90 protein-coding genes and 1 tRNA gene (2 of these 91 cut by a window edge) are annotated in these 115,343 nt (G+C 62.0%); 49 read left to right on the top strand and 42 right to left on the bottom strand.

Annotated features, from left to right (window positions below):
* From I7X13_RS21920 to I7X13_RS10540, 9 genes are all read left to right on the top strand, one after another.
* A protein-coding gene (locus I7X13_RS21920) for a T9SS type A sorting domain-containing protein (protein ID WP_198075450.1) crosses the window boundary here: on the top strand, positions 1-864 show its end. 1,281 nt of this gene lie to the left of the window's left edge; 864 of the gene's 2,145 nt are visible here — the last part of the coding sequence; the start codon falls outside the window, past its left edge; it ends in the stop codon at positions 862-864.
* A 183-nt stretch (positions 865-1,047) separates the two neighbouring features.
* Positions 1,048-1,614, top strand: coding sequence for a hypothetical protein (locus tag I7X13_RS10575; RefSeq protein WP_198075449.1), 567 nt, complete (start codon positions 1,048-1,050; stop codon positions 1,612-1,614).
* Between the two features lie 60 nt (positions 1,615-1,674).
* Positions 1,675-3,486, top strand: a complete 1,812-nt coding sequence (locus I7X13_RS10570; protein WP_198075448.1) for a DUF885 domain-containing protein — start codon at positions 1,675-1,677, stop codon at positions 3,484-3,486.
* A 225-nt stretch (positions 3,487-3,711) separates the two neighbouring features.
* Entirely contained in the window at positions 3,712-5,466 is a 1,755-nt protein-coding gene (locus I7X13_RS10565) for a DUF885 domain-containing protein (RefSeq protein WP_198075447.1), read from the top strand.
* A 180-nt stretch (positions 5,467-5,646) separates the two neighbouring features.
* Positions 5,647-7,902 (top strand): M3 family metallopeptidase, encoded by a 2,256-nt coding sequence (locus I7X13_RS10560; RefSeq protein ID WP_233454735.1) that lies wholly within the window; start codon positions 5,647-5,649, stop codon positions 7,900-7,902.
* A gap of 152 nt (positions 7,903-8,054) precedes the next feature.
* Positions 8,055-10,394, top strand: a complete 2,340-nt coding sequence (locus I7X13_RS10555) for a S9 family peptidase (protein WP_198075446.1) — start codon at positions 8,055-8,057, stop codon at positions 10,392-10,394.
* A gap of 144 nt (positions 10,395-10,538) precedes the next feature.
* Complete coding sequence (locus I7X13_RS10550) at positions 10,539-12,557, top strand: alpha/beta hydrolase family protein (RefSeq protein ID WP_198075445.1); 2,019 nt, start codon at positions 10,539-10,541, stop codon at positions 12,555-12,557.
* Positions 12,558-12,610: 53 nt separating this feature from the next.
* Positions 12,611-14,107, top strand: coding sequence for a M28 family peptidase (locus I7X13_RS10545; RefSeq protein ID WP_198075444.1), 1,497 nt, complete (start codon positions 12,611-12,613; stop codon positions 14,105-14,107).
* A 104-nt stretch (positions 14,108-14,211) separates the two neighbouring features.
* Positions 14,212-14,841 carry a flavin reductase family protein gene (locus I7X13_RS10540; protein ID WP_198075443.1) on the top strand — a complete coding sequence of 210 codons (630 nt, stop codon included), beginning with the start codon at positions 14,212-14,214 and terminating at the stop codon, positions 14,839-14,841.
* Between the two features lie 155 nt (positions 14,842-14,996).
* Here the strand turns inward: I7X13_RS10540 and I7X13_RS10535 are convergent, their stop codons facing one another.
* Together I7X13_RS10535 and I7X13_RS10530 are read right to left on the bottom strand one after the other, a co-directional pair.
* The gene (locus I7X13_RS10535; RefSeq protein WP_198075442.1) at positions 14,997-16,091 is read right to left on the bottom strand and encodes an MBL fold metallo-hydrolase; all 1,095 of its coding nucleotides are present in this window, start codon (positions 16,089-16,091) and stop codon (positions 14,997-14,999) included.
* Between the two features lie 201 nt (positions 16,092-16,292).
* Positions 16,293-16,631 (bottom strand): hypothetical protein, encoded by a 339-nt coding sequence (locus tag I7X13_RS10530; RefSeq protein ID WP_198075441.1) that lies wholly within the window; start codon positions 16,629-16,631, stop codon positions 16,293-16,295.
* 112 nt (positions 16,632-16,743) lie between these two features.
* On the opposite strand from I7X13_RS10530, the gene I7X13_RS10525 reads away from it, so the two are divergent.
* The gene (locus I7X13_RS10525) at positions 16,744-17,904 is read left to right on the top strand and encodes an esterase/lipase family protein (RefSeq protein WP_198075440.1); all 1,161 of its coding nucleotides are present in this window, start codon (positions 16,744-16,746) and stop codon (positions 17,902-17,904) included.
* Between the two features lie 76 nt (positions 17,905-17,980).
* Here the strand turns inward: I7X13_RS10525 and I7X13_RS10520 are convergent, their stop codons facing one another.
* From I7X13_RS10520 to I7X13_RS10510, 3 genes are all read right to left on the bottom strand, one after another.
* Positions 17,981-18,259 (bottom strand): hypothetical protein, encoded by a 279-nt coding sequence (locus tag I7X13_RS10520; protein WP_198075439.1) that lies wholly within the window; start codon positions 18,257-18,259, stop codon positions 17,981-17,983.
* Between the two features lie 98 nt (positions 18,260-18,357).
* Positions 18,358-19,914: an HTTM domain-containing protein gene (locus I7X13_RS10515; RefSeq protein ID WP_198075438.1), complete on the bottom strand. Its 1,557-nt coding sequence runs from the start codon at positions 19,912-19,914 to the stop codon at positions 18,358-18,360.
* Positions 19,915-20,073: 159 nt separating this feature from the next.
* The gene (locus I7X13_RS10510) at positions 20,074-20,445 is read right to left on the bottom strand and encodes a hypothetical protein (protein WP_198075437.1); all 372 of its coding nucleotides are present in this window, start codon (positions 20,443-20,445) and stop codon (positions 20,074-20,076) included.
* 191 nt (positions 20,446-20,636) lie between these two features.
* On the opposite strand from I7X13_RS10510, the gene I7X13_RS10505 reads away from it, so the two are divergent.
* Both I7X13_RS10505 and I7X13_RS10500 read left to right on the top strand, forming a co-directional pair.
* Positions 20,637-21,053 (top strand): thiol-disulfide oxidoreductase DCC family protein, encoded by a 417-nt coding sequence (locus I7X13_RS10505; RefSeq protein WP_198075436.1) that lies wholly within the window; start codon positions 20,637-20,639, stop codon positions 21,051-21,053.
* 331 nt (positions 21,054-21,384) lie between these two features.
* The gene (locus I7X13_RS10500) at positions 21,385-23,853 is read left to right on the top strand and encodes a reprolysin-like metallopeptidase (protein WP_198075435.1); all 2,469 of its coding nucleotides are present in this window, start codon (positions 21,385-21,387) and stop codon (positions 23,851-23,853) included.
* A 32-nt stretch (positions 23,854-23,885) separates the two neighbouring features.
* Here I7X13_RS10500 and I7X13_RS10495 read toward each other — a convergent pair whose 3' ends face one another.
* Entirely contained in the window at positions 23,886-25,124 is a 1,239-nt protein-coding gene (locus I7X13_RS10495; protein WP_198075434.1) for a serine hydrolase, read from the bottom strand.
* Positions 25,124-26,239 (bottom strand): mandelate racemase/muconate lactonizing enzyme family protein, encoded by a 1,116-nt coding sequence (locus I7X13_RS10490; protein ID WP_198075433.1) that lies wholly within the window; start codon positions 26,237-26,239, stop codon positions 25,124-25,126. The genes I7X13_RS10495 and I7X13_RS10490 overlap by 1 nt, the downstream gene beginning before the upstream one ends.
* Before the next feature lie 209 nt (positions 26,240-26,448).
* On the opposite strand from I7X13_RS10490, the gene I7X13_RS10485 reads away from it, so the two are divergent.
* Both I7X13_RS10485 and I7X13_RS10480 read left to right on the top strand, forming a co-directional pair.
* The gene (locus tag I7X13_RS10485) at positions 26,449-27,975 is read left to right on the top strand and encodes a DUF2271 domain-containing protein (RefSeq protein WP_198075432.1); all 1,527 of its coding nucleotides are present in this window, start codon (positions 26,449-26,451) and stop codon (positions 27,973-27,975) included.
* Positions 27,965-28,666, top strand: a complete 702-nt coding sequence (locus I7X13_RS10480; RefSeq protein WP_198075431.1) for a PepSY-associated TM helix domain-containing protein — start codon at positions 27,965-27,967, stop codon at positions 28,664-28,666. The genes I7X13_RS10485 and I7X13_RS10480 overlap by 11 nt, the downstream gene beginning before the upstream one ends.
* A gap of 71 nt (positions 28,667-28,737) precedes the next feature.
* Here I7X13_RS10480 and I7X13_RS10475 read toward each other — a convergent pair whose 3' ends face one another.
* Entirely contained in the window at positions 28,738-29,304 is a 567-nt protein-coding gene (locus I7X13_RS10475; protein WP_198075430.1) for a hypothetical protein, read from the bottom strand.
* Between the two features lie 380 nt (positions 29,305-29,684).
* Between I7X13_RS10475 and I7X13_RS10470 the strand changes: the two genes are divergently transcribed.
* Complete coding sequence (locus I7X13_RS10470; protein ID WP_198075429.1) at positions 29,685-30,080, top strand: hypothetical protein; 396 nt, start codon at positions 29,685-29,687, stop codon at positions 30,078-30,080.
* Between the two features lie 72 nt (positions 30,081-30,152).
* Here the strand turns inward: I7X13_RS10470 and I7X13_RS10465 are convergent, their stop codons facing one another.
* The gene (locus I7X13_RS10465) at positions 30,153-32,636 is read right to left on the bottom strand and encodes a glycoside hydrolase family 31 protein (RefSeq protein ID WP_198075428.1); all 2,484 of its coding nucleotides are present in this window, start codon (positions 32,634-32,636) and stop codon (positions 30,153-30,155) included.
* A gap of 223 nt (positions 32,637-32,859) precedes the next feature.
* Here I7X13_RS10465 and I7X13_RS10460 point away from each other — a divergent pair, with 223 nt between their 5' ends.
* The 5 genes from I7X13_RS10460 (at position 32,860) to I7X13_RS10440 (ending at position 39,865) form a co-directional block, all read left to right on the top strand.
* Positions 32,860-34,266, top strand: a complete 1,407-nt coding sequence (locus tag I7X13_RS10460; protein WP_198075427.1) for a glycosyltransferase family 4 protein — start codon at positions 32,860-32,862, stop codon at positions 34,264-34,266.
* Positions 34,267-34,344: 78 nt separating this feature from the next.
* On the top strand, positions 34,345-34,815 hold the full coding sequence (locus tag I7X13_RS10455; RefSeq protein ID WP_198075426.1) for a YdeI/OmpD-associated family protein: 471 nt from the start codon (positions 34,345-34,347) through the stop codon (positions 34,813-34,815).
* Between the two features lie 130 nt (positions 34,816-34,945).
* On the top strand, positions 34,946-36,832 hold the full coding sequence (locus I7X13_RS10450) for an alpha-amylase family glycosyl hydrolase (RefSeq protein WP_198075425.1): 1,887 nt from the start codon (positions 34,946-34,948) through the stop codon (positions 36,830-36,832).
* A gap of 647 nt (positions 36,833-37,479) precedes the next feature.
* Positions 37,480-38,364 carry a ligand-binding sensor domain-containing protein gene (locus I7X13_RS10445; RefSeq protein ID WP_213019053.1) on the top strand — a complete coding sequence of 295 codons (885 nt, stop codon included), beginning with the start codon at positions 37,480-37,482 and terminating at the stop codon, positions 38,362-38,364.
* Positions 38,365-39,106: 742 nt separating this feature from the next.
* Positions 39,107-39,865 (top strand): DUF72 domain-containing protein, encoded by a 759-nt coding sequence (locus I7X13_RS10440; RefSeq protein ID WP_198075423.1) that lies wholly within the window; start codon positions 39,107-39,109, stop codon positions 39,863-39,865.
* Positions 39,866-39,952: 87 nt separating this feature from the next.
* On the opposite strand, the gene I7X13_RS10435 is transcribed toward I7X13_RS10440, so the two are convergent.
* Together I7X13_RS10435 and I7X13_RS10430 are read right to left on the bottom strand one after the other, a co-directional pair.
* Positions 39,953-40,504 carry a DUF4468 domain-containing protein gene (locus I7X13_RS10435; RefSeq protein ID WP_198067976.1) on the bottom strand — a complete coding sequence of 184 codons (552 nt, stop codon included), beginning with the start codon at positions 40,502-40,504 and terminating at the stop codon, positions 39,953-39,955.
* Positions 40,505-40,764: 260 nt separating this feature from the next.
* A complete protein-coding gene (locus tag I7X13_RS10430; RefSeq protein ID WP_198075422.1) occupies positions 40,765-42,813 on the bottom strand; it encodes an alpha amylase C-terminal domain-containing protein in 2,049 nt (682 codons plus the stop codon).
* Positions 42,814-42,959: 146 nt separating this feature from the next.
* Between I7X13_RS10430 and ggt the strand changes: the two genes are divergently transcribed.
* Entirely contained in the window at positions 42,960-44,711 is a 1,752-nt protein-coding gene (gene ggt, locus I7X13_RS10425; protein ID WP_198067974.1) for a gamma-glutamyltransferase, read from the top strand.
* A gap of 103 nt (positions 44,712-44,814) precedes the next feature.
* Here ggt and I7X13_RS10420 read toward each other — a convergent pair whose 3' ends face one another.
* Positions 44,815-45,186, bottom strand: coding sequence for a hypothetical protein (locus tag I7X13_RS10420; RefSeq protein ID WP_198067973.1), 372 nt, complete (start codon positions 45,184-45,186; stop codon positions 44,815-44,817).
* Positions 45,187-45,290: 104 nt separating this feature from the next.
* A complete protein-coding gene (locus I7X13_RS10415; protein ID WP_198075421.1) occupies positions 45,291-46,361 on the bottom strand; it encodes an NYN domain-containing protein in 1,071 nt (356 codons plus the stop codon).
* Between the two features lie 285 nt (positions 46,362-46,646).
* Between I7X13_RS10415 and I7X13_RS10410 the strand changes: the two genes are divergently transcribed.
* Entirely contained in the window at positions 46,647-47,183 is a 537-nt protein-coding gene (locus tag I7X13_RS10410; protein ID WP_198075420.1) for a GNAT family N-acetyltransferase, read from the top strand.
* Positions 47,184-47,206: 23 nt separating this feature from the next.
* On the opposite strand, the gene I7X13_RS10405 is transcribed toward I7X13_RS10410, so the two are convergent.
* The 3 genes from I7X13_RS10405 to I7X13_RS10395 form a co-directional block, all read right to left on the bottom strand.
* Positions 47,207-47,785 carry a phosphatase PAP2 family protein gene (locus I7X13_RS10405; RefSeq protein ID WP_198075419.1) on the bottom strand — a complete coding sequence of 193 codons (579 nt, stop codon included), beginning with the start codon at positions 47,783-47,785 and terminating at the stop codon, positions 47,207-47,209.
* Between the two features lie 106 nt (positions 47,786-47,891).
* Entirely contained in the window at positions 47,892-48,635 is a 744-nt protein-coding gene (locus I7X13_RS10400; protein WP_198075418.1) for a phosphatase PAP2 family protein, read from the bottom strand.
* 204 nt (positions 48,636-48,839) lie between these two features.
* Positions 48,840-49,874: a YncE family protein gene (locus tag I7X13_RS10395; RefSeq protein WP_198075417.1), complete on the bottom strand. Its 1,035-nt coding sequence runs from the start codon at positions 49,872-49,874 to the stop codon at positions 48,840-48,842.
* A 105-nt stretch (positions 49,875-49,979) separates the two neighbouring features.
* Between I7X13_RS10395 and I7X13_RS10390 the strand changes: the two genes are divergently transcribed.
* The 6 genes from I7X13_RS10390 (at position 49,980) to I7X13_RS10365 (ending at position 56,229) form a co-directional block, all read left to right on the top strand.
* The gene (locus I7X13_RS10390; protein WP_198075416.1) at positions 49,980-51,440 is read left to right on the top strand and encodes an alpha-amylase family glycosyl hydrolase; all 1,461 of its coding nucleotides are present in this window, start codon (positions 49,980-49,982) and stop codon (positions 51,438-51,440) included.
* 135 nt (positions 51,441-51,575) lie between these two features.
* Positions 51,576-52,169 (top strand): nitroreductase family protein, encoded by a 594-nt coding sequence (locus tag I7X13_RS10385; RefSeq protein ID WP_198075415.1) that lies wholly within the window; start codon positions 51,576-51,578, stop codon positions 52,167-52,169.
* 97 nt (positions 52,170-52,266) lie between these two features.
* Positions 52,267-53,403, top strand: coding sequence for a TlpA disulfide reductase family protein (locus I7X13_RS10380; protein WP_198075414.1), 1,137 nt, complete (start codon positions 52,267-52,269; stop codon positions 53,401-53,403).
* Positions 53,404-53,417: 14 nt separating this feature from the next.
* Positions 53,418-53,807 (top strand): VOC family protein, encoded by a 390-nt coding sequence (locus I7X13_RS10375; protein ID WP_198075413.1) that lies wholly within the window; start codon positions 53,418-53,420, stop codon positions 53,805-53,807.
* Between the two features lie 60 nt (positions 53,808-53,867).
* Positions 53,868-55,211: an alpha-amylase family glycosyl hydrolase gene (locus tag I7X13_RS10370; RefSeq protein WP_198075412.1), complete on the top strand. Its 1,344-nt coding sequence runs from the start codon at positions 53,868-53,870 to the stop codon at positions 55,209-55,211.
* A 55-nt stretch (positions 55,212-55,266) separates the two neighbouring features.
* The gene (locus I7X13_RS10365) at positions 55,267-56,229 is read left to right on the top strand and encodes an aldo/keto reductase (protein ID WP_198067962.1); all 963 of its coding nucleotides are present in this window, start codon (positions 55,267-55,269) and stop codon (positions 56,227-56,229) included.
* Positions 56,230-56,347: 118 nt separating this feature from the next.
* On the opposite strand, the gene I7X13_RS10360 is transcribed toward I7X13_RS10365, so the two are convergent.
* Positions 56,348-60,595, bottom strand: a complete 4,248-nt coding sequence (locus tag I7X13_RS10360; protein WP_198075411.1) for a T9SS type A sorting domain-containing protein — start codon at positions 60,593-60,595, stop codon at positions 56,348-56,350.
* A gap of 341 nt (positions 60,596-60,936) precedes the next feature.
* On the bottom strand, positions 60,937-61,959 hold the full coding sequence (locus I7X13_RS10355; RefSeq protein WP_317191560.1) for a transglutaminase-like domain-containing protein: 1,023 nt from the start codon (positions 61,957-61,959) through the stop codon (positions 60,937-60,939).
* 248 nt (positions 61,960-62,207) lie between these two features.
* On the opposite strand from I7X13_RS10355, the gene I7X13_RS10350 reads away from it, so the two are divergent.
* The 3 genes from I7X13_RS10350 (at position 62,208) to I7X13_RS10340 (ending at position 64,402) form a co-directional block, all read left to right on the top strand.
* Positions 62,208-62,924 (top strand): DUF421 domain-containing protein, encoded by a 717-nt coding sequence (locus I7X13_RS10350; RefSeq protein WP_198075410.1) that lies wholly within the window; start codon positions 62,208-62,210, stop codon positions 62,922-62,924.
* Positions 62,925-62,946: 22 nt separating this feature from the next.
* A complete protein-coding gene (locus I7X13_RS10345; RefSeq protein ID WP_198075409.1) occupies positions 62,947-63,822 on the top strand; it encodes a helix-turn-helix domain-containing protein in 876 nt (291 codons plus the stop codon).
* Positions 63,823-63,988: 166 nt separating this feature from the next.
* Entirely contained in the window at positions 63,989-64,402 is a 414-nt protein-coding gene (locus tag I7X13_RS10340) for a DUF983 domain-containing protein (protein WP_198067957.1), read from the top strand.
* A 168-nt stretch (positions 64,403-64,570) separates the two neighbouring features.
* Here I7X13_RS10340 and I7X13_RS10335 read toward each other — a convergent pair whose 3' ends face one another.
* The 4 genes from I7X13_RS10335 to I7X13_RS10320 all read right to left on the bottom strand — a co-directional run bounded on the left by I7X13_RS10335 (position 64,571) and on the right by I7X13_RS10320 (position 68,367).
* A complete protein-coding gene (locus tag I7X13_RS10335; protein WP_198075407.1) occupies positions 64,571-66,565 on the bottom strand; it encodes a M1 family metallopeptidase in 1,995 nt (664 codons plus the stop codon).
* Positions 66,566-66,741: 176 nt separating this feature from the next.
* Positions 66,742-67,101, bottom strand: a complete 360-nt coding sequence (locus tag I7X13_RS10330; protein ID WP_198075406.1) for a hypothetical protein — start codon at positions 67,099-67,101, stop codon at positions 66,742-66,744.
* Between the two features lie 7 nt (positions 67,102-67,108).
* Positions 67,109-67,750, bottom strand: coding sequence for a hypothetical protein (locus I7X13_RS10325; protein ID WP_198075405.1), 642 nt, complete (start codon positions 67,748-67,750; stop codon positions 67,109-67,111).
* An 8-nt stretch (positions 67,751-67,758) separates the two neighbouring features.
* Positions 67,759-68,367, bottom strand: coding sequence for a hypothetical protein (locus I7X13_RS10320; protein ID WP_198075404.1), 609 nt, complete (start codon positions 68,365-68,367; stop codon positions 67,759-67,761).
* A gap of 212 nt (positions 68,368-68,579) precedes the next feature.
* Between I7X13_RS10320 and serA the strand changes: the two genes are divergently transcribed.
* Complete coding sequence (gene serA, locus I7X13_RS10315; RefSeq protein ID WP_198075403.1) at positions 68,580-70,481, top strand: phosphoglycerate dehydrogenase; 1,902 nt, start codon at positions 68,580-68,582, stop codon at positions 70,479-70,481.
* Between the two features lie 7 nt (positions 70,482-70,488).
* Complete coding sequence (locus tag I7X13_RS10310) at positions 70,489-70,785, top strand: hypothetical protein (protein ID WP_198075402.1); 297 nt, start codon at positions 70,489-70,491, stop codon at positions 70,783-70,785.
* A 67-nt stretch (positions 70,786-70,852) separates the two neighbouring features.
* Here the strand turns inward: I7X13_RS10310 and I7X13_RS10305 are convergent, their stop codons facing one another.
* Positions 70,853-72,703 carry an FG-GAP-like repeat-containing protein gene (locus I7X13_RS10305; protein ID WP_198075401.1) on the bottom strand — a complete coding sequence of 617 codons (1,851 nt, stop codon included), beginning with the start codon at positions 72,701-72,703 and terminating at the stop codon, positions 70,853-70,855.
* A gap of 467 nt (positions 72,704-73,170) precedes the next feature.
* Here I7X13_RS10305 and I7X13_RS10300 point away from each other — a divergent pair, with 467 nt between their 5' ends.
* A complete protein-coding gene (locus I7X13_RS10300; protein ID WP_198075400.1) occupies positions 73,171-74,364 on the top strand; it encodes a YHYH protein in 1,194 nt (397 codons plus the stop codon).
* 13 nt (positions 74,365-74,377) lie between these two features.
* On the opposite strand, the gene I7X13_RS10295 is transcribed toward I7X13_RS10300, so the two are convergent.
* Both I7X13_RS10295 and I7X13_RS10290 read right to left on the bottom strand, forming a co-directional pair.
* Entirely contained in the window at positions 74,378-75,076 is a 699-nt protein-coding gene (locus I7X13_RS10295) for a GNAT family N-acetyltransferase (protein ID WP_198075399.1), read from the bottom strand.
* 150 nt (positions 75,077-75,226) lie between these two features.
* On the bottom strand, positions 75,227-76,657 hold the full coding sequence (locus tag I7X13_RS10290; protein ID WP_198075398.1) for a D-alanyl-D-alanine carboxypeptidase: 1,431 nt from the start codon (positions 76,655-76,657) through the stop codon (positions 75,227-75,229).
* 187 nt (positions 76,658-76,844) lie between these two features.
* On the opposite strand from I7X13_RS10290, the gene I7X13_RS10285 reads away from it, so the two are divergent.
* Positions 76,845-77,948, top strand: a complete 1,104-nt coding sequence (locus I7X13_RS10285; protein WP_198075397.1) for an NADH:flavin oxidoreductase — start codon at positions 76,845-76,847, stop codon at positions 77,946-77,948.
* Between the two features lie 113 nt (positions 77,949-78,061).
* Here the strand turns inward: I7X13_RS10285 and I7X13_RS10280 are convergent, their stop codons facing one another.
* Positions 78,062-79,672 carry a Na+/H+ antiporter gene (locus I7X13_RS10280; RefSeq protein ID WP_198075396.1) on the bottom strand — a complete coding sequence of 537 codons (1,611 nt, stop codon included), beginning with the start codon at positions 79,670-79,672 and terminating at the stop codon, positions 78,062-78,064.
* A 156-nt stretch (positions 79,673-79,828) separates the two neighbouring features.
* On the bottom strand, positions 79,829-80,002 hold the full coding sequence (locus I7X13_RS10275) for a hypothetical protein (RefSeq protein WP_198067945.1): 174 nt from the start codon (positions 80,000-80,002) through the stop codon (positions 79,829-79,831).
* 148 nt (positions 80,003-80,150) lie between these two features.
* On the opposite strand from I7X13_RS10275, the gene I7X13_RS10270 reads away from it, so the two are divergent.
* From I7X13_RS10270 to I7X13_RS10260, 3 genes are all read left to right on the top strand, one after another.
* Positions 80,151-81,797: a CTP synthase gene (locus tag I7X13_RS10270; RefSeq protein ID WP_198075395.1), complete on the top strand. Its 1,647-nt coding sequence runs from the start codon at positions 80,151-80,153 to the stop codon at positions 81,795-81,797.
* A gap of 211 nt (positions 81,798-82,008) precedes the next feature.
* On the top strand, positions 82,009-83,787 hold the full coding sequence (yidC, locus tag I7X13_RS10265) for a membrane protein insertase YidC (protein ID WP_198075394.1): 1,779 nt from the start codon (positions 82,009-82,011) through the stop codon (positions 83,785-83,787).
* Positions 83,788-83,924: 137 nt separating this feature from the next.
* On the top strand, positions 83,925-84,461 hold the full coding sequence (locus tag I7X13_RS10260; protein WP_198075393.1) for a DUF6438 domain-containing protein: 537 nt from the start codon (positions 83,925-83,927) through the stop codon (positions 84,459-84,461).
* A 43-nt stretch (positions 84,462-84,504) separates the two neighbouring features.
* Here I7X13_RS10260 and I7X13_RS10255 read toward each other — a convergent pair whose 3' ends face one another.
* Together I7X13_RS10255 and I7X13_RS10250 are read right to left on the bottom strand one after the other, a co-directional pair.
* Positions 84,505-85,320, bottom strand: a complete 816-nt coding sequence (locus I7X13_RS10255) for an alpha/beta hydrolase (protein WP_233454734.1) — start codon at positions 85,318-85,320, stop codon at positions 84,505-84,507.
* 168 nt (positions 85,321-85,488) lie between these two features.
* Positions 85,489-87,183, bottom strand: coding sequence for an ABC transporter substrate-binding protein (locus I7X13_RS10250; protein WP_198075391.1), 1,695 nt, complete (start codon positions 87,181-87,183; stop codon positions 85,489-85,491).
* A 162-nt stretch (positions 87,184-87,345) separates the two neighbouring features.
* Here I7X13_RS10250 and I7X13_RS10245 point away from each other — a divergent pair, with 162 nt between their 5' ends.
* The 6 genes from I7X13_RS10245 (at position 87,346) to lepB (ending at position 92,698) form a co-directional block, all read left to right on the top strand.
* Entirely contained in the window at positions 87,346-88,152 is an 807-nt protein-coding gene (locus I7X13_RS10245; protein ID WP_198067939.1) for a ParA family protein, read from the top strand.
* A gap of 19 nt (positions 88,153-88,171) precedes the next feature.
* Positions 88,172-88,555, top strand: coding sequence for a hypothetical protein (locus I7X13_RS10240; RefSeq protein WP_198075390.1), 384 nt, complete (start codon positions 88,172-88,174; stop codon positions 88,553-88,555).
* Positions 88,556-88,844: 289 nt separating this feature from the next.
* On the top strand, positions 88,845-89,828 hold the full coding sequence (locus I7X13_RS10235) for a ParB/RepB/Spo0J family partition protein (RefSeq protein ID WP_198075389.1): 984 nt from the start codon (positions 88,845-88,847) through the stop codon (positions 89,826-89,828).
* A gap of 111 nt (positions 89,829-89,939) precedes the next feature.
* Entirely contained in the window at positions 89,940-90,674 is a 735-nt protein-coding gene (locus I7X13_RS10230) for a DUF5683 domain-containing protein (RefSeq protein WP_198067936.1), read from the top strand.
* A gap of 60 nt (positions 90,675-90,734) precedes the next feature.
* Positions 90,735-91,454: a 4-hydroxy-tetrahydrodipicolinate reductase gene (gene dapB / locus I7X13_RS10225; protein WP_198075388.1), complete on the top strand. Its 720-nt coding sequence runs from the start codon at positions 90,735-90,737 to the stop codon at positions 91,452-91,454.
* A 92-nt stretch (positions 91,455-91,546) separates the two neighbouring features.
* On the top strand, positions 91,547-92,698 hold the full coding sequence (gene lepB / locus I7X13_RS10220; RefSeq protein WP_198067934.1) for a signal peptidase I: 1,152 nt from the start codon (positions 91,547-91,549) through the stop codon (positions 92,696-92,698).
* A 176-nt stretch (positions 92,699-92,874) separates the two neighbouring features.
* Here the strand turns inward: lepB and I7X13_RS10215 are convergent, their stop codons facing one another.
* Positions 92,875-93,537 carry a uracil-DNA glycosylase gene (locus I7X13_RS10215; RefSeq protein WP_198067933.1) on the bottom strand — a complete coding sequence of 221 codons (663 nt, stop codon included), beginning with the start codon at positions 93,535-93,537 and terminating at the stop codon, positions 92,875-92,877.
* 115 nt (positions 93,538-93,652) lie between these two features.
* Here I7X13_RS10215 and apaG point away from each other — a divergent pair, with 115 nt between their 5' ends.
* Both apaG and I7X13_RS10205 read left to right on the top strand, forming a co-directional pair.
* Positions 93,653-94,039: a Co2+/Mg2+ efflux protein ApaG gene (apaG, locus tag I7X13_RS10210; protein WP_198067932.1), complete on the top strand. Its 387-nt coding sequence runs from the start codon at positions 93,653-93,655 to the stop codon at positions 94,037-94,039.
* A gap of 70 nt (positions 94,040-94,109) precedes the next feature.
* Positions 94,110-94,889, top strand: a complete 780-nt coding sequence (locus I7X13_RS10205; protein WP_198075387.1) for an O-methyltransferase — start codon at positions 94,110-94,112, stop codon at positions 94,887-94,889.
* Positions 94,890-95,012: 123 nt separating this feature from the next.
* Here the strand turns inward: I7X13_RS10205 and kdsA are convergent, their stop codons facing one another.
* The 3 genes from kdsA to I7X13_RS10190 are packed head-to-tail and all read right to left on the bottom strand — an operon-like array spanning position 95,013 to position 96,816.
* On the bottom strand, positions 95,013-95,870 hold the full coding sequence (gene kdsA / locus I7X13_RS10200) for a 3-deoxy-8-phosphooctulonate synthase (protein WP_198075386.1): 858 nt from the start codon (positions 95,868-95,870) through the stop codon (positions 95,013-95,015).
* Positions 95,871-95,926: 56 nt separating this feature from the next.
* Positions 95,927-96,184, bottom strand: coding sequence for a hypothetical protein (locus tag I7X13_RS10195; RefSeq protein ID WP_198075385.1), 258 nt, complete (start codon positions 96,182-96,184; stop codon positions 95,927-95,929).
* Positions 96,185-96,201: 17 nt separating this feature from the next.
* Positions 96,202-96,816: a methyltransferase gene (locus I7X13_RS10190; RefSeq protein ID WP_198075384.1), complete on the bottom strand. Its 615-nt coding sequence runs from the start codon at positions 96,814-96,816 to the stop codon at positions 96,202-96,204.
* Between the two features lie 124 nt (positions 96,817-96,940).
* Here I7X13_RS10190 and I7X13_RS10185 point away from each other — a divergent pair, with 124 nt between their 5' ends.
* The gene (locus I7X13_RS10185) at positions 96,941-97,891 is read left to right on the top strand and encodes a hypothetical protein (protein WP_198067927.1); all 951 of its coding nucleotides are present in this window, start codon (positions 96,941-96,943) and stop codon (positions 97,889-97,891) included.
* A 124-nt stretch (positions 97,892-98,015) separates the two neighbouring features.
* Here I7X13_RS10185 and I7X13_RS10180 read toward each other — a convergent pair whose 3' ends face one another.
* From I7X13_RS10180 to rpsA, 4 genes are all read right to left on the bottom strand, one after another.
* Positions 98,016-99,707 (bottom strand): T9SS type A sorting domain-containing protein, encoded by a 1,692-nt coding sequence (locus I7X13_RS10180; RefSeq protein WP_198075383.1) that lies wholly within the window; start codon positions 99,705-99,707, stop codon positions 98,016-98,018.
* A 167-nt stretch (positions 99,708-99,874) separates the two neighbouring features.
* The gene (gene cphA, locus I7X13_RS10175; RefSeq protein ID WP_198067925.1) at positions 99,875-102,511 is read right to left on the bottom strand and encodes a cyanophycin synthetase; all 2,637 of its coding nucleotides are present in this window, start codon (positions 102,509-102,511) and stop codon (positions 99,875-99,877) included.
* A 180-nt stretch (positions 102,512-102,691) separates the two neighbouring features.
* Positions 102,692-102,762, bottom strand: a tRNA-Cys gene (locus I7X13_RS10170).
* Positions 102,763-102,878: 116 nt separating this feature from the next.
* The gene (gene rpsA / locus I7X13_RS10165; protein WP_211531918.1) at positions 102,879-104,957 is read right to left on the bottom strand and encodes a 30S ribosomal protein S1; all 2,079 of its coding nucleotides are present in this window, start codon (positions 104,955-104,957) and stop codon (positions 102,879-102,881) included.
* Between the two features lie 632 nt (positions 104,958-105,589).
* On the opposite strand from rpsA, the gene I7X13_RS10160 reads away from it, so the two are divergent.
* Positions 105,590-106,426 (top strand): alpha/beta fold hydrolase, encoded by an 837-nt coding sequence (locus tag I7X13_RS10160; protein WP_198075382.1) that lies wholly within the window; start codon positions 105,590-105,592, stop codon positions 106,424-106,426.
* A gap of 100 nt (positions 106,427-106,526) precedes the next feature.
* On the opposite strand, the gene I7X13_RS10155 is transcribed toward I7X13_RS10160, so the two are convergent.
* From I7X13_RS10155 to tsaD, 5 genes are all read right to left on the bottom strand, one after another.
* Positions 106,527-107,594 carry a fatty acid desaturase family protein gene (locus I7X13_RS10155; RefSeq protein WP_198067923.1) on the bottom strand — a complete coding sequence of 356 codons (1,068 nt, stop codon included), beginning with the start codon at positions 107,592-107,594 and terminating at the stop codon, positions 106,527-106,529.
* A gap of 61 nt (positions 107,595-107,655) precedes the next feature.
* A complete protein-coding gene (locus I7X13_RS10150; RefSeq protein ID WP_198067922.1) occupies positions 107,656-108,147 on the bottom strand; it encodes an HNH endonuclease in 492 nt (163 codons plus the stop codon).
* A 297-nt stretch (positions 108,148-108,444) separates the two neighbouring features.
* On the bottom strand, positions 108,445-109,236 hold the full coding sequence (locus tag I7X13_RS10145; protein ID WP_211531917.1) for a C40 family peptidase: 792 nt from the start codon (positions 109,234-109,236) through the stop codon (positions 108,445-108,447).
* Between the two features lie 96 nt (positions 109,237-109,332).
* Positions 109,333-109,794: an SsrA-binding protein SmpB gene (gene smpB / locus I7X13_RS10140; protein ID WP_198067921.1), complete on the bottom strand. Its 462-nt coding sequence runs from the start codon at positions 109,792-109,794 to the stop codon at positions 109,333-109,335.
* A gap of 86 nt (positions 109,795-109,880) precedes the next feature.
* Positions 109,881-110,894, bottom strand: a complete 1,014-nt coding sequence (tsaD, locus tag I7X13_RS10135) for a tRNA (adenosine(37)-N6)-threonylcarbamoyltransferase complex transferase subunit TsaD (protein WP_198075381.1) — start codon at positions 110,892-110,894, stop codon at positions 109,881-109,883.
* A gap of 186 nt (positions 110,895-111,080) precedes the next feature.
* On the opposite strand from tsaD, the gene I7X13_RS10130 reads away from it, so the two are divergent.
* Positions 111,081-115,343: the 5' portion of a translocation/assembly module TamB domain-containing protein gene (locus I7X13_RS10130; RefSeq protein ID WP_198075380.1), read on the top strand. It continues 357 nt past the right edge of the window; 4,263 of the gene's 4,620 nt are visible here — the first part of the coding sequence; it begins with the start codon at positions 111,081-111,083; its stop codon lies beyond the right edge, outside the window.

Raw genomic sequence — 115,343 nt, 5'->3', positions numbered from 1 at the left:
ACGGTGAGCAGCCCGCTCACGCGCGTATCCTTCCGGCGCGCTTTCACGCTGGTTCCCAGTGTGGCTCCCACCGCATTCAGCGCCACCGTGACGCTGAGCTTCGGCACCGATGACTTCGCTAATTACCCTGCCGATGCCAGCTTCGTAATGGCTCGCCGCGACGGTGCCAACCCGTGGGTTAGCATTGGCCGCTCGGCCAATACCGGCACTGCCACCAACGGCGCCCCCGTGGTGGGCACGCTGACATCGGCCGCGTTCACTACGTTCCCCACCACTATTTCGGGTTACTCGCTGGCCAGCACCAGCCCGGCAGCAGTTGGGGCCTACCCCGGCCTGAACCCGCTGCCCGTTGAACTCTCTCGTTTCGATGCCACGGCTAAAGGCGCGGGCGTGGCCCTAACCTGGGCCACGGCCAGCGAAAAGAACAGCGACCGGTTTGAGATTCAGCGCAGTGCCACGGGCGAGGTTTACGAAACCCTGGGCAGCGTAAAAGGTCAGGGCAACACCACCCTGGCGCACGACTATTCTTTTGTGGATAGCCACCCGCTGGCCGGCACCGCTTACTACCGCCTGCGGCAGGTCGATTCCGACGGCACCTTCAGCTTCTCGCCGGTGGCCGCCGTACAAACCGAGGCCAGCACCAAAGTTGAGCTTTACCCCAACCCCAGTGCCAGTCAGCTCATCCTGCCCGCCGGCGTTGGCGTGGTGCAGTACCGCATTTTCAATGCCCTGGGCCAGACTTTGCTCAGCGGCAAAGCCACCGACAACGACCGCCTCGACATCACCAGCCTGCCTAAGGGTCCTTTCTTCCTGGAAATGAGCGGCGCGACTGGCCGCCACACCCAGCGCCTGATGCGCGAATAGCTTGCAGCATTGGCTGGCCCTTGACACCACACTGGCCAGCCCGCACCACCAAGCCCCGCCCCTACCCCGCGTAGAGGCGGGGCTTTTTTTGGGGTATTGCGAAGTGACAAGATGCCGGCATTGCCTTTTTTGGCCTTTCAACGTAGAGAGTAATTGGTATAATCGCCTTTCACCGTTTGTCTTATGCGCATTCCTGTTCTATCCATTGGGCTGGGTGGCCGGCTGCTGGCGCTGGCTGGCGCCATGCTGCTGGGAGCCTGTAGCGGCCAGGCCCCGCTGGAGCAATCCAGCGGCGGTACCAGCCGCTCTACCGCCGTGCAAATGGATACCACGGCCACGCTGCCCACCGAAGCCTGCGGCCTGCTCACGCCCGGCGAAGTAGCCAGCCTCACGGGCCGCCTCGTGCAGCAGCAGGCCCAGGGCGAGGCTTGTCGCTTCGTGGAAGCCGACCAGCCCGCCAGCCCCGATGCCGTGGTGATGGTATCGTTCCGGCCGGCCGCTGCCTTTCAGATTGCCCAGGCCGGCAACGACCTGCGCCGCCGCAACATGGTGCCCGTGACGGGCCTGGGCCGCGAGGCCTATTACGACGACAGCCACGGCGACCTCTACGTGCGCCTGCCCGACCGCACCCTCGTCATCGGGATGCCGCGCCGCGTGAAAGCCTATTCGCGCGAGCGCATTGCGCCAGAGCTGGGCCGCCTGGCCGTGGCGCGCCTGACTGCCCGCGCCGGGAGTGTGCCGGCACAATAGGGCGGGCGGGTACGTGGGCATGCCGCCGTTTCGTAGCTTGCGGCACATTCCCATTCGCTCATGAAAAAAATTGCTCTGGCCGGCCTCGTCGCGGCCGCCCTCACCACGGCCTGCAACCAGACCAAAACCACCGAAACCGCCACCACCAGCGCCAATGGCGCGGCAGCCGATACCACCAAAGGCATCAACGGCCTGTTTGCCAGTTTCTGGGAGCAACAGTCGCGGCTCGATCCGCTGTCGGCCACGGCCCAGGGCGACAACCGCTTCAACGACCAGCTGCCCAACGACCAGACCCAGGCGTTTCGGGATACGCTGCGCACATTTTACCAGGACTACCTGACGCGGCTGGGCAAGTTCGACCGCGCCAAGCTGGACGACAACGACCGCATCAGCTACGACATCTTCCAGTACGACCTCAAGCAGCGGGTGGAAGGGCTGAAGCTGAATACCTGGATGATGCCTTTTCAGCAGTTCTGGGGGCTGCCCATCAGCATGGGGCAGTATGGCTCGGGGCAGGGCAACCAGCCGTTTAAAACCGTGAAGGACTACGACAACTGGCTGGGCCGGGTGCGCGGCTTTTCGGTGTGGGCCGATTCGGCTATCGGCAACTTCCGGCGCGGCATGAAGGCCGGCGTGGTGCTGCCCAAAGCATTGGTGGAGAAGATGATTCCGCAGATGCGCGCCAAGGATATGCAGGTAACGGATGCGACCAAGTCGCTGTTCTACGGCCCCATCACGCGCTTTCCGAAAGACTTTTCGGACGCCGACAAAAAACGCATTACCGAGGAGTACAAAAAGGCCATTCTCACGGAGATTGTGCCGACTTACAAGAAACTCGGTGATTTTCTGGCCAATGAGTACCTGCCCAAATCCCGTCCCACCAGCGGCATCAATGCGGTGCCCGGGGGGCCGGAGATGTACCGTTACTACGTGAACTACTGGACCACCACCGAGAAAACCCCGGCCGAAATCCACGAGTTGGGGCTGCGCGAAGTGGCCCGCCTGCGCGCCGAGATGGAGCGCATGAAAACCCAGCTGGGCTTCAAAGGCACGCTGCGCCAGTTCTTTGAAAGCCTGAAAACCAACCCCAAGGCCATGCCCTTCAAAACGGCCGAGGAAGTGCTGGCCGGCTTCCGCAAGATTCAGGCAACCATCGACCCCAGCCTGAAAAAGATGTTTGGCCGCGTGCCGAAGTCGCCGTTTGAAATCCGGGAAACCGAGAAGTTTCGCGAGGCGTCGGCCTCGGCCGAATACAACCAGGGCTCGCCCGATGGCACCCGGCCTGGCATTTTCTACGTGCCGCTGCCCAAGCCGGCCGAGTACAACGTGACGCAGGGCATGGAGTCGCTGTTTCTGCACGAGGCCATTCCGGGCCACCACTACCAGATTTCCCTGCAGCAGGAAAACACCAGCCTGCCCAAGTTCCGCCAGTTTGCCGGCTATGGGGCCATGACCGAGGGCTGGGCCCTCTACTGCGAAAGCCTGGGCAAGGAGCTCGGCCTCTACAAAGACCCCTACCAATACATTGGCGCCCTGAGCGATGAAATGCTGCGCGCCGTGCGCCTGGTGGTGGACACCGGCCTGCACACCGGCCAGATGACCCGCGAGCAAGCCATTGACTACATGCTCGATAACACGCCCGACAACAAGGAAAACGACACGGCCGCCATCGAACGCTACATGGCCATTCCGGGCCAGGCGCTGAGCTACAAAATCGGCCAGCTCAAAATTCAGGAGCTGCGCGCCAAATACACCAAACAGCTCGGCAGCAAGTTCTCCCTCAGCAACTTTCACGATGAGCTGCTGAAAGACGGCGTGATGCCGCTGGCCGTGCTCGAAACCAAGATGGACGCCTGGGCAGCCAGGCAGTAGGTTGAGTATCGAGTAAAAAGGAACGTCATGCAGAGCGCAGCGAAGCACCTTTACCACAATACTAAATCTAATTAGTTAACTGGTAAAGATGCTTCGCTGCGCTCTGCATGACGCTCTTTATATATTCCGCCGTCTCCCAACAAAAATGGACTATTTACAGCCATTTGTGTAGCTTGCCGGCTTACTCATTGGTTGATGAACAGATTTTTTGTTGCCTTACTGGCAATGTGGTGCCTGTTGGCACACCCCGCCGGCTCCCAAACCCCACCCAACGGCGGTACTTCCGCCACCCTACTTGCTGGTTTATTCAATTCGTATTGGGAAGACCGCGCCCGGCTGTTTCCGCTGATGGCCACGGCCCAGGGCGACAACCGCTACAACGACCGCCTGCCCAACGACCAGACCCGCGCCTTTCGCCAGCAGCAGACGCGCTTCTACCGTCGCTACCTCAACGACCTGCTGAACATTGACCGCGCCCGTCTTTCCAGCGACGACAAGCTCAGTTACGACATCTTTCAGTACGAGATGCGCAGCCGCCTCGACGGCCTGCGGCTGAACACCTGGATGATGCCGTTTGCGCAGTTCTACAGCCTGCCCACCACGCTCAGCCAGCTGGGAGCGGGCACGGGCGCGCAGCCGTTTAAAACCGTGAAGGACTACGACAACTGGCTAACCCGGGTGGGCAAGTTTCCGGTGTGGGCCGACTCGGCCATCGGCAACTTCCGGCAGGGCATGAAGGCGGCCGTGGTGCTGCCCCGCGTGCTGGTGCTGAAAATGGTGCCCCAGCTGCAAGCCCAGGTGACGGCCGATGCGGCCAAAAGCCTGTTTTACGGCCCCATAACGCACCTGCCGGCCAGCTTTTCGGAGGCCGACAAAGCCCGCCTCACCGCCGCTTACCAGCAGGCCATTCTCACTGAGGTGGTGCCCACCTACCGCAAGCTGGCCGACTTCCTGCAGACCGAATACTTGCCCCAGGCCCGCAGCAGCACCGGCCTGAGCGACGTGCCCGGCGGGGCCGAAATGTACCGCTACGACGTGCGCCTGATGACCACCACCGACCGCACGCCCGATGCCATCTACCTCACCGGCCTGGCCGAGGTGAAGCGCATTCGGGCCGAGATGGAGGCCGTGAAAAAGCAGGTGGGCTTCAAAGGCAGCCTGCCCGGCTTCTTCAGCTACCTGGGTTCCAGCGCCAAATTCATGCCCTACAAGACGCCGGACGACGTGCTGAATGCCTTCCGCGGCATTCAGGCGCGCATCACGCCCAACCTACCCAAGCTGTTCGGGCGCACACCGAAGTCGCCGTTCGAAATCCGCCAGACGGAGGCCTTCCGCGCTGCCACGGCCTCGGCCGAATACAACCGGGGCACGCCGGATGGAGCACGGCCGGGCATTTTCTACGTGCCCATTCTCGATGCCACCAAGTTCAACGTGACTTCGGGTATGGAGTCGCTGTTTCTGCACGAAGCCATTCCCGGACACCACTACCAATTGTCGTTGCAGCAGGAAAACACCGGCCTGCCCAAGTTTCGGCGCTTCGCCTCCTACCCCGCATTCAGCGAGGGTTGGGCGCTGTACTGCGAAAGCCTGGGCAAGGAGCTGGGCCTCTACACCGACCCCTACCAACGCATTGGCGCGCTGGGCGATGAGATGCACCGCGCACTGCGCCTGGTGGTGGACGTGGGCCTGCACGCCAAGGGCATGAGCCGCGAGCAGGCCATCGACTACATGATGGCCAACGAGCCCATTTCGGAGCAGGCCGCCACGGCCGAAATCGAGCGCTACCTGGCCATGCCCGGGCAGGCGCTGGCCTATAAGACCGGTCAGCTGAAAATCCGCGAGTTGCGCACCCGCTACGAAAAGCAGCTGGGCAAAAAATTCAACCTCCGGGCTTTTCACGACGAAATCCTGGCCGGCGGTTCGATGCCCCTGGCCGTGCTGGAGCGCCGCATGGACGCTTGGGCCGCCCGGCAGCGGTGAGGCGTGCGCCGTTAGCATCCGCCTGTCATCCTGAGCGCAGCGAAGGACCTTATCACAACTAAGCGGTTTGCGGTAATTCGAATGGCGCGCACGCAATAAGGTCCTTCGCTGCGCTCAGGATGACAGGCATCTGCAATCACTACCTTGCCGATTCTTTCGTATCCTCCGAATCTTATTCCAATGCCCAACTTTAATTCCCACCGGAAGTTGACCGGTTTTTTGGCCACGCTCGGCCTGGCCCTCACCCTGCTTCCCACCCCTGGCATGGCTCAATCTTCCGCTTCCGCCGCATCGGCTACGGCCCGCGCCGACCAGTCGCCGCTGTTGGCCCCCTGGGGCGGCCCGCACGGCGGCGTGCCAGCTTTCGACAAAGTGAAAGTTGCTGATTTCAAGCCTGCTTTGGAGGCCGCGATGGCCGAAAACCTAGCCGAAATCAACGCCATTGCCACCAACCCGGCCGCGCCCACGTTCGAGAATACCATTGCGGCCATGGAGCGCAGCGGGCAGACACTGACGCGCGTTTCGGCCATCTACGACATCTGGAGCAGCACGCTCAATGATGCTGCCTTCAGCGCCGTGGAAACGGAAATGGCCCCGAAGCTGGCCGCGTTCTACGACCAGATTTCCCAGAACCCGGCGCTGTTTAAGCGCATTGAGGCGGTGTATAATTCGCCGGCCACCAAGAAGCTGACGGCCGAGCAGCAGCGGCTGGTAGAAGTTGACTACAAGCAATTTGTGCGGGCGGGCGCGAAACTGGATGCCACGGCGAAGGCCCGGGTTTCGGCCATCAACCAGAAGCTGGCGGGGCTGTTCACCAACTTCTCGCAGAACGTGCTGGCCGACGAGGCCGACTCGGTGCTGGTGCTGAAAACCGAAAAGGACCTGGGCGGCTTGCCGGCCTCGCTGCGCGACGCGGCCAAAACCACGGCCGGCACCCGCAAGATTGCGGCGGCCGGCGTCATCACCAATACTCGCTCCAGCATCGACCCGTTCCTGACCTACTCCGACCAGCGTCAGCTGCGCGAGAAGGCCTGGCGCATGTTCACGAACCGGGGCGACAACGGCGGCGCGCACGACAACAACGCCATCATCACCCAGATTCTGCAGCTGCGGGCCGAGCGCGCCAAACTGCTGGGCTACCCCACCCATGCCCACCTGCGCCTCGACAACACCATGGCCAAAACCCCGGAAGCGGCCATGGATTTGATGCTGAAAGTGTGGACGCCCGCCGTGGCCCGCGAGCACGAGGAAGTGGCCGACATGCTGGCCCTGGCCAAAAAGGAAGGCGCCCCCGCCGATTTCAAAATCGAGCCCTGGGACTACCGCTACTACGCCGAAAAGGTGCGCAAGGCCCGCTACGACCTCGACCAGAACGAGGTGAAGCAGTATTTGCAGCTCGATAAAATGCGCGAGGGCATGTTCTGGGTGGCCGGCGAGCTGTTCAACTTCGCCTTCGTGCCCGTATCCGACGTGCCCGTGTATCACCCCGACGTGAAGGTGTGGCAGGTGAACGACAAAACCACCGGCAAGCAGGTGGGCCTCTGGTACTTCGACCCCTACGCCCGACCCGGCAAAAACTCGGGTGCGTGGATGAATGCCTACCGCAACCAGGAGCGCATGGACAAGCCGGTGACGACCATCGTATCCAATAATTCCAACTTCGTGAAGGGCAAGGACGGTGAGCCGGTGCTCATCTCCTGGACCGATGCCACTACACTGTTTCACGAGTTCGGCCACGCTCTGCACGGGCTGTCGAGCAACGTGACATACCCGACCCTTTCGGGCACCAGCGTGGTACGCGACTACGTGGAATTTCCCTCGCAGCTGCTCGAAAACTGGCTGGCCACGCCTGAGGTGCTGAGCAAGTACGCCCTGCACTACCAGACCGGGAAGCCCATTCCACAGGCGTTGGTGGACCGCATCAACAAGGCCAGTTCGTTCAACGAAGGCTTTGCCACCACCGAGTTTCTGGCCAGCGCCCTTATTGACATGAAGCTGCACCTAGCCGGTGCGCAGAAGATTGACCCTGATAAGTTTGAGCGCGAAACTTTGGCCGGCCTGGGCATGCCCCACGAGCTGGTGATGCGCCACCGCACGCCGCAGTTCACGCACGTTTTCTCTTCGGATGGCTACTCAGCGGGCTACTACTCCTACCTGTGGTCGGTGGTGCTGGCGGCCGATGCATTCAGTGCCTTCACCGAGGCCGGCGGGCCTTATGACAAGGCCGTGGCGGCCCGCCTGCGCAAAAACGTCTTCACCGTGGGCAACACCGTGGACCCGGCCGCCGGCTACCGTGCCTTCCGCGGCCGCGACCCGAAGATTGACGCTCTCATGAAGCAGCGCAACTTCCCCATGCCCGCCGCCCAAACCGGCGGCAAGCTCGGCCCCGGCAAGCCGGTTGATGGCCCGAACAAGGTGCAGATACGGCGCAAGTAGCCGCGCGCTGGCGCTTGATTACGACCCTGAGAAAGCCCCGCTTTGGGGCTTTCTTTTTGCCTTTTTGCGACGCTGGCACGCAACCCATTCGGCCCAAATGCCGACCTTGCGCGCCCGACCATTTCAACTTTTAGCCCGCTCTTCCCAAGCCTATGCCTAAGTACGTACCGGCCCTGCTCACGGCCGCGACCTTTTTCGTTTCAGCCGCCGCCTCGGCCCAGCAGCTGCCGGTCCTCACGGCCGAGGACTACGCCCGCGCCGAACGATTCCTGAGCTACAACACCCAGGCGCTGGTTGACCACAGCGCCGGCCAGCCCAACTGGCTCGCGGGCGACCGGTTTTGGTACCGCACGCTCACGGCGCAGGGCAGCGAGTTCATCCTCGTGGACCCGGCCCGCAAAACCCGCACCGCTGCCTTCGACCAGACCAAGCTGGCCGCCGCGCTGTCTGCGGCCACCGGCAAAAGCTACGAGGCCAGCCGGCTGCCGTTCCGCACGCTCACGTTTTCGCCCGATGGCAAGACCATTTCCTTCGCCGCCGCTGGCAAAAGCTGGAAATACGACGTGGCCAGCGGGCAGCTGAGTCCCGACACCGCGCCCGCCGCCAAACCGAGTCCCAACGCCGAAAACGAAGTGGAGTCGCCCGACGGCAAGCTGGCCGCCTACATTAAGGACTACAACCTGTGGGTGCGCGACACGCAGACCAACCAGACCACCCAGCTCACCACCGACGGCGTTAAGGACTACGGCTACGCCACCGATAACGCCGGCTGGACCACCAGCGACAAGCCGGTATTGCGCTGGTCGCCCGACTCGCGCAAAATTGCCACTTTCCGGCAGGACCAGCGCAACGTGGGCGACATGTACCTGGTGACCACCAATGTGGGCCACCCCACCCTGAAAAGCTGGAAATATCCGCTGCCCGGCGATAAGGACGTTACTACCATTGAGCGGGTGGTTGTGGAAGTGAACGGCCCGAAAGTGGTGCGCTTCCAGATGGCCCCCGACCAGCACCGCGGCACGCTCTCGGACGATATTTCGAGCAGCGGCACTTTTGATGACGTGGACTGGAGCCCCGACGGCCGCGAGCTGGCGTTTGTGTCGACCTCGCGCGACCACAAGGAGGAGAAAATCCGCGTGGCCGATGCCGTCACCGGCGCAGTGCGCGACGTGTTTTCCGAAACCGTAGCCACGCAGTACGAGTCGGGCCAGGGCGATATCAACTGGCGCTACCTGCCCAAAACGAAAGAAGTTATCTGGTATTCGGAGCGCGACAATTGGGGCCAGCTTTACCTCTATGACGCCGGCAGCGGCAAGGTGAAGAACCAGATTACCAAAGGCAACTTCGTAGTGACGCGGCTGCTGAAAGTGGACGAAAAGAAACGCCAGCTCTACTTCTTGGCCGATGGCCGCGAGCCGGGCAACCCCTACTTTACGCACCTCTACCGCATCGGGCTGGATGGCAAAAACCTCACGCTGCTCACGCCCGAGGCCGGCAACCACCAGGTGATGCTTTCGCCCTCGGGCAAGTATTTCGTCGACACCTACTCGCAGCCCGATAAGCCCGGCGTAACGGTGCTGCGCGGGACCGATGGCAAGCTGATTTCGACGCTGGAGAAAACCGACATTTCCCGCCTCACCGCCACCGGCTGGAAGGCTCCCACCCCCATCACAGTAAAAGCTCAGGATGGGCAGATTGACCTCTACGGGCTGATGTTTACGCCCACCAACCTGGACCCCAACAAGAAGTACCCGATTATCAACTACATCTACCCCGGGCCGCAGGGCGGCGGCGTGGGCAGCTGGTCGTTTGCCCCGGCCCGCAACGACCACCAGGCCCTGGCCGAGCTGGGCTTTGTGGTAGTGGTCATCGAAGGCAGCTGCAACCCCCTCCGTTCCAAGAGCTACCACGACGCCTGCTACGGCAACATGGCCGAAAACACCCTTTCAGACCAGGTGACCGGGATGCGCCAGCTGGCGCAGAAATACCCGTACATCGACCTGAACCGGGCCGGCATCTGGGGGCACTCGGGCGGCGGCTACGCCACGGCGATGGCCATGTTCCGCTACCCTGATTTCTTCAAAGTGGGTATCTCCGAATCGGGCAACCACGAAAACCGCAATTACGAAGACGACTGGGCGGAGCGCTACATCGGCCTGATGAAAACCAACGCCGACGGCACCACCAGCTACGACAACCAGGCCAATGCCACCTTTGCTAAAAACCTCAAAGGCAAGCTGATGCTGGCTCATGGGCTGATGGACAACAACGTGCCGCCCTACAACACCTGGCTGGTGGTGGAAGCCCTAACCAAAGCCAACAAGAGCTACGACCTGGTCGTATTCCCGAACGCCCAGCACGGCTACGGCGCTTATGGGCCCTACATGATGCGCCGCCGCTGGGACTATTTCGTACAGAACCTGGCCGGGGCCACCCCGCCCCACGACTACGAGATGAAGCCCCACGCTGACCCGCGCAACGCGGTGCAATAAGGCACCGGGAGCAATACGAACGTCATGCTGAGCGCAGTCGAAGCATCTCTCCCGCAGTAAGTAATCCATTCGATAGGGTTTACTATTGCGGGAGAGATGCTTCGACTGCGCTCAGCATGACGTTTTTATTTGAATAATTCGGCCATGAAAAGCATCCTATCTAAACCGCTTCCGATACCCCGGTTCCTTTGGCTGCTGCCCCTGCTATTCCTCCAGCCCGGCCTCAGCCACGCCCAGCGCCGCTTCGAACTGGCCGACATCAGCCGGCTGGTGAATGTGAGCGACCCGCAGCTCTCGCCCGATGGCAAGAGCATTCTGGTCGTGGTGTCGCGGCCCAACCTCGCCAACAACCGCCACGATGCCGAAGTGGTGCTGGTGGATGTGGCTACCGCCCGGCAGCGCGTAATGGTAGCCGACCGGCCCACCGTGAAGCAGCCGCGCTGGTCGCCCACCGGCGACCGGGTGGCGTTTCTGGCGCGTACCGGCACGGGCAAGGACGCGCATACCCAGCTTTTCGTGCAGAATTTGGCCTCCGGCGACGTCCGTCAGCTCACCACGGCCGTGGCCAATGTGCAGCTTTACGCCTGGAGCCCCGATGGCACCGCCCTTGCCTACTCAGCCGCCGATGCGCCGGCCAACGCCGCCGAAATAGCCCGGGGCAACGATAGTTTCGAAGTGGGCAATGGCAGCGTGACGCTCACCGCGCCACCCGCGCCCGACCACCTGTGGCTGGTTTCGGCTACCGATGGGCAGCCCGCCCGCCGCCTCACCAGCGGCCCGCTAAGTCTGCCCGACGACTCTTCGGCCCCCTTCTTCTGGGCTCCCGACGGCCGCACGCTGGCCTGCGTGCTGCGTCCCAGTGCCCAAACCGGCGACCAGGAAACCGCCGTGTACACGCTGGATGTGGCCACGGGCGCGGTGCGTGAGCTACCCAACACGCCCCACCGTGTCGATTTGCCCGCCTACTCGCCCGATGGCCGCTGGCTGAGCTACCAGACGCCCCGCGAGCCGCCCTATTTCGAGTCGCTGGAATTTGACGTGGTGCCCGCAACCGGCGGTCCCGCACGCCACCTCTGCCGCCCGCTCGACCGCAACCTGCAACGGGCCATCTGGAGCCCGGACGGCAAAAGCTTATTTGTAGGTGGCAACGATGGCCCGACGGTTTCCATCTGGCAACAGGAGTTGAATGGCAAAAGCCAAAAGCTGAAGCTAGGCACGGTATCGCCCAACGGCAGTTACTGGGTGGAAATGGCCGTGGGCCGCCGTAACGCCGTGGCGCTCACAGCCAACGAGCCGGGCCGGCCGGCGGAGCTGTATTATATGGCTTCGCCAACCGCTTCCCCGCGCCGCCTCACCGATTTCAACCACGAAACCGCTGCGCTAGCCCTGGGCCGCATGGAAGCAGTGGAATGGCAGTCTGATAATCTGCACCCCGATGGCGTCCTCACCTACCCGCCCGATTTTGACCCGGCCAAAAAGTACCCGCTGGTGCTGATGATGCACGGCGGCCCTTCGAACGCCTCGCGAACAGCGTTTTATGGGCTGGGGCAGGCGGTGGCGGCGCACGGCTACATAGTATTTCAGCCCAACTACCGGGGGAGCGACAATCTGGGCTACGCCTTCCAGCGGGCCATTCGGGACGATGCGGGAACCGGGCCGGGGCGCGATGTACTGGCCGGCATTGCCGCCTTGGAGCAGCGCGGCTGGGTCGATACCAGCCGAATTGCGCTGTCGGGGGCTTCGTATGGGGGCTTTATGACGGCCTGGCTGATGGGCGAGTCGCGGCGCTGGCGCTGCGCGGTGGCGGCCGCTTCAGTAGTCGACCTGCTCGACAGCTACAACCTGAGCGACAACAACATTGCCAATGCTGGGCACTACGGTCCCTCGCCCTGGCTTAGCGCCGAAAACCTGGCCCACTACCGGGCGCAGTCGCCCATTTCGCGGGCTACGCGCTGGCGCACGCCCACGCTCATTCTCCACAATGTGGGCGACTTCCGGGTGCCCATTGCCAACTCCTACAAGCTCTACCACGCTTTGCAGGACAACCACGTACCGGTGCGCTTCGTGGCCTTCCCCATTTCGGCCCACGTCCCGTCCGACCCCGTGCGCAGCGCCGAGTGGAACCGGCTGTGGCTGGACTGGCTCGACCAGTATCTGAAATAAAGAACGGCGTAGGGGCTTCTGAACAAACCCGGTTACTCTGAATTTAACCCCACATGAAAAGACCTTTCCAAGCTGCCGCCCGCCTGCTCCTCGCCATCATCGCGCTAGCTACGCCCTTGGCGGCTCCGGCCCAAAAAAAGCCCGCCACCAAACCGGCCAACCCCGAAAGCGCAATCCGCGAAGCCGACATTAAGCGCGACCTGTTTGCGCTGGCCGACGACCATTTTCGGGGCCGTGAGGGCGGCACGCTCGATGAGTTGAAAGCCTCCGTGTGGCTCGCCGACCAGATTCGGGCCACCGGCATGCTGCCTGCCGGCGACGACGGCACTTACTTCCAGTGGTTCAACCTGCAGCGCACCCGCCTGAGCAAGGGCAGCACGCTCCGCATTGGCACGCACGATGTTAAGCTAAACGAAGACGGCGCGGTGACGGCTCCTACCAATGCCAGCATCAACGCGCCGCTGGTGTATGTGGGCACTGGCTCGGCGGCGGAGCTGGCTAAAGTCGACATCAAAGGCAAGGCCGTGGCCGTGCAGATATCGGGGGCGCCGACGGACGGCATCAGCTACCGGCGCTACGTGTTTGGCAAGTTTGCCGGGCAGTCGGGCGAGCTGGTGAAAGCCGGCGCGGTGGCGGTGGTGTTCGTATCGGATGCGGCGTCGCAGGCCCTCTACGACCATTGGAGTCACATTTATGAGCGGGGGCGCTATAGCCTGCCCGGCGCGGCCAGCACCAAAGTGGTGAGCACACCGCCCGTAGTGTGGCTGCCCGCCAGTGCCGCCAGCTGGGTGCAGCAGGCCGGCCAGCAGTTCACCACCGAGCTAAAGGTGGAAAGCTTCCAGTACCCATCGGTCAACATCGTGGCCAAAATGCCCGGCACCGATGCGCAGCTGAAGAAGGAGTACGTCTTGTTCAGCACCCACCAGGACCACGACGGCGTGCGCGCGCCCGTGGCCGGCGATTCCATCTACAACGGCGCCGACGACAACGCCACGGGCTGCGCGGCCCTGCTGGCCATCATGCGGGCCTTTAAGCAGCAGCCGGGGCGGCGCTCGGCGCTGTTCGTGTACCAGGGTTCGGAAGAGCGCGGGCTGATTGGCTCGACCTACTTTTCGGCCCACCCCACGGTGCCGCAGTCATCCATCGTGGCGGTGCTGAATGCGGAGATGATGGGCCGCAACGCACCCGACAGCGCCGCCCTGCTGGGCAGCACGCCGCCCCACCTGAACTCCTCCGACCTCGTGAAAACCGCGCTGGCGGCCAACCAGGCCGGCCCGAAATTCAAGCTCGACACCGAGTGGGACAAGCCCACGCACCCCGAAGGCTGGTATTTCCGCTCCGACCACCTGCCCTACGCCCGCCTGGGCATCCCGGCCATTATGTACACCTCGCTGCTGCATGTGGACTACCACACGCCCCGCGACGAAGCCCGCCGCATCGACTACGCCAAACTCACGCGCATGACGCAGTGGATGTACCTCACCGGCTGGGCCGTGGCCAACCGCACGGCACCACCCGCCCGCGAGCCCGGCTTCAAGCTGGAACGGTAGATTTCAGTGAACAGTTAGCAGTGTGCAGTTAGTAGTGAACAACTTTGTTGATAAAGCATTTCTTGCACACTGTTCACTGCTAATTGCACACTGCTAACTGACACATGCGCCACCTCACCGCTGCAGACATCGCCGGCTTCGAAAAAATCTACCGCCTTAACCTCGTCAACGGTTTGCCGGGCTTCAAGTCGGCTAACCTGGTGGGCACGGCTGCGGCCGATGGCGCTACCAACCTGGCCGTGTTTAGTTCGGCCCTGCACCTGGGTTCCGACCCGGCCCTGCTGGGCATTGTGACGCGGCCCACCACCGTGCCGCGCCACACCTACGCCAACCTCAAAAGCAGCGGCTGCTACACCCTCAACCACGTGCCCGAGGCGCTGGCCGCCCAGGCGCACCACACCTCGGCCAACTTCCCGGACACTGTTTCGGAATTCGATGCTTGCGGGTTCACGGCCGAATACCGTGACGATTTTCCCGCGCCCTACGTGGCCGAAAGTGCCCTGAGCATCGGCCTGCGGCTGCTCGAAGAACACCACATCAGCAACGGCACCGTGCTGCTGGTGGGCCGCGTAGAGCACGTGTACCTGCACGACGAAGCCCTGCGCCCCGACGGCACCCTCGACCTCGTGGCCCTGGGCACGGCCACCATCTCGGGCCTCGATGGCTACCACGCCGTGCAGCCGCCCGTGCGCTTCGGCTACGCCCGCGTGGGGCAGCCACCGGTGGCGGAGTAGGATTATGGCGTGCTAACTGCGGAAAATGACTGTCGTCCCGAGCGCAGCGAAGGACCTTGTCACGCCTGTACTGACGTGACAAGGTCCTTCGCTGCGCTCGGGACGACAAACGATTGAAAGCGGAAATGCCAGAGCGTCCCCGGTAGTTTCAGATGCTAGGGATATTGCGTCTCGATTTTGCGGCTTTCGGTGCCGGAATAGCGCTGGTCGCCCGTAGCGGAAGCATCCGCACGGTGTGGTGCCCGGTTGTCCTGGCTTTTGAATCCCTTTCGATGGGGAGAGGAATTGCCTTTTGCTTTTCTGCGGCTGGCAGATGCCAGGGCCACGGCCCCGAGGGCCAGGCCCGCAATGGCAGCCACTTTCAGCCAGGGCTGCACCAGGGGCGGCGGCACCGAGGTCACGCCGCCGCTGTCGGCCGTAGCGGGCTGCTGGGCGTAGCGGCCGGTTGAGGGCCGAGCCACGGCATCAAACCGCGCTGCAAAATCGGCTAGCTGGGTGCGCAGGGTTTCGCCGTGCATCGGAATGCCGTGGCCGGTGGCCGCGACCTCGGGCTCCATCCGCGCCAGCAGCTCAACGGAAGCGCGGGCGGCGTCCCAGTCCGGCGTAAAGTAGGCCGGCGGTCCGTGCACCTCCTGCTTCTGCGTGAAGGTATTAAGGCCGGACTCGGCAAAAACGGTGGTGAAGGCGTCGCCGGCCACCAGTATTTTGTCGTGCTCCCGGAAAAAAGAAACGTGCCCGAACGTATGCCCCGGCGTGTGCACCCAGCGCCAGCCGGGCAGGCCGGGCACGGTGCCATCGGCGGGCAGGGCCAGCACCCGCTCGCCAAAATTGTAGGGGTGCTTGGGGTAGGCGAACGACAGGTAGGACATCAGGCCGCCGCCCACGGTGGGGTCGGGCGCGGGGTAGCTGGAGCGGCCCGTGAGGTAAGGCACCTCCAGCGGATGCGCGTACACGGGCACGTCGGGCCAGGCTTCAAGCAACCCGTGCAGAGCGCCCACATGGTCGAAATGCCCGTGCGTGAGCAGAATGGCAACGGGCGGCATATTGGCCCCAAACAGCGCTTCGGCCTGCTTTTTAATCTTGTCTGCCGAGCCGGGCAGGCCCGCGTCAATCAGCACCCAGGGGCCTTGCGGCTGGTCTTGTGGGAAGGCGTAGTACAGGTTCACAAATACGTCGCGCAGCACGCTCAGGCCGGGCACTACGGCGGTGAAAGCGGGCGTGTTGGCCCGGGTGGCATCGTTGGAAAGCATAGCGGTAAGGGATAGAAGAAGTGGAAAACCGGCGCCCGCCAAGCTGGCGCAGCTCCGGTACTACGGCCGATATCGGCCCCGGGGTTGGCCCCTTTTTGCCACAGTGGCGCTTACCCCTGGCCCACGGTTCTGCTTGGACCGAACGCAAAAAGCCCACTACCGAGGCGGCAGCGGGCTTTTTGAAAAAAGTAAGGGCAAACGCTATTTTTTGGCCTGCGCCTGGTCGGCCGGGGCCATCTGGCCGCTGGCGGTTTGGGGCGAGGAGGCGCTGGCACCGGCCGGGGCCGAGTCCAGCTGCTCTTTCACGGTGCCTTTTTTGAGGGCGGCGGCCGAGCCGGTGCCCGTGGCGGGCTCCACGCGCTGCTGGTTGTTGATGCTGTCGCGGTCTACGTCTGATTTGTGCCAGCCGGGGGCGTTGGTGAAACCGTGTTTGAACTGCGGGTTTTGGCCGGGGCTCCAGCGGTAATCGCAGGACGAAAGCGAGGCCGCCAAGGCGGTGCCCAGCAACAGGGCCAGGACGGGACGAGTGGAAAGCTTCATGAAGTAGTACTTGGGATTGGTGGTGCAAAGTACGTTGATTTCGGGCGGAAGGCCAACGCAATACCGGCGGCGTCGCTACTTTCGGGTAATACTGCCCATTTCCCGCCCGCCCATGTCCGATTCTGACCCCAAGCTGCCCTCCCGCTTCCGTCGCGCCCTGGGGGCCGTGGGGCGGGCGGCCCTGCTGCCCGTGCGCGGGGCCAGCTACGTGGTACGGGCCGGCCAGGCGCACCAGCATTTTTTTCTGCCCGTGCTCAACGGCGCCCTCGGCGACCAGCTGGCGGCCCGTTTCGACCCGCGCGCCATTCAAATGAGCTTCCGGCGTGGCGGGCAGGACGTGCCCGTGGCCGCCCTGCGCCTCACCGAGCCGCACCAAAAAACCGTGGTCTACATCCACGGCCTGATGGGCGACGAGCTCATCTGGCAAACCGGTTTTCAGGATGCGCCCGGCAGCCGCCGCTACGGCCCGCGCCTGGCCGAAGAAACCCGCAGCCGCGCCCTCTACCTGCGCTTCAACTCCGGCCTGCACCTCTCCGAAAACGGCCGCGAGCTCAACCGCCTGCTCACCGAGCTGGTCGACACCTACCCCGACGCCATCGGCGAGCTGGTGCTGGTGGGCCACAGCATGGGCGGGCTCATTATCCGGTCGGCGGGCTACTATGGCAGCCAGTCAGGGGTTAAGAGTGAAGAGTTAAAAGCCACCGCACCAAAACCAGATTCACCAGATAAAAACCAACTTTTAACTTCTAACTCTCAACTCTTAACTCAACTAGCACCCTGGCTGGCCCACCTGCGTTCCATCTTCCTTATCGGCACGCCCAACGACGGCTCGTGGCTGGAACAGAACTCGCACTTTACGGCGCGGCTGCTGGAACGCATCAACCTGTTTCCCACCCGCTTTCTCAGCAAAGCCCTCAACCAGCGCAGCAACGGCATCAAGGACTTGCGCTACTCCATTCTGGTGGACGAAGACTGGCAGGATGCCCACGCCAACGACCTCACGCCGCCGCGCACGCCCGTGCCGCCGCTACCGGGCGTGCAATACCACATTCTGATGGGCTCGTGGCTGCGGGCCACCCGGCCCTCGGCCCTGCGCGAGTATTTTGGCGATGGGCTGGTGGGCCACGGCAGTGCCCGCGGCCACGCCACCTTTGGCGATGAAGCCGCCCTGCCGGCCGGCACCAGTGTGCGCACGGCCGTGTTCGGCCAGCAGCACCACGGCGGCCTGCTCACGCATCCCGAGGTTTTTCAGTACCTCAAGCAATGGGCGTGAGGCATAAATCTCCCAAAAGAGAAAAAGCCGCACCCTTCTTGAATGCGGCTTTTTAACTGGCAGTTGGAGTAGGCAATCAGGTAGTTGTGCCCGTGGTGGTGCCGCTCGTAGTACCACTGGTGGTGCCCGATGTGGTTCCAGTGGTTGTTGTGCCCGTGGTGGTCGTGCCGGTGGTCGTTGTGCCCGTGGTGGTTGTGCCGGTAGTGGTTGTACCGGTAGTCGTGCCATCCGTGGTTGTTCCCGAGGTCGAACCCGAAGTAGTGCCGGCATTTTCTGACGTTGTACAGGAACTGAAGAAGCTAAGCGACGAGCACAGCAGCACGCCAGTCAGTACCGAAATCCATTTGCTTTTCATAGGAGTAAGAAAAAGTGGGAGAATGAAAATTGCCGGAGGCCTTCTTTTATACGGAAGCAAGCAGCGCGATTTATTCGGATTTTCATCCGGATAAATACTTATTCATCAAGCACTTTTGCATCGTCCTGAGTCGACGCAGGCTCTGGCTCGCACTCGCAAAGCACCTCGCGCACCGGCTTTGCCACCCGGTAGTCAGGCAACGAAACTTCTTTCATGTACACAATCGAAAGGTGGGTGAGCGGGGCATGGGCCGGGTTTTCGTGCCAGATGCGCAGCAGGTAATTGCAGTAATAAGGCCGCATCCAAGCGTTGCTCACGAAGAGGTAGTTCTCCGAATACTTGCGCCACCGGTCGTTTTTGAACAACGACACCACCGCAGCCGGCTTGGTATGGACGATGGGTGCCCCGGCCCGGTTCAGGTCGATGTGGCGGTTGTCAGCAGTGGTGGCGTCGAAGAGGTACCAGCCATCATCCTTGAACACCACGGGCGCAAACATGCCCCAGTGCTGGTCGACCCGAAACAACAGCCCAAACCAGCGCGCCGGGGCCACCATCAGGCGGCCGGTGGGGCGTAGCACGGCCACATCATCGAGGTTCCACCAGCACACATAGGCCAGCGTCAGGGCCACGAAGGTTTCGCGCACGGCGCGCAGCACCCGCCGGCTGCCGGCCGAAGGCTCGCGGGTGCGCTCCAGGCGCAGGCGCCACGGCAGCGGCCAGGCCGGTAGCCGGGCGCGCCAGCCAGCGGCCCGGGCCACGTGCGGAGCAGCCCGGCCCGTAAGCCAGTCCAGCGCGGTGGGCGGCAGCAGCCCCAGTAGCGAAACCATGTTGATGATAAAAAACAGGCCCACGTACAGCGTGACGCTGATGCCGAGGTGAAACCCGAACAGCACGCCCACCACCATCAGCCGCCACCACTTCACTCCCACCGGCAAAAACAGCGCAAACGGCAGCAGCAGCTCCATGTAGTACGTGGCAAAGGTGAGGCCGCGCAGCAGGTCGGGGTGCGGGTAGAGCAGGCGGCCGCCGGGCAGCAGCAGCTGGTCGAGGCTAAAGGCATAGTAGAGGGCAGTGCCGGTCCGGGTCCATTCGGGGCCGTTTTTGAGCAGCGCGGTGCACCAGTACAGCAGCGCAATTTGTACCACATAAGCCACCGTGGCGGCGCTGAAATAGTCGAGCCGCGCGGGAGCTGGCCGGTCGCGCGCGTCCCAGCTCCACACCCGCCCCCAAGGCAGAAACATGCCCCAGAACAGCAACATCCGCAGCAAGTCATCGCCGCCCTGCCCGATGAGCGGGTTGCGGTTTTGCACCGATACCAGCAGCACCCACGAGGCCACCGTGGCCAGCCGCGTGTGGTAGCCCAGCAGCAGCAGCACCGCCAGCCCCGCCGCCAGCAAAAACAGCCCCGCCTGCGCCTGCCACAGCCCACTGGCCGCATGCAGCGAAAACTGATAGGCCGACCACACATGGTCGTGCAGCACTGCCAGCGGCAGCACGCCCATGTTGGCATAGTGCGCCTCCAGGTCGGTGCTGCGAATGGCCAAATCGAGCAATACCACGGCCGCCGTGGCCACGCGCAGCAGCGCCAGCGCCCGCAAATCGAGTACGAACGGCCGGCGCAGCACGCCCCAAAACCCCGTATAGTTTTCCTCCATAAAACGAAAATCCGGCAGCCGCCGGCCTGAAAAATAACAAGGCGAAAAGGCAGCCACGCATGACCCGCCTTTTCGCCCTGTGAAGTAGCCCGTGCGGGTTTACCCCCCGCATACGCTTATTCGCCGGCCAGGGCCGGCTTTCGGCGCACGGTGGCTGGCTTACTGCCCGCCGGTGGTGCTGCCGGTGGTGCCAGTAGTAGAGCCGTTGCCGCTGGTGGAGCCGCCCGTGGTGGTGCCGCTGTTCGAGTTACTGCGGCTGCCCGTAGTACCACCCGTGACCCCGCCCGCGCTCGAATTCATGCCGCCGCCCGAGCCATCGGCCGTGCCGCTGGTGGTGCCGGTGCCCATGCTGCCCGTATTTGTGCCTGACGAGTCGGTGCTCATGCTGGATTCCGTGCTGGTGCTGGTTTCGGTGCTGCTGCCGGCCGAGCTGTTGGTTTCGTCGGTGGAATTTTTGCTTTGGCAAGCGCCGAGCAGGGCCGCGCCCAGAATCAGCGCTGCAAATGAACGGTTAATCGTTTTGGTGAACATAGTGGTTGAGGGATTGATTTGCCTGATATACGCGCCTTTTCTAACTCACAACCAGCGAATAAACCCTTATTTCAAACTGGGTAAATACGGATAAAGCCCGCGCGCTGCTTCCCCGACAGCGGCTCACGCCGGGGCCAACCCCGGGCCGCGCCGCGCGTTAGCCCTTCACATACCGCCCGAACTCCCCGTCCATGCCCAACCCTGCTCCCGATATTATCCTGTTCGACGGCGTGTGCAACCTCTGCAACGGCTTTGTGCAGTTCGTCATTCGCCACGACCCGGCGGGCCGCTTCCGCTTCGCGGCCCTGCAAAGCGAGGCGGGCCGCGTGCTGCTGCTGGCTCAGGGCCTTGCGCCGGCCGCCGTCGCGGCCGAGCCGGAGTCGGTGCTGCTGCTCAGCGGCGGGCGGCTGTACTCGCATTCGGCCGCCGTGCTGCGCATTGCCGAAGGGCTGGGCGGCGGGTGGCGGCTAGCGGCGCTGGGCCGGGCGCTGCCCGCCGCCTGGCGCGATGCCGTATACCGCTTCGTGGCCCGGCACCGCTACCGCTGGTTTGGCCGGCAGCAAAGCTGCATGCTGCCGACTCCGGCCCTGAAAACACGGTTTTTGTAAGGCTACCGCCGGATGTATTGCATAAGCTTCACGCAAATACGGGCTTGGGACGACTGCTCTAAACGAGAAGCTATTTTGACTTTTTTCAACAAATAAATATTTTATATAAACTATATAATCTCATTAGCAGGTGATACAAAAAGATGTTGACTGGCACGTTCTTTCGTGTGTGGCACCGTGGCAAGAGTAGGCTTTGTGATGCAGTCACAGAATCATTTCGCTTTCTGACTTGTATTTTGCAACCCGTTACTCTTCATTTGGTGGGGGCAGCATGCAATAGTGGTTTTGCACTGTATAATTATTGCACAATGCCCGACTATGCTTGATACATATGGATTTCAGATACGGTAAGGTTTCTTTTGCGCTGGTTGTTTCGCTACTATTGGGTGCCCGGGTGGGCAGCGCCCAAAGTCCTGCTCCGCTGTGGCAGCCCGCTACGGCACCGGCCGCCCGCAGTGGCGCGGCTGCCCAAAAAAACGCCGGCAGTTGGTTTACCCTCAATGCCGCGCAGCTGGACGCCCGCCTGGCCAGTGCCCCAGCCGAAACCCGCCCCGCCGAAGCCGTAACCCTGGAACTGCCCTACCCCGATGGCACGCTGCACCGCTTTGCCCTCACCAAAGTGCCGGTGATGGCCCCGGACCTGGCGGCCCGCTATCCGCAGATTCAGACCTACGCCGGACACGGCCTGGACGAGCCCAGCGCCTCGGTGCGCCTCGAAACTTCGCCCGCCGGCCTGCACGCCCAGGTGCTGGATTCTACCAGTGCCTACAGCATTGAGGCGGCCCCTGGCATTGCCAACCGCTACCAGAGCCACCCTGATGCGCTGCCGGAGTTTGCCTGCCAGGCCTTGCCGGTGCCGGGCCGGGCACGGCGGCCCACCGGAGGTACCCCGCCCGCACCGCCCGCGCCCTATGGTAGCCAGCTGCGCGTGCTGCGCCTGGCCCTGGCCACCACCGGCGAGTTTTATCGCAACGCGGCGCTGGGCAACAACGACCTGGCCACCACCACGGCCCGCCTGGTCGCGCTGGTGAGTGCCCTGAACGCCGTGTACGAGCGCGAGCTGGCTGTACGCCTTCAGTTGATTGGCAACAACGACCTGCTCATTTACACCGACCCGGCTACCGACCCCTACACGAACAGCAGCCCCGGCACCATGATTGATGAAAGCCGCGCTTCCATCAATACCGTGATTGGCAGCGCCAACTACGACATTGGGCACGTGCTGGGCTATCTGTCCGGGGGCTACTCCGGGGTGGCCTACGTGGGCGTGACGTGCTTCGACCCTTATAAGGGAGGCGGAGCCTCCACCGGGTCCACACCCGGCCTGATGGCCACTGTTGTGACGCACGAAATGGGCCATCAGCTCGGCTCGGAGCACACGTTCAACGGCGACAAAGGCAACTGCAGCGGCGGCAACCGCAGCCCCGCGCTGGCCTTTGAGCCCGGCGCGGGCAACACCATTATGTCGTATGACTCGCGCTGCGCACCTGATAATGTAGGGTCAGGCATTCCTTATTTCCACGCCGGCAGCCTGAGCGCCATCGCGTCGAGTTTGGGCACTGCTTGCGGCACCTTCACGGCCACCGGCAACCAGCCGCCCAGCGTGAGCGTGCCGCCCAGCAACACCTACACCATTCCGCTGGGCACTCCTTTCACCCTGGCCGGCAGCGGCACCGACCCCAACGGCGATGCCCTCACCTACTCCTGGGAAGAGCTGGACCTGGGCAACGCCAGCGGCCTGGCCGGCGCGGCCACCGATGTTTCGGGCCCGCCGCTGTTCCGCAGCTTTGCGCCCGTGTCCAGCCCGGACCGCACGTTTCCAAACCTGACCTCGCTATTGGCCAACACGGCTTCGCTGGGCGAAATCCTGCCCCAGGTGGCACGTACCCTCAATTTTCGCCTCACGGCGCGCGACAACCACAGCGGCGTGGCGGGTGCCAACGTGACCCTGGCCGTGGCCTCGGCCGGGCCCTTTACTGTGACGGCCCCCAGCGCGGCCTTCTCGGCGGTAGGCGGCAGCACCTATGCCCTCACCTGGAGCGTGCTGGGCACCGACCAGGCCCCGGTGAATTGCACCAACGTGCAAGTGCTTTTCTCGACCGATGGGGGCCTGACCTTTCCCACCGTGCTGCTGGCCAGCACGCCCAACGATGGTACCCAGGCGGTGCAGCTCCCCAACGTGAACACGACCCAGGGCCGCTTCAAAATCCAGGCGCTGAACAACGTGTTTTTCGCCATCAATAATGCAAACATCACCCTAACGGCCTCCCTGCCGGTGGAGCTGACGGACTTTACGGCCGAAGCCCACGGGCCCACGGCGCGCCTGAACTGGCACACGGCTTCGGAGAAAAACAATGCCGGCTTTGCCGTCGAAGCCTCCACCGATGGCGCGGGGTTCCGCCGCCTGGGTTGGGTGGCGGGCCAGGGCAGCAGCACGATGCCCCACAGCTATCAGTTCGACGATGCAGCGCTGGCCACCTACCCCGGCCCCACGGTGTATTACCGCCTCCGCCAGCTGGACAACAACGGACCCGAAAGCCTGTCGCCGGTACGGGCGGTGGCAGTGACCACCGGCGCGCTCGCCCGGCTGCAGGTGTGGCCCAATCCGTCGGCGGGCACGGTCACGGTGGCAGGCCTCGCCCCCGGCCAGCCGGTTCAGGTGCTCGACCTGGCCGGCCGGGTGCGGCGCACGGCTACGCAGGCCGGCAACGGTACGCTGCAACTGGAACTGGCGGGCCTCGCCCCCGGCCTATACGTGGTACGTGGCAACGGCTCTGCCGTGCGCCTAATGGTAAAATAGCTAATTTCTAGCTAAAGGCTCCATTATCAGGACTACTTCGAACGTTGTGCCCGGCGGCATTCGGCCTCGTACACCCGGCGGCCCAGGTCGCGCAGGAAGGGGAAGCCGATGGTGTCGTACTCGTACTTATCGTCGTTCAGCACACCGTCGGCGTTTACGTACAGTACCGCGCTGAGCAGGAATTCCACTCCGTGGGCTTCGTCCTGGATGTAAGCGTTGTCGATAAGAAACCCGTAGGCCTGCCCGATTTTATTGAACACCCGCACACCCGGCGGCAAAGCGGCAATTCCGCCCCCGCCGAGCAGGTATTTGGCGTAGGTATCCGGAAATTGGGCCGGGGCGTAACGCGGGTGGTCACTTTCGCGCGGCAGTTGCGCCATGGCCGTGCGCAGCCGGGCATAGTCGTCGGGCGCGAGGCGCAGGCGGCGGGCGGCGGGCACAGCTTCGGGAAACAGTATAGTGCGGAGCAGCCGCTGCTGGTCGGGCAGCGCGAAGGCATTTTTCTGACTGAAATCCAGCGGACCGGCCACTTGCTGGTCGCCTTTGATGTAAGCCTGGCCGATGGCCTCGCCGCGCAGGCCCAGCCGGGGCCAGCGCCCGGCGAAGTAACCGGCCGGCTGGGCGTAGAGCAGCTGGGTGGCCGCCGTGTCGGCGAAGAAGCGGATAGGATTGGTGTGGCGGCTGCCGGGCTCCTGGTCGCCCACCGAGAGCCGGTTCACGAGGCGGGTGTGGCGCAGGCCCAGCCGGGCCAGCTCGTGGTTCAACTCTTCCGGCCCGACGAACTCATAGAGCCGGTTGAAGGCGTCGTTATCACTTACTAATAGAATTTTGCGCAGGTAATTGCCCACGGTGGGCCGGCCGCCGGCGGCGCTGGTGTCGCGTCGCACCCGCGTCTGGCCTGCGAAAGCCGAGTCCGTCAGCATAGGCGAGTCGGGGTTCAGGCCGGGATACTCGGCATTCAGGGCGCGCAGCTTTTGCAGGGCCAGGGCCACGGCGGCCAGCTTCACGGTGCTGGCCGGGTAGAAATATTGGCGAGGCCGCACGTGGTAGCGGGAGGTGCGAAAATGCGGCTGCCCCGCCGCATCGCGCCGGATGCGGGTGTAGATGATTTGCAAGCGGTAGTGGTCGGGCCGGGCCAGCACGCGGGCCAGGCCCACGGTGTCGTGGCGCAGCACTTGGCGCAGGGCATTCGGGCCAAATTGCGCCTCGGCGGGCCTGCTCAGCAGGGCCAGCGCACCCAGTAGCGCCCCGGCAAATAGGCTCCTTCGCATCAGAAATGGATTTGGGGCGCTTTCCGCAGCCAACTCTCGTCAATCGTCGCGCCCAGGCCGGGGCCGGTGGGCATCTCAATCACGCCGCCGGGGCGGTAGCGGAAGCCGCCCACCACGGGGTCGGCGGTAAACATGAGCGGGGTGTCAAAATCGCAGTGGTGGATGGCGGGGTTGCTCAGGGCCAGGTGAGCGGCGGCCGTCATGCCCAGGCGCGATTCGAGGAAGCCGCCCACTTGCAGCGTGAGGCCGGCGGCCTCAGCTAGCTTCGCTATTTTCTGAGCCCGATGAAAGCCGGACGACTTGCCCAGCTTGATATTGAGCATCTGGCAGGCCTGGAGCTGGATGAGGCGGGCGGCGTCGTGCTCGTCGCCGCAGCTCTCGTCGGCCATTATCGGAATGGGCGAAGCGGCCCGCACCCGGCTCAGCTCCATGAAATGCTGGCGCAGGATGGGCTCTTCGCAGTGCTCGATGTTGAATTCGGCCAGGGCTTGCAACACGGTAATGGCACGGTCGGCCGTTTGCCAGCCCTGGTTGGCATCGATGCGCAGCGGGTGCGTGGGGCCGATGCCGGCCCGGATGGCCCGGATGCGCTCCACGTCTTCTTCCAGCCCGCCCCCCAGCTTCACTTTGATGGCCGGAAAGCCCTCCCGCTGAAACTGCTCGGCATCGGCCCGCATTTTCTCGGCCGGGCCGAGGCTTACGGTCATGTCGGTGGTGAGGACTTTGTCGTTTTTGCCGCCCAAGAATTCGTAGAGCGGCAGGCCGGCATGCTGCGCTGCAATGTCGTGCAGGGCAATGTCGAAGGCGCTTTTGATGCTGCTGTTGCCGTAGATGATGCGGTCCAGCTCGGCCAGGCAGCCCGGTAGGTCCAGCGCGTCGCGGCCCTTCAGAGCCGGGGCAAAATACTGGCCCACAATGAAGCCGGTGTCTATGCTCTCGCCGTTGATGGTGAGGAAGGGGCTGCTCTCGCCGTAGCCGACGAGGCCATCGGCCGTGCGCAGCACCACCACGAGGTTTTCCACCGCCAGCAGCGGGCCGAGGGAAATGACGAACGGCTCGCGCAGCGGCACAAGCAGCTTGTAGATACTGATGGCTTGGATGGTGGTGCCGGGCATGAATTCAGTGGGTTAGGCTACGAATAACGGCGCTTGGTCGAGATAAACCAACGCGGAGGCCCCGGGCGGTGGGCTGCTGGCCTGCCTGGTCCTTCTTTTGCAGTGCGGAACCGCGTCATGATGAGCGTAAAGACGCAGGTATGCGTCTCTACCCCGACCGGCTTTTGCGACGGGCTCACACGACCAATTAAATAAATTCTCCTCCGATAATGAATGTATTTCAGCGCCGCATCGCCGGCCTTTCGCTGGTGCTGGCCACCCTCAGCACTCCCGCTTTTCTGCCCCATCGCACCAGCAAGCTTTATGTATCCGACTACGAGAACGTGCTGGGCACCTCCTTCGAAATGAAAGTGGCCGCCGACGCGGCCCAGCCCGCTGCCCGCGCCGAAACCGCCGCCCTGCACGAAGTCGACCGCCTGAATAAAATCCTCAGCGGCTACGACGCCAGCAGCGAGTTCAGCCGTTGGCTGCGGGCCGGGCAAAAGCCGGTGGCCGTATCAACTGAGCTGTACGAAGTGCTGGCCTTATTTGAGCAGTGGCGAGTGAAAAGCGACGGCGCGCTCGATGCGTCGGCCGAAACTGTGGGCCAGCTCTGGCGCTCAGCCGCGAAGCAGAACCGCCAGCCTTCGGAAGCGGAAATTGCTGCCGCTGTGGCCGCCGTGCACCAGCAACACTATATCCTGAACGCGAAAAACCACACTGCCCAGCGCCTCAGCAGCGCGCCATTGGTGCTGAATTCCTTCGCCAAAAGCTACATTATGAACAAGGCCGCCGACGCGGCGCTGGCGACGCCGGGCGTGAATGGCGTGGTGCTCAACATCGGCGGCGACATCCTGGTGCGGGGCGAGCACTCCGAGCAAATCAACGTGAGCAACCCACGGGCCGATGCCGAAAACGACCTCCCGGTGGCGCAATTGCAGATGAGCGACAAAACCATTGCCACCAGCGGCGACTACCGCCGCGGCGAGCTCATCGGCGGCCATTGGTACTCGCACATCATCGACCCGCGCACGGGCCGCCCGGCTAGCGAGGTCATCAGCGCCACGGTGGTGGCCGATAAGGCCACCGATGCCGGCGCGCTGGCTACGTCCCTCAACGTGCTGCCGCCCACCGAAGGCCAGGCCCTGGTGGCCGCCGTGCCCGGAGCCGAATTCATGCTCCTCACCGCCGACGGCCAGCGGCTGGAAAGCGCCGGCTGGAAAAAACTGGAGCGCACCGCCGCCCCGGCCGTGACCAAAGCGCCGGCCATGCCTACCAAAGACAAACCCTGGGACCCCAGCTACGAAGTGGCCCTCAGCCTGGAGCTGGCCACGCCCACAGGCGGCGGGCGCGTGCACCGGCCCTTCGTGGCCGTGTGGGTGGTGGATAGCAAGAAGAAGCCCGTGCGGCAGATTGCGCTGTGGTACAACAAGCCCCGCTGGCTGCACGACATGAGCGCCTGGTACGCCGCGTACAACGACCAGTTTGCGGCCGGCAATAACAACATCAGCTCCACCACCAGCGCCACCCGCCCGGCGGGCAAGTACACCCTGAAATGGGACGGCAAGGACGACCAGGGCAACCCCGTGCCCCAGGGCACCTACACGCTGATGGTGGAAGTGGCCCGCGAGCACGGCACCCACCAGCTCATGAAGCAGGAAATCAACAGCAAGAAGCCGCAGCATTTCGACCTGCCCGCCAACGAGGAAGTAGCCTCGGCCGCCGTGGACTACCGCAAGAAAACCGATGGCCAGTAACCCTACCGGGCACGGCCCTACCGGGTACGACTCCACGCCCATCCCCCGGCAGCCCTTCGGCGCGGCGCCCACCAGCAAGCCCACCAGCAAGCCGAAATCAGTAGCGAAGAAACGCACGGCCGCGTGGTCGCGCTGGCTTCACGTCTATCTATCAATGCTGAGCTTTCTGGTGGTGCTGTTTTTCTCGGTTACGGGCATCACCCTGAACCACGCTGACTGGTTCGACGGGCAGCAGGCCGAAACCAAGCGCACCGGCACCCTGCCCGCCGCCTGGGTGAACGTGCCCGATACCGCCCGCATCAAAAAACTGGAAATTGTGGAGCTGCTGCGCAGCAAATACGCCCTGCGCGGGGCCGTGAGCGAATTCCGGATGGAGGACGAGCAGTGCGCCGTCTCCTTCAAAGGCCCCGGCTACAGCGCCGACGCCTTCATCAACCGCAAGGATGGCACCTTCGAGCTAACGGAATTGCGGCAGGGACTGGTGGCCGTGCTCAACGACCTGCACAAGGGCCGCGACAGCGGCACCGGGTGGAGCTGGGTCATCGACCTCTCGGCCGGCTTCCTCACCCTGGTGTCGCTCAGCGGGCTGGTGATGCTGTTTTTCCTGAAGAACAAGCGGGTGCGCGGCCTGCTGGTGGCCGTGGTGGGCGGGGCGCTGTGCTACCTGGCCTACGCGCTGCTGGTACCGTAGGGCTGGCCCGCAGCGCAAAGACGTAGGTAAACAGCACATTATCGCAAATTTGTAGTTTGCGATAATGTGCGTTATGCTGGCCGCACACCGGTAGCTCCGGCTCGCCGGAAAAGCAGCGCCGCTCCCACCCACAGTACCACGAACATGCCCGTCACGCCCAGTACCTGTGCGGTGTTCCAAGCTTCGTCGGCCGTGGTAGACCAGGGCCGCCAGATGAGCAGGGCCAGCAGCGGCACCGCCACTTGCGCGAGTGCCGCCGCCACCATCGCGCGGGCCATGCCCAGCGGCCGGAAACGCGCCAGCAGCGCCCCAACGGCGGCCACGCCCAGCACCCCGGCGTAGAGCAAATTGGCCGGGTTGTTTTCGCTGCCGATAAGCCCCACGGCCCCGTTCACCCAAATGAGCAGAAAGCCCGCTGCAAGTGCCAGGCCGATGCCGAAGCGGTAGGCAGGGCCGTTGGCCTGGCTGGCAATGAGTTGGTAGGCCAGCCCGGTGCCAAACACCAGGCCGCCGGCAAACACGAAATCAGACAATGTCCAGTTCACTTCTTTGGTGAACTGCATGGCCACTAGCGGAATCAGCAGCAGGAAGGCGGTGACCAGCGCCAGGCGCGTGAGGTTTTTGAGGGGCAGTGTCATGGGATGAATGGGAAATACATTGAACCGAATCGGCCCGGGCCAGCGGCCGATGGCCGGGAACAGTACAAAGGAATTTAATTCACTTTGTATTTCAAAGTAATTTCAAATTAAATCTTGTTGAAGCGCCCTGACAGCTCGGTAGAGCTGCTTCCTCCATCGGCAAGGCCCTCTACGCCACCACCGAAGCCCGCAAGTACGACGACTATGTGGTGACCGACACGCCCGCCCCGCCTGCCGATACGGTGCCGCCCCAGGGGTAATTTTCAGGTTGACTGGAATGAAACAGGGCACCCCATGGAGTGCCCTGTTTCGGTTTGTGTTTATTTGTCTTAGCATCCGCAGTTGGCACACAAATCAAGGATTTACACCTTTAATCCCTCATGCAAACAATTCGTCTTCTGCTGTATTTAGTTCTTGCTTTTAGTTGCTCGTCTTGCTTGGCTGATGTATTAGCACGCAAAACAACTATTCACGACGGGTATTATGTAACCGCCGATGGAGGTATGCCTTACGAAACACTTTACTACAAAACCCCAAAAGGTGATATAGTAGAACGGTTTCCAGAAGTATCAAAAGTTGGCTACGCGTCAGGCTATATTTTTATTGAAGCCAAAGCGGGATATTATTGGTTTGCTGTAAAAGAAGACAACGGATGGAATTCACAGGACCCTGATTTTGCTTTCCTGATTAATGGTCCATTGACGGCTACAGAATATCAACAACTAGTAAATCGACTAAAGATTGGCGAGGTAGACTTTCAATATTCCTCATATTAAAAAAGTAATTAATTATTTTATGAAAAGGGCGCTTTACTAAGCGCCCTTTTCTGTTTCAGATTCTCAAGAAACCTAAGCAGCAGGAGTAGTTGAAGCAACTTCCTCCTTCCCCACCCCGCTCGGCACCACATTCACGCGTATCTCGCCAAACCCAACGGGTACCACCACGCCCGGCAGCACCAACCCCGTTTCCAGCGCTTCTTCCGTTACTTCAGCAGCTTGCCCGTCGGCAGTTACTTCAACGGCGCCGGCCAGGCCGTGCAGCACCACGCGGTAGGTGGCGTAGCTGGGCACGTAGTCGCCTTCGATGGTTTGGGTGAGGACGAGGCCCTCGGCCGAGCCGGTGACGGTGAAGCGGCGCACGGTTTTGTGGCCTTCTAGGTAGGCGTAGCCTTCGCCACCGTCGTCGTAGAGTACGCTCTCGGCGGTGCCGTTTTTGTAGTACACGTGCAGGGTGAGCTGCTCGACGGGGGTTTCGCCCACGTACTGCATCACCGGCTGCATGGGCACCACGGCCCCGGCTTTGATGAACAGGGGAATGCGGGTGAGGTCGGCGGCGGCCCAGACTTCGCTGCCGCCTGCCTGGGGCGTGTCGGTCCAGTAGTAGAACCAATCGCCGCGGGGCAGGTACATCCAGCGGCCGTCGGCGCCGGGCTGGGTGATGGGGCACACCAGCAGGTTGTCGCCGAGGCCGAATTCGGCCATGCGCAGGTAGGTTTCGGTGTCGTTCTGGTCGAGGAAGGTGAGCGGGCGCAGCATGGGCGTGCCCTTGGTGGCGTACTGCCAGAAGGCGGTGTACATGTAGGGCAGCAGGCGGTAGCGCAGCTCGATGAAGTGGCGGGCTAGGTCGGTCACGGTATCGCCGAAGCTCCAAGGCTCCTGGTCGCCGTGGTCGCCGGAGCTATGGGTGCGGAAGAACGGGTGGAAGGCCCCCAGCGCAATCCAGCGAGCATACAGCTCACCGGTGGGCGTGTCCACGAAGCCGCCGATGTCGGAGCCGATGAAGCTGAAGCCCGAGATGCTCAGGCGCTGGCACTGGATGTTGGCCAGCCAGAGGTGCTCCCAGCTGGCGATGTTGTCGCCGGTCCAGCCCGAGGAGTAGCGCTGGCCGCCGCTGTAGGTGCTGCGCGTGATGGTGAAGGGCCGGTTGGGGTAGCTGAAGCGCTTCACGCCGTCGTTGGTGGCGCGGGCCATTTGCATGCCGTAGATGTTGTGGGCCTTCTGGTGCGAGGCCCAGTGGCCGTCGTACTCGAAGCGCACATCGGGCGGGAAGGTGCCCTTCTCGAACACGGCGGGCTCGTTCATATCGTTCCACACGCCCTTCACGCCGATGTCCTGAATGAGTTCTTTGAACAGCCCGGCCCACCACTCGCGCACGCGCGGCGCGGTGAAATCGGGGAAGTTGCAGAGGCCGGGCCAGACGGAGCCCTTCATCAGCGGGCCATCGGCGCGGCGGCAGAAGTAGTCGTTGGCCACGCCTTCTTTATAGACCGAATATTCGGGGTCAATCTTGATGCCGGGGTCGATGATGACGATGGTTTTGAAGCCGTCGGCGGCCAGCTCCTGCACCATGCGCTTGGGCTCGGGGAAATGCGACTTGCTCCAGGTGAAGCAGCGGTAGCCCTCCATGTAGTCGATGTCGAGGTAGAGCGCATCGCAGGGAATCTTGCGGCTGCGCAGCCCGTCGGTGATTTCCTTCACGTTGGCCTCGGGGTAGTAGCTCCACTTGCACTGGTGGTAGCCCAGCGTCCAGAGCGGCGGCAGCTCGGGAGGGCAAGTGAGCAGGGTGTATTCCGCGGTCACCTCCATCAGCGTGGGGCCATAGATGAAGTAGTAGTTCAGCTCGCCGCCCTGGGCCCAGAAGCTGGTCACGTCGGCGCGCTCGGCGGCGAAGTCGAAGCTGGCCTTGAAGGTATTGTCGAAGAAAATGCCGTGGGCAATTTTCTGGTGCAGCACGTGGTAGAACGGGATGTTCTTGTAGAGCGGGTCGGAGCCCTTCACGTAGCCGTAGGTATCGGAGCCCCAGTTGGTGAAGCGCTTGCCGCGCAGGTTCATGTTGTCGGGCTTGTCGCCGAGGCCGTAGTAGTGCACGCCGGGCGGCACCTGCTTGCTCATCTTCACGATGTCGTTGCCGGTGTCGTAGTCGTACTCCCAATGGAAGCCCTTTTCATCATCGCTCAGGATGGTGCCGGAGCGGTCGAGCACCCGCACTTTCAGGTTTTCCTTCTGAATAATGCAGATAAGGCGCGCCGTGGTGAGGCGGTAGTGGTCGGGCTTTTCGCGGAACTCCACCAGGGCCGGGGCCAGGCGGGTGGCGGCATCGGCGGGCACGGCGTAGGAGAAGTCGGGCGAGAGCGGGCCGTCGGTGAGGTAGCGGAAACGCAGGATTTTGTCGGAGAGCACATGCAGCAGCAGGCGCACGCCGTTCTGGCAATTGAAGAGAAAGCGGTGGCCATCGAGCTCGTCGACGCGGATAATTTCGCCGGGATAATGCTCCTGGTGGCTTTTGGCCGCCAGGTCGTTCACCATGTAATTATTTTCCTGAATGAAATTCATAAGTCGTTTTTAGGCAAAGGGCAAAGGCCGGGCGGCGTAGCAGACTACCCCGTTGAGCCGGGCCGGTGGGCGGCGGATGAAGTTCGCAAGATACTTTTTTCTGAATCGGCTAAACGAGTTTTTTCGGTAAATGCGGCCCCGTTGCCGTAGCATTGGGGGTTGATTCACGGCCGAGCTTCATCCGCAGGCTTTGGCTGATTGAATTTCCCGCCCCGCTGTGCCCATGACTCCGCCCGAATTTTCCGTCCTGCTCCTGGCCTGGGACGATGCCGACCCCACCGTGGCCGTGCTCGGCGGGGCGGCCCTGCCCCCCACCCTGCCGCTGGTGTACCAGCTTGCCGCGCAGCAGCCCGTGCTGGCGGTTTATCCGCACCTGCCGGCAAGTGAGGGCACGGAAGAAAGAGCGGCCGACAGTTCGCCTTCGCCGGACACTTCGGTAGCGCTGGCCACTGCTGCTACCAAAAAAACGGCCGTCGCGGCTAACTCCGCGGCTGTTACGACGGCTTCGGAAGCTCCGGCAGATGCGTTGGCAACGGTGATGGACGGGCCAGGCGTGCAGGTGTTTCCAGCGTTGCCGTTGAGGAAGAAAATGGCCGTACCGGCCTTGCAATCGCGCATTATCGGGCTGGCCGAGCTGGAACCGGCTGATACGCCAGCGCCGACTGTGTCGCCTGCTTCGTCGGCGCCCGCCTCGCCGGCTCCGACGAACTTCTTGGCTACTCCGCTCCCTCCGCCGCCCCCGGCTCCCGGCCGCAGCCAGTGGCCGACGGGCATTCATGCGCCCGACCTAGCCGGCCAGTGGCAGGCACCGGCCGCGCCGTATCTGGGGGCGGGCTCGGGTGGCTTTTTCCCGCCGCCTCCCCCGGCCCCACCCCGGCCGCTGGCACTAGCGAAAAGTGCAGGTGCGGAGCAAACGACGGCATTACCCCGTTCCAAGCAGCTAAATGACACTGCTTCTGCCCCCCCTGCCATTTCAGCTTCCACTCTCAAGCCCCGGCACAACCCGCAGGCCGGCGACCTGAATTTCGACCCCGACCCGGAACTGCCGGCCGTGCAGCACCCCGCTGTTTTTCAGGAAACCACGGAAGAAATTGGAGCAGGGGAAGCCGCCGATATTTCGGCTCCCGAAGACGATGTCGTGCCCCACACGCCAGCGGCTGATGCGGAAGTGCCGGAAGTGGTAGCCCCCGCTCCCGCCCCTATCCCGGCCGAATCCGCCGCGCCCACTATCCTCAAGCCCCGGCCCGACGGCCTGAATTTTCGCATGATTCAGTATGCCCGGCAGGCCGCGCAGCTGGTGCGGGGCCGCGCCGCCGATTTTGGGGTGATTTACGCCCCTAATTGGCCGGCCTGGCTGGCGGCGCTGGAAATCCGGAATAGCTCGGGCCGACCGCTGGTGCTCTACCTCGCCGGCCTAGCCACCGACCTGGCCAACCCCGCCGAGCACGGCTACCAGCTCGAAATGGAGCGAATGGCCATGCGCCGCGCCCGCCTCATCCTGGTGCCCGATGATGCCCTGCGCCGCCGCCTGCTGGCTCTGTATGAGGACGCTGCTGGCAAAGTGCGCGTGGTGGCGGCCGACGACGAGGCCGCCGTGCAGCACGCATTGGGCGAAGTGGCTTTGGGCTAAGCCTGCCCCGGTGGCTTCATCGGGGAATGGTTTACTTTGTTGAAACAAGCCTTTTTCAACCCCAAAACTCCGCCCCGTATGCAGCCCGAACACGAATTTGAAGCAGTTTTAGAAGCGGGCTACGGCGATGCGGGCGTATTCGTCGTGATACCGTTTTCGGTAGCGGAGGTGTATGGCAAGCGCGGCCAGCTGCCGGTACACGTCACCTTCGACGGCTACCCCTACCAAGGCAGCGCCGTACCCCTCGGCGACGGCCACCACGCCCTGCTCATCCTCAAGCAAATCCGCAAGGCTCTCGACAAAACCATCGGCGACACCGTGCGCGTGACCATGCGCCACGACACGGCCGTGCGCAAAATGGAAGCCCCCGCCGACCTTTCCGAGCAGCTGGCCACCAACCCCAAAGCCGCTGCCTACTTTGACAAGCTGGCCTACACCCACCAGCGCGAGTTCGTGCGCTGGCTGGAAGGCGCCAAACGCCCCGAAACCCGCGCCAAACGCCTAGCCGAAACCCTGGAACTGTTGGGCCAGGGCCGCAAGCGGCCGTAAACTCATGCGATGAAACCTCACCCCTGGCCCCTCTCCCGCGGAGAGGGGCCAGGGGTGAGGTGCCCCACAAGCGCACGTAGCATACATTTTATTCTCATCGTCCCTCGTCGGTTCCCCACCCGCTCTCGTCATGAAAAAACCTTACCTGCTGCCCTTCCTGGCCCTGCTGCTCCCGACCTTATCCAACGCCCAAACCGCCAGCATCGACCGCGTGAACCCCACCAACTGGTGGGTGGGGATGAAGAATCCGAGCGTGCAGGTGCTCATTCACGGCCCGGGGGCGGGCACGCTGGCCTACAGCATCAATTACCCCGGCGTGAAACTGGTGAAAACCAATACGGTTGAGAACCCCAACTACGCCTTTCTCGACCTGACCATTGCCCCCACCGCCAAGCCCGGCAAAGTGCAGATTATTGGCAAAAAAGGTAGCCAGACGGTGACGCAAACCTGGGAAATCCGCGCCCGCGACAAATCGCCCAAGGGCCAGGGCGTGACGGCTGCCGACCTCATCTACTTGGCCATGCCCGACCGGTTTGCCAACGGCGACCCGGCCAACGACAAGTTCGCCGACATGCGCGACCCGAACATGGACCGCGCCAACCCCTTCTTCCGCCACGGCGGCGACTTGCAGGGCGCGGCCCAGCGCATCGGCTACCTCAAAGACCTGGGTGTGACGGCCGTGTGGTTTACGCCGGTGCTCGAAAATAACCAGCCCCTCACCAACGAAGGCGGCACCATGCGCGCCTCCTACCACGGCTACGGCTTCACCGACCAGTACAACGTGGACCGCCGCCTGGGCGGCAACGCGGCCTACAAAAGCTACGTGCAGCAGGCCCACGCCGCCGGCCTGAAGGTGGTGCAGGATGCCGTGTACAACCACGTGGGCAACACGCACTGGTTCCTCCAGGATTTGCCCATGAAAAGCTGGCTGCACCAGTGGCCCACCTACACCAACACCACCTACAAGCAGCAACCCATCACCGACCCGCACGCCGCCGCGAGCGACAAGCGCGTGACCCTCGACGGCTGGTTTGTGCCCTTCCTGCCCGACCTCAACCAGCAGAACCCCTACGTGGCCAATTACCTGATTGAAAACGCCATCTGGAGTGTCGAGAATTTTGGCATTGATGCCTGGCGCATCGACACTTACATGTACAACGACCAGCCCTTCATGAACCGCTGCAACGCGGCTCTGCTGGCCGAGTACCCGCGCATCCACATTTTTGGCGAGTCGTCGGTGAACAACGTGGTGGACCAGAGCTACTATGTAAAAAACAAAATCGACTTCCCCTTTAAATCTAACCAGCCCGGCGGGCTCGACTTTGTGCTCGAAGGCGCCCTGCTGGCCGGCCTGAAGGAAGTGGGCACCCCCGCCGCCACCGGCTGGGACGGCGGTCCCCAGCACCCCTACCAGGCCCTGGCCCAGGACGCCGTGTACCAGGACCCGACCAAACTCGTCACCTTCCTCGACAACCACGACCACGACCGGTACCTGTCCGTCATCGGCGACGACCTCGACCGCTACAAGATGGGCCTGACCTGGCTGCTCACCACCCGCGGCATCCCGAGCATGTATTACGGCACCGAAATCCTGATGAAGAATTTCAAAGACCCCACCGATGCCGAGGTGCGCCGCGATTTCCCCGGCGGCTGGCCCGGCGACAAGGAAGACAAATTCACCGCCGCCGGCCGCTCCGCCCGCGAAAACGACGCCTTCGATTTCGTGCGCAAACTGGCCACCTACCGCCGCGACCACAAGGTGCTGCACGACGGCAAGCTGATGCAGTACCTGCCTGAAAATGGCCTCTACGTGTATTTCCGCTACGATGCCAACGGCACCGTGATGGTAGCCTCCAACACTACCGACAAGCCCGCCACGCTGCCCACCGCCCGTTTCGTGGAGCGCATGAATGGCTTCACCAAAGCCCGCAACGTGCTGACAGGCGAAAGCCTGAGCAGCGTGGCGACGCTCCAACTGCCAGCCAAAACGGCCGTGGTGCTGGAGCTGCTAAAGTAGCCATGGCGCAGCGCCGATACGCTCCAAAGGTGGTTAGTGCCTCACCTTTCACAGTTCAGGAAACTCGTTTCGAAAGCGAGTTTCCTGAACTGTGAAAGGTGAACCAGTTTATTAAACTCCCTCTAGAACTCAGGAGACATTTAAAGCAGCTTTCATCATTGGTTTACTAAAACGGGGAATTCAACCGAAAGCCAGGATTACCCCCTGCAGAAAAGGATGAACCGCCCAGCTAAGCACAAGACGCTACAGCGAGCCAGTTCCAGGGAGCCGGTGTTCGCTCACTAAAAGGCTCTTTTCAGTCAACAGCTAATCCCTCGGCCGGCGCGGGGGAGGTTGCTCGCCGCGTGCTTCCCCTCCGTTATCCCTGGCCCCGCGCGGGCAAGGCGTGGCCGAATTGCGCTCTGGGGGCAATGGCTCACGCCCGTGGTTAAAGGTCCCGCTATGGGGGTTCTCTTGCCATAGGAGCAGACTTACACTAAGACCGGCGCGCCCGGCCAAACCAGACCATGACCAGACACGCTCCGCTGTACCCGTTGCTCGGGTTACTTGTTTTTGGTGCTTCCTGTGAACCGTCCCCAACCGAACGGCCTCCCGCTGCCGGCCCGTCCGAGTCCGCCGACGCCGTCACGGCCCGGGTGCCATACGGCATGGTGCGCAACGTCAAGCTCGACCAACACGGCCGCGTGTTGGTGGCCTCCTACCGCGGCGTGTACCGCTACGACGGGAAATCGTTCACCCACCTCACCCGCGCCATCCGTTCGCCCAGCTTCTGGGACGTGCTGGAAGACCGAACCGGACGCCTGTGGTGCGCCACCCGGGATTCAGGCGCATATTGCCGCCAGGGGAACGTCTGGCGCCATTTTACCACCCGTCAGGGACTGGCCAGCAATGCCGTGATGGCCGTGTGCGAAGACCGCGCCGGCAATATTTGGTTCGCCACCGGCGGCGGCGCCAGTCGGTACGACGGGCACTCGTTTCGAACATTTACCATCGCCGACGGCCTGTCCAATAACGCCCTCACGACCATCATGCAAGACCGCACCGGAAGGGTCTGGTTTGGCACCCGGGGCGAGCCCTGTTTTTACGATGGCAACACTTTTACCGTGTTCAAACGCCCCGACGGGACCGCCTTTGCCAACGTAGGGTCCATCCTCGAAGACAGAAACGGCACCATATGGCTCGGGGACAACGAGGGCCTGTGGCGCTACGACGGCCAGACCATCGCGAAGGCCTCGTCGCGGGGGGCTTCGGCAATCCTCGAAGACAAACACGGCAATATCTGGACGACGGGCAGCGTCCGTCCTCCCGGGGGACGGGTCTGGGCGCTTTCCCGGTACGCGCACGCGTCCTTGTACACTGCGGTCCCCTCCGTCACCGACATTATGTCCATTGACGGAACAGGCGCGCTGTGCGGGATGGTGGAGGCGAAGGACGGCAGCATTTGGGTGGGCGCGTTGGGTCCGGAGGGCGGCGTGTATCGGTACGATGGCAAGACCCTCACGGACTTTACAGATAGAGCAGGGCGGCCATAATGGGGGAAGGGGCTGCGAAGCCGAACCGACGGGGCGCGTGGAAAAGGCGCTCCCACGGGGTTGCGGCGCGAACGCCGATTGCTACTTCCGCCTGGCCTGCTGGTCGAGCGGGGCACGAGGGCAACGGCCGCAAAGATTACGGGTTTGTCCCGCCGAATCTCCGTAGTAAACCACTGGCCCATGATTGCGGGGGGCATAAAAATGGCAGTTGAGCAGAGCCCCTAACGCTTCCATGTTTCGGGGCAGTTAACGGTGAACAGCTTGTATGCAGGCATTAAACTTGACCCAGCAGCTCGGCGGGTACGGGAATCTGGACGCCGTAGGTAGCGCACGAGGGCGGTGAATTCGCGCAGCTCATCTTGCCGTTGTGCGCGGGTTTTCTCCCTCTGCCCGGGGCCGAGCCAGGCAGGTGAGGCGCAGGGAATGGTCTGGCTGACGAGACCGGCCAGCAGGTCGAGCACCCATTGCTCGGCGGCGGTGAAGGTGCGCGGCCGGCAGTCGTTGAGACAGCGCGTGCCCAGGGGGCGCTGGGTGGGCAGGGCAGCAGGCCCCCGGCGTAGCAGCGCCGTTCGGTGCCTTCGGCGGCGTGCCGCGCCTTAGCGCGGCGTTCCCTGCCTGGCCGGCAAAGAGCACTACGATGACCAGCCGGTGATGAGTTGGGCCCCCGTGCAGATGCGCCTGGGGTAAAACGACGAGGCAGCGTGGCACGTTATACCCCGAAACGTCCGTCTAACTCCTTCCCATGCCTGCCCTCCTTGGCACCCTGCGCACGGGCACCAGCGGCATTGTCGTGCCCGGTCCCAAGGCCACCTTTCCGGCGGCCTACCAGGCTACGAGCCGACTCACCTACTATGCCACCCTGTTTAACTCGGTGGAAATTAACAGCACCTTCTATCGCATCCCCCAGCCCAAAACGTTTGCGGCCTGGGCCGCGGAAACCGGCCCTGACTTTGACTTTACTATCAAGCTGTGGCGCGATATTACCCACACCAAGACGCTGGCCGAGGACCTCTCCGGCCTGGTCCGCTTTCTAGATGCCGCACGGGAGTTGGGCCCTAAAAAGGGATGCTTGCTTATTCAGTTCCCGCCCAGCAACACCATTCGCCAGCTACGCGCGGTCAGTGCCCTCTTGACTGCGCTTGCAGCGGCAGACCCCGCCCAGGAGTGGCGCAAAGCGGTGGAGTTTCGACACCCCAGCTGGTATACCGACGATGCGTTGGAGATGCTGGACCACCACGGCGCCAGCCTAGTGCTGCACGACAAAGGCCCCGCCCGAAACGCCCAACTCAACGAGGGGGCCGACTTTGTCTACATGCGCTTCCACGGCCCCAAGGGCAACTACCGCGAGTCCTACGAGCATGACTTTCTGCACGACACGGCCGAGCAGATACACGACTACCTCCAGGAGGGGAAAGACGTGTATGCCTACTTCAACAATACCATGGGCGCCGCGTTTGCAAATGCCCAGGACCTGTACCGGCTGGTCGCGGAGCGGGCGTGAGCCATACCGCGCGCGTCCGCGGCCAGGGGCACTGGTTCCCAGGGCCAAGCCGGGGTAAACCACGGCGCGGGCCTGTCTGGGTAAACCCTAGAAGTCGTTGCCTGCTTTGGTTTTAGCTTGCATGGCCTTGTCCAGACTGGCAATCCACTCCTTCACTTCGTGGTCGGACAGGTTGCGAGTGGCGTTCCAAGCCCGACGAATCATGCCCCCGCCCAGGGCGACTTTAACGGCTGGCTCGTCGTTTTCAAACGGTCCCATGCTGACCGCGTTGAAATTGGTGAATTCGTATTTGTACCTGCCTTCTTTGGTGTAGAGCACCAAGGTGCTGTGCACCGTTTCGGGCAGGGGGTAAATGCCAACCTGCGCCATCGTGTGCTGCTCGACTTGCACCGTCAGCTGACCGGTTTCCTTGTCCTCCACGGGCGCCGCGCCGTCACGGGCGCCGATGTTCTTGCGCATCCATTCCACGGCGCGTTGCTTCAGTTGGGCTTGAGTTGCGCCCGGCACCTCGACAACGGCGGTATACGTCACTTTACCCGTTTCCGGGTCCCGCGGCAGCGCGGGCTTGTCCGTTGGCTTTTGGGCGCGGGCACCCAAAAACGGGGCGAACAGGAAGAACAGAAGAAAGAAACGGCGCATTGGAGCGGCTCAGAAGGTAGATAAAATCAGCTACTAGGGGTGCGTTCCGCGAAGAAAAGCGAAGGCTACTTCTTGGGTAAAGATAAGCCGTTGCCGTGGCTGAGCGGCCTTTCAAAGGGCGTACCCGACGTGGCTCAAGGGCACAGCAAGGGCAAGAGGAATCGGGCATTGCCCTTTTCCATTTTGCATACCAGTCGCTTTTGGGCACATCTTTTTGCGCTCACCAAAACGGTAATTTAACCCTACATTCCTAAGGCAACTCAAACCCGCGCCAGCACCAGCGCCACCCGGCTCGGCACGTACAGGCTGAGCTGGTGCTCATGTGTCTCGTACTCAAACGCCTCATCGGGCCGGTCGAAGCCGCCGAAACGGCTGTTATCGGACGAGAGCACCACGCGGTATTTGCCTTCTTCCGGCACCCAGAAGCGGTAGTCGGTCAGGCTTTTCTCGACGTGAAAATTCACGGTGAATACCAGCCCGGCGCGCTCGAATACCAGCACTTTGTTTTCCTCGTCGTGCTTCAATAGCGTGGCCGGCCCGGCCCCCAGCAGGTGCCGGGCTTTGGCCAGGTGAATCATAGCCTTGTCGAACTCGCCGAGCTGGTGGAATTTCAACTCCGGGTTGTCGCCCAGGCTCCACTGGCGGCGGGCGAAATGGTAGCTCCAGTCGTTGCCCTCGCGGGGGAAATCGACCCACTCGGGATGCCCAAACTCGTTGCCAATGAAGGTGAGGTAGCCCTCGCCGCCGGCCGCCAACGTGACCAGCCGGATGATTTTGTGCAGCGCCACGCCGCGGGCAGCGCCGGGGTCGCCGTCCGTCACGTGCATGTGGGAGTAGATGCCCGCGTCAATCAGCCAGTGCAGCAGGGTTTTGTCGCCCACCAGGGCCTGGTCGTGGCTTTCGGCGTAGGCAATGGTTTTCTCGCCCGCCCGGCGGTTGGTAAGGGTGTGCCAGAGGTCGCCGAGGGGCCAGTTTTCGTCGGGCGTGTGCTTGAGCAGCTTTATCCAATAGTCCGGGATGCCCATGGCTAGGCGGTAGTCGAAGCCCACGCCACCTTCCTTGATGGGGCGGCACAGGCCGGGCAGGCCGCTCATGTCTTCGGCAATTAACAGACTGCCTTTTTTGAACTCGTGGGCCAGCGTGGTGGCCAGCTGCAGGTACAGAATGGCATCCTCGTCGGCGGCATCACCAAAATAGTTGTCGTAGCCCATGAAGGCCACGCCTTCGCCGTGGTGGTGGTAGAGCATACTGGTTACGCCATCGAAGCGGAAGCCGTCGAAGTGAAATTCTTCGAGCCAGTAGCGCAGGTTGCTCAGCAGGAATTGCTGCACTTCGGGCCGGCCATAGTCGAAGAGCTTGCTGTCCCAGCCGGGGTGGTTGCCGCGCTCGCCTTTGTGGAAGTAGAGGTTGCCGGAGCCGTCGAAATCGGCCAGGCCCTCGGCCTCGTTTTTTACAGCATGCGAGTGCACGATATCGAGCAGCACGGCAATGCCGCGGCGGTGCGCTTCATTGATAAGAAACTTCAAGTCCTCGGGCGTGCCGAAGCGCGAGCTGGCCGCAAACAAATTGGCCACATGGTAGCCGAAGGAGCCGTAGTACGGGTGCTCCATCACGGCCATCAGCTGCACGGTGTTGTAGCCGTCGGCCTCGATGCGGGGCAGGATGTTTTCGGCGAATTCGCGGTAGCTGCCCACCCGCTCGTCTTCGGTGGCCATGCCCACGTGGGCCTCGTAGATGAGCGGCTCTTTAACGGCAGTGGCGGGCTTGAATTTCTGGTCGGTCCAGCGGAATTCGGTTTCGGGCCGCCAGATTTGGCCGGCGAAGTCCTTGGTTTGCTCGTCCTGCACGGCGCGGCGCAGGGTGGCGGGCAGGCGGTCTTTGCCCTGTCCATTGGCCGCGACGTGCACCTTGAAGCGGCTGCCGTGGCTTAGGCGCTGGTCGTATTCGACATCGGGCAAAAACGCTTCCCAAACCCCAAAATCAAGCTTTTGGAGTGGGTTGGCCCCTCGGTCCCAGTTGTTGAAATCGCCAACCAGCGACAGGTAATCGGCCCCGGGAGCCCACTCGCGGTACACCCAGCCGCCGCGGCCGGCGTCGTGGTTCAGCCCGAGCTGCTGGTGGGCGGTGGCGTAGTTCTGCAGGGAGCCGTGGTATTGTTCGATTTCGGCCAGGCGGGCCTGCAGGCGGGCCTGGCGCCGGCGCAGCACGGGCTCATATGGCGCCAGCCAGGCATCGTTTTTCACGAGGGCAAGCGGGGCTGGGCGGCGGGCTTTGGGGCCGGCGGAGGCGGTGGGTTTCGAGGCAGCCATGATGCGGGAAGGTTTGGGCCAAAAGTAACGCGCCGCCACTGCCGGCTTGGCAGTTGCGGCGGCTCAACGGCAATTTATACGAACTGACCGGCAATTTCAGCCCCGCAATAGCAATCCGCTGAAACATGGCGTTATTTTGCCCAATGATGAAATACCGTCTACTGACCATTCCGCTGGCGCTGCTGCTGGCCTGCTCGGCCGAGCGGCCGGTCACGTCCACCTCGCGGGCCTTCGAGGGGTCGCTGGGCACACCGCCGCCCAAGGCCGCTGCTCCCCGGCTGGCCCGCTACGCCATGGTGGTTTCGGCTCACCCCGAAGCGTCCAAAATCGGCACCCAGATTCTCCAGCGTGGCGGCAATGCCTACGATGCGGCCGTGGCCGTGCAGTTTGCCCTGGCCGTGGCCCTGCCCGTGGCCGGCAACATCGGCGGCGGCGGCTTTTTGCTTTACCGCGACCGCAACGGCTCGGCCGGCTCGCTCGACTTCCGCGAAACCGCCCCCGCTGGGGCCACGCGGGACATGTACCTCGACAAGCAAGGCAACGTGGTCCCCGACCTGAGCACCGCCGGCCCGCTGGCCGTGGGCACGCCCGGCACCGTGGCCGGCATGGTGACGCTGCACAAGCAGCTGGGCAAGCTTTCGTGGGCCACGCTGGTGCAGCCGGCCGTGGCGCTGGCCACGCGGGGCTTTCCGCTCACGGCCAAAGAGGCCGCCGGCCTCAACCGCACCCGCGCCGATTTTCAGAAATACAACCCCGGCAACCCGCCGGCCTACGTGCGCCCCGGCGGCGGCGACTGGCAGCCCGGCGACACCCTGCGCCTGCCCGAACTGGCCCGCACCCTCACCCGCGTGCGCGACCAGGGCCGCGCCGGCTTCTACAAAGGCGAAACGGCCCGCCTGCTGCTCAGCGAGATGAAGCGTGGCGGCGGCCTCGTGAGCCAGGCCGACCTCGACGCCTACAAAGCCAAATGGCGCGAGCCCCTGCGCGGCCACTACCGCGACTACGACGTGATTACGATGCCGCCGCCCAGCTCGGGCGGCGTGGCCCTGCTGCAAATGCTGCAAATGCTGGAGCCCGTGGACCTGGCCCAGGCTGGCTACCACACGCCCCTGGCCGTGCACTATATCACCGAGGCCGAGCGGCGCGTGTACGCCGACCGCGCTACTTATTTGGGCGACCCGGATTTCGGTTTCGTGCCCGTGCAGAAGCTGCTTGATGTGGACTACAACCGCCAGCGGGCCGCATCCATGCGCCCCAAAGGCCGGGCCACGGCCAGCAGCGCCATCGCCGCCGGAGCTGGCCTGCCTGGCTACGAAAGCGACGAAACCACCCATTATAGCATCGTCGATGCCCTCGGCAACGCGGTGAGCTGCACCACAACGCTGAACGGTGCCTACGGCAGCAAGGTGGTAGTGCCCGGGGCCGGTTTCATCCTCAACAATGAAATGGACGACTTCTCGGCCAAGGCCGGCGTGCCCAACTCTTACGGGCTGGTGGGCGGCACCGCCAACGCCATTGCGCCCGGCAAGCGCATGCTCAGCAGCATGACGCCCACCATCCTCACCCGCAACGGCAAAGTGGCGCTGGTGACCGGCACACCCGGCGGCAGCACCATCATTACCAGTGTATTGCAGAGCATCATTGGCATTGTTGATTATGGCCTGAATGCCCAGCAGGTGGTGACCGCGCCGCGCCTGCACCACCAGTGGCTGCCCGACCAGATTGAGGTAGAAGCCGGGGCGCTGCTGCCCGTAGCGCAAGACACGCTGCGCGCCCGCGGCTATCACCTCAACCCGCACCTGCCCTGGGGCCGGCTCGACATCATCCACGTCTTGCCCGAAGGCACCCTGGAAGGCGGGGCCGACCCGCGCGGCGACGATACGGCGCTGGGGTACTAAAACCACTTCAGGGGTGGCAACAAAAAAGAGTCAGGCTGCGCACAGCCTGACTCTTTTTTGTTGGGCTTCCTCCAACCCAGACACTACTTGGCTAAGCCGCAGCTTAGTGCTGCACCACCTGCGAAGCGGCAATGTGGCGCAGGTTGCCGGCGGCCGCAATCAGCTTCTGGCTGAGCTCGCGGGCTTTGTCGCCTTCGCCGCTGAAGTTGTGGGTGGTGAGGGCAGCTTTGGCCGTCATCTCACCGAGGTTCTGGAAGGCCTGGGCCATGCCGGCAACGTTGTTGTTGCTGATGTGGGTGCGCATGGTTTCGAGCTCGGTCACCATGAGGCGGGTGGCGGGCTGGTCGATGCTGCGCAGGTGCTGAATCCAGTTTTCGAGGTGGTTCAGGCCCTTGCCGGGGTCAACGTGAAAGCCTGCGTTGTTGACGTCGAACAGCAGGCGAATGCTGGATTCTGCTTCGGAGATAAAGCTCATGAAACGAAAAATAAGGGATGAAAAAGGAACGGGAACGGCCCCGGCGCGCGCGTTGGCCAGAGGCCGGCGCGCCGTTCGGCGGCCAAAGATAACCGGCGGGGCGGCTAGTTTTCGGTGCCGGGGTGGAGTTCCTGCACGTCGGGGTGGCTGTAGTTGACCACGATGACGGAAAACGGGTGCGGCTCGCCCTCGCGCTTCTCGATGCGGATGGTGCCGGCGTCGCGCAGCTTGTTGAGCTGGTCGCGGCGCTCGTAGTCGGGCAGCTCGGGCAGCTCGTCGGTGAGCAGGCGCATGAACGGGCCCAGCCACAGCTCCGTCACGCGGCGCTGCTGCTTGGCTTCGAGCTTTTGAAACTCGGCCAGCATGAAGGCCAGCGTGCGCCGCTCCATGTCAGTAGTGAGGCGGCGGACGGGGGCAAATTCGGGCACGTCGTCGCGCGACACAAACGGCCGGGGAACTGCCGGCACAATGGGCCGCGGGGCGCTGGCCGAAGGCACGGGCACCACTTTGGGCTGGGGCACGGTGGCCTCGCCCGCACCGTTGGCGCGGGCGGCCAGCGCGGCGGCCGAGGGCACGCCGGCCAGGCCCTGCTCGCGCAGGCGGCGGCTTTCCTCAATGGTGCGCTGGCGGTCGGCGCGACGTTTTTCGAGCTGCTCCACGCGCTCAATGCTTAGCAAGTCGCGGGCATCGATGAACTGGGCAGAGCCGATGTTCTGGAGCAAATCGCCGGACACGGACTCGCGGAAACCGGCCACCAGCACCTGCCGGGCCTGCCGGCGCAGGTGCTGCAGCACGGGAATGTAGTCGCGGTCGCCGGCCACGAGCACGAAGGTGCCGATGTCGGGCCGGGTGTACATCACCTCCAGCGCGTCGATGCAGAGCTGCATGTCGGCGGCGTTTTTGTGGTCGGTGCCCAGCACGTTGCGGGTGCTCACGCCCATGAGGTAGAGGGCGCCCTGGGGGGCGGTGGCCAGGCGCTCAAAATCGGCGTAGGCGTAGCTGATGAGGCTGTCGAGGCCCTTGTCGCTGAGCTGCTCGCGCAGGGTGCGCACGATGTCGAGGCAGATGTCGTTGAGGTCGGGCGGGTCGTGAAAATGGTTTTTCAGAAAGTAATAGACGTTCTCGAAATCGATGAAAACGGCCGCGTAGGGGGAAGCTGTCGGTTTGGGCAACATGGTGCAGAAATACTAAGTCCTATCACAGAAAAGCCCTGAGGGAAGACCAGAACACTTGAACAACACGCACCTGAACGGCAACTATTCCGGCTGTGGACACCGGAGCAATTTGCCCGACGGGCTTGTAACCGGAGCCGTAGCTTGCCGGCTCGTCTTTATACTTTGAAGGGGTGAAGGTACGCAGCCGGGCCGCTGCTTTGGCAAATATCCCGGCCTGGGGATGGAGCCGGCCCACGCCAGCAGCCGATGCTGAGGCAGTACCTTCGCTGCTCCTCCCCTGCTCCTATGCTGCCCTTCGCTAGCGCCCGCCTGCATTTTCGCCCCCTCACCGACGCCGACACGGCCGGCATGTTCGCACTCGATTCCGACCCGGCCGTGCACCGCTACCTGGGCGGCATTGGCGGGCACATGGTGAGCGAGCCGACCCAGAGCCTGGCCATGATTCGCTACATTCAGGAGCAGTACGCCACCAATGGCATTGGCCGCTGGGCCGTGGTGCTGCGCGAAACCGGCGAGTTTATGGGCTGGGCCGGGCTGAAGCTGGTAGCCGGCCCCATCAACGGCCAGCGCGATTTTTACGACCTGGGCTACCGGTTTCTGCCGCAATTCTGGGGGCAGGGCTACGGCTTCGAAGCCGCCCGCGCCTGGCTGGATTATGGGTTTGAAGTAATGCACCTGCCTCGAATCTGCGCCTACGCCGACGCGCACAACGTGGCATCGCGCCGCATTCTGACTAAAATCGGCTTGCGCGAGGGGCCAGAGTTTCTGGTGGAAGGGATGCCGTGCGTGTGGTACGAGGCGAATGCGCCGCAGCAGGAGTAAGCGCCAGACTTTCAACAACTGGGCTAGGTGCGGCGAATGCCCCGCGCCACCAGGTGCACCAGCACCACCCACGCCACGGCCGCTGCCCAGCCGGCCAGCACATCCGAGGGGTTGTGCACGCCCAGGTACACACGCGCCCAGCCTACGGCCAGCGAAAACAGCGGCAGTAGCCACGCCCAGCCGCGCGCCCGGCCGCCCCAGCACAGCAGCACCAGCGCCGTGGCAATGGCCGCCGTGTCCATGGCGTGCCCGCTCGGGAAGCTGAGCGTGTGCTCGGGCCGGATGCTGGCCCAAAGCGCCGGCCGCGGCCGCGCCACCAGGGGCTTGATAATTTGCGTGAGCAGCATCGACCCGCCCACCGCCGCAAACCACACCCCCGCCGCCCGCCACTGCCGCCGCCACAGCAGCCCTAGCCACACCAGCGCCCCGAGGCCCACCATCGGCCAGGTGTTGCCCACGATGGTGAGGAATACGGCTGCTTTATCGAGTGCTGGCGTGGCGTGGTGGTGCCAGAATTCGAGGATGGGAACATCCCAGGGCAGACCGCCGGTGCGCACCACCGCCCAGGCGAGCCACCCAAATATTCCGACCGAAAACAGCAAAACCAACCGCAATGCCCCGGACGGCGGCGTTGGGCTGAAAACGGAACGCGGAGGCGAAAGCATGAAGAGGCCGGGTCTTAAACGGCGGCAAATAACAACGCGGGGGCTAGGCCGGGGCGCTTTGCGCTTCCAGCGGCGGCGATACCACGGTGGGCAGCCGCCGGTGCAGCGCCTCGCGCCAAAACCGCCGCAGCTCGTGGAACTCGGGCGAAAACAATACGTGCAGCCCCGCCACCCAGCCCACCGAGCCCGTCCAGCCGGCCAGCACGTCGGAGGGGTAATGCACGCCCAGGTACATGCGGCTCCAGCCCACGGCCAGCGCAAACAGCGGCCCCAGCACCCAGGCCAGCCAGTGGCCGCGGTGCTGCCACAGCAGGAAGCCCAGGGCCGTGGCTACGGCCGCCGCGCCCATGGCGTGCCCGCTGGGGAAACTGTAGTAGAAGGCCGGCTTCAGGCTGAGCCACAGGGCAGGCCGGGGCCGGGCAAACAGCACTTTCACGAGCACATTCAGGGCCATGGCCCCGCCCACCGACAGCCCGAAAAACCAAGCTTGCCGGCGGGTGCCCCACACGGCCAGTCCCACGGTAAGCAGCACCGCCAGAACCCCCATCGGCAATGGGTCACCGGCGGCGGTGAGGGCCAGCGCCAGCTTATCGAGCCCCGGCGTGGCGTGTGCGTGCAGAAACTCCAGAATCTGCTTGTCGCCGATGAAGCCGCCGTGCTCCCAGATGTCCTCGGCCACGTTCACGAACACCACCCACGGCAGCACCAGGCCAGCCAGCAGGGCCAGCAGCAGCATCTTGTGAACTCGCAGGGCGTGGCGCAGGCGGGGCCAGAAGTCGGCAAACATGCAGCGGGGTTGTTGGGAATTGGTGAAGGTGAACTACGGACTCAACAGAAAAACGACCGTCATGCCGAGCACAGCGAAGCATCTTTACCGCGCCGTTTGTCATCTTGAGCGGAGCGAAGGACCTTATCACATCAGAACAAGCTGTTTCAACATGATAAGGTCCTCCGCTCCGCTCAGGCTGACAGCTTTTTCTCCCATCCTCGCCTACCGTCCAAATTCCAGCACCCGGAACGTACCGGGCACGATGCCGGGCCGGGGGCGCGGGTTCTCGGTGGTGGGGGCCGGCGTGGGGCCGTAATCGGCTGTGACGGTGAAGAAGTGGCCGGTTTTCGGGTCGAGGCTCATGGTGCGGGCACCCCGGGCGGTGGGCACGTTGGCCACTACCGAGAATTTATCGGGCGCGTCTTCGTGAATGACCGTGAACGTGCCCGAGCCGTTGGAGGTGACGATGTTGCGCGTGGTGGGGTCGAAAGCCGCGCCGTCGGTGCCCTTGCCGGTGGGCAGCACGGCGATTTGCTTGCCGGTTTTGCTGTCGGTCACCACCAGCTTTTCGTTGGCGCAGGCGCTGAAGAGGCGGTTGGTTTTGGCATCGTAGGCCAGGCCGGTGGGCTCTTCGCCGGGGGCCAGCGGGAAGCGGTGGCGAACGGCCAGCGTCATGGCATCGAAAGCCACTATTTCGCTCTTGTTTTCGAGGTTGACGAAGATGGTGCCGTGGCCGTCGCTCACGCCTTCTTCCACGTCGCCGCCCAGCTCGGCGGTGCCCACTACGGCGCCGGTTTTGGCATCGAGCACGGTGCTTTTGCCGCCATCATTGCTGAAGATGAATATGCGCTTCGAGAAGGCGTCATACAGCAGCGCGTCGGGCTTGGGGCCGGTGGGAATGGGCGCGCCGATGGGTTTCAGGGTTTTCACATCGAATACCACGCAGGTGTTGTTGCGCCCGCAGGTAATGTAGCCGCGATTGGTACCCGGCACTACCTCAATGCCGTGCACGCCGGGCGTGTCCATAATAGTCCCAACGACCTTGCGGGTCTTCAAATCCACGACTTCTACCCGCGTGCCGTGCGACACGTAGAGGCGCTCGCCGGCGGGGTCTACTTTCAGGTAGTCCCAACCGCCCTCGCCGCCGATGGCAATGGTGTTGAGCAAATGATAAGGCACAACGGCCGCAGTTTGGGCGTGGGCGGCGGGGCCGAAAAAGGTCAAGGACAGGGGGGCGGCCAGCAGCAGATTTTTCACGGGCAAGGGCTTAGGATGAAACCGATGCGGCGAAGGTCGGAGCCGATTCTGTAGCTGGGCTGAAGCGGTTGGCGGTAGTCAATCACCCTGCTCTTACCTTGCGCCATGACCTACCCTGCCTCTTTCCGCCCGCTGCGGGTGCTGCTTTTGCCCCTGCTACTGCTGGGGGCTTGTCAGTCTGGCACTAAGCCGAAGCCCGAAGCGGACACGGCCGCCGCGCCGGTTGCTGCGCCCGATTTGGCGGCCTTCACCGTTCGACATCCGGAGTGGGCGCGCCACGCCACCATCTATCAGGTAAACGTGCGCCAGTACACGCCGCAAGGCACGTTTCGGGCGGCGGAGGCCGACTTGCCGCGCCTGCAAAAAATGGGCGTGGGCATTCTCTGGCTGATGCCCATCAACCCCATCGGCCGCAGCCACCGCAAGGGCACGCTGGGCAGCGCTTACTCGGTGCGCGACTACCGCGCCGTGAACCCCGACCTGGGCACGCTGGCCGATTTGCAGCACTACGTGAGCACCGCCCACCGCCTTGGCATGCACGTTATTCTGGACTGGGTGGCCAACCACACCGCCTGGGACAGCAACCTCACCACCGAGCACCCCGACTGGTACACCCGTGACGCGAAAGGCAATTTCCGCCCGCCCGTGGCCGACTGGCAAGACGTTATCGACCTCGACTACTCCAAGCCCGCCCTGCGCCGCTACATGACCGAAACCGTGGCCTACTGGGTGAAAACCGCCGACCTCGACGGCTTCCGCTGCGACGTGGCCGGCCTGGTGCCCACTGATTTCTGGAACACCACGCGAGCCGAGTTGGAAAAGATAAAACCGGTGTTCATGCTGGCCGAGTGGGACGAGCTGTTCCCGCCCACGTTCATTTCCCGCAAGGAATTCGACCCCAATACCCGCCTGCTCGAAAAGGCCTTCGACGCCACCTACGCCCTGCGCCTGCACGGCCTGCTCGACAGCCTGGGCCGCCAGCAGAAGCCCACCGCCGAGCTGGCCCACTACTGGGCCGCCGAGCGGAAACTATACCCGGCGGGCGTAAACCTGATGACTTTCACCAGCACCCACGACATCAACGCCTGGGACGGCAGCGAGTATGAGCGCCTTGGCAAAAATGCCGTGCCCGAAGCCGTGCTCACCATGCTCTGGCCCGGCATCCCGATGCTCTACAACGGCCAGGAAGCCGCCATGAAGCGCCGCCTGCGCTTCTTCGACAAGGACACCATTCCGTGGGGCAATTATCCGCTGCAGGATTTTTACACCACGCTGCTGACGCTGAAAAAGCAGCACCCAGCATTGGCCAATTTCGATGCAAAATCGAAATTCAGGTTGCTGTCCAGCCCGCCGCAAACCGTGGTTTTTGAACGAAGCAAGGGCAGTGCGGCTGTGGTAGTCATGGTTAATTTGAGCGATAAGTCGGCCCAATTGCGGCTGCCCAATGGCTCTCTTTCTTACCAGGCCATTTTCCCTACCACCGGCCGCCCTACCGAAGTAGCCGCTGCTGCCGTGGCGCTGCCGCCCCACGGTTTTCAGGTCTGGAAACAAGTGGCCATGAAGTGAGGCTTCGCTAATCAAATGCAGGAGCAGACTGTTTCAACTTGCATATAATGGCCAGTTCGCCAGCGCGGCGGCTTGTTGAGCAGTGCTGGCGCAACATCCAAACGGCCTGATTTTACCCCTGATTGTTTTTGCCTCATGACCTCTCCCCTCTTCGATACCGAGCAAATCAACACCCTTATCCGCACCCGGCGCAGCACGTTCATCCCGCAGTTCGCGCCCGGCCGCGTCATTCCGGATTCCACCGTGTGGCAGCTGCTCGAAAATGCCAACTGGGCCCCCAGCCACAAGCAAACTGAGCCCTGGCGCTTCACGGTATTTACGGGCGCGGGCCTCGAAAAGCTGGCTGTGTTTCAGGCCGATTTGTATGAGCGCACCGCGGGCCCGGCCTACAAAGCCGGCAAGCACGCCAACCTGCGCAACAACCCGCCGCAGTGCTCGCACGTCATCGCAATTGCCATGAAGCGCACCGAGCCGCGCCTGCCCGAAATCGAGGAAATCGAAGCCGTGGCCTGCGCCGTGCAAAACCTGCATCTTTCGGCCCACGCCTACGGCCTGGGCGGCTACTGGAGCAGCGGCGGCATCACTTACACGGAGGAGGCCAAGGCATTTTTCGGCCTCGGGCCGGAAGACCGGCTGCTGGGGTTTTTCCAGCTGGGCTACATCGACGTGCCCTCGGCTCCCGGCCACCGCGGGCCAATTGCCGAGAAAGTTCGGTGGGTGAGCGAATAGCCGACTTACATGCAGGCCGCGGCCGCATTGGCAACCCCGAATGCAACTGTAGTCCGTGAAACAGCATCACTCCCCTGTCCAATTCGCAACCCTTTCCATGAAAAGCATCCTCTACAGTGCCCTGCTGCTACTACCAGCACTGGCCCAGGCCCAAACCCAGAATTACGTTCTGAAAGGCACCATAAATGGCCCGACCGACGCCACCCAAGCGTTTTTGCTGTACCCGATAAACCAGAAAATGCGGGTGGATTCGGTGCCCGTTAGCAGCGGCCATTTCGAATTTCGGGGCACCCTGCCCGAGCCGGTACGCGCAAATATCTCCTTCGGCCACCACGGTACGCCCTACAACCAATCGCGCGACGGACGCCGGGAGTTTTTTTATCTGGAAACGGGTACGGTGACAGTAACGACGCCCGATTCGGCCACTAAAACCACCGTGCGCGGCACGCCGCTCAACGACGAGCACGCCCGCCTCAGCGCCCGGTTGAAGCCGCTGGAGGACCAGTACGATGCCTTAAAAAAGGTGATTGATGCCCAACCCGAAGCCGTTCGCCGAAGCCCGGCTTTCGCGCCGCAGCAGGGCAAGCTCGCGGCCATCGAAACCGCGCAGGAAAAGGTCCAGACCGATTACGTAAAGGCGCACCCCGATGCTCACTACAGCTTATTCGTCTTGTTCGGGTTGCTGCAAAATACCTCCAACGTGGCCCGCTATGCTTCCCTCTATCAGGACCTGAGCGCCAACGTGCGGAACACCCTCCGGGGCCAACGCATTGCGGAGCAAATCAAGCGTTTGATGACGGTAGCCGTGGGTACTATGGCCCCCGATTTCACCCAGAACACCCCCGACAATGTGCCCGTGACGCTTAGCAGCCTGCGCGGCAAATACGTACTGATTGACTTCTGGGCCAGTTGGTGCGGCCCTTGCCGCGCCGAAAACCCCAACGTCATGAAGGCCTACAATGCCTTCAAGGACAACGGCTTTACCATTCTGGGCGTGTCGCTCGACAACCCAAAAACCCGCGACGCCTGGGTGCGTGCCATCAAAACCGACGGCCTGACCTGGACGCAGGTTTCGGATTTAAAATCCTGGGACAATGCGGCCGCCCGGGCATACGATGTAACCGCCATTCCGCAGAACTTTCTGCTCGACCCACAAGGCAAAATCGTGGCCATCAACCTGCGCGGCGATGCCCTGCACAGCACGCTCAGCAAGCTGCTGAACAAAGCCAACTAAGCCCTCACCTGCCTATGCTGCCCTTGCTCGGCCTGCACCACGTCGCCATTATCTGTGCCGATTACGCGGCCTCAAAACGCTTCTACACCGAGGTTCTCGGGCTGGAAACGCTGGCCGAAACCTACCGCGCCGAACGGGACTCCTGGAAGCTGGATTTGGCTGTGAACGGGCAGTACGTCATCGAGTTATTCTCCTTTCCCAGCCCGCCGCCGCGCCCCAGCTACCCCGAAGCTGCCGGCCTGCGCCACCTCGCCTTTGCCGTGCCCGATGTGGCCGCCGCCATCCGACATCTGGAAGCGCACGGCGTAGCCTGCGAGCCCGTGCGCGTAGATGAGTTGACCGGCCGCCGCTTCACGTTTTTCACCGACCCCGACGGCCTGCCGCTGGAGTTTTACGAAGCGTAGGGGCAGCAACCGCCGTCAGTGGGCACTCGTAGCGGGACATGCCAACCGCCTATTCTGCTCATGTCCGACCACCCGCACGCCAACCGCTTCACCGTGGCCCACCCCGAATGGTCAGCCCACGCTACCATCTACGAAGTCAACGTTCGCAATTTCACGCCGGAAGGCACTTTTCGGGCCTTTGAGGCGCATTTGCCGCGGCTGGCAGCCATGGGCATCGGCATTGTGTGGCTGATGCCGGTGCATCCCATCGGGGAAGTGGGGCGCAAGGGCACGCTGGGCTCGCCCTATGCCGTGCGCGACTATTTCGCTGTGAATCCGGAATTCGGTACCCTCGGCGACCTGCGTCAGCTGGTGCAGGCGGCCCATGCGCTGGGAATGAAGGTGATACTCGATTGGGTGGCCAACCATACCAGCCGCGACAATGCCCTGATTGCCGAGCACCCCGATTGGTACCAGCACGACGCGGCCGGCCAGCTGGTGCCGCCCGTGGCCGACTGGACCGACGTGGTGGCACTGGATTACACCAACCGCGAAATGCGACGCTACATGACCCAGGCCCTGGCCTGGTGGATTCGGGAAACCGACATCGATGGGTACCGCTGCGACGTGGCGGGCCTGGTGCCCACCGACTTCTGGGACGAGGCCCGGCCCGTGCTTGATGCTATCAAGCCGGTGTTTATGCTGGCCGAGTGGGACGAGCTGTATCCCTCGGGTGGGTTGACCTGGGAGGAGTTCGACTCCGACACGCGCCTGCTTGAAAAGGCCTTCAACATGGGCTTCGGTCTGCGCCTGCACTACCTGCTCGACCGCATTGCCGAAGGCCATGCCACGCTGCCCGAAATCGACACATACCTGGCTGCCGAGCGCGAGAAATACCCGCCCAGCGTGTACCTGATGCACTTCACCAGCAACCACGACGTGAACAGCTGGGACGGCACCGAATATGAGCGCCTCGGCCCGCTGGCGCTGCCCTTTGCCGTGCTCACGGCCCTGCTGCCGGGCATGCCCATGCTCTACTCGGGCCAGGAAGCCGGGCTGAACCGCCGGCTGGCATTCTTCGACCGCGATACCATAGCGTGGGGAGAATTTCCGCTGCAGAACTTCTACACCCGACTTTTTCGGCTGAAGAAAAGCCACCCCGCGCTGCGCAACGGCGACCGGGCCAGCCACTTGCTGCGCCTGCCCGCGCCGCCCGCCGTGTACAGCTTCTGCCGGACCAAAGACACGGCCGCGGTGCTGTGCGCAGTGAATATCGCGCCCGAGGCGCAGCTAATTCCCGCCGTGCCGGGCCAGTGGCGCGACCTGTTTAACGATGAAACGCTGACGCTTTTTGCCGGGGAGGAGTTGTCGGTACCGGCCCACGGCTGGCGGGTGCTGGTGGCCGTGGAGCCCGCCGCCGGCTAACCTTCCGGCGCGCTTTCCGGTTAGTGAGGCTCATTCTCTGAATTTTCAAACTGCTATGCAAACCCGTGAACTCGGCCGCTCCGGCCTCCAAATTTCGCCCCTGATGCTGGGCGGCAACGTCTTCGGCTGGACTATTGACGAAGCCACATCCTTCGCCGTGCTCGATGCCTTCGTGGCCAACGGCGGCAACGCCATCGATACGGCCGACGGCTACTCCGTGTGGGTGCCCGGCCACGTGGGCGGCGAGTCCGAAATCATTATCGGCAAGTGGCTGCAACGGCGCGGCCGGCGCGACGATGTCATCATCGCCACCAAAGTGGGCTGGGAAGTGAATGCCGACAACAAAGGTCTGAAAAAGGATTACATCCTGCGGGCCGTCGAGGGCTCGCTCAAGCGTCTGCAAACCGATTATATCGACCTGTACCAGTCGCACAAGGACGACCCTACCACGCCGGTGGAAGAAACCCTGGAAGCCTACGCCCAGCTGGTGAAAGAGGGCAAAGTGCGCGCCATCGGAGCATCCAACTTCACAGCGGCCCGCTTGCAGGAGTCGCTGGACGCCAGCGCCAAACATGGCTTCCCGCGCTACGAGACGCTGCAAAACCTCTACAACCTGTACGACCGGGCAGATTTTGAGCAGAACCTCGCCCCGCTCCTGCTAAAAGAAAACATCAGCGCGATTCCCTACTACGGCCTCGCCGCCGGCTTCCTTACCGGCAAGTACCGCGACCAGGCCGACCTGCAAAAAAGCCCGCGCGGAGCCGGCGTGGGCCAGAAATATCTCAATGACAAGGGCCTTGCCCTGCTCACAGCCCTCGACGCGGTGGCCGACCGCCAGCAGGCCACGCCCGCCCAGGTAGCACTGGCCTGGCTGATGCAGGCCCCGGCCGTGACGGCGCCCATCGCCAGCGCTACCAGCGTGGGCCAGGTCACGGAACTGCTGGAAGCCACCGAGCTTCGTCTGACGGCCGAGGACGTGGAGACGCTGGAGCAGGTGAAGGCAGAATCAAAAGCGTAATCGACCAGAACGGTCATGCTGCGCTTGTCGAAGCATGACTGTTCTGGTCGATTTCAGGAAACAAAAAGCCCCGTCAGCAATTGCTGACAGGGCTTTTTATGTCGCAAGAAGCTTGCCTCTACTCCCGCACGATACGGCGGGTAGCCGTGCCATCGGCCGAGGTAGCGCGCAGCAGGTACACGCCCGTGGGCAAGGCGCTCAGGTCGAGCGGCTGCGTAGTGGCCGACGAAGCCGGCAACTCCACCCTATACACCACCTGCCCCAGCGCATTGAGCACGCTGAGCTGCACCGCCTGGTGGGGGCTGGGCAGCTGCACCATCAGCTTACCGTCGGGCGTGGGATTGGGGTAAAGTTGCAGCGCGGCATCGGCTAGTTGCTTCGCCGTGGCCGTCACCACGAGCGGGGCCGACGGCAGCGAGGCGCAGCCCTGGGCCGAGGTTGTCGTCACGGTGTAGGAACCCAGCTGGGCGGTCGAATTCACCACGTAAGTTGGGCCGGTGGCCCCGGAAATGGCCACGCCGTTGAGGTACCACTGGTTGCCGGTGGTGGCGCTGCTGGTGAGCGTGGTGGTGGGGCCGTTATACTGAGCAGTCACTGTGGGGTTGGTGGGCAGGGCATTAATCGTGACCGTAGCCGTGGCCGACGTGCCGCCACAGGCCCCGGTGCTGCTCACCGTGTTGGTTACGGTGTAGGTGCCGGGCGTGCTGGCGGCCAGGTTAATGGCGCCGGTGCTGGCATTCAGGCTCAAGCCCGTGGTTGAAGTGAACGTGCCGGTGCTGGCTCCGGTGCCCAGGGCCGGCGTGGCCGTGCCGCTGGCGCACAGGTTGGCGCCGCCATAGCTGAACGCCGCCGAGGCCGGTGCCGATATGGTGACGGTGGCCGTGCTGCTGCTGGGGCAGCTGCCGCCCACGCTGTACGTTACGGTGTAGGTGCCGGGAGTGGAGTTGGCCGGCGAAATAGCGCCTGTGCCAGCGTTCAGGCTCAGGCCCGACGTGGACGCAAACGTGCCGCCCGCCGTGCCCGTGATGCTGGGCGTGGAAGTGGGGCTGCTGAGGCAGTAACCAGTAGCCGGGTAGCTAAAGGCCGCCGAGGTAGCAGGGTTCACCGTCACGGCCGTGGCCGGCGAGGTAGCCGAGCACCCGCTGCCGCTGGTGACCACCACCGCGTAGCTGCCTGCCGCGCTGGCCGAATAACTGCCCGCCGTGGCTCCGGCAATGGCCTGGCCATTGAGCAGGAACTGATACGTAGCCCCCGCCCCGCCACCAGTGGCCGTCAGCAGCACCGAGCTACCCTGGCAGATGGCAGTAGCGCCACCAGCCGAAATACCCGCCACCGGAGCCGGGCTGATGGTGATGGGAGCCGTAGCCGTAGTGGCTGCACACGAGCCCGAAGCCGCAATGGTATTGGTAACCACGTAGCTGCCGGCCTGGCTGGCGGCCAGGTTCACCACGCCGGTGGCCGGGTCGAGGCTCAGGCCGGTGGTGGATGTGAACGTACCGGCACTGGCCCCACCGCCGAATACCGGGGCCACGTTGCCCTGGGCCGCCGCGCAGTAGTTGGTTACCGGGTAGCTGAATATGGCTACCGGAGCGGTAGTGATGGTAACACTGGCCGAAGCCGCCGCCGTGCAGCTCCCGCTTACGGTGTAGGTCACGGTGTAGGTGCCCGCTGTGCTGGCAGCCAGGTTGATAGCGCCGGTGGTAGCGTTCAAACTCAAGCCGGCTGCTGAGGCAAACGTGCCGCCGGCCGTACCCGTGATAGCAGGCGTGGCCGTGCCCCCGCTGGCGCACAGCGTGGACGAAGCATAGGCAAACGCCGCGCTCGGGGCCGCGTTGATAGTGATGCTGGACGTGCCGGTGCCCGGGCAGGGGCTGCCCGCCGAGTAACTCACAGTATATGTACCAGGCTGGCTAGCGGCCAGGTTGATAACGCCGGTGCCGGCGTTCAGACTCAGGCCTGTAGTCGACGAAAAAGTGCCGCCCGCCACCGAAACCGTCGGGCCGGGGTTGGTGCCCGCGTTCTGGCAGTAACTGGTGGCGCCGTAGGCCACGGTGGGCGTAGCCACGGGATTTACGGTGATGGTGGTGCCGGTCGAGGTGGCCGTGCAGTTGCCGGGGTTGGTTACTACCACACTATAGATGCCGCTCTGGGTAGCCGCGTAGGTAGCCGCCGTGGCCCCGCCGATTGGCTGGCCATTCAGCAAAAACTGATAGGTAGCGCCGGTGCTGCCGCCGTTGGCCGTCAGCGCCACGCTGTTGCCTTGGCAAATAGTGGTGGGCCCGCTCACTGCCAAAGCCGCCGTCGGCACCGCGCTGACGCTCACCTGCGTGGTGGCCGAAGCCGCTTGGCAGGCCCCATTGGCCGATACGGTGTTCGTGACGGTGTAGGTACCGGGCTGGCTGGCAGCTAGGTTGATGGCCCCGGTGCTGGCATTCAGGCTCAGGCCCGTGGGCGAGGCCGTGAACGTGCCCGCCGCCGCGCCTGCTGCGAGCGTAGCCGTGGGGTTGGCTCCGCTAGCGCAATAAGCCGCGCTGGCGTAGCTGAAGCCAGCCGCGCCGGGCGTAGCCACCGTCAACTGCTGGGTGCTGGTGCTGGGGCAAGGGCCGCCCACACTGTAGGTTACGGTGTAGGTGCCGGCTGTGCTGGCCGCCAGGTTAATCTGGCCAGTCGAGGCATTGATATTCAAGCCACTGCCCGAAGTGAATGTACCGCCGGCCGTGCCGGTAACCGTGGGCGTGGGGTTGGCGCTGCTCTGGCAGTACGAGGCTGCATTGTAGGCAAAGGCGGCCGAGGTGGCTGGGTTCACCGTCACGACTACCGTACTGGTGCTGGAGCAGCCGTTGCTGGAAGCCGTAAGCGTGTAGGTAGTGGCGACGGGTGCGCCGGTGGTGTTGGTCAGCGTCACGGTGGGCTGGGCCACGCTGCTGCTGCTTAGGCCGGTAGCGGGGCTCCAGCTATACGTGTAGCCCGTGGCGGCCGCCGTGCCCAGCTGGGCCGAGCCGCCCGAGCAGAACGTCTGGGCCGGGCCGGCATTGGCGGTCACGGCAGGGTTAACCGTTACGCGCACCGTGCTGCTGCCCACGCAGCCCGTGGCCGATACGGCCGTGAGCGTGTAGGTGGTGGTACGCGGAGCCGTGCCGGTGTTGGTGAGGGTGATGGTGGGCTGGGCGCTGGATGTGCTGCTCAGGCCCGTACTCGGCGACCAGCTATAGGTGAGGCCCGTGGCGGGGGCGCTGCCCAGTTGGGCCGATTGGCCGGAGCATAGCACGCGGTCGGGGCCGGCGCTGGGCGTGGGCAGGGGCTCCACGGTCACGGTCACGGTGGCCGAGGCCGAGCAGTTGCCGTTGTCGCCGGTGATGGTGTAGGTGGTGGTGGCGGTGGGCGAGGCGATGGGTGTGGCCGAGCGTGGGTTGTTCAGCCCCGTGCTGGGGCTCCAGGTGTAGTTCTGCGCGCCGCTGGCCGAAAGCGTGGTGGAGCTGCCCGCGCAAATCGTGGTGTTGGGCGACACGGTGAGTACTGGTGTGGCCCGCACCGTCACCGTGGCCTGGGCCGTGCTGGTGCAGCCGGCGGCGTTGGTCACCGTCACAGTATAAATAGTAGAAGCTGTGGGCGAGGCCGTGGGGCTGGCCACGGTGCTGCTGCTCAGGCCGGTGGCGGGGCTCCAGGAATAGCTGGTGCCGCCGCTGGCATTCAGCGTAATAGACTGGCCGGCGCAGATGGCCGTGGCCACCGGGTTTACACTAGCCGTGGGCAGCGCGTTCACTGTCACCACCACCGACGATGTGGCCGAGCAGCCATTCGAGCTGGCCGTCACGGTGTAGGTGCCCGAGCGGTTCACGCCCACGTTGGCATTGGTGGGGTTTTGCAGCAGCGAACTAAAGCCGTTGGGGCCGGTCCAGGAGTAGCTGGCCCCCGGCACCGTGCTGGCCGTGAGCAGCAGGTTGCCCCCGGCGCAGAGCGGCGAGTTGCTGCCCGCCGTCACGGTCCCGATGTTGGTGATGGTCAGGTCCTGACCGTTATCGGTACCGATGGTGGCCGGACTGGAAGCCACCACCCGCACGCGGTAGCCCGAGCCCGTGACCACGCCCGCCGGCAGCGCGCCGTTGATGGTGCCGCCCGCCGTGCCCGTGAGCGAGCCAATGGCCACCGGCGCGGCAAACGAACCCGTTTCGTCCGAGAGCTGGGCCGTGAACACGTTGCTGGGGTCGATGCTACCGCTCACGGTATAGCTGACGCGCACCGTGGAGTTTTGACAGAAGTTGGGGCCGTTCAGCACCGAGGTGGTGATGGTGGCCGCCGCGCCCGTGCGGCCCCAGGCCAGGCTTACCAGCGCGAGCAGTAAGCCAAAGAGTAACCGGTGTTTCATGATAAGCAGTGAAAAAATGGAGTGGACGATAAGCCAACGGCCGGCTAGTTAGCGCCCTCACATGAGCGCCACACGGTATATCTCCGAGCCGCAGGTTCCGCGTTGGATGCAGGGGTTTGGCCAAGGTTTAAGCCCTTGTTAATCTTCCTTTTTCCTTCATTTTTTACTCACTCCGGCTTCATCTTGTACCTCCTGAATTCCTCACCTGCCCCTCCACCAACACGCTCGAAGTATCATTAGGCAGCGTTATTTTTCGCGATGCCAGCAACAAACAAAAAACCCGTGATGCTGAACAACTGCGTTCAGCATCACGGGTTTACACCCTAGTCATTTTGGTAAAACTACTGGGCCGTGATGTCGGAATACTCGTACTTCCGCGCCACTTCCAGCGGCTGGCCGTCGGCTTCGGCGTAAGGGTACACGAAATAGTTGAGCGGTGGGCCGGCTTGTTTGGGGGTCAGCTCGATGTCGCGGCCGCGGGTGAACTCGACGCGGTTTTCGTCGTGGGCACCAAAAAAGTAGGCGCGCTTGTCGGGGTTCTTGGCGGCTTCGGAAGCATCGACGGGCACCCAGCCGGTTTCCGGCGTGAAGAACTCGGCCCAGCAGTGGTAGCCTTTGATTTCGCCGTGGCCGCGCTCGGCCGGCAGCGGCAGTCCGATACTGAACCGCGCCGGAATGCCCAGGCTGCGGCAGTAGCCAATAACAATGGCGTGGAAATCGGTGCAGTTGCCGCGCCGGGCGTCGCAGGCATAGTAGATGTCGCCGCGGCCCCAGCCCTGGCCGGTTTTGTCGTATTTCACGGTGCTCACCACGTGCTCGTAGATGGCGCGGGCTTTTTCGAGCGGGGTTTTGGCGTTGGCTTTGGCCACCACTTCTTCGGCCTGCTCGTGGATGTGCGGGTCGAGCGGTACCAGGCGGTCAGGGGCCAGCCAGCGGGCCAGGTCGGGGTCGGTTTTCTCCTTGGCGGGTTTGGCCGTGGGCGCGTTGGCGCGCAGGTTGAGGTGTTCGCGGCGCGTAATCTGGGCCGTGAGTTTCACCACCAACGGCGCGGTGGGCACGGTGGCGGGCTGCAGGTGCAGCATCTGGTTGCCGAAAGCGCCTTTCTCGATTTTATACGGCACCGGCGACTCAATTTTGAGGTCGCGGATGTCCTGGTTGGCATCGGGATGTGGCAGCGGCAGCCACAAATCCAGGGTTTTGGTGCCGGCCGGCGGCACAGGCACGGTGGCCGTGCTGGCGAGCACGAAGGTGCGGCTACGCGGCGCGGCGGCCGGTTGGCCCAGGGCACCCAGGCCCGGCAGGTGCGCGGCCGCACCCAGCAGCCCCACCCAAATGGCGGGGGTAATCAACAACGAAACGTTCACGGCAACGAGGCAACAAGTCGCTGCTGGCGGGCGTCGGCCAAGCTGGATTGGAATTGCAAATCAATTCCAACCCGGCGGCCACCGCCATGTGCGATGCCCGCCGACGCGGCACTTGCCACAGTGCCCGCCAGTCAGGGCCAACCAGACCCCAGCAGTGTCCTAAAGGTACGATGCGGCCAACCGTGCGGCCCGTTCGGCGTACGATAGCCTGAACAGTGCACCCATATGGCGCACTTTTGCTTGTGTCAATGCTGCTACTTGCCGAACCCATCACGCCCTTCGACTGGCAGCGCCTGCTCTGGACGGCCGACGCGCCCCCCACCTTCCTGCTCGAAGTCGTGTTTCGGTGCGTGGTAACTTATGTGCTCATGCTGGCCGCCCTGCGTGTAACGGGCCGGCGCGGCGTGCGTCAGCTCTCCATTTTTGAGCTTAGCATTATTCTCGGCCTGGGCTCGGCGGCCGGCGACACCATGTTTTACCACGACACGCCGCTGCTGCCCGTCGTCATCGTGTTTGCCGTGGTTAGTGCCATGTACTGGCTGTTTAACCGCCTCACCGAGTGGTTTCCGCGCTTTAGCGACTGGCTCGAAGGCACGCCCGTACTGCTGGTCGAAGAAGGCCGTATCAATATGAAAAACCTCGACAACCTCAACCTCACCCAAAAGGAATTATTCGGTGAGCTACGGCAGCAGCAGGTAGAGCACCTGGGGCAAGTGCGCCGCGCCTACATGGAAGCCACCGGCAACCTCAGCGCCTACTTCTTCGCCCCCGACGAGGCCCGGCCCGGCCTGCCCATCTGGCCCGAGCTGCTGGCCAAATCGCAGCACCGTGTGGAAGTGGCCGGCCCGCACGCCTGCTGCAAGTGCGGCGAAGTAAAGGAGTTGGCGCGGGGCCAGACGGCCAGCTGCGCGGTGTGCGAGGGCAAGGAATGGGTGCTGGTGTGCACTGCCAAAAGGGAGGCATAAGCGGCGCACTTACCTTCGCGCCATGAAGCCCACCGCCCTACCGGGTACGCCCCCGCCGGTTCTCGCACTGGCCTCGTTTCCTGGGCCGCTGGCCCGCACGCCCTACTACTGCGACCGGCTGGAAAGCCACGTGGTCCGGTTTCCGCACGTCAACGCGCCGCACGCCCACGACTTCTACCTGCTGCTCTACATCACCGAGGGCGCGGGCATGCACACCGTCGATTTGGTGACGTATGAGCTGCGGCCGGGCAGCCTGTTTTTTCTGGCGCCGGGGCAGGTGCACCACTGGCACCTGACGCCGGACACGCGTGGCTTCGTGGTCTTTTTCAGCGCCGAATTCTACCTTTTTCGCTACCCCGGCAGCGGGCTCTACGACTTTCCGTTTTTCGATAGCACGCACCCGCCGGTGCTCTACCTGCCGCCCACCGAAACGGAGATTCGGTCCCTCATCGAACACCTGTTTGATGAGTTTTCGGAGCCAAAAGCCAATCAGGCTGAGGTTTTTCGGTCCTACCTGCACCTGTGCCTGGAGCTGGCCGCCCGCCACTACACGGCCACGGCCACGGCCGAAGCCGGCCTAGCCCAGCAGCAAATCCGGCAGTTCGGGGCGCTGCTCAACCAGCACTACCGCACCCACCGCAGCGTGCGCGACTATGCCGCGCTGTTGCACGTATCGGCCAACCACCTCAACGCGCTGTGCCGCCGCGTGCTCAACAAAACGGCCAGCGAGCTCATCCACGAGCGGGTTACGACGGAGGCCCGGCGCCTGCTGAGCCACTCGGCGCTGGGCGTGGCGCAGGTGGCCTACGAGCTGGGCTTTGAAGACGCGTCTTATTTCGTGCGCTACTTCCGCAAGTACACCGGCACCACGCCGGAAGCATTTCGGCAGCAGCGTTGATTTGTCCTGTAAGCCCCCGCAAACGGGCTGCGCAGGCGGGGAAAGCACCCGGTAATTTTGGGGTACCAAAGCGGCAGGTGCCGCGCCGGCCGCTTGCGCATGGGCGCGGGCCGCATTTTCCCGTATAGATTCGCTACCTATTATGCCTACCTCTCCTGCCCCCGTTATGGCCGAAACCACCAACACCTACGAACTCGTCGATTCGACGGCCCTGGCTTTGGCCAAGCTGCGCTGCCCGCGCTGCCACCAGGGCAAGCTGTTCAGCTATTCGGCCCTGAACGTGACCAAATTTGCCCAGATGCCCGCGCAGTGCCCCGTGTGCGGCCAGTCGTTTGAGCCCGAGCCGGGTTTCTATTTTGGCTCGATGTACATCACCTTTGGCTTCAACGTGGCGATGTTCCTGGTGCTGGGCGTGCTGATTTACTACCTGCTAGGCAACCCCGATACGTGGGTGTACGTGGCCATTATCACCGGGGCCACGGTGCTGCTTACGCCGCTCATCCTGCGCTACTCACGTGCACTGATGCTGTATTTATTCGGCGGCGCTCAGTATAACCGAAACCTGGCGCGGCGCGGGTAGAACGGTGTAGAGACGCATATTTGCGTCTCCTCGCAGAAGCCTTACGAACAATTCTGCTCAACGACGAGACGCAAATATGCGTCTCTACATTCTCCAAATAGATAAAAGCCCCGACTGCTCGGAAAACAGTCGGGGCTTTACGCTTCTAAACAATACTGCCTGGCGCGGCTACTTCAGCACCTGTGCGCGCCACACGTTGTTGGCGGGGTTGGCATCAGGCAGCAGCTTGGTGGGGTTGAGGCGCACCAGCGTGAGCGGCGTGGTGGAGTTGTAGCGGAAGGTCCAGGTGCCGCTGCGCTGCCACACTTCCACGGGCAGGCGCACGCGGGTGGTTTTGCCGGAGGTTTCGGTCACGTCGGCGATGACAGGCATAGCGGCCTGACCTTTATTCTCTACGGTGATGAGGGCGCCCTGGGCGGGGTCCTGGTTCACGTAGGCCACGGTGGTCACGGCTTGGTCGAGGGTCCAGTTATTGTACACCCACTCGCGCCAGAACCAGGTCAAATCTTCGCCGCTGGCCTCGTTCATGGTCCGGAAAAAGTCCTTCGGCTGCGGGTGTTTGAAGGCCCAGCGCTTGATGTAGGTGCGGAATGCGTAGTCGAACCGCTCCGGCCCGAGTATTTCCGAGCGCAGCAGAAACAGGCCGTAGCCCATTTTGCTGTAAGCCGCGTAGCCGAGGTAGTTGGAGGGCGTCACGTCGGGCACGGTGTAAGGCGGCACGGTGGCCGGGTCCATGATGTAGCGGATGTTGCCTTGTACCAGCCGCGCGGTGTCGTTCAGCTGCTTGGCGTACTCGCCGTTGTTAAAGTTGGCGCTCGAGAGGATGTTGATGAAGGTGTTGAAGCCCTCGTCCATCCACGGATACTTGCGCTCGTTCGAGCCCACAATCATCGGGAACCAGTTGTGCCCAAACTCGTGGTCCGTCACGCTCCACAGGCTGGCTTTGCGGGATTTGGCCCCGCAGAACACGATGCCCGGGTACTCCATGCCGCCCACCACGCCGGCCACGTTCGTCGCCACCGGGTAGGTGTATTCGTACCACTGCTTCGAGTTGAATTCGATGCTCTTCTTCACGTATTCCGTCGAGCGGTTCCAGGCCGTGTCCTGGGCCGCCTCCACCGGGTACAGCGACTGCGCCAACGACTTACGCCCACTGGGCAGGTTCATTTTGGCCGCATCCCACACAAAGGCCGACGACGCGGCCCAGGCCACGTCGCGCGCCCGCTGGCACTTGAAATGCCAGGTCAGGCGGCCATTTTTGCCGCCGGGCCGCGAGCCGGCCTGCGTCACCTCATCGGCAGAGCGCACCACTACCGTTTGGTCCGAGCCGGCGGCTTTGGCCAAGCGGCTTTGCTGGGCGCTGGTCAGCACTTCGGTAGGGTTCACCAGCTCGCCCGAGCCGCCCACTAGGTAGTTGGCGGGCACGTTCACGGTGTAGTCGAAGTTGCCGTATTCGAGGTAAAACTCGGCCGTGAGATAGGGCAGCGTGTTCCAGCCCTCCACGTCGTCGTACACGGCCATGCGCGGGTACCACTGCGCCACCTCGAAGATTTCGCCGTTCTTGGTTTTCAGCCGGCCGAGGCGGTCGGAGCCGTATTCGGGGATGGTGAAGCCGTAGGCAATGTCAATTTTCAGCTTGTCGCCGTGGGGTTTCAGGGCTTCGGGCAGGATGATTTGCATGCGCGTGTCGGTCACGCGGTAGTTGGCCTTCAGCTTCTTGCCGTGCAGCTCAACGGTCACCGTCTGCAGCGAGTCGCCGCCCCGGAAGCCGCGCGAGTTGTTGCCGAAGCGCCCGCCGCCCACGGGCGTGATGGCCGCCCCGCGCGAGTCTTCGCGGTACAGGTTCTGGTCGACCTGCAGCCACACGAAGGGCAGCGCATCGGGCGAGTTGTTGGTGTAGGTGATGGCCACGGTGGCTGTCACGCGGGCCGTTTTCTCGTCGAGGCGGGCGTCTATTTTATAGTCGGCGGCGTTCTGCCAATACTGCGCGCCGGGCTGGCCGCCGGCCGTGCGCGTAGGCGTGCTCAGCTGCTCAATGAACGACGGGTTGAACAGCGTGCGCGAGTCGTAGGCCGGGCCGATATTGGGGGCCTGGGCCAGGGCCGGGCCGGCCGCCAGCAGGGCCGCGCCCAGCAGTGCGCCGGGCAGGAAAGTTAGTTTCATGCGAATGATGGATTGGTCAACCGAAGAATGAATCGCACAAAAGAACGTCATGCTGAGCGCAGTCGAAGCATCTCTCCCGCAGCAGCAATTCAATCAATTTGATTAACTGCGCGGTAACAATGCTTTGCTACACTCTACCTGACGGTCTTATAGCTTACGGCCACTTCCCGCTGCCCCTACAGCCGCTGCCGCACCAGTTGCATCAGGCCATTCAAATCGGTCGCGTCCATCTCCGGTGCTTCGATGAAAGGCGTGAGCCCGCCACCGTCGCCCACCCCAAACGCGGCCGGCAGTGGGTACCGCGCCCACTGCGGGTAATCGCGAATGAACTCGTCGCGGTGCAGAAAATCCACCGGCACGGGCAGCGTCTTGATAAATTCCCGCCACTCCGGATACATGCTGGTAGCGCCATAGGTGACGGCGCACAGCGAGCACGGGTAGGTGCCGGGCGAAAGGATTTTGTGAAACATATCCTTGAGACCGGCCAGCCGGCCGCCGTCGGCATTGTACACAAACACGAGGCGTTGGGGTCGCATGAATTATTTACAGAATAGTCAGCTTGGCGTAGGTGAACGTGGTGCCGGGGCTTTTGCCGGTCCACATCTTCTTTTTCAGCAGCAGAGTTGAGTTGGAAAGCCATTTGATTTCTTCTGGCTCCCATGTAGCGGGCTCTACAGAAGGCTCCAATTTCCAGACCTCGCGCCAATGCCCTTTTTCAAACTGGGAAAGGCTGATTTCATTGGGAAATACAGAGTATCCAATACCCGCAGATATGGTCACAAAGCTTCTTAAATCAGGCGAATAAAAAGGCATACTAAAAATTTCCGTTTGCCGCCCGCTCTTGTCAAGTAGTATTTCGCCAATCCATTCGTAATGGCTATGCTCAATTAAATGACACTCAAGTTGTGGACTGTAGCCACGATAAGTATATTTTTCCCAATCAGGGTCGTCTTCCGCCACCGGATTATCCTTAAAAACCTTGGGGCCGCTATTAGTCGGAATCACAATGCGCCCCCGCACCTTCTTCAGCGGAAAGGTCAGGACCGGCTTCGTCACCACGGCAGCCTTCGCCGCCGCTAAATACGCCGCTTTCGTGAGCGGGCTGAACGTGACGCGCACTTTCGGCGGCGCGCCGGCTGGTACTTTCAACAGCAGTGTGAGCAACAGGAGTAACAGCGGCTTCATATTGCTATTTACCGGCCGAATAATTGCCGCAAAATTTCCTTGCGGTAAGGGTTGGTAGCTGGGTTTGCCGTTGCCAGATACTCTGTATTATCGTCTTCTAGGAAAAAATAAGGGGTGTACCCTTTCACGGAAACCTGCGATACGTGAGCCGTAGAGTCCAGCATGACCCAAAGCATGGGGTAACGGCCCGCCACCGCCACCGGGCGTGAATAGGTAAAAGTGGTGTTGCGGTCGTGGGCGCGGAAGTCACCAATGTCGCAGGCATGCACGGCGGTGTCGGCGGTGGCGCGGCGCAGCAAGGCCACAACATTCATCGTGTCGCTCACCTCAACGTCGACTACGCCCTCTCTGTTGGCGGTACCGTGGCAGGTGGCCATATCGTGCGTACCGCTGCCCTTATACGAGTATATGGAGAGCGGACGCCCAAGAACTGCCATCACCTGAGTGGCATTCATGCCGCACCGCACCCGCTCCACATTTGCTGCCGTGACACCGGCCGGCACGTCGCGCCTAACCCAAAAGACTGAACCAAAACTGGCTATCAGCAGCACAAAAAAGAGCCCCATCGTGCCACTCAGAACATAAGTGAACCATTTTGTCAGGATTCGAAGCCGCATTGCTTAGGCGCAAATTCATTGTTAAAATCAAACCGGGTGATAATATACCGTATTTCAGCTCAGTGACAGATACGCGGCGTTCATGTGCTGGCTGAAAGTGACGTGCATAACCGACGAACAGCTCTTTTAGGAGTTGCGTGAGCAACCGCTTCCTAAAATAACTTGGTAACAGAATGCCGCGCCAAGGTAGCACCGGGCGCATCTTTGCGCTCATGCCCCACGCCGCCGCCCCCCTGCCCTACCTTGTGTTCGATTTCGACAGCACTTTCACTCAGGTTGAAGGGCTGGATGAGCTGGCCGATATTGCCTTGGCCGGCCGCCCTGACGCGGCCGAACGCGTGGCCCAAATCCGGGCCCTCACCGACCAAGGCATGGCCGGCGAAATCGGCTTTCAGGAGTCGCTGAGCCGGCGGCTGGCACTGCTCGGGGCCAATGAACAGCACCTCGCCCCGCTCATTGCCCGGCTAAAAACCAAGGTGAGCGAAAGCATCCGGCGCAACGGCGCGTTTTTCCGGCAGTTTGCCGACCGCATTTACGTGGTGAGCAGCGGCTTTCGCGAATTCATCGAGCCGGTGGTAGCCGAGTTTGGCATTCCGGCCAGCCACGTTTTGGCCAACACCTTCACCTTCGATGAGGCCGGTAACATCACCGGCTGCGACCCGGCCAATGTGCTGAGCCGTGACGGCGGCAAAATCCGGCAATTAGTATTACTCGATTTGGACGGGCCAGTGTACGTGCTCGGCGATGGGTATACCGACTACCAGATTCGCGAAGCCGGGTTGGCCCATCGCTTCTACGCTTACACCGAGAACGTTAGTCGCCCTACCGTGGTGGCTCAGGCCGACGAAGTGCTACCCACCTTCGATGAGTTTTTGTACCAACTAAGACTTCCCATGACTTTATCATACCCCAAAAACCGCATCAAAGTCCTCCTGCTGGAGAATCCCGATGCCCGCGCCGCCGAGCTTTTCCGCCAGGAAGGCTACCAGGTGGAGGAAGTGAAGGGTGGCCTCGACGAGGACGAGCTCATCGAGCGCATCGAGGGCGTGAGCCTGCTCGGCATCCGCTCGAAAACGCAGGTGACGCAGCGCGTGCTCGATGCGGCCAACCGCCTAATTGGCATTGGGGCGTTTTGCATCGGCACCAACCAGATTGACCTCACGGCGGCCATGAAAAAGGGCGTAGCCGTGTTCAACGCGCCTTTTTCCAACACCCGCTCGGTGGTAGAGCTCACGCTGGCCGAGCTGATTGTGCTGGCCCGCCGCATCCCCGAAAAGAACCCCAAAATGCACGTCGGCGAGTGGGACAAATCGGCCAGCGGCTCATTCGAGATTCGCGGCAAAACCCTCGGCATTGTGGGTTACGGCAACATCGGCTCGCAGCTTTCGGTGGTGGCCGAGGCCGTGGGCATGAAGGTGATGTACTACGACATGGCCGAGAAACTGCAGCTCGGCAACGCCGTAAAGGCCCGCGCCCTGGATGAGCTACTGGAGCAGTCCGACGTGGTGACACTGCACATCGACGGCCGTCCCGAGAACGAGAATTTCTTCGGCGAGAAAGAGTTTGCCCGCATGAAAAAAGGCGCGCTGTTCATCAACAACGCCCGCGGCCACGTGGTAGATGTGCCGGCCCTGGCGGCGGCCCTGCGCAGCGGCCACCTCGGCGGCGCGGCCGTCGATGTATTTCCTTACGAGCCCAAAACCAACCACGAAGCCTTCGAAAGCGAGCTGCGCGGCCTGCCCAACGTGCTGCTCACGCCGCACATCGGCGGCAGCACGGCCGAGGCCCAGCGCAACATTGCCGAGTTTGTGCCGGAGCGCATCATGCAGTACATCAACACTGGCAATACCCAGCAGTCGGTCAATTTCCCCAACATTCAGCTGCCCGCGCAACAGGCCCACCGCCTCATCCACATCCACGCCAACGTGCCCGGCGTGTTAGCCAACATCAACAACGTGCTGGCCCAGCACCATGTCAACATCCTGGGCCAGTACCTGAAGACCAACGAGCACATCGGCTACGTGATTACGGATATCGACCGGCAGTATAACCAGGAAGTGATTCAGGCCCTGCGCGCGGTGGCACACACCATCAAGTTCCGAGTGCTTTACTAACTGCCATATGAAGCGCTTTCTCTTTTTCTACTACTTAAAGCGCGTGTTGTCGAGCGGCTATACCTGGGCCAGCTTGACGGGCCTATTCTTTATCGGCTGCGGGTGGCTGATGGAACGCAACGGGGCCAGTGAGTTTCAATTTGCTGACAAGTACGGTAAAGCCCAAAGCGGCTCGCCCGGATTGCTGTACTGGCTAGGCGGCTCCATCCTGGCGCTGGCGGCAGTTCGAGCTGTGTTGTTTCAGCTGGAAGCCACGAAAGAATTTCGTGCTAAAAACGACGATACGCTACTGCCTAATAATTAGCAAAACACCGGCCCCGGCGCTCCTTACGGAGGCCGGGGCCGGTTTCGTTTAAAGCTAAAGCCGAGGCTTATTGACGGGTTACTTTGCGGGTGATGCTGCCACCGGCCGTGGTGAGGCGCAGAACGTAGACCCCGGCGGGCAGCTCGGGCAGGCCAGCCAGGGCCTGGGGGGCGGCGCTCAGGGCCAGCTTGGTAGCGAACACCGGGCGGCCGGCCAGCGAGAGCAGCGTCACGGTCGTGGCCTGGGGCTCGATACTGCCGGGCAGGGCCACCGAAAGCTGGTCGGTGAAGGGGTTGGGGTAGGCTTCGGCGGTAGCGGGAGCAGCGGTGGCGGCAGTGCGGCTCAGGGTTACTACCGGTGAGTAGTTGGTGGTACCGTCCAGGTCCACCTGGCGCAGGCGGTAGTAGCGGCGGTTGGCAGCCTGGGCAGCAGCCGAGGCGTCGAGGTACTCGTAGTTACGGGTGCTGGTGCTGTTGCCGGCGGCGGCCAGCTCGGCTACGGCAGTGAAGGCGGTGCCATCGGCCGAGGCTTCAACCACGAAGCTGGCGCTGTTCAATTCCTGGGCCGTGGTCCAGCTCAGGCGGTTGCCGGCGCTGGTGGCCTGGCCACCAAAGGCGCTGAGCACGACCGGCAGCGGGGCGGTGATGGAAGGAGCAACGACCGAAGTATTTTGCTCGTAGCGGTACACAGTACCGGTGCCGTTGCCGATGAAGAGGTCGAGCAGGCCGTCGCCGTCGTAGTCGGTCACGGCCGGAGCGGCGTAGCCGTTCATGTTGCTGGGGTTGGTGCCCGCGTTGCTCATGTTGATAACCGTGGCGGCAGTGCCGGCCGTGCTTAGGTTCTGCACGAAGCTAAAGGTGAGGGCATTGACCGAAGTCTGGGTGTAGAGCTGCACATTGCCAGCGTAGTTGCCCACCAGCATGTCGAGCTTACCGTCGCCGTCGTAGTCGGTGATGAGGGGCTTGCTTACATCGCCGGCGTCGAGGATAGTCGTGCCGTTGGCCAGCTTGATGGTGGTGGCAGCGCTGAAGCCGGCCGTGGTGGCGTTGGTGGCGGCCAACTGCTCGTAGCGGTTCAGGTAGCCGTTGTTGCTGCCCACGATGATGTCAACCAGGCCGTCGTTGTCGATGTCGCCCACCGAAGGACGGGCATAAGAACCAGCGTTGGGCGTGCCCGACGTGGTAACGCCGTAGGGGTTGGCAAACAAGGTAGTGCCGGCGCCCATTTTAAAGGCGTTGGCGCCCGTGCTGGCATTCTGTTCGTAAATCAGCACTTTGCCATTCTCTTCGCCCACGATGATTTCCTGCAGGCCGTCGCCGTCGAGGTCGCTTACCGTCGGCTTGGCGTAGAGGCCCACATCGACGGTAGCGCCGCCCGCAAACAAGGTGATGACCGTGCCCGTGGTGCTGAAGGGCTGGTTGGTGGCCGTCTGCTCGTAGTCAATCATGGTGCCGTCGCCCTGGCCCACCAGCAGTTCCAGCAAGCCATCCTTGTCGAGGTCGGCAGCCACGGGGGTCGAATAAGCACCGGCTGCGGTGGCGCTGGTGGCGTTGGTGTTCAGCTGGCCGTAGTTGCTGTTGGAGGAAGTCCGGGTCACACCCAGCCGGGCGGCGCTCACGGCGGTGCCGGCAGCAGTGGTCAGCCGCACCCGGCCGGTGCCGGCAGCGGCCGGCACGATGAAGGTGGCCGTGGTAGCGGGCACCAGTCCCGGCGTGGCGCGCACGGCCTGGCCGTTCAGCAGCACCGAGGTGAAGCCCATGAGGTTGGTGCCGGTGATGGTGACTGTGGCGCCGGGGGCGGCCGTGGCCGGCGTTACGCTACTAATGGTGGGTGCCTGCGCCATGGCGGCGGCGGGCAGCAACAAACCCAGCGTGGCCAGGCAAAACAAACGAGCAGCGGGAGTAGCGAGCGTAAACATATTATTGATACTGAAGAAAGTTTGCTTTGGAAAGGGCCAGCTTAGTTGCGGCCGTTTTGATGATACAAAGCTCCTAACCAAGGCCAGGCAGTATTTTTTCCTTCGCCTAACCTCGACCATTTCTCGGTGAATAGTTCCGGTTTTCCCGGCGAATGTAAATCTGTCGTTCATCGAGAAAAAGCACATTTCTAGACAATTAAGGCACTTTTTTAGTATGCGTGCATACTTTCAACCGGTAATACTGGCTGGTCATCGGCTCGAAATGCCGTTTAGTCGGCTAAATCGGCAATTGGTCGATTGATTGTGCGCAACCGGTCAATAGCCACGCTGACAGCCCGGCCCTCGTCGTACCTTCAAATCGGCCCACAAGGCGGCGCGCCGCCCCCAAGGCCAGCGCTTCGTCTGGCTCTTACTTCATGTCCCGCCCTATGCTATATCGCTACTCCCTTGCCCTTCTCTTATTGCTAATGCCCATCCTGAGCCGCGCCCAGGTCACCCCCATCGTGAGCGGCTGGCTGGTGAACACCACCGGGGCCACCGGCTACAACAACATCCCGAGCAACGTGCAGCGCGTGCAGTACTCGGCTGCCAATGTGTACATCACCTGCACGGGCATCCCGAGCTACGCCATCGGCGGCTGGCCCAACAACCCCAACACGGCCACCAACCAGAACTTCGTGTTCAAAATAACCCGCACTCCTACGCCCAACACCGGCACGCCCACGGCCACGCCCCTGGGCCACACCGGCATCTGGAGCAACGGCGTGAGCCTCTTCAACGCCAAAGACGCCATGAGCTACAACAACGCGGGCGTGTGGAACCAGAACGCCATTGTGGTGGAAGGCCCCAGCTTTGACTCTTGCCTGGGCCACCCGGCCGGCAACGGGGAGTACCACCACCACCTCAACCCGCGCTGCCTCTACAACGACCACGACAGCAGCCGCCACGCCCCGCTCATCGGCTTCGCCCTCGACGGCTATCCCATTTACGGGGCCTACGGCTATGCCAATGCCAACGGCACCGGAGGCCTCAAAAGCATGCGCAGTTCCTACCGCGCCCGCAACATCACGGCCCGCACCACGTTGCCCGACGGCAGCACGGCCCCCTCGGCCGGCCCTGCCATCAGCGCGGCCAAACCGCTGGGCTATTATGTGGAGGATTTTGAATACGTGGCCGGGCGCGGCGACCTTGACGTGCACAACGGCCGCTTTTGCGTGACGCCGGAGTACCCGGCCGGCACCTACGCCTACTTCGTCACCATCAACAGCCGATACGAAGGCGCGTACCCCTACACGCCCGGCCCTACTTATTATGGCGTGATTCCGGCCGGCGCCATCGGTCCGCAGTCGGGCCACGCCGTGGTGAACGAGCCGGTGACGACTTACGTGGTGACGGCCACTTTCCTGGCCGCTGGGCTGCAAATCAGTGCCTACCCCAATCCGGCCAGCAACAGCATCACCGTGGCCCCCGAAGGTGGCGTGGCCAACGACCTGCGTGCCACGCTATTCAACACGCTGGGCCAAGCCGTTACGCCTACGGTAGTCTTACATCCATCGGTACCGGCTGAACTCGATTTAACCGCTGTAGCGGCCGGGGTTTACTACCTTAAAGTGGAGGGTACAGCCATTGGCAGCACCCAAAAAATTGTGGTAGCGCACTAATGCCCCTTCGGCCTCAGGACGGATTTTTTCGGATGATATGGAAACTCATCTCCTTGCGAGTCACAAAGCCCAGGTGTTGATAGAGCCTGATGGCCCGCGTATTGTCGGCTTTTACGTGCAGAAACGGGATGCCTGCGGCTGCAACGATGCGCTGGGCCTGGCGCTGAATGAGCCGGGCAGCGTAGCCCCGGCCCAGGTAGTCGGGGTGGGTGCATACCGCACTGATTTCGGCATACGGAGACGGGTTCATGCGCTGCCCGGCCATCGCCACCAGCTCATTCCCTTCAAAAATGCCTTCGTAATGCCCAAACGCAATTGTATTGGGGAAGAATGGACCGGGATTGGTGCGCTGGGTGAGGGCCAGCATGGCGGGCACATGCGCCGGCCCCAGCGGCGTGGCCGGCGGCCCCAACAAATTGTTCGCAGCTGGCCGCTCCTGCACCATTTGACCTACCTGCATTTGCTGCATCAGCTGCCATGGAGCCGGAATATGTAACGGAACCGGACTAACTATGCCCAGCACGCGCCCGGCAGGCACAAGGGCGTGAAGCGCCTCAAGAGCCTGCGGCGTGCAGGTTTCGAACCCCGCGAAGGGCGACACATCTTCCGCAAAATACTTCACCTGCGCGGTGCCATGCGCCAGGGGTGCATTGCCCGAAATCAGCGCGTTCCAGACCGGGTTATCAAGTACGTGGGCCGTGTTGTTAAGCATTGGACAGGGAAAATCGAGCAAGTGCACGCAGGTGGCACAGTAAACACAACGGGAGGCAAGGCTTTCATCGGACGGCTGAACACCTGCTTTAATAACACTGATTCAGCAATTCTCCATTTGCCATGCACAAGGCACATCCGGCCAGGGGTGCTACAGCCGCTCGCGCACTTGGCGCAGCACCCGCTCCACCTCGTTGCGCATGTCGCCGCTGTCCACCACGTGGTTGTTGTTCATGAAGGTGAAGGCCACCAGCCGGCCGCTTTTGGTGCGCAGGTAGCCGCACACGTTCAGGTTGTTGCTGAGGGTGCCGGTTTTGCCCCACACCCACGGGCCGGTGGCGTCGTGGTAGCGCTTACGCAGCGTGCCCTGGCCGCCGCCGGCCGCCAGCAAACTCAGCAGGCGGCGCTCGGGCAGCTCCTGATGCAGCTTAAGCAGCAGCGCCGTGAGGGTGCGCGGGGTGATGAGATTCAGCCGCGAAAGGCCCGAGCCATCGACCCAGAAAATGGGGTCGGGCAGGCCGGTGAGTAGGTTTTTGCGGGCGAAGCGAATCACGCGGCCGGTGCTGAGCGAGTCGTGCCGGCCGATTTTGGTGCTGCACATCAGCAGCAGCTGCTCGGCCAGAAAGTTGTCGCTCACGCGCAGCATGCGGCGGTAGAGCGAGTCCACGCGCAGCCCGTTCAGCGTGCGGATGGAGTCCAGCCCCGGCCGGGGGTGCCACACGGCGCCGGTGGTGGCGCGGCGCAGCGTGTCGCCCAGCAGCCGCAGCATCAGCCCGCTGCTGGTCACGAACGGGGTTTCGTCAACCCACTTTTTGGTGGTGGGCAGCACGTAGAAGCGGTTTTCGTGCAGGGCCCGGATGACGTGAGTATCCTTATCGAGGTCCGGCGTGAGCAAATCGGGCGCGGCCGGCCCCACCAGCGGCGCGAAGAAGCGCGGCAGCACCCGCACCCGCGACTGCGGCGCCAGCCCCGGCCGCACGGCCGCCACGCCGCCGTTGCGCACCGGCGCGGGTGGCGTGGCGTAGAAGCGCACGGTGTTGCCGTAAATCGGGAAGGCCGTGCGCTCGGGCTGGAAGTAGTAGCCGTAGTCGTCCCAGGTCCAGCTGGGACCGAAAGGGGTTACGCAGGCAATGGCGCAGTAAGCCAGGCTTTTTTCGGGGCGGTGCAGCAGGAAATTGTAGGCCCGGCGGCTGGGCACGTCACCGTGCAGCAGGGTGGGGTCGCCGGTGCCCTGAAAAAACAGGGTGTCGTTGCGGCTAAAGTAGCGCAGGCTGGGCAACGAGTCGCCGAGCAGGTGCAGCCCGGTGTAGAAGCTGAACAGCTTCATGTTGCTGGCCGGGGTGAAATACTTGGTTTCCTGGTAGCCGTAGAACGGGCGGGCGCTGTCGGCATAGGCCAGGCTCAGGCCCACCTGGTGCTGGGCCAGCACCGGCGAGGCCGCCAGCAGCGAATCGAGCCAGGGCAGGCGCGGGCCGGCCGTTGGCGCGGCGGCCACCGGCGGCTTCTCGGGAGCCTGGGCGCAGGCCGATAATTGGGTGGTCCCGATAGTAAGTAGCAGCAGGAAATAGAGCGGACGTAGCATGGGCCGCAACTTACGCAGCAAACGGGGCTGGGGTGGCTTTTTGGGAGGAATTATCCTTTTCACGGAGTAGCGTGCGGGGTCGTACCCGGTAGGGCTTGCTCCTGCACCCTACGGTTTGTAAAAAATCAAAACCTCCCGCCCTGTTGTTGTCAACTTTTCCATCATACGAAGAAAGCAACCGTCTATTATGTCCACTAACACCCTGTTCGCGCCCTTCGCGCTAAAATCCCTCCAGCTCAAAAACCGCATTGTGATGGCCCCCATGACCCGCTCCTTCTCGCCCAACGGCGTGCCGGGCGCGGATGTGGCCGCCTACTACCGCCGCCGCGCCGAGGGCCAGGTCGGCCTCATCCTCTCCGAAGGCACCGTGGTGGAGCGCCCAGCCTCGTCCAACGACCCCAATATTCCGCATTTCTACGGCGACGCCCTGACCGGCTGGCAGCACGTCATCGACGAAGTGCACGCCGCCGGGGGCAAAATGGGTCCGCAGCTCTGGCACATGGGCGTGATGGCCGGGCACCGCTCGGGCTGGAAGCCGGCGGAAAACTTCGAAGGGCCTTCCGGCCTGCTCAAGCCCGGCGAAGCCACTGGCCGGGCCATGAGCGAAACCGACATCACCGACACCATTGCCGCCTTCGGCCGGGCCGCGGCCGATGCCCAGCGCCTAGGCTTCGACTGCCTGGAGCTGCACGGGGCCCACGGCTACCTCATCGACCAATTTTTCTGGGCCGGCCTCAACCAGCGCACCGACGCCTACGGCGGCGACGAACTGACCCAGCGCAGCCGCCTGGCCGTGGAGTTGGTGCAGGAAGTACGCCGCCAGGTGGGCGAGGATTTTGTTATCAGCCTGCGCCTCTCGCAGTGGAAGCAGCAGGACTACGCCGCCCGGCTGGCCCACACGCCCCAGGAAATGGAAGCGTGGCTCCAGCCCCTGGCCGAGGCCGGCGTCGATATTTTCCACTGCTCGCAGCGCCGCTTCTGGGAGCCGGAGTTCGAAAGTGAAGGCTCGGATTTGAACTTCGCGGGCTGGGTAAAAAAGCTCACTGGCAAAACCACCATCACCGTGGGCTCGGTGGGCCTCTCGGGCGAGTTCCTGGCTGGCTTCGCGGGCGAAGCTTCCCAGCCGCAGGGCATTGAGGAACTGCTGCGCCGGCTCGACCGCAACGAGTTCGACCTCGTGGCCGTGGGCCGCCAGCTGATTGTGGACCCCGACTGGGTGAAGAAAATTGAACAGGGCCGCCTCGATGAGATGCACGGTTTCAGCCGCGAGGCGCTGCGCACGCTGGTGTAATTCCGGCAGTTTTGCCGGCCGTTTTCAGTAGCGCGGACTTTGCAGTCCGCATTCCCGAAAGCGCTGTTGCGACAGCGCGAGGGTGCGGACTACAGAGTGCGCGCTACGCTTTCCTACCGCTCGATGTGCTTCACCTTGGCCTCGTCCAAATCGAGTTGGGCTTCCTGCTGGCGCAACACTTCCTCATCAAAGGAGTTGTGGTGGCGCAGGTGCTCCAGCGCCTCGCGCTCCACCTGCAGCACGTCGAGCAATACGCGGTGATACTGACGCAAGGCATCGCGGCCCGACTCATCAACTTCCAGCGAATTGAGGGTGCGGGTGGTGAGGTTGACCTCCGTTTCCATGCGCTGATGGAGGCGGGCCACCAACTCGTTGACCTTCAGTTCGGCAGCATACTGGCGCTGGAGGTGTTTCACGGCGGCCGTGCGCAGGTGCAGGCGCACGCCGGCTTCCTGTTCTTCGAGGGGCGTACTATCGTCGCGCTCCGCTATTTTGGTGAAGCGGATAATGGCCGGCAGCGTGAGCCCCTGCAGCACCAGCGTGACGAGAATGACCACGAAGGTGATGAACAGAATCAGGTTGCGCTGCGGGAACTGCAGGCCATCGGCCGAGAGCAGCGGCACCGACAGCGCCGAGGCCAGCGACACCACCCCGCGCATGCCGGCCCAGCCCAGCACCAGCGTGCCCTGCCAGCCCGGGCTGGGCTCGCTGTCGCGTATTTTCTGGCTTAGGTAGCGCGGAATGAAGGCCGCCGGGTACATCCACAGCAGCCGAATCACAATCACCAGCCCGCTCATCAGCAGGCCGTAGGTGATGGCCTGCCGCAACGAATAACTGCCGAGCCCCTCCACCGCAATGGGCAGCTGCAAGCCAATGAGAATGAAGACCAACCCGTTTAGCACAAAGCTCACGCTGGCCCACACGCTATACGCCTGCAAACGCGTATTGGCATCGAACACCCGGTGCGAGAGGTACGAGAGCAGCAGCCCGCCGCTCACTACCGCCAGCACACCCGAAAAATGGAATTCCTCGGCCAGCAGGTACATCACGTAGGGCGCCATAAAGGTGAGCACCGTATTGATGCTGGGCGTGGTGGGCAGGTACTTGTGGATGAGGAAAAAGCCATACGCCACGCCCAGCCCCACCGCCAGCCCCATGCTGCTCGCCAGCAAAAAGCTGGTGGCTGCCTGCTGCCATATAAACGTCCCGGAAAGCACCGCCAGCAGCGCAAACCGAAACACAATCAGGCTGCTGGCATCGTTAATCAAGCTTTCGCCCTCCAGAATTGCCGTCACCCGCCGCGGCACTTTGATACCGCGCAGCACCGAAGTCGCGGCCACAGCATCGGGCGGCGAAATGATGCCGCCCAGCAAAAACCCCAGCCCCAGCGTGAAACCCGGAATCACGGCCCGCGCCACGTAGGCCACAATGAGCGAGGTAAAGGCCACCAACCCAAACGCGAGCAGCCCGATGGCCCGGCGCCAGCGCCAGAAGTCCTTCCAGGCCGTGTTCCAGGCGGCTTCGTAGAGCAGCGGCGGCAGGAAAATCAAAAAAATGAGGTCCGGCGCGATGGCCACGCGCGGCAGGCCGGGCACAAAACTCAGTGCCAGCCCGCCCAGCACCAGGAAAATGGGGTAAGAAATTCCCAGCTTCTGCCCCAGCATCACCAGCAGAAACACGGCAAACAGCAGGCCGAGGATAAGGAGTAGGCTTTCGTGCAGCATGGGGCCGGATTGGGTTCAACAACCCAAAGAAACGCCAGACGGTGTGTAGAAACACACGCAAACAGCCACGCTCGTTCGGCATCCGCCAGATGAGCACGACGTTCTTTTTCGGCCATTTCCTGCTTACGGGCAATTCTCAGCCACCCGGAATTGCGCCTACCGGTGCCAGAGCTGCCGGCCCGTCGTCGGGCGCTTGGGCCGGTCGAAGAGCACCACGTAGAGCACCCCGAGCAAGGGCACGAGCAACAGGGCGAAGAGCAGGCGCAGGTGCCAGTAGTGCACCGGGGCTAGGCCCCAGGATTGGACGAGGTGATTGATGAAATGTGCCATTAATAAATATACTCATTTCCAATTGATTTTGCAATCGTTTGCGGAATCGAACCGGTGTTTTTTCTGCTGGCGGCCCCGCGTTGGCACTTCGCTGCCGCGCAGATTTTCCGGCGTCCCAAATTCAGATGCCGTACTTTTGACTCCCGTCATGCCCGAACGCTCCAACCCCTCCCCCTCCGCGTCGGCAGCGAAATACATTTTCGTTACCGGCGGCGTCACTTCTTCACTCGGCAAAGGAATTATTTCCGCCTCGCTGGCCAAGCTTTTGCAGGCCCGCGGGTTCCGAGTCACCATCCAGAAGTTCGACCCCTACATCAACATCGACCCCGGTACGCTCAACCCGTACGAGCACGGCGAGTGCTACGTAACCGATGACGGAGCCGAAACCGACCTCGACCTCGGCCACTACGAGCGGTTCCTGAACACGCCCACTTCTCAGGCCAACAACGTCACCACCGGCCGCATCTATGACCACGTGATTCGGCGCGAGCGCGAAGGTGCCTTCCTCGGCAAAACCGTGCAGGTGGTGCCCCACATCACCGACGAAATCAAGCGGCGCATGCTGCTGCTGGGCCAGAACGGCCAGTTCGATGTCGTCATCACCGAAATCGGCGGCTGCATCGGCGACATCGAGAGCCTGCCCTTCGTGGAGGCCGTGCGCCAGCTCCGCTGGGAACTGCCCGAGTACGACTCGCTGGTGATTCACCTCACGCTGCTGCCCTACCTCAAGGCCGCCGGCGAGCTCAAAACCAAGCCCACCCAGCACTCGGTGCGCGATTTGCGCGAGGCCGGCCTCCAGCCCGACATCCTGGTGTGCCGCTCCGAGCACCCCATTCCGATGGAGATGCGCCGCAAAATCGCGCTGTTCTGCAACGTGAAAATCAACTCGGTCATCGAAAGCCTCGACGCCGACAGCATCTACTCGGTGCCTTTGCTGATGCGCAAAGAGGGCCTCGATGAGCGGGTTATCAAACGCCTGAAACTGACCGGCGGCACCCCGCAGCCCGACCTCGAGGCCTGGAAGGACTTCCTGGGTAAGCTGAAAAACCCGACCGAGGAAGTGACCATTGCCCTGGTAGGCAAGTACGTGGAGCTGCCCGACGCCTACAAGTCCATCAACGAAGCCTTCGTGCACGCCGGTGCCCAAAACGAGTGCAAGGTGACGGTGCGCAGCATCCAGTCTGACAACATCACCCCCGAAAACATCGCCGCTATGCTCCACGGCTGCGACGGCGTGCTGGTGGCACCCGGCTTCGGCGAGCGCGGCTTTGAGGGCAAGATTGTGGCCGTGAAGCACGTGCGCGAGAACAACATCCCGTTCTTCGGCATTTGCCTGGGCATGCAGGTAGCGGTGGTGGAATACGCCCGCAACGTGTTGGGCCTGCAAAATGCCAACTCGACTGAGATGGACGCCCTCACGCCCACCCCCGTCATCGCCATGATGGAGGAGCAGAAAAACATCACCCAGAAAGGCGGCACCATGCGTCTCGGCGCCTACGCCTGCGACCTGCGCCGCGGCTCCAAAGCCGCCAAGGCCTACGGCAAAAACCATATCAGCGAGCGCCACCGCCACCGCTACGAGTTCAACGGCGACTACCTCGCCCGCTTCGAGGAAGCCGGCCTGCAAGCCACCGGCACCAACCCCGACACCGGCCTGGTGGAAGTAATCGAGCTGCCCACGCACCCTTGGTTCGTGGCCGGGCAGTTCCACCCCGAGCTTAAAAGCACCGTGGAGCAGCCCCACCCGCTGTTCGTGCGGTTTGTGCGGGCGGCTATTCAGCATAGGAAGGGGTAGGGCACCTGTCATTGCCGCAAGTCGCCTGTCATCCTGAACAGAACGAAGGACCTTATCACCGCTGAACAGGTTTGCTGTAATGGCAGACAATGAAACGCGATAAGGTCCTTCGCTCTGCCCAGGATGACAGGCGACTTCATTCTTAATTCCTCATTCTTCATTAAGCGCAGCGTCCCGCCGTACCTTTGCCCCTTCGCAACCTTTTTTACTAATGGATAGAAATTCAGCAACCGGCCTGTTCCTTATCTCGGCCTTGCTCCTCGTGTACCTGTTCTTCTTCAGCCCGAAGAAGACGGATGAAAAAGCCGCCGGCAAAACCCCGCCCGCGACCACGGCCGCCGCCCAACCCGGGGCCACGCCTACTGCCCTCGCGCCGGAAGCCGCCCTCGACACCACGGCCGGCGCGGCCAAGGATGTGACTCTCGCCAACGAGAACCTGACCGTCACCTTCTCGACCCGCGGTGGCCGCGTAACGGCCGTGCGGATGAACAAGTACAAGACCTTTTTCGGGAAGCCGCTCGATTTGTTCGATGCCAAAAGCGCCCGCATGGACACCAAATTCCGGACCGTTGATGGCAAAACCATCAAGTTTTCGGATTTGAATTTCCAGGCCGTGCCGTCGCAGACGGCCGGTGGCTCGACGCTGACCTTCAGCGCGCCGGTGGCCGGCGGCAGCATCGTGCAAACTTACTCGTTACCCGCCAACAGCTTCGAGCTGAAGTACGACCTGCGCCTGCTGGGCCTGGAGCGCACCGTGGCGCAGGAGCCGCTCACCTTCACCTTCGTGGACCAGGTGCGCCAGACCGAGCAGGACCTCAAGCAGAACCGCAACCACACTACCATCAACCACTACCTGGCCGCCGGCGACCAAGGCGCGCTGGCCGAAGCCAGCGAGAAGCCCGAGGAATACAAGGCCGCCGGTCCCGTGAAATGGGCCGCCCACAAGCACGACTTCTTTGTGGCCGGCTTCATTGCCGACCAGCAGCCCTTCGCGGGCGGGGCGTTCAACTCCGATGTGAACCTGGCCGATTCCACGACCATCAAAACCCTGAACTCGACGCTGACCATTCCCGTGGCCGAGGTGGAGCAGGGCCGCGGTCAGTACCGCTTTTTCTTCGGCCCGAACTCGTTCAACCTGCTCAAGGCCGTAACACCAGAGTTCGACCGCAACGTGTACCTCGGCTGGGGCTTGTTCCGCTGGGTGAACCGCTTCGTGGTGCTGCCGGTATTTCACTTTCTGGAGCAGTTCATATCGTCCTACGGCGTTATCATCGCGCTGTTGGTGCTGCTTATCAAGCTGGTTACCTGGCCGCTTACCTACAAAACCTACGAGAGCCAGGCCCGCATGAAGGTGCTGAAGCCGGAAATCGACCAGCTTAAGGAAAAGTATGGCGACGACCAGACCAAGGTGCAGCAGGAAACCATGAAGCTGTACCAGGAATTCGGCGTGAGCCCGCTCAGCGGCTGCGTGCCCACCCTGCTCACGCTGCCGATTCTGTTCGCCATGTTCCAATTCTTCCCGAATGCCATCGAGCTGCGTCAGCAGAGCTTTTTGTGGGCCAAGGACCTGAGCAGCTACGACGTGTTCATCAAGCTGCCGTTCTACGTGAAATGGTACGGCGACCACGTCTCCATGTTCACGCTGATGATGACGGCCTCCACCCTGCTTATGACCTGGCAGAGCAACCAAACCAACACGGCCATGCAGGGCCCGATGAAGACTTATAGCTACCTGATGCCCATCATCTTCCTGTTCGTGTTGAACAGCTTCGCGGCGGGCCTCACCTGGTACTACTTCGTGTCCAACGTCATCACCTTCGCCCAGCAGGCCATCACCAAGACTTTCGTGGATGACACGAAAATCCGCGCCCAGCTCGACGCCAACAAAATCAAGAACAAGGACAAGAAGCCCAGCGGCCTGCAGGGCCGCATTGCCGAAGCCATGAAAGCCGCGCAGGAGCGCGAGGCCCAGGCTCGTAAGAAGTCGTAAGGAAGTTCATCTGTCATCCTGAGCGGAGCGAAGGATTACAAACTAAAAAATGGTCATTCCACAAACCAGGCACGGTTTTCGGATGACCATTTTTTGTGCGCCTACTTTTACGCGTCCATTCTCTCATTTCAACCGCCATGCGCCTCCTCTCGCTCCTGCTGCTCCTTGGCTTCTTTAGTTTCAGCTTCGTGCTGCCGGCTAATGCCCAGTACGCGCCCACCAAAAAAGTCAAAGTCAAAAAGGCCAGCAAAAAGACTGTGACTACTACCAAAGCCGCCACGCCTACCGCAGCCCGCCCGGTGCTCACCTTCGAGCGCACGCCCTGCTACGGGTTCTGCCCGGCCTACATCATGGAGGTTTACGCCGATGGCCGCGTGGCCTACGAAGGCCGCCACTCCGTGCCGATGATGGGCAAGCACGAGCTGAAGATGCCCGCTGCTGCCGTGGCCGATATGCTGCGCCAGGCCCGGGAAGCCCGCTTTGAAACGTTCGAGAAGAACTATTCCAGCGGCGCAACCGACCTGCCGAGCACCATCGTCACCATTCGCCAGCCCGACGGCACCCTTAAAAAAGTAACTGTCGAAGCCAATGCTCCGGAGAATGTGAAAAGCTATTTCACCTACCTCACCACGCAATTCGACCAACTGGCCCAGGTGAATGGGCTGGAGAAATAGCATGCGGTAGCGCGAACTACAAAATCCGCGCTACCGCATGCCTTTACCGTGCTGCTTTGGCTTGCGGCTTGAACACCACCCGAAACCCCCGCAGTGCCGCCGGATGGTAGATAGTGGCGTGCGTTTCTTCCGGCATCGGCGCGTAGTGCCAGTTGCCCAGGCGCGCCGCCTGAGGCCGAACCAGCGCCATTAGGCGGCGCGTAGCGGCCGTGTCGCCGTGGATGCTGGTGGCCAGGTACACGGTAACCGCCGGCCGGCTTTTTTGCAATAGCGTACCGGCCTGCGCCGCCAGCTGGCCGTTGTTCCACCACAGGCTGGCGTCGAAGGCGAGGTAGGTATTGAACAGCTTGGGTTCCAGCAGCAGGGTTTCGACCACAAACAACCCGGCCAGCGACTCGCCCACGATGGCCGTTTCCGAAGTGGTGCGGTAGCGCTGCTTCACCTGCGGCATCAACTCTTCGCGAATGAATTGGCGGTAGGCAGCCGAGCCACCCACTTTGGGCGCAATTTTCTTGTCCTCGGCGTTGGTGGTCGGGCCGGTCAGGTCGCGCCGGCGCTGAGTGTTTTCGATGCCAACCAGAATAAACGGCCGCATGGTGCCGTTGCCGGTAAGCACCTGCACGAGGCCCGCCACGTGCAGAAAATCCTCCGCAATGCCGCCGTCGGGCATATACAGCACCGGCAGCCGCACCGTGGCCGAATCGGTGTAAGCCGCCGGCAGATACACGTTGATGCGCCGGGTCTCCCCCAGCGCTTTGGATTCAAGGGTAAAGGTTTGGCCGATAACCAGTGGGGCCGCCACATCAACGGCGGGCTTGACCTGCTGGCCGCGCGCTTCGGCAAGCGACAGTAGTCCCAACAGAATTATTGGAATTGAGGTACGCAGTGTAACCATTGTCCTTATACGTGAATAAAAAGTCATTGCTATGGCCTAGTAGAGACGCAACATTTTGCGTCTCATCGTTGAACGAGGATGTTCAGATGACTCCTGAACGGCGCGGTCGACGAGACGCAAGATATTGCGTCTCTATTCCTTCCGTACCCGCTCCAATAGCAGGGTATTCATCGGATTTGGGGTGAGGCCGCGCACATTGTTTTGCGTCAGGCGCACCACCTCATCGTAATACAGGCTGATAACGGGCACTTCCTCCACCACAATCCGGTCCATGGCCTGGTACAGCTTGGTACGCTTGACCACGTCCTGGGTACGGCGGGCTTCGTCGTAGAGCTTGTCGTAGGCCGCGTTTTTGAAGTGGGTTTTATCCGGCCCGGCGGGGCTGAAATTGGGGCTGTAGAACAGCGCCAGGTAGTTTTCGGCATCGGGGTAGTCGCCCAGCCAGCTTTTGGCGAAGAAGGCCACCCGTCCGTTATCCACCAGGTCCTGCTGCGCGGCCGATTGGTTGATGTCAATCTGCACCTGCACGCCCACGTCGGCCCACTGCTTCTGCAAATACTCGCCTATCTCCTTGCGTTCCAACACGGTACTGAGGCGCAGCTTCAATTGCCGTTGCGGCCCGTAGCCGGCGGCGCGCAACAGCTGCCGCGACTTCTGCGGCTGGTAGGTGTAGCCGGGCACTTCTTTTTCGGAGAACGACGGCAGCGCCGTGGGCACGAAACCGGAGGTGCCCGCGTGGCCCACCCGGTTCAGCAGGTAGGTCAGCATTTCGGGCTTGTTGAGGGCATAGTTCAAGGCTTGGCGCACGCGCTTATCGCGCAGAGCCCGGCCCTGAATGGCCTGCTCCCCAATCAGATTGGCCGAATCGAGTTGAATGCCTAGGTACTCGGTGTTCAGGTACGGCGCTTTCTGCACAGTAAACTTTCCCTTGAAATCCTCCCGAATAGTGCCGTCGGGGTGCATAATGAGGTCGCGCGAGCCCGCTCGAATGCCCGAGAGGAAATCCAGCTTGCCCTGCATAAAGGTCAGAAACTCGGTTTTGCGGTCGGGCAGAAAGCTCACCGCCACGGCATCGAGATAGGGAAGCTTGCGGCCCTGCCGGTCGGCGCGCCAGTAGTCGGGGTTGCGCTCATAGAGAAGCACATTGCCCTCGTCCCACAGCTTGAACCGGAACGGCCCCGTGCCCACCGGATGCTCGCGGAAATCCTTGCCGTATTTTTCCACGGCCTCGTGCGGCACTACATAGGCGTAGGGCATGGTCAGGATGCCCAGAAACGGAATGAACGGCTCTTTCAAGTGAATGCGCAGTGTCGAATCATTCGCGGCCACAAAAGCCGTGTCGCTGATGCTGCCGTCGGGCTTCTCCAGCACCTTGCCCCGGAAAATCCAGCCGCCCGAGCTGGCGGTGGCCGCATCCAGAATGCGCTTGAAGGAGTAAACAAAATCCTGCGCCTTCACCTCCCGGCCCTTGCCGCCGGCAAACACGTCGCTGGCGTGAAATCGCACGCCCGGCCGCAGCACAAATGTGTACGTTTTACCATCGGGCGAAATCGTATAGCGCCGGGCCAGCGACGGAACCGGCTGCAAGGTCGAATCCAGCTCTACCAGCCCGTTGTAGAGTTGCCCAACGGCCCACCAGTTAGCCTGGTTGCGGGCAAACGCCGGGTCGAGCGACGACAGCGCCTCGGGCTGATTGTAGCGGAATACGCGGCGCTCGTCGGCGGCCGGGCGGGCCGCGTCGTGGCAGCCGGCCAGCGCCAGCGCACCCAGCCAGAATCCAAAAGGTTTAGCCAATAAGCTAGCCCAGCGAGCCAAAAAAGGGGCCATGCGAACAGGGAAAGAATGTATCTTTGTGCAATGCTACGGCAGGAATGTTTTTGGTTGGCGGTTTTTAGTTTTCGTTTTTTGGCTTGCTTCTAATTTAGCAATGACCGGAACCCGATTCCCAAAAATCGAAAACCGAAAATCAAAAACCAGATACTAAGAGAAATGGGAAAAATCATCGCGGTAGCCAATCAGAAAGGCGGGGTGGGCAAAACCACTACCTCCATTAACCTCGCGGCGTCCCTGGCCGCCCTGGACTACCGGACCCTGCTCGTCGACGCCGACCCCCAGGCCAACGCCACCTCGGGCGTGGGCTACGACCCCAAGGACATCCAGAACAGCATCTACGAGTGCATGGTCGACGGCATCAACGCACAGGACATCATCGTGCCCACCAACATTCTGCCCCACCTCGACCTCATGCCCTCCCACATCGACCTGGTGGGCGCCGAGGTGGAGATGATAAACCTGCCCAACCGCGAAGAGAAAATGAAGGAGGCCCTGCGCCCCCTCGCCGCCGAGTACGATTTCATCATCATCGACTGCTCGCCCTCGCTCGGCCTCATCACCGTTAATGCCCTCACGGCCGCGCACTCGGTCATTATCCCGGTGCAGTGTGAGTACTTCGCCTTGGAGGGCTTGGGTAAGCTTCTGAATACCATCAAAATCATTCAGAGCCGCCTCAACACCGAGCTCGAAATCGAGGGCATCCTGCTCACGATGTACGACGTGCGCCTGCGCCTGAGCAACCAGGTGGTGGAGGAAGTACGCATGCACTTCCAGCAGTTGGCTTTCGACACCATCATTCCGCGCAACGTGAAGCTGAGCGAGTCGCCCAGCTTTGGCATCCCCGTCATCCTGCACGACGCCGAGAGCAAAGGCTCAATCAGCTACCTCAACCTGGCGCGGGAGATTGTGGAGAAGAATAGCGTAGAAGCTACAGAGGAAACGGCGGAGGACGAGCGGATTTAGACCTGCTTAACTTGCTGATATGAAATCTTACTCCGAGAATCTACCGCCAGACTTTCGAGTAAGCTACAGCCTCTTTAGTGCCGAAGAAGGCGGGCGCAAGACTCCTCATTTTCAACATATCCGTTGGGATTTCTCCTACGAAGAAGAAAGCATAGCCGAGGGTAATAAGCTCTTCATGATTTGGCCGGAGTTTATTACGCCACTTGGTGAAATGTTGCCTGAAGGAGAACCTATGCCCCAGAATGGGTTGGCTGATATGTTTATTTTGAATAACGCTTTGCGAGAGTTTCACAGCCAACATATCAAGCCAGGCGTAAGAGGCTATTTTAGAGAAGGCAGCCGCAAAATCGGCGTGTGCGAAATTATTGAAATTATTGCGCTTTATCAGAATCCTAAGTCATAACTCGTCCTAGCGGGGCGACATATCGGCAGTAAACGGAGCTTCTTTAGCTCCTCAAAGCCCTATCGAGGCGGCATTCGTTGAACGAGTGTCATTTCGATAGGGCTTTGTCGTTCTTGACATCAGGATTTCTACCGCCACGCCGCTCCTCCAGGGCTGTTTTGGGCCCAATGGCTAGCCTGATTTTAACCTCAACCGCTCGCGCCAAACTTATCGGCTTGCCCTTCGCCCAACTATCCGTAAATTTGACGTTCGGTTGCCAACCGCCTTTTATGGGCCCGGCCGACGCACTATGCCATTAGAGAAGAACGAAGAGAAGTTGCAAGCCGCCCTGGCCGCCGCCGCCGCCATTAAGCGCAAGGGCGGGCTTGGCCGCGGCCTCAACGCCCTGATTGAGGGCAGCTACGACAAAAAAGGCGACCGGCCCGGCTCCGGCGACCGGCTCGTGTCGCACCCCGTCAACTCGGTGGGCTTCATCGCCGTCGAGCACATCGAGGCCAACCCCTACCAGCCCCGCACCCACTTCGACAAGGAAGCGCTGCAGGAACTGGCCGACAGCATTAAAATTCAGGGCATTATTCAGCCCGTGACCCTACGCCAGCTCGGCACTAACTCCTACCAGCTCATTTCGGGTGAGCGGCGCTTGCAGGCCTCCAAGCTGGCGGGCCTGGAGACGATTCCGGCCTACATCCGCAAGGCCGACGACCAGCAGATGCTGGAAATGGCCCTGATTGAGAACATTCAGCGCGAAAACCTGAATGCCATCGAAATTGCCCTCAGCTACCAGCGCCTGCTGAGCGAGTGCAACCTGCGCCAAGAAGAGCTGGGCGACCGCGTGGGCAAGAACCGCACGACCGTGACCAACTACCTGCGCCTGCTCAAGCTTCCGCCCGACGTGCAGATTGGCCTGCGCGACGCCGAAATCAGTATGGGCCACGCCCGCGCCCTCATCGGGCTCGACGACCCCAAGCTGCAGGTGGAGCTGTTCCGCAAAACCGTGGCCGAGGAACTCTCTGTGCGCCGCGTGGAGGAATTAGTACGCAACGGGTTTGGCCGCAACGGTGCCGAGGCCAAGCCCAAAGCCGAGGGCGATGCTACCCCTGCCCCATCGGCTGTGCCGGTGGCCGAAATCCGCCGCGCCGAGCGCCACCTGGCCGAGCGGTTTGGCTCGCGCGTACAGGTGCGCCCCACGGCCAAAGGCAACGGCGAAATCAAAATCGCGTTCGATTCGGTGGAGGACATGCAGCGCATCTTGCACATTCTGCAACCCTCGTAAGCCCGCTGCCACGCCGGACGCGCAGCCCGGGCCAATAACGGACGACGACCGTTTCTCGCCCGTCATTGCCCTATGCGCTAAACGCCGGCGTTTCTCGTTAACAGGCTTGCCATGAAAAATCTGTATTCCTACCTCGCAGGCTTCGCGGTGCTGGCCGGTGGGCTGCTGGGCAGTTACCAAGTTCAGGCGCAGGTGTTTGGCTCGCCTTCCACCATCACCCCTGCCACGCCCACCACTGTCGTGCCCGACACCACCGAGCGCCGGGAAGTGGTGGTGACGCCCGCCGCCAAAAAGCAAAAAGCCGCCGCCGACTCGGCCAAGCGCACCGAGCACATGTTTCGGGCCTTTGGCTTTAAAGGCATTCGCCTCACGCGCCCGGGCAAAGCCGCCATGCTGGCCCTGGTGCTGCCCGGCGCGGGCCAGATTTACAACCACCGCTACTGGAAGCTGCCCCTCGTGTACGGCGCGCTGGGTGGGGTAATTTATGGCGAATTATACTATCAGAAGCATTACAGCGATTTCGCCTACGCCTATAATGAGGTGACTGCCGGCCGAAAAAAGGTGCTCGACCCGAACTTTAAAAGCGGGGCCAACCTGGTGCGCAGCGTAGACGGCCTCAACAGTGGCGTAATATTTTACCGGGGCTACCGCGACATCTTCTACCTCTACATCGGCCTGGCCTACGGCTTGCAAATCGTGGATGCGCTGGTGGATGCCCACCTGCAGGATTTTGACGTGAGCGACGACCTGAGCCTGCACTGGGAGCCCCGAATGATGGCCGTACCCGGCCAGACAAGTTTCCTGCCCACGACACCGGGCGTTATGTTTGCGCTGCGCGTGAAATAAGCCCGTTCCGGCTGTTTCGCCTTTCTACCCGCGGTTTACTAAATTACGATTACCCTAAAAATGAGAATTCTCCTTATCGGCTACGGCAAAATGGGCCAGACCATTGGCGCGCTGGCCGTGCAGCGCGGGCACGAAATCGCGGGCATCGTGGACCTGCACGCCAGCCAGTCCATCATTGCCGATTTCACGCCGGAAGCCGTCGATGTTGCCATCGAATTCACGCATCCCGACTCGGCTTTTGCCAACGTGATGACCTGCCTGGGCCAGGGCATTCCGGTGGTGTGCGGCTCCACGGGCTGGCTGCACCATTTTGAGGAAGCCCGGGCGCTGACCACCGAACTGGGCGGCAGCCTGTTCTACGCCTCCAACTACAGCGTGGGCGTAAACCTGTTTTTCCATTTCAACGAGTACATCGCGGCCAAAATGGCCCAGTATGGCGGCTACGACGTGGCCATGCGCGAAATCCACCACACTCAGAAAATCGACCAGCCCAGCGGCACCGCCCTTACGGCTGCTGAAGGCATCCTGCGCCACTTCCCCGCCAAAACCACCTGGCGCAACGCTCCTGCTGAAATGCCCGCCGAGCTGGCCATCATCAGCGAGCGCACCGGCGACGCGGTGGGTACGCACATCGTCACCTATACGTCTGACGTGGACACGCTGGAGCTGAAGCACGAAGCCCACAGCCGCGAAGGTTTTGCCCTCGGGGCGCTGCTGGCGGCGGAGTGGCTGCCCGGTCGGCCGGGCGTTTTCGGAATGAAAGAGCTGCTGGATTTGTAGTCCTTCCAGCTTTCGGGCCGGCGCGGCGCGGCCCTCACGTTCTGCTGCGTTTCTTTGCCTGATTTTCATTGCCAAGCCCAAGCTTGCTCCCCATGTCCTTGCTCAAAACCGACCCCACTGCCCCGCCCCAGCCCCCCAAAACGAAAACCCGCGAATGGGCCGATTCGCTGATTTTTGCCATCGTGGCCGCCACGCTCATCCGCTGGGCCACGTTTGAGGCGTACACCATTCCTTCGCCCAGCATGGAGTCGTCGCTGCTGGTGGGCGACTACCTGTTTGTGAGCAAGCTGCACTACGGCCCCATTACGCCACAAACGCCCCTGCAGGTACCTCTCACGCACCAAACCCTGTGGGGCACGGGCTTGAAAAGCTACTCCGACCTCATTCAGCTGCCAACCTACCGGCTGCCGGGCTTCTCCGAAATCAAGCGCAACGACGTGGTGGTTTTCCACGTGCCCCACGAAACGCAATACCCCGCCGACCTGCGCACCAACTACATCAAGCGTTGCGTGGCCATCGCCGGCGATACCCTCGAAATCAAGGACGGCCAGGTGTTCCTGAACGGAAAGCCCGGCGTGACGCCTCCCGGCCTGCAAACCACTTATTTCATGCAGGTTGACAACCCCAATGATGAAGTGCTGGCCGCCCTGCGCAGCCAGGGCGTGGTGGACTACGAAGCTCCCGGCGGCCTGCCTCAGGCTGTGCCCGGCCCCACGCAGGGCACCTACGGCTACACCATCAGCTGCACCCAGGCAGCGGCCGACTACTTCAAAAAGCAGCCCTACGTGAAGGCCCTGACGGTGCTGCAGCCGCAGGTGCAGCTGTTCCCCGACGTGGCCGATTTCCACGGCTCGGCGGCCATGAGCGCCACCCCGCGCAACTGGAACCTCGACAACTACGGCCCGCTGCCCATCCCCAAGAAGGGCCAGACCATTGCCCTTTCCCCCGCCAACGCCGCCATCTACTACAAAATCGTGGCCCGCTACGAGCACAACCAAGGCATCACCTGGCAGGACGGCATGATTTACCAGAACGGCAAGCCGCTCACCAGCTACACTGTGAAGCAGAACTACTACATGATGATGGGCGACAACCGCCACAACTCGGAGGATTCGCGCTTCTGGGGCTTCGTGCCCGAAGACCACGTGGTAGGCAAAGCCGTCCTCATCTGGCTATCCACCGACCCCAACGCCGACTTCTGGCACAAAATCCGTTGGAGCCGCCTGTTTAATATCATCCACTAGACTCCGCCTGTCATTGCGAGGCCGCAGGCCGAGGCAATCCGTCCTCTATTAACCAGACACTTCCTTTTACCAGAAAGGCCCGGCACTTTGCAGTACCGGGCCTTTCTGTGGTTAAGAAGGGTTTTATCACATTACCAGGTTTGTCGCGCTTCGCTCGCAATGACAGGCGGCGCGGCCTACCACTTCACCGGCGTCAGGCCGTGCTCTACCAGCCAGGCATTGGCTTTACTGAAGGGTTTGCTCCCGAAGAAACCTTTATCTGCCGCGTAGGGAGATGGATGCACTGATTTTATAATCAGGTGCTTGCGCTCATCAATTAGCTCGGACTTTTTGCCCGCGTAAGCGCCCCAGAGGATAAATACGACGTGCTCTTTCTCGTTGGAAACCTTTCGGATAACCTCGTCGGTGAACTCCTCCCAACCTTTTTTTTGGTGGGAGGCGGGCTCGGCGGCCCGCACGGTGAGGGTGGCATTCAGGAGCAGCACGCCCTGCTCGGCCCAGCGGTCGAGGTTGCCGTTGGTGGGAGGCGGCGTACCGGGAATGTCGGCCTGCAGTTCCTTGAAAATATTAACGAGCGAGGGCGGCGTGCGCTGCCCGTCCTGCACCGAAAACGACAGGCCGTGCGCCTGGTTTTTACCATGGTACGGGTCCTGGCCCAGAATCACGACCTTGACCTTATCAAACGGCGTGGCCTCGAAGGCATGGAAAATCTGGGAGCCGGCCGGGTAGACCGTGGCGGTGGCGTATTCGCCCTTCACAAACGCAATGAGGCGCTGGAAATACGGTTTTTCGAACTCGTGGGCCAACACGGGCCGCCAGCTTTCGGCTATCTTTACCATTGAAGTTTTTGAGAAAATAAACGGGGTTGGTGCGGCGTTCTGGAGCCAAATTTGCGTAAAACCAATTCTGGCGGGCGGCTGTTACGCCCGCAGCTACTCTTTAGCTCCGCCGACTATGCCCACCACCACTACGCAAGGCGTCACCGTTTCGGTTACGACCAACTACTTGCCCGACTACTCCAGCCCCGGCCAGGAGCATTTCGTATTCGCTTATAAAATCGACATTCGCAACAACAGCGAGTTCACCGTGAAGCTGTTGCGGCGACACTGGCACATTCACGACGCCAACGGTGTAGTGCGAGAAGTGGAGGGCGAAGGCGTAGTAGGCCGCCAGCCCGTGCTGGAGCCCGGCGAAGCCCACCAGTACGTGAGCGGCTGCAACCTGAAATCAGGCGTGGGCAAGATGTGTGGCACCTACCTCATGGAGCGCTTGGCCAATGGCCAGGAATTCACGGTCGAAATTCCGGAGTTCACGCTCATGGTGCCCTATCGCTTGAATTAACAAGCCTCCTTCTATTCTTAAAAGCGGACGGCGGTGCGACCTTTGCGGTTCGCATTTGTTCGTCCGCTTCTTGTTTCAGCTTCTCGCTTACCTCCGCTTCTGGCTTCGTTCGGGCAATGCCCACGGGCTGCACTCGCCGTTTGTGTTCGGCCTATACACTTCGGCTGTGCGGCACACGGGCCTTTACAAAGCCTATGCGGCCGTGGAGGCGCGGCGGCGGCAATTACTCAGCAGCCCGGCCAGCATCAGCGTGACGGATTTGGGGGCGGGCTCGCACACCGGTGCGGGCCGGCAGCGCCGCGTGGCCGACATTGCCCGCACGGCCGCCAAACCGCCGCATCTGGCGCAGCTGCTGTTTCGGCTGGTCAATTATTTCCGGCCGACGACTATTCTGGAGCTGGGCACTTCGCTGGGCCTCACCACGGCCTACCTGGCCGCGGCCGATTCGCGCCACCACGTCACCACCTTCGAAGGCTGCCCCAATGTAGCCAGTGTGGCTCGCGAAACATTTTCGGCACTGAATATCAATAATGTGCGCATCGTAGAGGGCAACATTGACGACACCCTTGCCCCTACCCTGGCGACCCTGCCCGCGCCCGTCGATTTTGCCTTTTTCGACGGCAATCACCGCTACGAACCAACGCTACGCTATTTCGAGCAGTGCCTGGCCCACCGCACCGACAAATCGGTGTTTGTGTTCGACGACATTCACTGGTCCGAGGAAATGGAACGGGCCTGGGATGCCATTAAAATCCATCCTGACGTGACGGTGACGGTGGACCTATTCTACATCGGGCTAGTTTTCTTTCGAAAGAACCAGCCCAAGCAGCATTTCTGGCTGCGGGTGTGACTATAACTAACTGTCATTCTGAGCAGAGCGAAAGACTTTATCACGCAGGAATGAAATTATTCAAACCCGATAAGGCCCTTCGCTCTGCTCAGGATGACAGTTCTAAAGCCCGTGCTACGGGGGCTACGGCAGTTGGTTCAGCTCCACTTCGCCCTGGTCCTGAATGGCCTGGCGCACGCGCGTCAGTTTTACCAGCAGGGCTTCGAGCTGGTCGAGCGGCAGCATATTGGCCCCGTCGGACAGCGCCGTGGCGGGCGTGGGGTGGGTTTCGATGAACAGGCCATCGGCACCCACTGCAATGGCGGCTTTGGCAATGGTTTCGATGAGGGCGGGCTGGCCGCCGGTCACGCCACTGGCCTGGTTGGGCTGCTGCAGCGAGTGCGTCACGTCCATCACCACGGGCACTTCGAAGCGGCGCATGGTGGGCAGGTTGCGAAAATCGACCACCAGTTCGGAGTAGCCGAAGGAGTTGCCGCGCTCGGTGAGGATGACGTTGGGGTTGCCGGCCTGCCGCACCTTGTCCACGGCCCATTTCATGGCCTCACCGCTCAGGAACTGGCCTTTTTTGATGTTGACCACTTTGCCGGTCTGGGCAGCCGCCACCAGCAAATCGGTCTGTCGGCACAGGAAGGCCGGAATTTGCAGCACGTCCACGTATTCCGCCGCCAGCGCAGCCTCGGTCGATTCGTGGATGTCCGTCACCGTGGGCACACCGATTTCACGCCCCACTTTTTGCAAAATGCGCAGCGCCGTTTCGTCGCCAATGCCGGTGAACGAGTCCAGCCGCGAGCGGTTGGCCTTGCGGTACGAGCCTTTGAAGATGTAGGGAATCTGCAGCTTATCCGTCATGTGCTTAATGCGCTCGGCAATGCGCAGGGCCATGTCTTCGCCTTCGATGACGCAGGGACCGGCCATGAGGAAAAACTGGCCGGAGTTGGTGTGGCGGAAGTGCGGGAGATTGTTGGCGAGGGCTTGGAGCATGGAACGGATTCTGAAGATGGGAATGACACAGGTGTCAGCAGATTTTAAAGCAAAACTTAATCATAGCTTGGCCAAGGCCATCGCACTTTAAGAGAGATGACAGTAACCAGAACAAGCAAGAAGGCACAAATCAAAAAGAAAAGCGGGTACACATCGGCGTCATTTGGAGTTAAAAACTCGCCAGCGTCGGTATCTGTGCGTAGTCGACCAATGGATTTAAATATGGCATAGCCCCACATCCAAGTCATCAATGCCAACAGTACCCACATGCCGCCCAACATGAGTTTGACCACCGCTTGAAGAAAATTACTCATGTGAATGTGCTGTAGGCTCAATTACTATGGCGCTTCAAACAAATGAACAGTTCCCGCCCCTGCCGAGGCTTGAGCGAATTGGTAGAGGTTTCGAAATGCCGGAATTCAAAATACGGCGCGAAATACGCCCGGTATTCCTCCCGGCTGCCGCCGAAGGGCGGCTCCTGCACGGCACCGAAATCGGTATCGAACAGCAGGCCCATGAGCGTGCCGCCGGGCCGCAGCAGGTGGGCGCACTGCTGGGCATAGGCCGGGCGCAGGGCGGGATTCAGAGCGCAGAAAAACGTCTGCTCCACAATTAAATCGTAGGCGGGGGCGTTGGACAGACTAAAGAAGTCGGCCAGCAGCAGGTGTTGCCGGGGAAAATCGGGGACGCGGGTGGCCAGGGCATCTAGCGCTTCTGGGGCGATGTCGGCCACTAACACCTGCCGGAAATCCAGTTGGTGGAGGTACTCGGCTTCGTAGGCGCGGCCGGCCCCAGGGATGAGGATGCGCGGCTGCGCGGCCACGTCGAGCTGGTCGAAATAGGTCCGTAGCGGCGGGGTGATGGTGTGGGCATCCCACCCGTCGCGGCCGGTGGCGTAACGTGCTTGCCAGTAGGCCGCATCAAAGTTCGCAGAAACCGTTTCCATCGTGCCGAAGTATAGAACAAACTTGCCAGGGCAATAAAGTCCCCTATTTTTACGCCAAAGGTACGCGGCCCGCAACGGCCCGAACCTTGATTTTTTTCCGCTTCTCCCGCTTAACTATTCCCGCATGGACCCGAACGAAACCCCCGAACCCCGCTCCAACAACAGCCGCGTCCTTCTCTGGGTAGCCCTCGTGCTGGTCCTGCTGGGTATCAACGGCGTTCTGTTTTACCTCAATCAGCAGAAAGGCCAGCAAAACGAAGTGCTGACCACCGAAGTAAAAGCCAAGGACAGCAAGCTGCAGGAACAAATCAAGCAATACGAAGCACTAAAGGCTGATTTCGAGCGTCAAAGCCAAGAGCTGCAAGCTTTGGGCCTGAGCAACGACTCGCTCGAAGCCAAGATTGCCAGCGTGAATGCCGACCTGCTGAAACTGCGCTCCTTCAAGGCCGGCAGCTTCTCCATTGCCCAGCAAAACCTGTTCAAGCAGCGCGCCCAGAACCTGGAAGGCCAGTTGCGCAAGAAGGACGACGACATTGCCCAGCTGAAAAAGGACAACGAGTCGCTTTACACCGAAACCACCACGCTGAAAGAGAAGCAGAACAAGCTGACCGACACCATCAGCACGGTGGTGCGCAGCAACAAGGAGCTGTCGGAGAAAGTATCGGTGGCCTCGCGCCTGCAGGCCGATAACATTCATGTGGCCATCATCACCTCCAAAAACAAAGAGAAGGACGACGACAAGGAAGAATTCAAAGCCAAGCGCGTGGAGAAAATTAAAATCACCGCCAACTTGGCCCGCAATGACGTGTCGCCCAAGGAAACCAAAGCCATTTACCTGCGCATTCTGGAGCCCGATGGCGCGGCCCTCTACAACCTGAGCACAGGCGGCGGCACCTTCACCGTCGACGGCCAGGAAGCTTTCTACACCCAAAAGCAAGACGTAGTGTACGACAACACCCGGCAGAAGCTGGAATTTGTGTACGCCAAAGGCGCCGAATACAAAAAAGGCCAGCACACCGTGGAGCTTTACGAAAGCGGCCAGTTAATGGGCAAAACGACCTTCACACTGAAATAGTCTGAACCACGGATTCGGCGGATTTTTCGGATTGGTCGAATTTTGTGGACGCAGCTCGGCTTGGTGAATCCGCCGAAATAAACGAAAAAGCCGCCTCAGTTATTGAAGCGGCTTTTTTATGTCTCTACTCCACCGCCAGGCGCTGGGTCGGGCCGGCGCCGTGTAGCAGGTAAAGGCTGGCGGGCAGCCCTTGCAGGTCGAGCGCGGCCTCGGGGCCGGCCGGGGCGGAGTAGCGGCGCACGGCCCGGCCCAGCACATCGGTGAGGATAAGGGGCGCGGGGGCGGTGCCGGCGGGCAGACGCAGGGTGGCCGTGTGGTGGGCGGGGTTGGGAAAGAGTTGGGCGGGGGCTAGGTTGCGGCCGTTGGCGGTGGTGGTGAGGGTGGGGTCGGTGAGGGAGGCAAGGAAACCGAGGGATGTGCCAGGGTTTGGGTTGGTGAGGATGGTGGGGCCGAAATTGGCTGTGGGACTATTGAAATTCCCCGCCACGTACACACTGGTGCCACTTAGGGCCAGCATGTGGGCAAAATCGTCACCCGTGCCGCCGGCCCCTTGTGCCCACACGAAGCGGCTGGTGCTACCTGTATCAATGAGTTTGGCCACAAATCCATCGGCAATATTCGAACTCGTATTGGTCAGAATAGTGGGTCCAAAATCCACTGTAAGGCTAGCGAAAATGCCGGCTACGTACACGCTGCTTCCGCTTACGGCCAGCGTAGAAGCATAATCCTCACCCGTGCCGCCGGCCCGTTGTGCCCACGCGAAGTCGCCCGTACTGCCCGCGTCCGTGATTTTAGCCACAAATAGGTTAGAGACGCCCGTATTCGTCAGGGTAGTAGTGCCAAAACCTACCGTAGAGCCGGAAAAATTTCCGGCCACGTACACGTTGGTGCCGCTCACGGCCAGCGCGATAGCGCCTTCGCTTCCTATGCCGCCGGCCCGTTGCGCCCACGCAAAGCTGCTTGTAGTACCCGTATCGGTGATTTTAGCCACGAAGATATCAGAAGAGCCATTAGAGGCTGTATTGGTCAGAGTCGTGGTACCAAAACCCGCCGTCGGGCTGTTAAAATGCCCCGCCACGTACACGCTGTTGCTGCTCACGGCCAGTGCATAGGCTTGGTCGATGCTCAAGCCACCGGCCCTTTGGGCCCAGGCAAAGCTGCCACTACTACCCAGGTCAGTGAGCTTGGCCACGAACACGTCGGAACCGCCCATTTTCGTCAGAGTAGTAGTGCCGAAATCTGCCGTGGAACTATCGAAAAACCCCGCCACGTACACACTGGTACCGCTCACGGCCAGCGCACTGGCATAGTCGGTGGCGACGCCGCCGGCCCGTTGGGCCCAGGCAAAACCACCCGTGCTACCCATATCGGTAAGTTTGGCCACGAAGACGTCGGAAGAAACCGTATTGCCGCCTCCATTGGTTAGAGTAGTAGGACCAAAATCCGCCGTGCGGCTTTGGAAATACCCTGCCACATACACGCTGGCACCACTCACGGCCAATGCAGTTGCATAATCGTCGCCTGCGCCACCGGCATTACTCAAGCCGCCAGCCCGTTGCGCCCACACAAACTGGTTGCTGGCCGGATTGAACTTGGCTACGAACACATCATATCCTCCGAGGCTGGTCAGCGTGGTTCTGCCTATCACTACTGTATTTGCAAAAATCCCAGCTAGGTACACATTACCCGCCGCATCGACGGCTGTGGCACTTACGGTCGAGAAACTGCCCGTAGCCGCCGTGGTGGCCACCGCTACGGCCCGCGCCGACTGCCAACCCGGCGCTTGTGCCGCCGCTGGGAGGCGCAATGCCAGCAAGAGAATGGGTAGCAAGGTGCGAACCAGCGCGGCAGGAAGTGAGCAAGAGAAAAAGTTGAACACAGAGGAAAGGAAGGAGCACAACGCGCTGGTTATGGGATGACACAAAAATAGGGTGCGGGAATAAGTCCCCGCACCCTATTTCCCAATGGGCACCGGCCGCGCCCCTACCCTACTGCGCTCGTCTTCTCGAACTCGTCCAGCTTGGCGATGGTGGCCGCGATGTTCTCCGCGAACATGGTGATAACCGCGCCTTGCGGGGCCGTTTTCAGGACGTGGTCGATGGCGTCGGGCTCCTTTTCGATGTAGGTGATTTTCAGGTCGGGCTTGTCGAGGCGCAGGCCGCGCTCCATGATTTCCTTGAGGAACTCGGCCGACTTGCCGCGCAGGTCGCGGTCCTGGCGCAGGATGACTTCATCGAATATGCGGCCGGCGATGCGGGCGAAGCCCAGCGTGTCCTCGTCGCGGCGGTCGCCGAGACCAGACACGATGCCGATTTTGCGGGTGGCCGGCGTGGCATCCATGAACTCGGCAAATTTGGTGATGCCTGCCGTGTTGTGGGCGTAGTCCACCACCACGTCGAATTTCGGGAATTTGTAAATGTTCATGCGGCCCGGCGTCTTTGTGGCCGAGGGGACGAAGGTGCGGAAGGCCGTTTTGATGTCGTCGCTTTCGAACCCGGCCAGGTATCCGGCCAGCCCCGCCGCCAGGCAGTTCTCGATGTTGAAGCCCGCCCGGCCCTCAAACGTTACCGGAAACTCGGCGGCCCGGTCGATGCGCAGCTTGTAGCTGTTGCGGTAAATGGTCACGTAGCCTTCCTCGTACACGGCCGCCACGCCGCCGGCTTCCACGTGCTCCAGAATGCGGGGGTTTTTCTCGTCCATGCTGAACAGGGCCACGCGGCAGTCCACGGTGCGGGCCATGGCGTACACCAAGTCATCGTCGGCGTTGAGCACGGCCCAACCGTTTTTGCGCACCGTGCGGGGCAGCACGCCCTTCACGGCAGCCATTTCCTCCACGGTGTAGATATCGCGCAGGCCCAGGTGGTCGGCCGCCACGTTGGTCACCACGGCAATGTCGCAGGTATGAAAGCCGAGGCCTGAGCGCAACATGCCGCCGCGCGCGGTTTCGAGCACGGCGTAGTTCACCGTCGGGTCTTTCAGCACGAACTCGGCGCTTTGGCCACCGGTGCAGTCACCTTTTTGCAGCTGCACGCCCTGGATGTAGATGCCGTCGGTGGTGGTGAAGCCTACTTTGTAGCCCTTGCTGGCCACCAAATGCGCGATGAGGCGCGTGGTGGTGGTTTTGCCGTTGGTGCCGGTCACGGCGATAATCGGAATGCGGGCCGTGCTGCCGCGCGGGAAAAGCATATCCACCACCGGCGCGGCCACGTTGCGCGGCAGGCCCTCGGCGGGCGAGATGTGCATCCGGAAGCCCGGCGCGGCGTTTACTTCAATCACGGCCCCGCGGCTTTCATTCAGCGGCACGGCAATGTCCGTCGCCATCAAATCAATGCCGCAGATATCGAGCCCCACAATGCCGGCCACGCGCTCAGCCAGCAATACGTTGTAGGGGTGCATCTGGTCGGTTACGTCGGTGGCCGTGCCGCCGGTACTGATGTTGGCGGTGCTTTTCAGGTAAATTTCCTCGCCGGCCGGCAGCACCGATTTCAGGCTCAGCTTGCGGGCCTTCAGAATGTCCAGTGTGTGCTTGTCGGCTTTGATGCTGGTGAGCACCTTTTCGTGGCCAATGCCCCGGCGCGGGTCCTTGTTCACCTCATCGATGAGCTGCTGAATGGTGCTTTTGCCATTGCCCGTGACGGCGGCCGGGGTGCGCTTGGCGGCAGCAATTAGCTTGCCGTTCACCACCAGCAGGCGAAAATCGAACCCCTCGATAAACTGCTCCACAATCACGGCCCGCGAGTACACCTGCGCGGCTTTCAGGCCCTCGGCGGCGTCCTTCCAGTTCATGATGCGGATGGTGGCGCCCTTGCCGTGGTTGCCGTCCAGCGGCTTGGTCACAATGGGGAAGCCCAGCTCGTCAATGGCATCGCGCAGCCCCGCCTCCGAATACACGGTGGTGCCGCGCGGCACGGGCACGCCCGCGTCGTTGAGCATGGCCTTAGTGCGGTTCTTATTGCCGGCCACTTCCACGCCTGCGTGCGAGGTCAGGCTGGTGGTGGTGGCCCAGATGCGGCGCTGGTTCACGCCGTAGCCCAGCTGAATGATGTTGCTGTTCTTGAGCTGGATGTAGGGAATATTCCGCGAAGCCGCTTCGGCCACAATGCTGTAGGTGCTCGGCCCGAAAAACTCGTCTTCCCGGATTTCGTGCAGCTCGGTGATGATGGGCCTGATGTCTACCTTTTCCTTCTTGCACAAGGCTTCCACAATTTCCACGGCGGCCTCCATGGCGCGGCGGCCGGCGCGCTCCTCCTGGTAGTCGAATACCACGTACTCCACCCCTTCCTCGTGGGCCGGGTAGCTTTTGCCCCAGTACACCGGCATGGCGGCCTGCCGCTGCAGCTCCAGCGCCACGTGCTGGATGACGTAGCCCAGCGGTTCACCGTCGTTCAGCGCCTCCAGCGTCAGGGGCTGGTGCTTGGCGGCCTGCTTGCCGCTCATGCCGCCCGGCTGCACGGTTTCAATGTTGGGAAACAGCTTCATCAACCGCCCGGCAAAACCCGGCACGGCATTCGACCACTGTCCGGCAAACTCCTGCAAATCAACTTTAGCAACAATTAGCTTGTGGTGTTTAACAGACCAATAGCTCGGCCCGCGCATGGTGCGGAGGTCAACAATCTTCATAAGGGAATGGGGTGGTAAGAGACAGGGTTTGGGCGCAAGTACGGCCAACAGCGCGGCTTGGCTACGAAATGTAGGCATAATGCGCCCAAAACCCGCCTTTACACCGATAACCGGCCCGGCGGATAAGTAAAAAGCCCCATCGGCCGGACGGCCAATGGGGCTTTTCGCAACTATAATCAGAGGTGACGAGCGGATTCGAACCGCTGTAGGAGGTTTTGCAGACCTCTACCTAGCCACTCGGTCACGTCACCAGTAGTGGTCTTTGGGAGCGCAAAGGTAGGCAGCGGGTTTGGGACGGGCAAGGTTTTAGTACAAAAAAAGCCCCAGCACGAATGCCGGGGCTCCTTTCTGCAACTAAGCTAGGCGGTTAGGCTTTGGCTTCGTCATCTTTTTTGTCGGCAGCGTCGTCACCGGCAACCAGGCCTTTGGCCTTGTCCACCAGGTCGCCGGCTACTTCCGAAGCCTTGTGAAAGGCCTCCGAGTGCGTCACGGCATCCACGGCATCCGCAGCAGCGTGCTTTACGGTGTCGATGGCACCGCTGATGCTGGCCAGCAGGCCACCTTCTTCAGCTTTCGGAGCGGCTTCGGCCTTGGGAGCCTTGGCAGCAGCGGCAAGCTTCTGCTCACCAGCCTTGCGCTCGTTGCCCATCATCTGGTCGCGCAGGGCGCTCAGGGCGTCGAGGTCGCCGAGGGTCGACTTCTCTTCCGGCTTCTTCAAGTCGCTGATTTTGCCTTCGCCCTGGGTGTCAGCACCTTTGGCGTTGGTTTTCTTCTTGAACTTGTTGTTGCGGCTGTCGTCTTCAGCGGCGGCTTCCTTGTTGAACACAGCCGTGTGCGAGAGCACGATGCGGCGGTCGTCCTTCGAGAACTCCGTTACGCGGAAGTCGAGCGACTCGCCGTTCTCAGCCGTCGTGCCGTCCTCTTTCACCAGCGATTTGGGGTAAGCGAAGCCCTCGATGCCGTAAGGCAATTCGAGTACCGCGCCACGCTCCGACTTCTCGGTGATGGTAGCCTTGTGCACCGAGCCGGGGGTGAACACCGTCTGGAAGGTATCCCAGGGGTTTTCTTCCAGCTGCTTGTGACCCAGGGCCAGGCGACGGGCGCCGAGGTCCAGCTCCAGAACAACTACGTCCAGCTTGTCGCCCACCTTCACCATTTCGGAGGGGTGCTTGATTTTCTTGGTCCACGACAGGTCGGAAACGTGCACGAGGCCGTCCACACCTTCTTCCAGCTCAACGAACAGGCCGAAGTTGGTCAGGTTGCGCACGAGGCCGCTGTGCTTGGTGCCCACGGCGTACTTGTCGGCGAAGTCGCCACGGGTCCACGGATCTTCGGTCAGCTGCTTGATGCCGAGGCTCATCTTGCGGTCTTCGCGGTCGAGCGTCAGAATCTGCGCTTCTACCGTGTCGCCCTGCTTGATGAAGTCCTGCGGGTTGCGCAGGTGCTGGCTCCAGCTCATTTCCGAAACGTGGATGAGGCCCTCCACACCAGGAACCACTTCCATGAACGCGCCGTAGTCGGCCACGTTCACGATGCGGCCCGATACTTTCGAACCCGGCTGCAGGTCGGCCGGCAGCGAATCCCACGGGTGGGGCGTCAACTGCTTCAGACCCAGGCTGATACGCTTCTTGGCTTCGTCGAAGTCCAATACTACGATGTTCAGCTTCTGGTCCAGGGTCAGCACTTCGCTCGGGTGAGCGATGCGGCCCCACGAGATGTCCGTGATGTGCAGCAGACCGTCGACACCGCCGAGGTCGATGAACACGCCGAAGTTGGTCATGTTCTTAATGTTGCCTTCCAGAATCTGACCTTTTTCGAGGTTGTTCAGGATGGCCTCACGCTGCTTCTCGAGGTCTTTCTCGATGAGTACTTTGTGCGAAACTACAACGTTGTCGAAAGCGGAGTTGATTTTCACCACTTTCACTTCCATGCGACGGCCAACATAAATGTCGAAGTCGCGGATGGGTTTCACATCGATTTGCGAGCCGGGCAGGAAGGCTTCTACGCCGTCCAGCTCCATGATGAGGCCGCCTTTGGTGCGACGCTTCACTACGCCTTCCAGAATCGTATCCAATTCCAGAGCGTCGTAGATAGCCTTCCAGGCCTGCTTGATTTTAGCCTTCTTGCGGCTCAGGATGAGCTGGCCGTTGATGTCTTCCTGGTCTTCGATGAATACCTCCACCTCGTCACCGATTTTCAGGTCGGGCAGGTCGCGGAATTCGGTGATGGACACGAGGCCGTCCGACTTGAAGCCGATGTTCAGGATTACGTCGCGGTCGGTGATGCCTACCACGGTGCCCTTCACTACTTCTTCTTCCTGTACGGTCGTCAGGGTGTCGCCGTACATTTTCTCCATCTCAGCACGCTGGTCCGAAGAATAGTTACCGCCGAAGCCAGTGGCTCCAACGTTGTCCCAATCAAAATCGTCAACTAATTCAGTTGCCATACTTGTATCGCGGGCTTCTATGTAAAAGCGCAGCGGCCGAAGCCCAGGCTGCTACGCCGTTGCTTTTGAACCTCTTGCCGTTAAGGCGCAAGGCCCGCCACCTTGGCGGGGCCGCAAAGGTACGGGTTTTCAGGCGGTTTTGCTAGTCTGACTTTTGACTGATTCATAGACTCTCACGACAATAATAATCAGGATTGATGGCCACAAGAGAAGTAGTGAACCGGTGAGACAGTAAAGCCCCCAGTCTAAATCGCCACCCTGCAAAACTGATTCAAACGCGGCGAAAACCAAGACCAGCGCAATAACAATGGGGTGACGAACCTTGCGTACAACCACTCTGAAACCTTGCTGCCTTGCTGAATATCGTCCTTCGCGTCAAGAAATGTCCGCACTCCCCAATATGCTTGGAACAACCAAGCCAAAACCAAGGGTATTGCAAGTAGAATGAAGGTGGTTGATGAAAGACCAAACATTGACAGCGGATATTTTTGAATAGTAAAGCCAGTGTGATAATCGCTGCAACCGGCAATTCATTGCTACAAGGTCACAATCTTAACCCCACCCCACCAAACCTCCCACAACGCCACGCCCGTAAGTAGAATGTATCAATTCATCCAAAACTCCTTTACCTCATGGCTTATATCAAAGCGGGCAACGACGCAGCCGGGCATCCGGTCCAAATTTTCTACGAAGACTGGGGCCAGGGCGCGCCGGTGGTGCTCATCCATGGCTGGCCACTCGACCATACCATGTGGGAGCACCAGGCGGTGGCGCTGGCCAAGGCCGGCAAGCGCGTCATTGCCTACGACCGGCGCGGGTTCGGCCGCTCGTCGCGGCCGTGGGGCGGCTACGACTACGACACGCTGGCCTCGGACCTGAACGCGCTACTAACCGAACTGGACCTGACCGGCGTGACGCTGGTGGGCTTCTCAATGGGCGGCGGCGAAATAGCCCGCTACATCGGCAACTACGGGCAGGCGCGGGTGTCCAAAGCAGTATTTGTGAGTGCCGTGACGCCCTACATGCTCCAGACCAGCGACAACCCCGACGGCGTGCCGCAAAAGGTGTTTGACCAGATGCACGAAGGCATTGCCAAAGACCGGTTTGCCTTCCTGGAAGGTTTCGCCAAGGATTTCTACGGCCAGAGCCTCATCAGCCACCCCGTGAGCCAGGCGGTGCTGAACTGGAACCAGACGGTGACCACGCTGGCCGCGCCTAACGCCACGGACGACTGTGTGACCTCGTTCTCGGGCACGGACTTCCGCGACGACTTGAAGAAGGTGACGGTGCCCACGCTGGTGATTCACGGCGACAAGGACCAGACCGTGCCCTTCCCGGTGAGCGGCGAGCGCACGGCCAAAATGGTGGCCGGGGCCGAACTGAAAGTGTACGAAGGCGCCCCGCATGGCCTGTTCTTCACCGAGAAAGACAAGTTGACGGCGGACCTGCTGGCCTTTATTGGCAAGTAAACCGCGCTATCAGAAGCACGAAAAAGGCCCCGGCGCTGCTGCGTCGGGGCCTTTTTCGTGCTTCTATCATCGTTCAACGACGAGACGCAAATAAGCGTCTCTACGCGGCGCGGCCCATCTGGCGGAGGAAGCCAACGTGCGAGGCAATGGCGGTGCGGGTGCGGGCGTAGTTGTTGTACGTGATATCGAACTCGCTGCACACTTGCTGCACAATCTTACTGATGGCGGGGTAGTGCACGTGCGAAATTTTGGGGAACAGGTGGTGCTCAATCTGGAAATTGAGCCCTCCCACCAGCCAGCTAACCACTTTGTTGTTGGTAGCGAAGTTGGCAGTGGTGCGCACCTGATGAATGGCCCATTCGTCTTCGAGCTTGTGGGTGGTGGGGCACGGCACCGGGAAAGCGGCATCCTCCACAGTGTGGGCCAGTTGGAACACCATGCTCAATACCAGGCCGGCAACGGCAGTGCTGAGCAGGAAGCCGGCCAGCCACGGCAGGAAGCCAACCAGGTAGATGGGCAAGGCCACGTAGAGCAGAAGGTTCAGCACTTTAAAGCCCCAGAAGCTGACGTGCTCGCCGGTGTTCATCGGCTTGAGGCCGATGGCTCCGATTTGGCGGGTGAAATACTTCTGGTAGTCCATCACGAAAATCCAGGAGATGTAGAGCATGCAATACAAAAACCAGAAATAGAGGTGCTGGAAGCGGTGCAGCGCGTGCTTGGGCTGCTCAAGGGCCATGCGCATCCAGGGCTGAATGTTGATATCGTCGTCGTGGCCCTCGATGTTGGTGTAGGTGTGGTGGATGAGGTTGTGCTTGGAGTTCCACATGTAGGGGCTGCCGCCGAGCATGCCGAGCGTGTAAGCCGCCAGCTTGTTTAGCCAGGGGTGCTTCGAGAAGCTGCCGTGGGCACCATCGTGCATCACGTTGAAGCCGATGGCGGCCACCACGCAGCCCAGCACCGCGCATTCGAGCAGGGCCCAGCCGGTGGCGGGCGTGAAGAACACGAGGTGCACGTAGAGCGCCACCATCAGGCCAACCAGGAATATTGCCTTGAACAAGAGACTGGCGTTGCCCGTCATCGGCCGGCCGGATTCTTCAAAGTATTGATTTATCCGGGTTTTCAACTCGGTGTGAAACGAGCGAGTTGCGGCGAATTTGGGAAGGGCCATAAGCAGGGCTTGGGGAGAATGAAGAACAAATGTACTCCGCCCCAACCCCGTATGACCTAACTTAATTCAGATACGCGTGCCAGTTTTGGTCAATGGTACCTGCCGAGAGGCGCAGAAAGCCCGCAAGCGTGGGCTTCTTGGGCTGCTGCCGGATGGTCAAACCCGCTTCGTTGGGCGTGTGGTGGCCTTTGGCGTGGTTGCAGCGGGCGCAGGCCGTGAGCAGGTTGGTCCACGAAGATTCGCCGCCACGCGAGCGGGGCACCACGTGGTCGAGCGTGAGATTTTTGGTCGAGCCGCAGTATTGGCACTCGAAATGGTCGCGCTTGAAGATGTTGTGGCGGCTCAGGGCAATGCCTTTGTAGGGCACGCGCACGTAACGCTGCAAGCGGATGATGCTCGGCTTGGGGTAGGCCTGCGAAATCGTTCGAAGGGTGCCGTCGGACTTGGCTACCATCTCGGCTTTGTCGAGAAACAGGAGCACAAACGCCTTTTGCACGCTGCACAGGGTGATGGCGGTATAGTCGCCATTCAGCACTAACACTTTTTGGTCCATACACGCTTTTGGGTTCGGATAACCCGCCGAAAGCTAGCGGTTTCCGACCAGATAAACAAGCGTGCGGGGGTTAAGTTCAGCCCGCCTGTCATTGCGAGTGGAGCGCAGCGGAACGCGGCAATCTGTCCTGTTTTCAGCGACCAACCTGATGATATGAAAAGCCTTTCTAAAACGCGAAAGCCCCAACACTACGAGGCGTCGGGGCTTTCTGGTAAAAGAAAGTGTCTGGGTTAATACAGGACAGATTGCCGCGTTTCGCTGCGCTCCACTCACAATGACAAGAGGCGTCCTCCCCTCCTACTCCGGCAGCAGGCGCTTTATCAGGCGCAGCTTGTGGGAGTAGCGCTGCCGGTCGCGGTTGTAGATGCCGTTGTGGTCGAGCGGGTCGAGGCGCACTTCGCCGTGGGCGTGCAGAATCTGGCCCTCGTCCATGACCATGCCCACGTGCACGATGCGGCCTTCGGCATTATCGAAGAAGGCGAGGTCGCCGAATTTGGCTTGGGCCACGAAGTGCACGGGGCGGCCGTGGTCAATCTGCTGGCGGGCATCGCGCGGGAGCTGAATGCCCACCAGGCCGTAGAGCTGCTGGCACAGGCCGGAGCAGTCGAGGCCGAAGATGCTTTTGCCGCCCCACACGTAGGGCGCTTTCAGATGAAGCAGGCCCACTTTGCGCAACAATAAGGCTTGGCGGGCCGCGTCGGGCGGGGCGGTGGGGTTGGTGGCCGTACCGTTGTAGAAGTAGTCGCGCTCGCCGATGCGCACGTTCATGCCATCGAAAAACGGCAGGCGGCAGCCGAGCGTGAGCGGAATCTTGGTGGTGGCGTCGCTCACGGCCTGCACCACGTCGAGGGCGCGGGGGTGGTCCTGGGCGCGCCAGGCAGCGTAATACTCAGGTGTAACGGGCGTATGCTGCTTGAAATCAATCCAGCCCACGTAGTCGTCGGCGGCGAGCTGGACCTGCAACCAGCTTTCCTGTTTCACCAGAATGTGGTAGCACTCGCCGAAAAGCAGCTGGGTAACGAGTTCGGCCCGGTCGTTGGGCTCGGCGCGGACGGGGACGGCGCTCAGCGCGCAGATGCCGGGATTCAATTTGGTGGATTGATGGATTAGTGGATTGTAGGCTGCAAATTACGGTAGTGGCATTCTTAACGCAGCAATCCACCAACTCGCTAATCCACCAATCCGCTACATTCTTTCCATGTCGCGCTTCTGGGCTTTTTCCTTGAGGTCGTTGCGTTTGTCGTAGAGCTTTTTGCCCTGGGCGAGGGCAATTTCGATTTTGGCAAAGCCGCGGTCCGTCACGAACAGGCGCAGGGGGATAATGGTGAGGCCCTGGTCGGTTTTTTTGCCGGCTAGCTGCTTCAGCTCGCGCTTGTTGAGCAGGAGCTTGCGAGCGCGCATGGCGTCGTGGTTGTTGTAAGTCCCTAAGGAATAGGGCGCGATGCGGATGCTGTGAATCCAGAGGTCGCCGCGGTGGTCGAAGGTGCAGTAGCCGTCGGTTAGGTTCACGTTGCCCTCGCGGATGCTTTTTATTTCGGTGCCTTGCAGCATCACGCCCGCGTCGTACTTGGCCAGAAAGGTGTATTCGTGGCTGGCGCGGCGGTTTTTGATGTTGATGATGGTAGGCTTGTCGTCTTTCTTGGCCATTGGGCTAGTTGTCAGGTGCTCGTGGTTGGCGGTTGGACCAACGGCGGCGAATGGGGCGCCAAAGGTAGACCGGGGGCGCCGGGTGGTTACGTCAGCTTCAGGCGCGGGTTGGGACTGCTGAGCTGGTCGGCAAAGTCGCCGGCTTCGAATTGGAAGTGGGCCGTCATGGCCACCATGGCAGCATTATCGGTGCAAAACTGAAATTCCGGGATGAAAACCTGCCAGCCCTGGGCTACGGCTTCGGCCTCTAGCGCAGTGCGCAGGCCGGAGTTGGCGGCCACGCCGCCAGCTAGCGCCACTTGCGTAAGGCCGGTATCGGCGGCGGCGCGGCGGAGCTGGCGCAGCAGCGTGGCCACAATGGTGTGCTGGATGCTGGCGCAGAGGTCGGCCAGGTTTTCCTGCACAAAATCGGGGTTGGCGGCCACTTCCTTTTTCAGGAAATACATCACTGAGGTTTTCAGGCCGCTGAACGAAAAATCGTAGCCCGGCATGGCCCCCACCGGAAAGGCGAAGCGCTGCGGGTTGCCCTGGCGGGCCAGCTTGTCGAGGTGCGGGCCGCCGGGGTACGGCAGGCCGAGGAGCTTGGCCGTTTTGTCGAAGGCTTCGCCGGCGGCGTCGTCAATGGTTTGGCCGATGACGTCCATTTCCAAGGCCGACTTCACCACCACCAGCTGCGTGTGGCCGCCACTCACGGTGAGGCAAAGAAAGGGAAATGTGGGCTTGGGGTCGCGGATGAAGTGGGCCAGAATATGGGCGCGCATGTGGTTCACAGCCAGCAGCGGCTTGTCCAGCGCCAGCGCCAACGTCTTGGCGAACATGCTGCCTACTAACAAGGAACCCAGAAGGCCTGGCCCCTGAGTGACAGCCACGGCGTCGAGGTCGGCTTTGGTGAGGCCGGCTTCGCGGAGAGCGGCCGTGACGACGGGCAGCAAGTGCTGCTGGTGAGCGCGCGAGGCCAGCTCGGGCACCACGCCGCCGTACTGCTCGTGGACTTTCTGGGTGGCCACAACGTTGCTCAGCAGCTGGCCGCCGGCCAGGACGGCCGCGCCGGTATCGTCGCACGACGACTCGATGGCGAGGATGATGGGATGCGCAGGCATGGGGCAAATGGAGGGTTGAGCGGGCAAAGGTCGCACCAAGGCGCGATAGAGTTGAACCCCGGCTCAACTGTAGCCGTTCCATTGGCCTGATGGTTGCTAAGCTGGCCATCGGTTGCCACCAACGACTAAAAAGCCGCAACTTTGCGGTTTAACCCGCGTTTCCCGCGTTCATCCCCCATTACCCCGGTGCGTCGTTTCTTCGCCATTCTGCTAAAAATACTGCTGGGCCTCGTGCTGCTGGTGGTATTGGCCGTGGTGGGGGCGTTGGTGGCACTGCGCATCCCGAGCGTGCAAACGCGCCTGGCGCACGAGGCGGCCGACGTGCTGACGCAGAAGCTGGGGCAGCAGGTCACCATCGGCGCGGTCGATATCCGGCCGTTTTCGCGGGTGCTGCTCGATGCGGTGAGCGTGAAGGACCGGCGCGGCGGTGAGCTGTTCAGCATTGGACGGGCCGACGCGGACATTTCGCTGTTTTCGGTGTTCGACCCGCGCCACCTGCACATTGCCACACTCACGCTGAATGAGCCGCGCTTCGAGCTAAAAAACCTGCCCGGCCAGCCCGATTCGACCACGTTCAGCCAGTTTATGACGGCGGTGAAGCGGTTGATTGGTCCTTCGAAGGACACCACGAAGTCGGCCCCTTTCGATTTCAAAATAGCCGCTGTGGCGCTGCGCAATGGCCACTTTGCCATCGAGAAAGGCGACGTGCCGCGCGCCAAAACATACGGTCAGAGCATCGACTACGACCATCTGCTAGTCGATAGCATCTACGCCGACATCTCCAAAATCCGGCTCGAAGACACGCTGCGCATGCGCATCAGCCAGTTGCACGCCGTGGAAACGCCCTCACGGACGCCGCTGCGCGAAATCACGGCGGACATGACCTACGGGCCGCATTTCTGGGAGTTCAAAGACTTGAGCCTGCGCGTGGGCCGCAGCCAGATTAAGGATTACGTGCGGTTTGAGTTTCGGGTATTCAGCAACTTCACCGACTACAACGACTCGATGAAGACCATTGCGCACCTGCGCAATTCCAAAGTGTATTCGGATGACATTGCCAAGTTTGCCCCGCAGCTGAGCGAAATGCACGAGGCGGTGGCCATTTCGGGCGATGCCTCGGGCTACGTGCGCGATTTCAAGGTGAACAACCTCGACGTGCGTTACGGCAGCGGCACCCACATTGTGGCCAAGCGCGCCCACGCCGACGGCCTGCCCAATTACAAGGAAAGCTTCATCGACCTGCGCCTGCTGCCCTCGGTGGTGGTGGCCGCCGACCTGAAACACTGGCTGCCGGCGGCGGCCAATAAGTTTGTGCAGAAGCTGGGCACCGTGAAACTGCAGGGCCAGATGCTGGGCTTTTACGATGACTTCGTGGCCAATGCCTCGTTCGACACGGCCCTGGGCTTTGTGGCCACGGACGTAAACCTGAAGACCAAAACCGACCTCACGCACGCCACCTACGAGGGCACGGTGCGCTCCAACGCCTTCCAGCTCGGCAAGTTTTTGGGCGATGAAAGCATCATCCGGGACGTGACGCTGGACGGGCACGTGGCCGGCACGGGCTTTTTGCCGGCCTTCGCGCAGGGCAAGGCCAAGCTCACAGTGCCGGCCATCTGGCTCAATGGCTACCGCTACCGCAACATTGCGTTTGATGGCGACTTCCGGCCGCTGCACTTCAACGGCCACGCCAGCGTGAACGACCCGGCCGTGCGCCTGGTGGCCGACGGCCACATCGACCTGGAGCGCAAGCACGAAAACGTGGACGTGAAGACTAAAATCGACTACGCCAACCTGCGCACGCTGGGCCTGCTGAGCCAGCCGCTGACCGTGAGCACCACGGCCGACGTGAAATTCAAGGGGGTGCAGCTCGATTCGCTCATCGGCTACGCGCGCCTGCGCCATTCGCGCTTTACCCTGGAAGGCCGCAAGCTCAACCTCGACACGCTGGACGTGGTGAGCACCCGCAACCGCCTCAACCAGCGCCGCGTCACGCTGCGCTCCGAAGCCCTGAACGCCAGCCTGGCCGGCACCTTCAACACCTCCGATGTGGTGCGCGACGTGCAGACGCTCATCACCGAGTACCGGCTCAATTTTGAGAGCAACCCCACGGCCACGGCCGACTACTACCGCCGCAAGCGCCAGCGTGCGCTGCCGGTGTATCAGGTTGATTTGCTGCTGAATCTGAAAAAGGCCAACCCGCTGCTGACGCTGTTTGTGCCCGACTTGCGGGTGGCCGACGGCAGCCGCATCGACGGCTCGTTCCGGAACGGGGCCACGTCGATTTTTCAGCTCGGCGGCCACCTCGACAGCCTGCGCTACGGCCCGGTGCGCACGGTGAACGACAACTTCGACTTCCTGACCTCGAAGCTGCCTTACAAGCCCGACATTCTGGCCCAGGCCAGTATCACGAGCGACCGGCAGGTGCTGCCGGGGCTGGGGCGCACCGAGAAGTTCATCGTGGAAGGCGTGTGGGACCAGCAGCGCATCAACTTTTCAACCTCGCTGGCCCAGACGGGTACCACCAACAAGGCCACCATCAACGGCTCCCTGGGCTTTCTGGCCCGGGCGGTGGAGGTGATTTTCCGGAAATCCGATGTGCACCTGCTGGACAAGGACTGGACTATTGCCGAGAACAACTCGGTCAAGATTTCGAACTACGGCAAGGAATTCGACATCAAGAACCTGACTTTTAGCAATGGGGAGCAGTTTGTGGGCGCCCAGGGATTTATCTCGCCCGATGCCAGCCAGCCGCCGTTGCAGCTGCAAATCAAGGACTTTGAGCTGGCGACACTCAAAAGCCTGACCGGGCAGAACCTCTCGGGCCGCGTGAATGCCCAGGGCACCGTAAGCGGCGTGTACGGCCCGCTGGCCATCAGCAGTACGCTGGGCGTGGATTCGCTGAAATACGACGGCACGCTGATTGGGCAGGTGGCCGGGCGTGGCGACTGGGATAATGCCGCCGGCAAGCTACGCGTGAACCTGGACGTGGCCCGCGCCGGCCAGTCGGTGCTGACCGTGCTGGGCGACATTGCCCCGAAGGACCAGACCAACCAGTTCAACCTTACCGGCACGCTCAACGACGCGCCCATTGTGCTGGCGCAGCCGTTTTTGGGGTCGCTGTTCAAGAATCTGGGCGGCACCGGGCGGGGCGAGCTGCGGCTCACGGGTCTGTTCGACGCGCCCAACCTGCTCGGCTACGTGGACGTGACCAACGGCCGCCTGACCTTCGGCTATCTGGGCACGACCTACACGTTTGCCGACCGCATCAGCTTCACCAACAAATCGATAGAGTTCCGCAACATCAAGCTGCGCGATGTGCTGGGCAATACCGGCACCGTGGACGGCATTGTGACGCACCACGGCTTCAACGACATGAGCCTGGATATTGCAGCAAACTTCCGTAAGATGCAGGTGCTCAACACCACGCGCAAGGACAATGAGCTGTATTTCGGCACGGCCTACGCCACCGGCACCGCCCGCGTAACCGGCCCCACCGACGACCTCGACGTGACCGTGCGGGCCAGCAGCGAAGCCGGCACCCGCGTGAGCCTGCCCCTCGACAACGCGGCCAAAGCTGAGAAGGCTGGCTACATCAAGTTCGTGAATAACAACCCGGTAGGCGATACCGTCATCACGAAAAAGGCTGTAGCGGTGGCCGCGCAGGACAAGGTGGACCTCTCAGGCATCAAGCTGAACATGAACCTGACCATCACGCCAGAGGCCTACGTGGAGATTTTGCTTGACGAAAGCACTGGTGACGTGATTCGCGGCTCGGCGGCCGGGCAATTGCGTATGGCCATTGACACGCGCGGTGAGTTCAATATGTACGGGCAGGTGGAGATAGTGCGCGGGGCTTACAATTTCACGCTGCAAGGCCTGATTAACAAGGAGTTTGTGGTGCGCCCCGGCGGCATTATTTCCTGGAACGGCGACCCGCTGGCTGGCGAGATGAACGTGACGGCGACTTACACGCAACGCACCTCGCTGGCGCCGGTGCTGGGCGCGGGCTCGTCGGGGAGCGTGGCGGTGGTGCCCGTGACGGCCGTGATGAACCTGACCGGACCGCTGCTGTTGCCCGCCATCAAGCTCAACCTGGAATTCAACGACACGCCTGGCACGCTCCAAGGCGATTTGGCCGCCTTCACCACTTCGCTGCGCAACGACGAGCAGGAGCTTAACCGACAGGTATTCAGCCTATTGGTATTCAAGCAGCTTTCGCCGCCGGGCTCGTTTGGCAACACCATTTCCATTCGGGGGCAGGACAATACGGCGTTCAAGAGCCTGGGCCAGGTGCTGAGTACCCAGCTTGGCCTGCTTACCTCGCAAATCGACCAGAACCTGGAAATCGACTTCAACATCAACGGCATCACTGCCGAGCAACTGCAAGCCCTGCAAGTGCGCCTCAGCTACTCCTTTCTGAACGGACGTTTGCGCGTGACGCGGGAAGGC

Origin of the sequence: Hymenobacter negativus (assembly GCF_016056375.1) — a bacterium.
Classification (GTDB): Bacteria; Bacteroidota; Bacteroidia; order Cytophagales; family Hymenobacteraceae; genus Hymenobacter; species Hymenobacter negativus_A.
Note: the sequence above shows the minus strand (reverse complement) of the source record. Positions and strands in the feature narration are given on the sequence as shown.

Coding starts and splice junctions, on each gene's coding strand:
- I7X13_RS10560 (WP_233454735.1), top strand. CDS start 5,647: ATGCCCAACTTTAATTCCCACCGGAAGTTGACCGGTTTTTTGGCCACG.
- smpB (WP_198067921.1), bottom strand. CDS start 109,794: ATGGCCAAGAAAGACGACAAGCCTACCATCATCAACATCAAAAACCGC.
- I7X13_RS10490 (WP_198075433.1), bottom strand. CDS start 26,239: ATGCCCGGCACCACCATCCAAGCCATCAGTATCTACAAGCTGCTTGTG.
- I7X13_RS10535 (WP_198075442.1), bottom strand. CDS start 16,091: ATGCTTTCCAACGATGCCACCCGGGCCAACACGCCCGCTTTCACCGCC.
- I7X13_RS10450 (WP_198075425.1), top strand. CDS start 34,946: ATGAAAAAACCTTACCTGCTGCCCTTCCTGGCCCTGCTGCTCCCGACC.
- I7X13_RS10545 (WP_198075444.1), top strand. CDS start 12,611: ATGAAAAGACCTTTCCAAGCTGCCGCCCGCCTGCTCCTCGCCATCATC.
- I7X13_RS10420 (WP_198067973.1), bottom strand. CDS start 45,186: ATGAGCTTTATCTCCGAAGCAGAATCCAGCATTCGCCTGCTGTTCGAC.
- I7X13_RS10430 (WP_198075422.1), bottom strand. CDS start 42,813: ATGGCTGCCTCGAAACCCACCGCCTCCGCCGGCCCCAAAGCCCGCCGC.
- I7X13_RS10285 (WP_198075397.1), top strand. CDS start 76,845: ATGTCCACTAACACCCTGTTCGCGCCCTTCGCGCTAAAATCCCTCCAG.
- I7X13_RS10150 (WP_198067922.1), bottom strand. CDS start 108,147: ATGGACCAAAAAGTGTTAGTGCTGAATGGCGACTATACCGCCATCACC.
- I7X13_RS10160 (WP_198075382.1), top strand. CDS start 105,590: ATGGCTTATATCAAAGCGGGCAACGACGCAGCCGGGCATCCGGTCCAA.
- I7X13_RS10240 (WP_198075390.1), top strand. CDS start 88,172: ATGAAATCTTACTCCGAGAATCTACCGCCAGACTTTCGAGTAAGCTAC.
- I7X13_RS10525 (WP_198075440.1), top strand. CDS start 16,744: ATGTCCGATTCTGACCCCAAGCTGCCCTCCCGCTTCCGTCGCGCCCTG.
- I7X13_RS10465 (WP_198075428.1), bottom strand. CDS start 32,636: ATGAATTTCATTCAGGAAAATAATTACATGGTGAACGACCTGGCGGCC.
- tsaD (WP_198075381.1), bottom strand. CDS start 110,894: ATGCCTGCGCATCCCATCATCCTCGCCATCGAGTCGTCGTGCGACGAT.
- cphA (WP_198067925.1), bottom strand. CDS start 102,511: ATGAAGATTGTTGACCTCCGCACCATGCGCGGGCCGAGCTATTGGTCT.
- I7X13_RS10515 (WP_198075438.1), bottom strand. CDS start 19,914: ATGGAGGAAAACTATACGGGGTTTTGGGGCGTGCTGCGCCGGCCGTTC.
- I7X13_RS10380 (WP_198075414.1), top strand. CDS start 52,267: ATGAAAAGCATCCTCTACAGTGCCCTGCTGCTACTACCAGCACTGGCC.
- I7X13_RS10215 (WP_198067933.1), bottom strand. CDS start 93,537: ATGGTAAAGATAGCCGAAAGCTGGCGGCCCGTGTTGGCCCACGAGTTC.
- I7X13_RS10445 (WP_213019053.1), top strand. CDS start 37,480: ATGGTGCGCAACGTCAAGCTCGACCAACACGGCCGCGTGTTGGTGGCC.
- I7X13_RS10235 (WP_198075389.1), top strand. CDS start 88,845: ATGCCATTAGAGAAGAACGAAGAGAAGTTGCAAGCCGCCCTGGCCGCC.
- I7X13_RS10190 (WP_198075384.1), bottom strand. CDS start 96,816: ATGGAAACGGTTTCTGCGAACTTTGATGCGGCCTACTGGCAAGCACGT.
- I7X13_RS10475 (WP_198075430.1), bottom strand. CDS start 29,304: ATGACACTGCCCCTCAAAAACCTCACGCGCCTGGCGCTGGTCACCGCC.
- I7X13_RS10325 (WP_198075405.1), bottom strand. CDS start 67,750: ATGAAGCCGCTGTTACTCCTGTTGCTCACACTGCTGTTGAAAGTACCA.
- I7X13_RS10480 (WP_198075431.1), top strand. CDS start 27,965: ATGGCCAGTAACCCTACCGGGCACGGCCCTACCGGGTACGACTCCACG.
- I7X13_RS10365 (WP_198067962.1), top strand. CDS start 55,267: ATGCAAACCCGTGAACTCGGCCGCTCCGGCCTCCAAATTTCGCCCCTG.
- I7X13_RS10375 (WP_198075413.1), top strand. CDS start 53,418: ATGCTGCCCTTGCTCGGCCTGCACCACGTCGCCATTATCTGTGCCGAT.
- I7X13_RS10185 (WP_198067927.1), top strand. CDS start 96,941: ATGGACCCGAACGAAACCCCCGAACCCCGCTCCAACAACAGCCGCGTC.
- I7X13_RS10565 (WP_198075447.1), top strand. CDS start 3,712: ATGTGGTGCCTGTTGGCACACCCCGCCGGCTCCCAAACCCCACCCAAC.
- I7X13_RS10320 (WP_198075404.1), bottom strand. CDS start 68,367: ATGCGGCTTCGAATCCTGACAAAATGGTTCACTTATGTTCTGAGTGGC.
- I7X13_RS10295 (WP_198075399.1), bottom strand. CDS start 75,076: ATGCTTAACAACACGGCCCACGTACTTGATAACCCGGTCTGGAACGCG.
- dapB (WP_198075388.1), top strand. CDS start 90,735: ATGAGAATTCTCCTTATCGGCTACGGCAAAATGGGCCAGACCATTGGC.
- I7X13_RS10260 (WP_198075393.1), top strand. CDS start 83,925: ATGCGCCTCCTCTCGCTCCTGCTGCTCCTTGGCTTCTTTAGTTTCAGC.
- I7X13_RS10530 (WP_198075441.1), bottom strand. CDS start 16,631: ATGAAGCTTTCCACTCGTCCCGTCCTGGCCCTGTTGCTGGGCACCGCC.
- kdsA (WP_198075386.1), bottom strand. CDS start 95,870: ATGCTCCAAGCCCTCGCCAACAATCTCCCGCACTTCCGCCACACCAAC.
- I7X13_RS10570 (WP_198075448.1), top strand. CDS start 1,675: ATGAAAAAAATTGCTCTGGCCGGCCTCGTCGCGGCCGCCCTCACCACG.
- I7X13_RS10385 (WP_198075415.1), top strand. CDS start 51,576: ATGACCTCTCCCCTCTTCGATACCGAGCAAATCAACACCCTTATCCGC.
- I7X13_RS10460 (WP_198075427.1), top strand. CDS start 32,860: ATGACTCCGCCCGAATTTTCCGTCCTGCTCCTGGCCTGGGACGATGCC.
- I7X13_RS10250 (WP_198075391.1), bottom strand. CDS start 87,183: ATGGCCCCTTTTTTGGCTCGCTGGGCTAGCTTATTGGCTAAACCTTTT.
- I7X13_RS10280 (WP_198075396.1), bottom strand. CDS start 79,672: ATGCTGCACGAAAGCCTACTCCTTATCCTCGGCCTGCTGTTTGCCGTG.
- I7X13_RS10310 (WP_198075402.1), top strand. CDS start 70,489: ATGAAGCGCTTTCTCTTTTTCTACTACTTAAAGCGCGTGTTGTCGAGC.
- I7X13_RS10435 (WP_198067976.1), bottom strand. CDS start 40,504: ATGCGCCGTTTCTTTCTTCTGTTCTTCCTGTTCGCCCCGTTTTTGGGT.
- I7X13_RS10335 (WP_198075407.1), bottom strand. CDS start 66,565: ATGAAACTAACTTTCCTGCCCGGCGCACTGCTGGGCGCGGCCCTGCTG.
- I7X13_RS10550 (WP_198075445.1), top strand. CDS start 10,539: ATGAAAAGCATCCTATCTAAACCGCTTCCGATACCCCGGTTCCTTTGG.
- I7X13_RS10455 (WP_198075426.1), top strand. CDS start 34,345: ATGCAGCCCGAACACGAATTTGAAGCAGTTTTAGAAGCGGGCTACGGC.
- I7X13_RS10230 (WP_198067936.1), top strand. CDS start 89,940: ATGAAAAATCTGTATTCCTACCTCGCAGGCTTCGCGGTGCTGGCCGGT.
- I7X13_RS10360 (WP_198075411.1), bottom strand. CDS start 60,595: ATGAAACACCGGTTACTCTTTGGCTTACTGCTCGCGCTGGTAAGCCTG.
- I7X13_RS10510 (WP_198075437.1), bottom strand. CDS start 20,445: ATGTTCACCAAAACGATTAACCGTTCATTTGCAGCGCTGATTCTGGGC.
- I7X13_RS10305 (WP_198075401.1), bottom strand. CDS start 72,703: ATGTTTACGCTCGCTACTCCCGCTGCTCGTTTGTTTTGCCTGGCCACG.
- I7X13_RS10440 (WP_198075423.1), top strand. CDS start 39,107: ATGCCTGCCCTCCTTGGCACCCTGCGCACGGGCACCAGCGGCATTGTC.
- I7X13_RS10520 (WP_198075439.1), bottom strand. CDS start 18,259: ATGAAAAGCAAATGGATTTCGGTACTGACTGGCGTGCTGCTGTGCTCG.
- I7X13_RS10495 (WP_198075434.1), bottom strand. CDS start 25,124: ATGCGAAGGAGCCTATTTGCCGGGGCGCTACTGGGTGCGCTGGCCCTG.
- I7X13_RS10300 (WP_198075400.1), top strand. CDS start 73,171: ATGCCCATCCTGAGCCGCGCCCAGGTCACCCCCATCGTGAGCGGCTGG.
- I7X13_RS10485 (WP_198075432.1), top strand. CDS start 26,449: ATGAATGTATTTCAGCGCCGCATCGCCGGCCTTTCGCTGGTGCTGGCC.
- I7X13_RS10505 (WP_198075436.1), top strand. CDS start 20,637: ATGCCCAACCCTGCTCCCGATATTATCCTGTTCGACGGCGTGTGCAAC.
- I7X13_RS10330 (WP_198075406.1), bottom strand. CDS start 67,101: ATGCGACCCCAACGCCTCGTGTTTGTGTACAATGCCGACGGCGGCCGG.
- I7X13_RS10415 (WP_198075421.1), bottom strand. CDS start 46,361: ATGTTGCCCAAACCGACAGCTTCCCCCTACGCGGCCGTTTTCATCGAT.
- I7X13_RS10500 (WP_198075435.1), top strand. CDS start 21,385: ATGGATTTCAGATACGGTAAGGTTTCTTTTGCGCTGGTTGTTTCGCTA.
- I7X13_RS10540 (WP_198075443.1), top strand. CDS start 14,212: ATGCGCCACCTCACCGCTGCAGACATCGCCGGCTTCGAAAAAATCTAC.
- serA (WP_198075403.1), top strand. CDS start 68,580: ATGCCCCACGCCGCCGCCCCCCTGCCCTACCTTGTGTTCGATTTCGAC.
- yidC (WP_198075394.1), top strand. CDS start 82,009: ATGGATAGAAATTCAGCAACCGGCCTGTTCCTTATCTCGGCCTTGCTC.
- I7X13_RS10155 (WP_198067923.1), bottom strand. CDS start 107,594: ATGGCCCTTCCCAAATTCGCCGCAACTCGCTCGTTTCACACCGAGTTG.
- I7X13_RS10195 (WP_198075385.1), bottom strand. CDS start 96,184: ATGAGTAATTTTCTTCAAGCGGTGGTCAAACTCATGTTGGGCGGCATG.
- I7X13_RS10245 (WP_198067939.1), top strand. CDS start 87,346: ATGGGAAAAATCATCGCGGTAGCCAATCAGAAAGGCGGGGTGGGCAAA.
- I7X13_RS10390 (WP_198075416.1), top strand. CDS start 49,980: ATGACCTACCCTGCCTCTTTCCGCCCGCTGCGGGTGCTGCTTTTGCCC.
- lepB (WP_198067934.1), top strand. CDS start 91,547: ATGTCCTTGCTCAAAACCGACCCCACTGCCCCGCCCCAGCCCCCCAAA.
- I7X13_RS10275 (WP_198067945.1), bottom strand. CDS start 80,002: ATGGCACATTTCATCAATCACCTCGTCCAATCCTGGGGCCTAGCCCCG.
- I7X13_RS10410 (WP_198075420.1), top strand. CDS start 46,647: ATGCTGCCCTTCGCTAGCGCCCGCCTGCATTTTCGCCCCCTCACCGAC.
- I7X13_RS10470 (WP_198075429.1), top strand. CDS start 29,685: ATGCAAACAATTCGTCTTCTGCTGTATTTAGTTCTTGCTTTTAGTTGC.
- I7X13_RS10345 (WP_198075409.1), top strand. CDS start 62,947: ATGAAGCCCACCGCCCTACCGGGTACGCCCCCGCCGGTTCTCGCACTG.
- I7X13_RS10555 (WP_198075446.1), top strand. CDS start 8,055: ATGCCTAAGTACGTACCGGCCCTGCTCACGGCCGCGACCTTTTTCGTT.
- apaG (WP_198067932.1), top strand. CDS start 93,653: ATGCCCACCACCACTACGCAAGGCGTCACCGTTTCGGTTACGACCAAC.
- I7X13_RS10400 (WP_198075418.1), bottom strand. CDS start 48,635: ATGTTTGCCGACTTCTGGCCCCGCCTGCGCCACGCCCTGCGAGTTCAC.
- I7X13_RS10290 (WP_198075398.1), bottom strand. CDS start 76,657: ATGCTACGTCCGCTCTATTTCCTGCTGCTACTTACTATCGGGACCACC.
- I7X13_RS10350 (WP_198075410.1), top strand. CDS start 62,208: ATGCTGCTACTTGCCGAACCCATCACGCCCTTCGACTGGCAGCGCCTG.
- ggt (WP_198067974.1), top strand. CDS start 42,960: ATGAAATACCGTCTACTGACCATTCCGCTGGCGCTGCTGCTGGCCTGC.
- I7X13_RS10340 (WP_198067957.1), top strand. CDS start 63,989: ATGGCCGAAACCACCAACACCTACGAACTCGTCGATTCGACGGCCCTG.
- I7X13_RS10575 (WP_198075449.1), top strand. CDS start 1,048: ATGCGCATTCCTGTTCTATCCATTGGGCTGGGTGGCCGGCTGCTGGCG.
- rpsA (WP_211531918.1), bottom strand. CDS start 104,957: ATGGCAACTGAATTAGTTGACGATTTTGATTGGGACAACGTTGGAGCC.
- I7X13_RS10270 (WP_198075395.1), top strand. CDS start 80,151: ATGCCCGAACGCTCCAACCCCTCCCCCTCCGCGTCGGCAGCGAAATAC.
- I7X13_RS10370 (WP_198075412.1), top strand. CDS start 53,868: ATGTCCGACCACCCGCACGCCAACCGCTTCACCGTGGCCCACCCCGAA.